Source organism: Cupriavidus sp. AU9028 (genome assembly GCF_019795295.1).
Taxonomy (GTDB): domain Bacteria; phylum Pseudomonadota; class Gammaproteobacteria; order Burkholderiales; family Burkholderiaceae; genus Cupriavidus.
On record NZ_JAIMCG010000008.1, the window covers coordinates 1 to 115,343 of the forward strand.

Below are 115,343 nucleotides of genomic sequence, written 5' to 3' on the forward strand. Positions count from 1 at the left end.
ACCGTACGGGTTGCAAGAAAGAACGGTCCGACCCAGATCCCAGCGCTCTCCCACGGGCTTGAGGTCCCAGAGGGCAGTCGGGCTACTGAGCCGGTCCAAATCCCAACCATTAAGATACAAGGGCAGCGCAGCGGGAGCGCGTCAACGACGGGTGCCTTTCTCGGCCACGCCAGACCTGCTACCCTTTGCGCTTTGCCCGCCACTTCAGTCACCGTGTCCCCCATCGACCGTCTTCTCGCCCTGGCCATCGTGCTGACCTGGGGCGTCAATTTCGTCGTCATCAAGGTCGGGCTGGCCGGGATGCCGCCCATGCTGCTCGGGACACTGCGGTTCTGCCTGGTCGCTTTCCCCGCCATCCTGCTGGTGCGCCGGCCGAAGGTGCCGCTGCGGTTGCTGATCGCCTATGGCGCGACCATCAGCCTGGGCCAGTTCGCCTTCCTGTTCTCGGCGATGGCGGTCGGGATGCCGGCAGGCCTGGCCTCGCTGGTACTGCAAGCCCAGGCATTCTTTACCGTGGCCATCGCCGCGCTATGGCTGGGCGAGCCGGTGCGCTGGTACAACATTGGCGGCATGGCAGTCGCAGCGGCCGGCCTGGTGCTGATCGGCTCCACTGCCGCCGACGGAACCGTCAGCGGTGCCGGCATGACACTGGCCGGCTTCTTGCTGACGCTGTGCGCGGCGGCAAGCTGGGCCACCGGCAACATCGTCAGCAAGCGCATCGGTCAGGTGGACCTGCTGGGGCTGGTGGTATGGGGCAACCTGATCCCGATCGTCCCCTTCGCGCTGCTGTCGCTGTGGCTGGAGGGCCCGGACCGCATCGCTCGCAGCCTGACGCATCTGTCGGGCGCCTCGGTGTTCGCCCTCTGCTATCTGGCCTTTGCCGCCACCCTGCTCGGCTACACGCTGTGGGGCCGCCTGCTCAGCCGCTACTCCGCCAGCAAGGTGGCGCCGCTGACCCTGCTGGTACCCGTGGTCGGCCTGATGTCGGCGCATCTGCTGCTGGGCGAGTCCCTGGGCATCGCCGAAGAGATCGGCGCGCTGGTGGTGATGACAGGGCTGTTGCTGAATGTGTTCGGCGGCCGGCTGCCGAGAATCCGCTGGGCGAAAAACGGCTAGCGCGCCGGCACGGCGGATGCTGGCCCGTACCTTGCTGCTCCGCAAGAACAGGTAGCCGGCACGCCCCGCCACCTGCCGCAATCGAGGCCCTGCATCCCATCGTCCGATCGCCAGGGGAGCGCCCTCCCCCCCGCGTCGCCCCGCCCCGGTGCTGGGCGTACCATCGCTCGAACCCATTCGAAAACGTCGCGCTTCGTCATGAACCAGCAGACCTCCAATACCCCCGATGCCGAAGAGCCCGAGATCGATCACATTTCGCCCAGCTCCCTCAGGTTTCCGGTGGTGGGCATTGGCGCTTCGGCGGGCGGCATCCGGGCCCTGCAAACCTTCTTCGAGCAATGCCCCGCTCGGTGCGACATGGCGTTTGTCGTGATCCTGCACCTGTCGCCGCGCCATGAGAGCAACGCGGCCGCCATCCTGCAGCGATCGACGTCCCTTCGCGTCGTCCAGGTCACGTCGCCGACCCCGATCGAGAAGGACACCATCTACATCATCCCGCCGAACCGGGACCTGACCATGAACGACGGCTATGTGCGGGTGACCGAGTCCAGCCGGCCGCGCGGCGCCCATGTGGCTATCGACCTGTTTTTCCGTACTCTGGCGAAGGCGCACCGGCAGCGCGCCTTCGCCATCGTGATGTCGGGCACCGGCTCCGACGGGGCAGTGGGAATGGCCACCGTCAAGGAAATGGGCGGCGTCACCATGGCGCAATTGCCCGAGGATGCCGAGCACGACGGCATGCCGAGAAGCGCCATCGACACCGGGGTGGTGGATGTGGTGCTGCCCGCCGCCGAACTGCCGCAGAAGCTGCTCGATCTTTGGGCGAATGCCCGCGAGATCGAGCTGCCCGAGCCGGTCGTGCGCACAGGGCCGGCCCATGCCGCAGCCGGCTCGCTTGCCAGGGAAGACGCCGAGCAGGCGCTGCGCGAGATCATCGCCCTGCTGCACAACCGCACCGGCCACGATTTCCGCCACTACAAGCGCGCGACCGTGCTGCGCCGGATCGAGCGGCGCATGCAGGTCAACGCGTTGCCGCGCCTGCCGGCCTACCGCGACTACCTGCGCGACAATGCGCAGGAAACGCCGGCATTGCTGAAGGACATGCTGATCGGCGTGACCAACTTCTTCCGCGACCGCGAGGCGTTCGAGGCCATGGAGCGCGACGTCGTCCCTGCCATCTTCGCCTCCAAGTCGCGCAGGGACGACGTGCGCGCGTGGGTCGCGGGCTGCGCCACCGGGGAGGAAGCGTATTCGGTCGCCATGCTGTTGTGCGAGCACTCGGCGACGCTGACCGACGCCCCTGGCATCCAGGTGTTCGCCACCGATATCGACGAAAGCGCGATCAGGACGGCGCGCGCCGGTGCGTATCCGGAGTCGATCATGGCCGACGTCATTCCGGCCCGCCTGCGCCAGTTCTTCTCGAAGGAGACGCCGTACTACCGCATCAAGAAAACGCTGCGCGACCACGTCCTGTTTGCCGCGCACAACGTGCTGCGCGACCCGCCCTTCTCCCATCTGGACCTGGTGACCTGCCGCAATCTGCTGATCTACCTGGACCGGGAAGTGCAGCGCGAAGTGCTGGAGATGTTCCACTTCGCGCTGCGCCCCGGCGGGTATCTGCTGCTGGGCAGTTCCGAATCGGCCGACGCGGCGTCCCGGTTGTTCACGCCGGTCGACAAGCGGCACCGGCTATACCAGGCCAAGGTCGGCACCCACGCCTCGCGCTATGCCCCGGCCTTGCCGCTAGGCGCGCAGCTGCCGAAAAAACCCCCATCGCGTCCTTACGAGCGCGAACCCGAGCGCCGACAGACGGCCTTCTCGACCATGCACCAGCGGGCGCTGGAGCTATATGCCCCGCCCAGCGTGATCGTCAACTACGACTCGGAGATCGTCCACCTGTCCGACCGGGCCGGACGGTTCCTGCGCCAGCCGGGCGGCGTGCCGTCAAACAATCTGCTCGCGCTGGTGCTGCCGGAGCTGCGGCTGGAGTTGCGCACGGCGCTGTATCAGGCGTCGCAATCGGGCAAGAGCGTGGAGGCGCGCCGCACCCGGCTGGACCGCGAGGGGCGCAGCTTCTACGTCAACATCGTGGTGCGGCCCTTCCGCGATCCAGACGGGTCGGCTGACTTCATGCTGGTGTTGTTCGACGAAGTCGAAGACACCATGCGGCAGGACCGGGACGACACGGAGGACAGCGACAAGGACCCGATGCTGGCGCAGCTCGAGAGTGAACTGCAGCAGACCAAGGAGCAGCTGCAGAGCACCATCGAGCAGGCTGAAACGTCGATGGAGGAACTGAAGGCCTCCAACGAGGAGCTGCAGGCGATCAACGAGGAACTGCGCTCGGCCTCCGAGGAACTGGAGACCAGCAAGGAGGAGCTGCAGTCGATCAACGAGGAACTGATCACGGTCAACCACGAGCTCAAGTCCAAGGTCGAGGAAACCGGCAAGGTCAACGACGACCTGCAGAACCTGATTGCCTCGACGGACATTGCCACCGTCTTCGTCGACTCCGCGGTCCGGATCAAGCGCTATACGCCGCGGGCGGCGGACATCTTCAGCATCATCCCGAACGACGTGGGCCGCTCGCTGCTGGATATCACCCACCGGCTCGACTACGACAGCCTGGCCGACGACGTGGCGCTGGTGTTCCAGACCTTGCGCACCATCGAGCGGGAGATCGCCAGCATTGACGATCGCCGCTATATCGCCCGGCTACTGCCATACCGGACCACCGAGGACCGCATCGAAGGCGCGGTCCTGACCTTCATCGACATCACGCTGCGCCGGCAGGCGGAAGAACGCCTGCGCGCGGGCGAGGAACGCCTGCGGCTGGTGCTGGAGAACGCCAAGGACTACGCGGTAATGACGCTCGATGCGCAGGGTCTGGTCACCAGCTGGAACAAGGGCGCGGAACGGATGTTCGGCTACTCCGAAGAGGAAATGCTGGGCAAGCCGGTCGACCTGATCTTCACCCCGGAGGACCGTGCGGCAGGCGCACCGGAGGACGAGCGCCGCCGCGCCGTGACGGACGGCCGCGCGGAGGACGAGCGCTGGCATCAGCACCGCGACGGCCCGCGGCTGTTCTGCAGCGGCGTGATGACGCCCTTGCAGAACAGCCCGACGGGCGGTTTTGCCAAGATCGCGCGCGACGTCACCGGCGGCAAGCGCGTGGACGACGAACGCGAGGTGCAGCTGATCGCGCAGCGCGAAGCCAACGCCAGGGCGCAGGCCCAGAACCAGCTGAAGGACGAGTTCCTGGCGGTGTTGTCGCATGAGCTGAAGCATCCGCTGAACCTGATCCACGTCAATGCCGAAATCCTTGGCCGGCTGCCCTCGCTGACCAGCAGCGAGATCGGGCTGCGCGCCACCGAGACGATCCAGCGCGCGGTGCTCGGCCAGGCCAAGATCATCGACGATCTGCTGGACTTTTCCCGCGTGCACACCGGCAAACTGGCGTTGCAGCGCAAGCCGATGGACCTGACCCGCACAGTGGAGATGGTCGCGGAAACACTGCGCCGCGATCGCGATGGACTGGGCGTGACGGTGTGCACCGAGGGACTGGAGCAGCCGCTGTGGATTCTTGCCGATAACGTGCGCATCGAGCAGATCGTGTGGAACCTGGTCAGCAATGCGATGAAGTTCACGCCCAGGGGCGGCACTGTCACGCTGTCGCTCGCCATCGAGGACAGCATGGCGCGCCTCGATGTGGTGGACAACGGCATGGGGATCGATGCGGACAGCCTGCCCTACATCTTCGACATGTTCAGCCGTAGTACCCAGGCCAGGCGTTCCGGCAAGTCAGGACTCGGCATCGGCCTTGCCCTGGTGCGGGAGCTGGTGGACATGCACGGCGGCCGCGTCGAGGCGCATTCGGAGGGCGAGGGACATGGCGCGCGCTTCAGCGTCTGGCTGCCTTCGGCACAACCGGGCGAAGCCGAGACCCCGCAGCCCAACAAGGCGCACCGCCTGACCGGACTGCGCATCCTGCTGGTCGACGATACCGAGGACACGCTGGAGGGCTTCTCCGCGCTGCTGACGCTGGAGGGTGCCGACGTCGTCACCGCCAACAGCGGCGAGGCAGCGCTGGAGCAGGCGCAGCGCCAGACCTTCGACCTGCTGCTGTCGGATATCGGCATGCCGGGCATGGACGGCTATGAATTGCTGGGCAGGCTGCGGCAACAGCCCGCGACCAGCAATCTGATGGCGGTGGCCCTGACCGGACTGGGGCGGCAACGAGACATCCAGCGGGTGCGCGAAGCCGGCTTCGCCGCGCATATCAGCAAGCCGGTCGCCCTCACTGAACTGATGCATACGCTGGCGGGACTGGGCTTGCTGGACGGCACGAGCGCGCCGCGAGACGACTGATCCGGCGCCGGCCCGCAGCCAAATGCGCCGGCCCAGCGCGAAAGCAACATTTGCTACCGGCCGCACGAAATTACACGTTGGCCGGAGGCCGAACAGGTGTCGCACGGTCAGGCGCGCGCACGTCGTACCCCGTTGCCGGCCAAGCCGCAAGCGTCGAAGCGTGACAGGCCCAAAACTTGCGGAGCCATGTGCTCATTCATCTACTGTAGAGGGAGAAGTCATGCGCATCCGTAACGCAACCCTTGGTGCTGCCGTCGTTTCGCTTCTGCTGTCGTCAGGCGTGATGGCGCAGACGACCGGCACGACCACGCCGAGCAGCACGTCGCCGAATGCCACGACGTCGGGCGGCTCCCAGTCCAGCAAGGGCCAGCTTGCCGGCCAGGATCGCTCCTTCATGGAAAACGCGGCCCAGGGCGGTCTGGCCGAGGTCGAAGGCAGCCGCATGGCCCAGGAAAAGTCGCAAAACGCCGACGTCAAGGCCTTCGCCGCACAGATGATCAAGGACCACACCAAGGTCAATGACGAGCTGAAGGCGCTGGCCGCGCGCAAGGGCTACACGCCGCCCACCGAGCCCTCCATCATGCAGCGCACCGAACTGAAGGCGCTGAGCGCGCTGGACGGCGAGCGCTTCGACAAGATGTACGCCAGCCGCATCGGTGTCGCCTCGCATGAGGACACCGTGAAGATGTTCAAGGAGGCAGCGCAGAAGGCGCAGGACCCGGACCTGAAGGCGTTTGCCTCGAAGAACGTGCCGGCCCTTGAAATGCACCTGAAGATGGCGCGCGACCTGAACAAGAAGGTCGGCAACGACGACGGCGACAGCAAGAAGAGCAGCAAGCGCTGATGCGTCGCGGGCGAGGCGCTTGCCGGCTGGCAACGCCCGCGCCCTTCCCGGCTAGAATCACGGTTCCCGGCGGGGCGGCCGATGGCGGCCCCGCCCTTTTTGCTGAAGCCGTCTTTCGCCTGTATGCCGCAGCTCCCCTTCCCCGGCGCCTTGTCCGCGCGAGGCGTCTCCGCTGTCATTCCCGGTGTTGTTTTCGCTGTCCTCTCCGCTGTCTTCTCCCCCTCCCCCGTACAGGCGGCCGGCGACGTGCAGGCAGGGCGCGCCAGCTTCCAGAGCAAATGCGCGTCGTGCCACAAGGTCGGCCCGTCGGCGCGCGCCAGCTTCGGTCCGCATCTGAACGGACTGTTCGGGCGCCGCGCGGGCAGCACCACCGACTATGCCTATTCGGCTGCAATGAAGGGATCCGGCATCGTCTGGTCGACCGACACCCTGCGCGCGTTCCTGCATGCGCCGGGCAAGGTGGTGCCGGACAACAAGATGCGCTTCTGGGGAATCGGCAGCGAGCGCGAGATCGACAACCTGCTGACGTATCTGCAGACCTTTCAATCGGCGGCACGCTGATCCGCACCCGCCTGTCGCGCCGGCACCCGCAGCCGCGCGATCTCCAGTTCCGCGGCAAGCAAGGACCCGCGCAGCGTGGCAAGCAGCGTTGGCGCCTCGTGCAGGCAGAATCGCGCCAGATCGCGGCTGGAGCCGGTTTTGGCCGCGGGGTCACTGCCCCATTGCAAGGCGAGAAAGCGGCTGCGCAGGGCGGCAAGATCCGTCACCTTGCCCTTCAACGCAAGCATCAGCTCCCTCATCGCCTCCTGGCGCTCCCAGTCCTCCTGCTCCGGCGCATCGGGCGCAATCGCTGCCGGAATCTGCTCGTGCGGCAGTTCTCCGGCTTCCCCCAACCGCGCGGCGTTATCCCGGCGGGTCCCTGCCTTCCTGTCCAGCAACGCGATCTGCCGCGCGAGGACGCTGCGCATCCATGCGGCTTGCCATTCGCCTGCGTCCGCTCCATTTTCCAACACGTCCGACAGGATCGCTTCGGTCAGCACGCCGCAGCGCCTGTCATGCGCCAGTTCGGCCAGCCGCCATGCCGCTGCCAGTCCCCGTCCACGGGCGAGGGCCAGGCAGAAGTCGGATGGGACAAGAAGCGCCGCGCCCACACGGCACAGTGCGCGTGCCCATCGCCTCGGACGCGCTGGCACGGTCGCCGCTGCGTCCGTTGGCTCGTGTCGCCGCGCGGCGTAGCGGGTGCCGCTGCGCCTGGCCGCATCCAGCAGGAAATCGTCCGTCTCCTGCTGCAGCCCGTCGATCTGCGCGAACAGCGAAGCGCGCAACTGTAGCGCCTTGTCGGCGTCGAGCCGGTCGGCCAGCGCCAGCGCGTCACGGTCGATCCAGCCGTGGCCATCGCGGTGGTAGTCCTGATAACGGCGCGTCTTGCCCAGCGTGAAAAAGAAGGTGTGGGAGCCGAGCGCCATGGTCACCCCGCCAACCGTCAGGAACAACAACAGCACGCCCAGCCCGATCGGGCCGGACAACACGCCAAGGCCGACGCCCAGCAGCGCCGCCCCGGCGACGGCGCCCTTGGCCACCGCGCCCAATCCGCATACGAGGCTGCCGGCGAGGAAGACCGCATTCCAGTTGCGAAAGCGGTGCAGTACCGTGCCGCGCTTGCCCAGCTTGCGGACGAGGAAGCTGCGGTAGCGGCCCACCTCGGCAGGCGCGTCGTCCGGCAGGTGCTGCAGCATGGTCCTGGCCGCGCCGGCGGCCGCGGTGAATCGCCGTAGCGCCAGTCGCGACTGATGCACGAACACGGCGCCCAGCGCGGTGGCGGCGATGCCCGCGAGCGGCGCCAGCACGAAGGCACCCACTGCGCCGACGATGCCGCCGACCGAAGCCAGCGTCGCGCTCCTGGCGATGGCGGCGGCAAGGTTCAGCCCACCCGCGGCGGCAGCCAGCGCGAGCTGGTAGGCGGTATCGAGCACCACCTTGGCCACGATGGCCGCGCCCGATACCAGCGAGCCCACGCCGACACCGATATTGAGACGCTCGATGCGGCGGGCGAAGCGAACGCCGTCGAGCTTCTGCTCGACCACCTGTTCCAGCGCCAGCACGGGCCGCGGCACGGCGCGGCCGGCGCCGTCGGCCATCGTCCGCAGTTGGCGCACCGCATCGCGGGCTTCCCGCGCCGCTTGCCGCCGCGTCTGCAGTTCGCCCAGCTTCTGCACCGCGCCGCGTATCTCGCCAACCCCGCCGGTGATGGCCATCGCGCCCAGCGCCAGCATCAGCGGCGTGGAAACGGCCGCCAGCCCCCATTCGATGCGGCCAACCGGCAGCAGCTCGTCGCGCAGCGTGCCGGCCGGATTCGAGCGCAGGTTCTGCGCTTCCTCCACCAGCGCGCGTCCGACTTCGGCGGGCGACTGGCGTATCGCCTTGCCGAGATAGCGCAGGAACTGCCACAGGCCGGAGATGCCTTCGTCGTAGTCGCCGGCGACGCCACCGGTTTCATGTTCGACCACCAGCGCGATGCGGGAGGCCGCGCCCGCACCGGCAAGTTTGCCGGGCAGTCTCTCCAACGACGGGGGTGGGGAGCTGGCGGCGTCGTTGGACGCGCCGGGTGGCAGGGTGGCCGGGGTGTCTGTCATCGGCATGGGAATCTCCACGAGTCGGCATCGAACGGTGATGCGGTACCTTGTGGAGATCGTTGGCGCGGTCGCCTGGGAACGGCGCCGCTGTTCTGAAAAGAACGAAATCCTATCGCTGCCCCGCCGCCAATACCTTCGCTTTTATCGCCGCACTGTCGCTTGTCGCATTGACCCAGGCACTTGCTGTCGCATGCGGTGCGACAGCGAGGCGGATGCCGCCCCGGCCCCTTGCCGGCTTCAGTCCTGCAACGCCTGCACGGCCCGCAGCCCCTGCTCGAGGGCGGCGGTCAGCGACGGGATGCCCGCGCTATCGCTGTTGGCGATGGTCACGTGCGGGAATGGCGTGCGCACCGCGGCTTCGGCGTCGATGCCGGCACCAGGACCGTCATGCAGCGGCGTGGGCCGGTAGCTGTAGCCATGTGCCCAGCGGTTGACCGTGATCGCGCTCACGTCGCGCCTCGCCTCGAAGCCGCCCGCGGCCAGCATGCGATCCAGCTGGGCCAGGATCTCGCGCTCCATCGCCTCGTAGGGCGTGCCGAGCAGCCACGCGCGCCCCGCGCGGAAGCGGTCGCGCGCGGGCATGCCGCTGTCCGGCACGACGGGCACCTGCACCATGTGCAGCACCACCGGTTGCTCCGGCCTCGCCTGCGCCGGCGTCTCCAGCCAGACGTCGGTATAGGACATGGTGGGGGCGTGGATACGGCCGGCGCGCAGCGCCGCGAACGCGCGCCAGTCGTTCAGCGCGACCTTGCTGTAGACCAGCGGCGCCTTGACCGCGTCGCGCAAGGCGTCCTTGCGTGCGGCCGGCAGCGGCGGCAGCAGGAACGGGATCATCATGTTGTAGCCGGCCAGCACCACATGGCGCGCTTCGATGCGATGCAGATTGCCGCGCCAGCCATAGGTGACCCGCGTCAGCGTCGCCTCCGGTTCGACCGCGAGTACCGTGCTGTTCAGGCGCAGCCGTACGGGCGCATCGTCCCGGTCCAGCCTTGCGTAGTCGAAGCGTGCCTCGGCAATGCGGGCAGCCGGACCGGCCGGGGCCGCTGCCGGGATCAGCGCCCGCACCAGCAGCCGCGCCAGGCCTGCGTTGCCATCGGGCAGCCACAGCCGCGCCTGCGGCGATTGCCCCAGCGTTGCCGTGCCCGTGGGTGCGACGCCCAGGCCCGCCGGCAGGCCAATGGCGGCGGCATCGAGCACGGACACGCCTTCGATGTCCAGCGCATAGGTATCGACGGTGCGACCGCGCAGGAAGCGCCGCCCTGCCAGTCCGACTCCGGCGCGGTCGCGCAGGAACGCGGCATAGCTGGTGCGGGCAAGGTAGTCGTGCCGCTGCGGCGCGGTCAGATCGCCCAGGTAGTCGGTCGTGCCGGCGGCAAGGCGCGCGATGGCGGCGCGGTCGTCCGGCGGCAGCGGTGCCTGCTGCAGAAAACGCGTCACGTCCCCTGCCCCGGCGCCCTGTCGATCGGACTGCCCGCTTGCCGTCATCGTCGCTCCCATCGCGGCACCCATGGTCGCACCGATGGGATCGCCCGGCACCAGCACGTCGCGGCCGAAGTGCTCGCGGTTGAAAAACACCGCGCGGCCGATGGCGCTCGCGCCGGCGTCCGCTGGCGCGGCCTCGCGCAGCAGCTGGCCGCGGTCCAGCCCGAGCGCCTCGAAGAGCAGCGATACCGCGGGACTGGACAGCGCCGAGGCCGGCAAGCCGGCGCTGCCGCCATAGCTGACCAGCTGCTGTCCGCGCACGGTGAACTCGTTGCGTTTGGCGTGGCCGCCGAAATCGTCGTGATTGTCCAGCAGCAGGATGCGCCGTGCCGGTCCGAAGCGCTGCCGGTAATGCCACGCCGCCACCAGGCCGCTCAGGCCGGCGCCGACGATCACCGCGTCGAAGGCCTCGCGGGCCAGCACGGGCGGGTATTGCGTGCCCTCGCGCGCCAGGCTGTGCGCCAGCGTGAAGGTGCCGGCATGGTTGCCGCGCAAGCCCGTCAGTGCTGGCGGATAAGCGGCCGCCGCGGCGGTCTGCGCATGCAGCAGCGCCGAGGGACACAGCCCGCTGCCCAGCGCCAGCGCCGCGCCGTTGAGGAAATCCCTGCGGGTGATGGTCATGGCCTCGGCTCCTGCGGTGGCGCGGTGGCGGCGCGGCGCCGGGCCACCACGGCGGAATCGACCGCTTCCGCGCGGTTGCCCCAGCCTCCGCGCACGAAGGTCAGCACGTCGGCGATCTCCTGGTCGTTCAACGTCCAGCCGTAGCCGGGCATCCGGTAGTCGGTGGCGGCGGTGTCCACCCGCGCAGTGATCGCGCCGTGCAGCAGCAGATTGATCAGCGAGGCGGCGTTGGGATCGACCACCGCGGCATTGCCGGCCAACGGCGGGAAAACCCGCGCGAAGCCCTTGCCGTCCGCGCCATGGCAGGGCATGCAGTACTGCGCGTAGAGCCGCGCACCACCGCTCTCGAAGCGTCCAGCCCGCAGCTCGCGCGCGGCGGTATCGTCGTAGAGGAAGGGGCGCGTTTCGCCCCGTACCGCGCTCAGGCTCTTCAGGTAGACCGCGATGGCATCCAGGTCGCTGTCATGCAGGTGCTGGGTGGACATCGACACTACCTCCGACATCGGCCCGAACGAGGTCCCGTGCGCATTGCGGCCGGTGCGCAGATACTCGGCGATCTCGGCCCGGCTCCAGCTGCCCAACCCCGTCAAGCGATCGCCGCGCAGGCTGGTCGCCGACCAGCCCAGCACCTCGGCGCCGGCAAGGAAATGCTCGCTGCGCTCGTCCAGCCCCTTCTCGCCCAGCAGCAGGCCGCGCGGCGTGTGGCACGCGCCACAGTGCCCTACCGCCTGCACCAGATAGGCGCCGCGGTTCCACTGGGCCGATTGCGCGGGGTCGACGCGCATGGGCCGCTGATCGAGGAACAGCGCATTCCAGCCCCACATCAGCCAGCGCATGCCGAATGGCCAGCGCATCCGCGCCTCGGGCGCGCTGTACCGCACCGGTGCCACCGCGCCGCGCAGATAGACGAACAGCGCCTCGACGTCGCGATCGTCCATGCGCGCGTAGGAGGGGTACGGCATCGCCGGATACAGCCGCTTGCCGTGCCGCGCCACGCCGCGGCGCACCGCCCGGTCGAAGTCCTCCAGCGAGTAGCTGCCGATGCCGGCATCCGGGTCCGGGGTGATGTTGGTCGAGTAGATCCGGCCCAGCGGCGTGTCGATCGGCAGGCCGCCGGCGAACGGCGCCTGGCCCGGACCGGTGTGGCAGCCGATGCAGTTGGCCGCCCGCGCCAGGTAGCGGCCGCGTTCGATGCGCGGGTCGGCCGGCGTCGGCGCGAGCACGGCAGAGGCCACGGCGGAGGAAGCAGAGGTGGCCGGTTGGGCGGCATCGGCGTACTCGGCGCCAAGCAGCCACTGCAGCGCGGTGCCGCCCAGGCCCTTGGGCGCGAGGAGCAGCAAGGCAAGCAGCACGGCGGCAATGGCAGTGGCCAGCAGGGGCCAGCGGTGAAAGCGCATGGGCGGGGATCGGCATCGGCAGGCCCACGGGCCTGCGGCTAGTCACAAGCGTCACATTATCCGCCGAGCCCGGCGGCATTGGCACGGGTATCCACCGGTAGGCGCGCCAACCATGCGTTCGGCGGATGCTTGACGGCATAGCATCCATAAATCGGATACTATTGCCGGATGGAGATTCGCCAGCTCGAAGCCTTTGCCGCCGTGATGTCCACCGGAAGCCTGACCGCCGCCGGACGCCTGCTTGGCCGCTCCCAGCCCGCCATCACGCGCTCGATCCAGGAGCTGGAGGCCCAGCTCGGCTTCGCGCTGTTCGCCCGCAGCGGGCCGCGCGTCAGTCCCACCGCGCGTGGTTTCCTGTTCTACGAGGAAGTCGAGCCGGTGCTGCTGGGCATGCAGCAGATCCGCGCCAGCGCCGCGCAGATCGGCCGCGAGGGCAGCCGCTCGCTCAATATCGTCGCCACCCCTTCGCTTGCCGCCGGGCTGGTGCCGGCGGCGCTCGCGCGGCTGGGTACCGGCGCACCGCTGCCCGCGCAGATGCACCTGCACAGCACGGCGCCGGAGAAGGTCGTCCATGCGGTGCTGACCGGGGCGGCGGAGGTCGGCGTGACCAGCCTGCCGCTGGAGCATCGCGACGTCGCGCTGCACTGGATCGGGCAAGCCTCGTGCGTGGTCGCGCTGCACCAGGACGACCCGCTGGCCGCGCACGAGGTGGTGCCGCTTGCCGCCTGCGCCCAGCGCACGCTGGTGACCATGCAGAACCCCTACCGGCTGCGCCGCCACGTCGATCGCGCATTGGCGCAGGCGCGCATCGCGGTGCCGGCGCGGATCGATACCAATACCTCGCTGAACGCGCTGGCGCTGGTGCGGGCGGGACTGGGCATGGCGGTGCTAGAGCCGGTCACCACGCACGGCGTGCCCGTGCCGGGGGTCGCCGTGCGGCGGCTGGACGTCGACATCCCGTTCCACTTCTGCCTGATTACGCCGCAGGGCCGGCCGCCCACGCCCACGGTCGAGGCGCTGACCGATGCGCTGGCGGACACCGCGGCGCAGATGCTGCCAGGTTTCGTGCGCATCGACCCGCGCGAGACCGTGGCGTGGCAAGGGCTGGCCGCCCCGGATGGCCTGGACGGGCCGAACCATGCGGCCGGCGCTGCCCACGCGAGCGAACCAGTGAACGACTGAATCGCCGCGCACCCCAAGGATTTCAAGGCGCCGCCCCCGCCAGGGGCGATGCCAGCCAACCGGAACATCATGCAAGACCAGACCACCTCCACCTCATCCCCGCAACCCGACGCGCCGATCGGCCTCGCCGCGCTGGAAGCGCGCCTGCGCCAGGACCTGCACTGGCTGGACCTGCCCGCCAGGCCCTGGGTCCCCGCGCGCGAAGTGGACGGCGAGCCGGTGCTCGAAGTCGCCGTGATCGGTGGCGGCATGGCGGGGCTGGCGGCCAGCGCCATGCTGCGTCAGCTCGGCATCCGCGCGCGCGTCTTCGACCAGGCGCCGGAAGGCTTCGAAGGGCCCTGGGCCACCACCGCGCGGATGGAAACACTGCGCTCGCCCAAGCAGCTGACCGGCCCCGCGCTGGGGCTGCCGGCACTGACCTTCCGCGCGTGGTTCGAAGCGCAGTTCGGCCTGGACGCCTGGGAAGCGCTGGACAAGATCCCCCGTCTGCAGTGGATGGATTACCTGCGCTGGTACCGCAAGGTGATGCAGATCGATATCGCCAACGCACACCGGGTCGAGCAGCTTCTGCCGCGCGCCGACGGCGTGGTCGAGGTGCGCATGACCTCGCCCCAGGGGCCGGTACGCGTGCTGGCGCGGCGCGTGGTGCTGGCCACGGGGCGCGATGGTCTGGGCGGCGCCTATGTGCCGGAGTTCGCCGCGGCGCTGCCGCGCCGCTTCTGGGCCCATTCGTCCGACGCAATGGACTACGGCATGCTGCGCGGCCGCCGCGTCGGCGTGATCGGTGCCGGCGCCTCGGCGATGGACAGTGCAGCCACCGCGCTGGAGGCCGGCGCCACCAGCGTCGAACTGCTGGTGCGGCGCGCCGACCTGCCGCGCATCAACAAGAGCAAGGGCTCCGGCAACCCGGGCCTGACGCACGGCCACTACGACCTGCCCGATGCGTGGAAATGGCGGCTGCGCAATTACATCAACCGGGAACAGGTGCCGCCGCCGCGCGGCAGCACCTTGCGCGTCTCGCGTCATCCAAACGCACGCTTTCACCTCGGCAGCCCGATCCAGCAGGTGCAGGTGGATGGCGACGTGCTGCGGGTAGCCACGGCCAGCGCGCAGTTCGAGCTGGACTTCCTGATCTTCTCCACCGGCTTTCGCGTGGACTTCGGCCTGCGGCCGGAGTTCGGCGTCATCGCGCCGCATATCCGGCTGTGGGGCGACCGTTTCCAGCCGCCTGCCGGCCAGGAAGACGAGGAGCTGCGCACCTCGCCCGACCTCGGCCCCGTCTTCGAATTCCAGGAGAAGGCACCGGGGGCTTGCCCGGGGCTGTCGCGCATCCACTGCTTCTGCTATCCGGCCGCGCTCTCGCACGGCACCATCTCGGGCGACATTCCCGCGATCAGCGATGGCGCCCGCCGCCTCGGCCAGGGCATCGCCTCGCTACTGTATCGGGAAGATGTCGAGCTGCATTTCGCCGCGCTGCAGGCGTATGCCGAGCCGGAACTGTACGGCGACGAGTGGACCCCTGCCACCGCTGCAGCCCGGCAGGACCGATGACGGCGCTGCCGTGCCGAGCATCGACCAGCATTGACCGACTTCGAACCAGACAACACCAACCCTTGCGCCCATGACCGACGCCACCAACGCCACCAACGCCACCACTGCTACCGATAGCGAAGCCCTTCCCTTCGACCAGATCGACCGCCTCGCGGGACTGCAGGCCGGCGCCAGCACCCACACGCTGCGCCATCGCCGCGACAAGGTCGCCAACGCGACCCAGGGCAGCTACGACGCGCTGTTCGACCCGGCCCTGCCCGGCCTGACCGTGGCCGAGCGCCTTGCGGTTGCACTGTACGCGGCGCGCCTCACGCCTGCCGCGCAATTGCTGGCGCATTACCGCGAGCGCCTGCAGCAGGCGGGCACCGACGCGGCGCAGATCGAGGCGATCGCCGCCGGCGACGTCGGAACCGTGTCCTCGCCCCGCCTGCGCGCGATGCTGGCCTTTACCCGGGCGCTGATCGAAAAGCCGGTCGAGGGCGACCGCGACGCGCTGCTGACGCTGCCCGCGGCCGGCCTGTCCACGCCGGAGGTCGTCACGCTGGCGCAGCTGATCGCCTTCCTGTCGTACCAGGTACGCCTGGTCGCCGGCCTGCGCGCGCTCGATGCCGCCGCTGCCCTGCCGCAGGCCGAGCCCGCCGCCCCCGGGGGTGACGGTCCGCTCGGCGCGGCCAAGCCGGCGCCGACGCTGCTGGACAACCCGATCAAGATCAACGGCTTCACCAACGAAGTGCTGGACTGGAAGGCCTGGCTCGACGTAGTGCCGGTGGATCGCGCCACGCCCGAGCAGATCGCCGTGCTGGAGGAGAGCCACCCCAAGGCCAAGGTGTCGGACTACTACCTGTTCCTGGTGCACCAGCCCGAGATCCTCCGGCAACGCTCGGCCGCGTTCAATGCCATCATGTACGCCCCCGGCGGCATGGCACGCGCGGAACGCGAGCTGGCCAGCACGGTCGTATCGGTGATCAATGGCTGCGTCTACTGCGCCTCGGTGCATGCCCAGCGCTTCGAGCAGCTGGCCAAGCGCAACGACGCGGTGGCACAGGTATTCCGCGATCCGCGCACTGCCGGCACGACCGCGCGCGAGCGCGCGATCGCGGCGTTCTCGGTGGCGCTGACCGAGCATCCGGACCGCATCGGCGCCGACACCCTGGCGCCGCTGCAGGCGGTCGGGCTGCAGCCTGCCGAGATCCTCGACCTGATCCACGCCATCGCCATCTTCGCCTGGGCAAACCGGCTGATGCTGAATCTGGGCGAGCCTGTCTTTCCGGCCGCCTGAAGCAGCGGACCGGGGAGGCAGCACCGGCGTAGCGCACCGACATCAGGAGAACAGCATGGGCATCGACAGCGGCAACCTGTATGCCTCGGTAGAGGCGGGCCAGCACGTAGCGGCCAGCGAGGACGGCGAGGAGCATTTTGACAGCCTGCTGCAGCGCCCCGGCGCCCGCATCGAGCGGATCGTCTCCACCGGCCAGGCCAGTCCACCCGACTTCTGGTACGACAATCCGCACGACGAATGGGTGGTGCTGCTACGTGGCAGCGCCGGCCTGCGCCTGCGCACGCCCGCGTCGGAGCTGGCACCCCAGGCCGAGCTGCCGCCGGGCGAGGACGGCGAAGACACCGAGGTCGTGCTGGCACCGGGCGACTGGATTCATCTTCCCGCGCATTGCCGGCATCGGGTCGACTGGACCGATGCACTGGAAACCACGGTCTGGCTGGCGGTGCATTTCGACGAAGGCGCGCCGCCGCAGAAGCGGCGGGCGGGGAAAGTGGTGTAGCGCTGCAGGCATGGCGGGCGCTCGCTGGCCCTCTCCCCCGGCCCCTCTCCCACAGGTGGGAGAGGGGAGCCAAATCGTTAGCGCTTCAATCGCCTTGGGGTTTTTTCCCCTCTCCCGCACGCGGGAGAGGGGCCGGGGGAGAGGGCATTCCACCGCCAGCGCCTCTACCGCCCGCTACTCCCCCGGCGCCAGCACATCGCGCGTGCCATTGCGCCCCATCGGCGAGACCAGTCCCGCCACCTCCATCTGCTCGATCAGTCGAGCGGCGCGGTTGTAGCCGATCCGCAAATGCCGCTGCACCGCCGAGATCGATGCGCGCCGTGAGCTGAGCACGAAGGCCGCCGCCTCGTCGTAGAGCGGATCGGCTTCCGCGTCGCCGCCACCATCGCCGAACAGATCGCCACCGCCGGCCTCGGCCGGCTCGCCGGCAAGGATGGCCTCGTCGTAGTCCGGCTCGCCGAACTGCTTCCAGTGCTCCACCACGCGATGCACCTCGTCATCGCCGGCGAACGCGCCGTGCACCCGTTGCGGATAGCCGGTGCCCGGCGGCAGGAACAGCATGTCGCCCTGCCCCAGCAGGCTCTCCGCGCCCATCTGGTCGAGGATCGTGCGCGAGTCGATCTTGGACGAGACCTGGAACGCCACGCGCGTCGGAATGTTGGCCTTGATCAGGCCGGTGATCACATCCACCGAGGGCCGCTGCGTGGCGAGGATCAGGTGGATACCCGCCGCCCGCGCCTTCTGCGCCAGCCGCGCGATCAGCTCTTCGATCTTCTTGCCGGCGACCATCATCAGATCCGCCAGCTCGTCGATCACCACCACGATCAGCGGCAGCGTGGACAAGGGCTCGGGCGCGTCCGGGGTCAGCGAGAACGGGTTCGGCACCTTCTCCTCCGCCGCTTCGGCCGCCCGGATCTTCTGGTTGTACCCGGCCAGGTTGCGCACGCCCAGCGCCGACATCAGCCGGTAGCGCTTCTCCATCTCGCCGACACACCAGTTCAGCGCATGCGCGGCCTGCTTCATGTCGGTGACCACCGGCGCCAGCAGATGCGGAATGCCCTCGTAGACCGACAGCTCCAGCATCTTGGGGTCGATCATGATCATGCGCACGTCGTCCGGCGTCGCCTTGTACAGCATCGACAGGATCATCGCGTTGACCGCCACCGACTTGCCGGAGCCAGTGGTCCCCGCCACCAGCAGGTGCGGCGCGCGAGCCAGGTCCGTCACCACCGGCTTGCCGGTGATGTCCTTGCCCATCGCCAGCACCAGATGCGAGGCGTGATCGTCGAACGGTCGCGCGGAAATGATCTCGGAGAGCCGGATCATCTCGCGGCGCGCGTTCGGCAGCTCCAGTCCCATGCAGGTCTTGCCCGGGATGGTCTCGACCACGCGGATCGAGGTCACGCCCAGCGCGCGCGCCAGGTCCTTCATCAGGTTGACCACCTGCGCGCCGCGCACGCCCATCGCGGGCTCCACTTCGAAGCGCGTGATGACCGGGCCGGCGGAGGCGCCGACCACGGCCACCGGCACCTTGAACTCGGCAAGGCGCTGCTCGATCAGCTCGCCGGTCTGCGCCAGCAACTCCTCCGAGACCGGCTCCGCGTGCGCGTCGGCCGGCTCCAGCAGATCGGCCGGCGGCAGCCGGAAATCGACCACGCGCGGCGGGCGCGGCGGCGCAGGTGGCGCGATGGCCGCGGACGTTTGGGTCATGCGACCGCCGGAGAAAGGAGAGGCCGGCGGCGAGGCAGGCGCCCCGGAGTCGTCGAGCGGTACCGCGCGGCCGACCACGGCGGGGACCACGATGCGCGGTTTCGGCGCGGCCGGCTGGACCAGCGTTTCGGCGGTTGCCGTAGCTTCCGTTGCTTGGGTTTCCTCCGCAGCCTCCGCGATTTCCCGAGCTTGCGCGCCTGCCATCCCGTCAGCCGCTTCTTCCTCGGCCTCGGAAGCGGCCTCTACCGTGTCGTCGGCCTCCCCGTCAGCGACTTCGGCTGCCTCCACCACGTCCCCCTCCACCGCCTCGGCAAGCTCGATCCGCTCGGCAGGCTCGCCAGCAGTGCCCGCCTCCGCAACGTCGATCGCCTCGCCCGCAGCGGACTCCAGCAGGATCGGCTCGGCCGCCACCGCGGCAGCGGTCGCAGCGGTCGCAGCGGGCTCGGCCGCGGGCGCCGGCCGCGCCGCCAGTGCGCGCAACTCGTCCAGCAGTGTCTCGGCCTCTGCGCGCAACGCGGCATAGTCGACCCCGCCCGGCGCATCGTCGGCAGGCGCGTCCGCCCGCTGCGCGTCCTCGCTCGCCACTGCCACAGCGATCGGCGCCGCGTCTTCGGCTGCCGGCGTTACCGGCGCCGGATCGACGATGACGGGCTCGCTTTCCACCGTTACCGGCGGGGCCTGCGTACCCGAGCCGGCCGGCGCGCCCGACACCGCCGCTGCCCCTGGGGACGGCGCCGGTACGGACGACGCGGCCGCAGCCGCCACGGTTGCCTGCAGGCCCAACTGCGGTTGGCGGAACGGGCTGCTCACCACGGTTCCGCGCAGCGTCGCTGGGGCGGACGGCTTCGCCGTGGCCGGGGGAGCAGGCTGGGCGGAAGGTCTGGGGGAAGGGTTTGGAGCCGGTTTGGCGACGGTCCTGTTTGCCGCCGCTGGCATCTGGCCCGCAGCGGCCTGGGCAACAGGAACAGCCGCTGCCGCCCGTGCGGGTGCTGCCCGCGTCCAGATTTCGCCAGGCTGCGGCGGGGGCGCGCTGGTCCGCGCGGGAGGCTGCCAGACGGGCTGGCCGCCTCGGGCAGACACCGGTTCGATGCCATGCCGGCGGGTGCCGGGCCGGGCGTTGTCCTGCCCGGCGGCGGCCCAGCGCATCGGCGACGATGAGCCGGTGGCCCTGGCGCCGTGCGTGCCCTGGGAATGGGGCGGGGTGTGCGGATGGGACGGCCGCTCGCGGCGTTCGAGGTCCAGCACCGGCGCGCCGCCCTTGGTGCCCTTGGTGCCCTTGGTGCTCGCCCCTTGCGGTCGCGGCTTGCGCGCGAACAGCGCGGGCCAGGTTTCGCCAAACACCATGGGCGCCGCCAGCGCGAGCACACCGAGCATCAGCAGCAATGCGCCGGTCCAGCCGAACAGATCGGCTGCGATTGCGGCCAGCGCATGCCCTGCCCCGCCGCCGGAGGCAGCGACCTGCCCCGCGGCGGCCTCGCCCTCGGCGGCGCGGTCCGGTACGGCGGTGAGCGCTTCCAGCGAGGCGCTGGCGCACAGCACCAGCACGGTGCCGAGCCACACCCGCAACGTACCGGGGCCGGCCAGCCGGCGCTCGCCCGCGAGCAGCCGCGCCGCCAACCGCCATACCAGCGGCAGCAGCCAGAAGGTTGAATATCCGAACCAGCCCAAACCCATGATCGCCACGCCACACAACACTACGGGCTGCGATTGTAGCGGGTATGGCGGGCCCGAAGTCCGATACGCGCCGCGTGACGCACAGTTGGGGCCAGGATCAGCCCGGTATGTGGCAGCGTTCCGACGGAATCGCCCCGGACGCAGCAGCGCCGGCGGTCAGTTCAGCTTGCCGCCCGCGCCGCCGACGCTGTAGCGGCCCGCCCCCAGCAGCATCACCGCGATGGCGGAAGCCAGCAGCATGCCTTGCAGTTCGAGCTCCCAGCCGCCCATCTTGTTGAGCATGCCCAGCTGATGCAGGTGCACCAGGCCAATGGCAAACAGCATGTTGAGCACGATCAGCAACGCGCCCAGCCGCGTCCACAGCCCGATGATGATCAGCACCGGCCCCACCACCTCGCCGAGATAGACGCCGTAGCCCACCACGCCCGGCAAGCCGGCCTGCTCGGCGACCTGCATCGCGTAGCCGGGCCCGCTGAGCACCTTGGCGATGCCGTGCAGCAGCACCAGCACGCCCAGCACGATCCGCAGTACAGCCTTGCCCAGATCCTCAGAACCAGTAGCACGCATCGATGACTCCTTGAACGATTGTTGTTGTCCGAGCCGGTCCGGTGGCCGCTGCGGACCAGCCCTGCGGGCGGCGGAAAGCGACGCTGCCGTCATGCGCCCCTGTACAGTAGTCCGAGGCGGCGTGAAGGTAAAGACGCCCCGGGAAAAACCGTCGCTGCGGCGCCCGCGCCGCGCAGGCCAGCCCCCCGGCGCCCTACACCGGGGGCGTCTGCGCCGCGCCCATTGGCTGCACCGGCCGTAGCCCCGCCCGCCGGGCGTTCTCGGGCAGGTAGTCGGCAAGAAAATCGAGAAAGCGCCGCAGCGCCGGCGGCATCCCTTCCCGGGACGGGAACACGGCATGGAAGGTGCCCACCGGCAGCCGCCAATTCGGTAGCAGCGCCTCCAGTTCGCCGCGCTCAAGCGCCTCGCGACAATACATGGCTGGCAGCATGGCCACGCCGACGCCCTCCACAGCCGCCGCCAGCAGCACCGAGAACTCGTCGGTGACCAGCCGCGGGTCGTAATGGACCTGGATCGGCGGTTCGTTGCCATGCCGCATCTGCCAGACATGCTTGCCATCGTGCGGCTTCAGCCCCACCCCCGGCGCGCCCTCGAGCGCTGCCGGCGTACGGGGCCGGCCGATCGCGTCGAGCAGCGACGGGCTGGCGGCCAGCACCCACTGGCTCTCGCCGAAGGTGCGGATGGCCAGCGTCGAGTCATCCAGCACATCGCGCACCCGCAGCGCCAGGTCGAAGCCTTCGGCGATCACGTCCACGCGGCGGTTGCTGGCGTCCAGTTCGATCCGCACGCCGGGATTCTGCGCCATGAAGCGCGCGATGGCGGGCGCCATCAGCGTTTGCGCGATCCCCCACGGGCAGGCGATGCGCAGCTCGCCGCCGGGTTGCTCGCGCGCGCGTTCGATGACTTCCTGTGCGGCCTTGGCCTCGGCCAGCATCGCACGGCAGCGCTCGTAGAACGCCTGCCCGAGCGGCGTGACACGGACCTGCCGGGTCGTGCGCAGCAGCAGTTGCGCGCCGAGCGACTTCTCCAGCTGGGCGATGCGCCGGCTCAGCCGGGACTTGGGCACGCCGGTCGCGCGGCTCGCGGCCGAGAAGCTGCCGTGCCGGACCACTTCGGCATAGAGGGAAAGGTCGTTCAGATCCTGCATCTGCGGCGCCGCCTGTCGGTCGAGAAAGAGAGTGGGGAAAGAGAGTCGGGAACGTACGCCCATCGTACCGCCGACCGTTCTACTGATGGAACAATAATTTGCGAAATTGACGGCTACCGGCATCAATCGCAGGACTCTATCGTTACGCCATCACAACGAATCTTCGAAGGAGTCCGACATGAACATCCTGCAAATCGATACCAGCGTCCTGGGCGACAACTCGGTTTCCCGCACCCTGACCGCCGAGGTCGTGGCCGAACTGCGCAAGCAGCATCCGGACGCCACCCTGGTGGTGCGCGACCTGGACAAGGAGGCGCCGGCGCACCTGTCCAACAGCCTGCTGCCGATCCTCGGCGGTCCGAAGGACGGGCTCGATGCCATCCAGCAGGCCGAACTGGAGCGTACCGAGACCTGGCTGCGCGAGTTCATGGAAGCCGATGTGCTGGTGGTCGGCGTGCCGCAGTACAACTTCAGCATCCCCAGCCAGCTGAAGGCGTGGATCGACCGCATCGCCCAGGCCGGCCGCACCTTCCGCTATACCGAGAACGGTCCGGTGGGCCTTGCCACCGGCAAGCGGGCCATCGTGGTGTCGTCCCGCGGTGGTGTGCGCCCCAGCGAGGACGCGCTGGACCTGCATGAAGTGACGGTGGACACCGTGTTCCGCTTCCTCGGCATCACCGACATCACCTATGTGCGCGCGCATGGGCTGGCGCTGGGTCAGCAGGCCCGCGAGGCAGGGGTGGCCGCCGCCCGCACCGCGGTGGCGGCGCTGAACGACGAGGGCAAGCTGGCGGCCTGAAGGAGCGCGGGGGCTCCTTGCCCTCTCCCCCGGTCCCTCTCCCGTGTGCGGGAGAGGGAGAAAAACCCGGGGCGTTTCCCAGCTGCTGCCGGTTTGCTCCCCTCTCCCACTGGTGGGAGAGGGGCCGGGGGAGAGGGTATCGGGCGCTTGCCACCCTCCCCAGAGTCATCCGCAGCCCCACCGAGCGTAGGCGGATATCCGACTCGCCCCGCAAGGGCTTCGCGTCTATGATGGAGCCGTTTTTCTGTCGCGGTTCCGCAACCCGGGCCGCCCAGGACGAAACGGAGCCCGCATGCCGACCTCCCTGTTGCCTGCAAGCGTCGTGCCGCCGCCCCACGAGCCGGCATTGCTTGCGCAATACCGCCACGTCCGCGCCGCCACCGAGGCGCTGGTCGCGGACCTGTCCGATGCCGACGCGACGGTCCAGTCGATGGACGACGCCAGCCCCGCCAAATGGCATCTGGCCCATACCACCTGGTTCTTCGAGGAATTCGTGCTCGCCGCGCGCGTGCCGGACTACGAGCCGGTCGACGCGCAGTATCGCTACCTGTTCAACAGCTATTACGAAGCGGTCGGCGCACGCCATCCGCGCCCGCGCCGCGGCATGCTGACACGCCCCACGCTTGACGAGGTGCTGGCTTATCGCGAAGCGGTCGACGACGCCATGCAGGAGCTGCTGCAGGCAGCACAGACCGACGAGGAGGCGGCGCTGATCGAGCTTGGCCTGCATCACGAGCAGCAGCATCAGGAGCTGCTGCTGACCGACATCCTGCACCTGTTCGCGCAGAATCCGCTCAAGCCGGCCTACGCGCCCGAACCGATCGCTCCGGTGATCGCGGAGCCGCGGGCGGAACCGGAGTGGCTGCGCTTTGAAGGCGGGCTGGTCGAGATCGGCCATGATGGCGAGGGCTTCGCCTTTGACTGCGAGGGGCCGCGCCACCGCGTCTTCCTCGCCCCCTTCCAGCTGCGCTCGCACCCGGTCAGCAACCGCGAGTGGTTCGAGTTCATCGAGGACGGCGGCTATGGCTCCGCGGGGCTGTGGCTGTCGGACGGCTGGCGCTGGGTTTGCGACAACGGCATCGAGGCGCCCCAGTACTGGGAAGCACGCGAGGGCACCTGGTGGCAGATGACGCTGCGAGGCATGCAGCCGGTCGATCCGGAAAGCCCGGTGACCCACATCAGCTTCTTCGAGGCCGATGCGTTTGCCCGCTGGGCCGGGTGCCGCCTGCCCACCGAAGCCGAGTGGGAACATGCGGCCGCCCGGCTGCCCGCTACCGGCAACTTCGTCGAGGGCGGCGCCCTGCGTCCGCTGCCCGACCGGCAGAACACGGCCGGCGCGCTGCGGCAGATGTTCGGCGACGTCTGGGAATGGACCGGCAGCGCCTATCTGCCCTATCCCGGCTTCCGGCCCAGCGCGGGCGCGGTCGGCGAGTACAACGGCAAGTTCATGAGCAGCCAGATGGTGCTGCGCGGCGGCTCGTGCGTGACACCTGAATCCCATATCCGCGCGACCTACCGCAATTTCTTCTACCCGCACCAGCGCTGGCAGTTCACCGGCGTGCGGCTGGCGGACGAGGCGTGAGCCGCCCGTCCGCCTGAATTCCTTCAACCGCCGACACCGCCTCCCGGGCCGCCGCTTTCGGTGCCGGTCGGGGCGCTGATGCCGTCTGCGCCTCGGGACGGCGCTGCCGGAGCCGCCGCCGGTGCAGTTGCCGCCGGTGCAGCGGGCTTCGGCGCCGCCGTTGCCGCAGGTGCGGGCGCCGGCGCCGCAGCCTGCCCTGCTGCCGGCGCCGCGCCGTCCCCGGGCACCGCCTGATCGGGGTACAGCTTCTGCCAGCGCGAGCGCAGACCCTGCGCAACCTCCGGCTGGCTGTAGCGCTGCGCGAAGTCGATCACCGTCATGCCCTGCTGGTTGCGGATGCGCATGTCGGCACCTTCGTCCAGCAGCAGCTTGATCGTTTCCGCATGCCCGCCGCGCGCCGCCATCATCAGCGGCGTGGTGCCGTTGGGGCTTTCCGCGTCCACGTAGGCGGAGTGGTCCAGCAGCAGGCGCACGATCTCGGTGTGGCCGTTGGTCGCGGCATAGTGCAGCGGCGTCCAGCCGGTCTTGTTCACCTCCACCTTGCGCTGCTCGACCATGATGCGCACCAGGTCCATCTGGCCCTGCAGGCAGGCCAGCATCAGCGCGGTCTCGCCGGCCGCGTTCTGCTTGTCGAAGTCGATGTTGGGGGCCGTCACCAGCGCGCGCGCCGCCTTCAGCGATCCCTCCCGCAGTGCGGCCACCAGCAGCGGCGACCCATGCCGATCCGTCGCATTCGGATCAGCCCCCTTGGCCAGCACCTTCTGCGCAGTGTAGCCGTCATCGAACTCGACCGCCTTCTTCAGGTCGTCGGTCGGTCCAGCCTGCGCGGCGAGCGGCATGACGCCCAGCGCGAGCGCCACCATGGCTGCCGCGGCGCGTTGTTCCAGCTTAAGACGCGGCATGAGAATTCCTCTCTATATGCTTGAACAGATTGAAGAAGTTGTCCGTGGTCTGCTGCGCCAGCTGCTCCACCGGCATCTCGCGCAGCCCGGCGATGAACTCGCCGACATGACGCACCCAGGCTGGCTGGTTGGTCTTGCCACGGTACGGCACCGGGGCCAGATATGGCGAATCGGTCTCGATCAGCATCCGCTCCAGCGGCACCTTGCGCGCGGTCTCCTGCAGCTCCACCGCATTCTTGAAGGTGACGATGCCGGAGAACGAGATATGGAAACCGAGATCCAGCGCCTGGCGCGCGACGTCCCACGTCTCCGTGAAGCAATGGAGCACGCCACCCACCTCACCGGCGTCCTCCTCGCGCATCAGCCGCAGCGTGTCTTCGGCGGAGGAGCGGGTATGGATGATCAGCGGCTTGCCGGTCTGCCGGGCCGCGCGGATATGGGTACGAAAGCGCTCGCGCTGCCACTCCATCTCGTCGATGGAGCGGCCGTTGAGGCGGTAGTAGTCCAGGCCGGTTTCGCCGGTGCCGACCACCCGCGGGTGTTGCGACAGCTCCAGCAGGCGTTGCAGCGAGGGTTCCTCGCCTTCCTCATAGTCGGGATGGACCCCCACCGAGGCGTAAAGGTGCGGATGCTGCTCGGCCAGCGCCAGCACGCGCGGAAAGTCCTCCAGCGTCACCGAGATGCACAGCGCATGGGTGACCTGGTTGTTCCGCATGTTCTCCAGCAGTTCCGGCAGGCGGGTGTGCAGGTCGGGAAAATCGAGGTGACAGTGGGAATCGACGAACATGGCAATCATCATGCGGCGTCCAGACGCCGCGGGTTCGGTACAGCGCCGCCGCAGGGTGCCACGGGGTTGGCACCGGTGCGGCGGCGCCGGCATGGAAGGTCAGTGCACGCGGCGGCCCACGATCACCAGATCGCGTTCGACACCGTCGAGCGTGGCCACGCGCGGCAGTTCGCCCCAGCGGGCAAACCCCATGCGCTCGAACAAGGCAAGGCTGGGACCATTGTGGCCGAAAATGAAGCCGAGCAAGGTGTCGATGCCGATCTTCGGCGCATGGGCGATGGCGCGCTCGAGCAGCAGCCGGCCCAGACCCTGGCCGCGGAAGGCGTCGTCCAGGTAGATCGACACTTCGGCGGTCGCGCCATAGGCGGGACGGCCATAGAAGTCCGAATAGCTGAGCCAGCCCGCCAGCACCGGCCCTTGCGCACCCGGTACCTCGGCAACCCACAGCGGGCGCCGCTCGGGACCGTGCGCCGCGAACCACGGCTGGCGCGAGGCGACGCTGACCGGCTCCGTGTCGGCAGTGACCATGCGCGACGCCACGGTGCTGTTGTAGATGGCGACGATGCCAGGCAGATCCTCGGAGCGCGCGTCTCGCAGGACAAGGTTGTCAAAAGGCATGAATCTTCGGCTTGAATCGTGGATTGGGCTAGGCAAAAAGCTGCCGGTACTCCAGCAGCACGGATTCCATCACCAGCCGTGGCGCGAGCGGATGCAGCTCGTGGCGCCGGTGCTGCACCAGACGGCCGGCAAACCCCTGCACGCGGTGCGCATCGGTCAGGCCGGCGCAGCGCGTCAGGGCGGCGCGCTCCTTCGGGTAGTAGCGCACGGCGGCCTCGCCGCCCAGCAGCACCGCCAGCAGATCCCAGGTCCAGCGCTGCAGCACGCCCAGCACGGCCGGCACCGGCAGTTTCTGCAGCTGCTCGGCGGCGGCCAGCGGCTCCAGCGTCGGCCCTGCGCCCAGCTGCCCCAACAGCCAGCGCTGCAGCGGCAGCTCCTCGGCTTCGGCGGCGTGCATCGCGGTCAGCGGCGCACCGCCCGCCTGGGCCAGCATCGCGTCGGCGTCCGGCACGCCCTGCTCGCGCAGCCAGGCCAGCGCCACGCCGGGCTCGGGCCGGCGCAGCGCCATCTGGCGGCAGCGCGACAGGATGGTGGGCAGCACCTTGTCGAGGCGGTCCGTCACCAGCAGGAACACGGTGGCGGCCGGCGGCTCCTCCAGCGTCTTGAGCAGCGCATTGGCGCCCTCGTGCTGCAGCGCGTCCAACGGGTACACCACCACCGGCCGCAGCCCGGAACGATGCGTCCCGACCGAGACCGCGTCGATCAGGCCGCGCACCTGCTCCATGCGGATGATCTTGCTGGGCGCCTTCTTCTTGCCGCCGCCGTCGTCGCCATCGGTATCGGGCCCACTTTCCAGCGCCTCCGGCCGCACCACGGTGAAGTCCGGATGGTTGCCCTGGCTGAACCAGTGGCAGGCCCCGCAGCTACCGCACGGCTGCCCGTCGGGGAGCGGCTGCTCGCACAGCAGGCCCTGCGCGAAGTGCATGGCCAGGTCGCGCTTGCCGATGCCCTGTTGCCCATGCAGCAACAGCGCGTGCGGCAGCCTGCCGCGCAGCGCGTGGAGCTGTTGCCAGTCTTCGGTTTGCCAGGGATAAAGCATGGAAATCAATGGGTTGGCGCGGGATTCCGAGAATTGACTGGAACCCCGCCCCGTTTATCAATGGGCGATGATAATGCCGTGAAAACAAGGCGTTGCAGCAGCATGCTCAGGTAGCACCTGAAGCGCGGCACGGCACCACCAATCCTCCACGCGGTCGCGCCAGGAAAACAAGCAAAATCAGGCGCTTGCGAGAATCTCCTCAAGCTCCGCTCGAATCTTGTCGACGGACCTCGTGCTATCGATCACCCGGATGCGTCCGCCGGACTCCTCTGCCCTGCGCAGGTACTCAGCGCGCGTGCGCTCGAAGAACGCCGCCGATTCCGCTTCGAATTTGTCCGGTTGCCGGGCAGCCGCGAGCCGCTCGCGCGCGACCTCCAGCGGCACGTCGAACAGCAGCGTCAGATCCGGCTGCAGCCCTTCCTGCACCCATTGCTCGAGCACTTCGAGCTTGGCGCGGGACAAGCCCCGGCCGCCGCCCTGGTAGGCGAAGCTCGCATCGGTGAACCGGTCCGAGACCACCCAGTCTCCCCGGCTCAGCGCCGGCTCGATCACCTGGGCGATATGTTCACGGCGCGCCGCGAACATCAGCAGCGCCTCCGTTTCCAGATGCATGGGCCGGTGCAACAGGATATCGCGCAGGGTTTCCCCTAGCGGCGTGCCGCCCGGTTCGCGCGTGGTCAGCAGCGTCGCACCGGCTGGCAGCCGCTGCCGCAGCAGCGCCGCGGCCCATTCGACATGCGTGCTCTTGCCCGCGCCGTCGATCCCTTCGAAGGTGATGAATTTTCCGCGCATCGCTTATTTGCCGCGTTGGAATTGGTCCACCGCGCGGTTGTGCTCGGGCAGTGTGTTGGAGAACTGGCTGGAGCCGTCCCCGCGCGCGACGAAGTACAGCGCATCGCTCGCCGCGGGCGCGGTAGCGGCGGCCAGCGATTCCTTGCCCGGCAGGGCGATCGGGGTGGGCGGCAGTCCGGCACGGGTGTAGGTATTGTACGGAGTGTCGGCTAGCAGGTGCTGCTTGCGCAGGTTGCCGTCGAACACCTCGCCCAGGCCGTAGATCACCGTCGGATCGGTCTGCAGCATCATGTTCTTGCGCAGCCGGTTGACAAAGACCGCCGCGATCATGGGCCGGTCCACTGCCCGGCCGGTTTCCTTCTCGACGATCGAGGCCATGATCAGCACCTCGTAGGGCGACTTGTACGGCAGGTCCGGCGCGCGCGCCTCCCAGGCCGCCTTGAGGCGGCGTTGCATCGCGTTGTATGCGTGGCGGTACAGTTCGATATCGCTGCTGCCGCGCGCGAACAGGTAGGTATCCGGGAAGAACAGCCCTTCCGGCGAGGTCTCGGTCGCACCGATGGCCTTGAGCAGGTCCGCCTCGCTCATGCCGCGGGTTTCATGGCGCAGCGACGGATGGTTGTCCACCGCCTCGCGCATGCGCTTGAACTCCCACCCCTCGATGACGGTGAGGACATGGTGGCTGACATCGCCGCGGGCAATCCGCTCCAGCACCTGCATCGGCGTCGCGCCCCGCTCGAAGCGGTAGCCGCCGGCCTTCAGGGTATCGGCGCGCGAGGTCACCCGGGCCAGCAGCACGAACAGGCGGGCATCGATGCCCAGGCCGGCCCGCGCCACCTGGCGCCCGACGCTTGGCACGCTCGAGCCGGGCTGGATCACCACTTCGACCGGCGACTGGCTCATGGAAACCGGACGGTGCGCCCACCACGCCAGCGCGCAGGCCGCGGCAATGGCAAGGACGACGGCGGACAGCAGCAGCCGGTAGACAAGACGTTTCATCAACAAGGAATTCCGCGGTTGGCGCGGCAGCGCCCGGCGCGGGCGGTGCCAGTTTGCTGGCTGGCAGCGGCTTGTGCCGCCAACGTTACAGCGAGCGTGGCCGCGGCGTGCTCGACGGCACCCCGGCGCAAGCCCGGCTCAGGGCCCATATAATACCGGGATGCCAACGCCGCCGGCCGGTTTCGCGTGACTGCAAAGACGCATCCTTCCTGCTGGCTGGCCTGACAGGGCTCCCGCGTCCGCGATTTGGATCCGTCCGGCGCCGTTTCGATCCGTCGAAACCGCCCCGCGCGTCGGCCGCCGCATCGACGCGCAACCCGCAGCGGCCCATGGCGCCTGCCATCCCGCGCGCGGAGCCTCCCAGCAACCGGATTCCGGCGTGCCCGGCACGCCGACCCTCGACTTCCATGCACGCACCGAACCCTGCCCGCGCCGCCCAGTTTGCCGCCCTTCGCCAGGACGGCGTCGTTTGCCGCCCCGCCAACCTCGGCCTGATCCGCGTCGAGGGAGACGATGCCGCGACCTTCCTGCATAGCCAGCTGACCAATGCGGTCGACGACCTGGCGCCCGGCCAGGCGCGCCTGGCCGGCTATTGCTCGCCCAAGGGCCGCCTGCTGGCGACGTTCCTGATGTGGCGCGACGCAGCCGGCATCGCGCTGCAGCTGTCGGCCGACCTGCAGCCGGCCATCCAGAAGCGCCTGTCGATGTTCGTGCTGCGGGCCAAGGCAAAGCTGAGCGATCTGGGCGCGGCATCGGGCTGCGTCGGCGTGGCCGGCGCCCGCGGCGATTCGGCACTGAGCGCCGCCGGCCTGCTGCTGCCGGCCGGGCCCTGGTCCACCGCAAGCGAAGGCGACACCACGGTGCTGCGCCTGCCGGACACCGACGGCGTGCCGCGCTGGCAGGTCTGGGGCCCCGCCGAACGGATCGATGCGCTGCGCGAGCGCCTGGCCGTCACACTGCTGCCCGCCGATGCCGAACTGTGGGACTGGCTGGACATCCGCAGCGGCCTGCCGCGAATCGTCGTCGCCACCCAGGAACGCTTCGTGCCGCAGATGGTCAATTTCGAGCTGATCGGCGGCGTGAATTTCCGCAAGGGCTGCTATCCCGGCCAGGAAATCGTCGCGCGCAGCCAGTATCGCGGCACGCTGAAGCGGCGCATGTGGCTGGTCGCCGGCGAAGGCGAGACGCCTGCCGAAGGCACCGAGATCTTCCGCACCGACGAGCCGGAGCAGCCCGCCGGCATGATCGTCAATGCCGCCCCCGGGCCCGACGGCGGCTGGGAAGCGCTGGCCGAACTGAAGATCGATGCGGCCAGTGCGGCCCTGCGGCTAGGCCATGCCGATGGACTGGCGCTGACGCTGGGCGAGCTGCCCTACGCCGTGCCGCTGCTGGCAACGGACCCGGCGGCATGAGCGGCGGGCGAGGCCGGGACGCGGGATGCGCGCTGGTGCGTCTCCGCTGGTGCGTCTCTTGAACGGCTTCGCCTCGTCACCAACTCGTCCGGGAGCGCCCGACCTTGAATGAGCTCCAATGAGCGATCATCTTTTCGTCTACTTTCGTATACGCGAGCATGAGGCCGCTGACGCGCTGCCGTTGTGGCACCGCTGGATGGAGACCGTGGCCGAGGCCACGGGCGTCGGTGGCACGCTGATGCGGCGTCCGCAAACCCGTTCCGGCTTGCAGACGTGGATGGAGTACTACGGCGACGTGCCGCCCGCGTTCGATGCAACCCTGGCTGGACTCTGGCGGCAGAGCAACCTGCAGTCCTGGATCGAGGGAGAGAGGCAGGTCGAACATTTCGTCGACCTGGACAAGTTGTAGCGGCCACCCGGCAACAAGGGGGCCAGGAGCGGAGATCGCAATGCCGCTCCCCACGAAGGAAATGTCATGTGTTTGATTCTGGTCGGCTGGCAGGCGCACCCTGACTACGCGCTTGTCGTTGCCGCCAACCGCGACGAATTCTATGCACGCCCGGCGGCCCCCGTGCACTGGTGGGACGACGCCCCCGGCGTGCTGGCCGGGCGCGACCTGGCCGAAGTCATCGGCGAGGCGGGAACATGGATGGGCATGACGGCCGATGGCCGTTTTGGCGCGCTGACAAACTACCGCGCTCCGTCCGAGAAGCGCACCGACGCGCGCTCGCGCGGCGAACTGGTGGCCGGTTTCCTGCGCGGCGACGCCTCGCCGTCGGAGTATCTGGACGATCTGTCGAACGGACTGGGCACGCGCGGGCCCAATGCCTACAACGGCTTCAACCTGCTGGCCGGGGATCTGCACGCGCTCTGGTGGTACAGCAATCGTTCACCGGCCGGCCAGCCGCAGCGGCTGCGGCCGGGCATCTACGGCCTGTCCAATGCGCTGCTCGATACGCCGTGGCCGAAGGTGCGCAGCCGGGTGGCGGCGATGGCCGAGGCCATTGCCGCCGATACCGGCGGCGCCGGCGCCAGCGCGCAGCCGTATCTGACCCTGCTGGCCGACGCGCGGCAGGCAGCCGATTTCGAACTGCCGCAGACCGGCGTCGCGCCGGAATGGGAGAAGCTGCTGTCGTCCGCCTTCATCCGCTCGCCGAGCTACGGCACGCGCGCCAGCACCGTGATCCGCGTGCGCCATGACGGCCGCTTCGAGCTGGTCGAGCGCAGCTTCGACGCGGAAGGCGTCACGGGCGAGGTGGTCTATCAGGGCGAACTGCAGGTCGCCCGCGACACCGGCATCGTGCCGGCATCGCGCTGACGGGGCCGTTTCAGCCGGCCCGCACCACGCGGCGCATTTCCAGATGGGGAATGCCCGCTTCCTCGAAGGGCTCTCCCACCGGCTCGAAGCCGGCGCGCCGGTAGAACCCGGTCGCATGCGTCTGCGCGTTGAGCACGAACTGCGGATAACCCAGGTCCTCGCCCTTCTCCATCAGCGCCTGGAGCACCAGCGCGCCAATACCGATGCCACGCGCGCGCGCCAGCACCGCCATGCGGCCAATATGGCCGTCGGGCAGCAACCGGCCGGTCGCCACCGGTGTGCCAGCGGCATCGTAGGCGATGGCATGCCAGCAGACGTCGTCATGGTCGTCCCACTCCAGTTCCACCGGCACGCCCTGCTCCTCGACGAACACGGCATAGCGAATCGCGCGCGCAGTGTCGCGGGCTTCGGACCAGGGAAGAAGGCGAACGGTGACGGACATGATGCGAGGGTTGGGCGCCAAGCGGCGGCATGGAAAGAGGCCAGCATGATAACCCGCCTCGCTGCGCGGGCGTGACAGGCAGCGCCTGGGCGACAATAGCGCCAGAACGATCGGGAGACCTCTGATGCCGCGCTTCGCCGCCAACCTGTCCATGATGTACCAGGAACACGAATTCCTCGACCGCTTCGCCGCCGCCGCCCAGGACGGCTTCGAGGCGGTGGAATTCCTGTTCCCCTACGACTTTCCGGCGCAGGAACTGCGCCGCCGGCTCGACGAGAACGGCCTGACCCAGGCGCTGTTCAATGCGCCGCCGGGCGACTGGGCAGGTGGAGAGCGCGGCCTGGCGTCGCTGCCCGGGCGGGAGCAGGAGTTTCGTGCCGGCATCGCGCAGGCGCTGGACTATGCGGCAGTGCTGGGCAACGATCGCATTCATGTGATGGCCGGCATCGTGCCCGCCGCCCAGCAGCGGCAGCGCCATCGCGACTGCTATCTGGAGAACCTGGCATACGCCGCGCGTGCCGCCGCGGCATACGGGGTGACGGTGCTGATCGAGCCGATCAATCCGCGCGACATGCCCGGGTATCTGCTGAACCACCAGCACGAGGCGCACACGGTCCGGCAGGAGGTGGGCGCAACGAATCTGCTGGTGCAGTTCGACTTCTATCACTGCCAGATCGTCGAGGGCGATGTCTCGATGCGGCTGCGCGAGGGCCTCGCCCAGGGCGGCATCGGCCACCTGCAGATCGCCGGGGTGCCGCATCGGCAGGAGCCCGATCGCGGCGAACTGAACTATCCGTGGCTGTTCGGGCTGGTCGACGAACTGGGCTATGACGGCTGGATCGGCTGCGAGTACCGCCCGCGCGCCAATACGCGCGACGGCCTGGGCTGGATCCGCCCGTGGCAGCCGGCGCGCTGACGGCCGCGGTCACGCAGGCGAAGCCGCTTGCTGCTCCGGCGCGACCGCCTCGAACCGGGCAATCGCCGCCCTGACCGGCTCGGGCACCGGCGCGGAGCGCTGCGTCCGCGGGTCGGCGCAGACATAGACGATCTCGCCGGTGATCAGATGCTGGTCGCCGCGATACATCTCCACGCGGAAGGTCATGCTCGAGCGGCCGATGCGCGCGATGCGGCCGCGAATGTCCAGCATGTCGTCGAAGCGGGCCGAGCCGTGGTACTCCAGCGTCGACTTCACCACGAAGATATCGACGCCGTGCGCGTCCAGCAGGTCGCCCGGATAGCGGATACCCGCCGCGCGCCAGTACTCGGTCACGCAGATATCGCAATAGGTCAGGTAATGCGCGTTGAAGACGATCGACTGCGGATCGACCTCTGCCCAGCGCACGCGCAGCGGCATGCTGTGGCGAAAATCCTCCTTGGCCATGCAGTTCCTCCAGCAAGGGGTGGCAAGGTAAGGCAAGCAAGCGAAAACGGCGCGTCCTGAGGGAACGCGCCGTCACCGCCGTCCGCACGCGGCGGACGTTGCCGCGATCGCTTACTGCTTGCGGGCCAGGCCCAGCTTCTCGATGATCGCCTGTTCCTTCTTCACCGTATCGGCGGCGAACTTGGTGTACTGCTGGCTACCCATGTAGAACGGCTCCATGTCGAACTTGGCGAGCGACTCGCGGTAGTTCGGCATCTCCATCGCCTTCTTGAAGGCGTCGTGCAGCTTCTGCACGATCTTCGGGTCGGTGCCCTTGGGCGCGGCCAGGCCGAACGGCGAGGTCTGCACGATGCCGATGCCCAGCTCCTTCAGCGTCGGCACGTCCGGGAAGCGCGGCGAACGCTTTTCGCCCCAGACCGACAGCAGGCGCAGCTTGCCCTGCTCCACGTACGGCGCCCACGCCGGCGTGTCGGCCACCGACATCACGTGCCCGCCCAGCAGGGCCTGCATCGATTCCGAATTGCCCTTGAACGGGATGTGCGAGAACTTGACGTTCTGGTTGGCCGCCAGCTCTTCCATGGTCAGATGCAGCGTGGTCATCGGACCAGGCGTGCCATAGGTCAGCTTGCCCGGATTCGCCTTGGCGTAGGCGATGTACTCCTTCATCGACTTGATCGGCGAATCCGCCGGCACCACGAGGCCGAAGGCGTAGCCGGCCAGGTTGATCACGTAGGTCAGGTCCTTGACCGGGTCCCAGTTGATCTTGGTGGTATAGGGCAGGCGGAAGACCGGCAGCGGAATCTGCGCCAGCGTGTAGCCGTCCGGCTGGGCGGCCTGCATCATCTGGGCCGGCAGCACGCCGCCGGCACCCGGCTTGTTCTCGATGATCACCGGCTGGCCGAGAATCTTCGAGGCGTTCTCGGCCAGCACGCGGAACGGAATATCGGTCGAGCCGCCCGCGGTGTAGCCGATGATGAGACGGATCGGCTTCTGCGGGAAATCGTCCGCCTGCGCATGGGCGGCCGACATGGTGCCCAGGCCGGCTGCCGCGATGGCGCTGGTGGCGGCAATGGCGCCCGCACGGGCGAGAAAATGACGGCGTTGCATCTCTACTTGTCTCCTGTTGCTGCAAGCTGCTGCTTGGGTCCTGCTTGAAAAACCGGGGTTCTGCGACCGCCCTGGCGTCGAGGTCAGGGCGGCATCGTCCCGCCCCGATCGCCCTGGGCACCGCCCGAGGGCGGCAACGTGCCAAAGGCTCGGCGCAACGCATCGACCGCGTCGCCGTGCGCCTGTGCCACTGCCGGGACGAAGCGTCCCAGCTTGAAAAAATCGTGGATCATGCCGGGATAGCTCGCCAGTTCCGCCGCCACGCCCGCCTGCTCCAGCTTGCGGGCATAGGCAACGCCCTCGTCGTGCAACGGGTCGTAGCCCGCCACGGCGATCCAGGCCGGGCAGACACCGCGCACGTCCGCCCCGCTGCCGCCCGCGTCCAGCGGCGCGAAACGCCAATCGTCGCGCTGCGCGTCGCTGCACAGGTATTGGGAGAAGAACCAGTGGATCATCTCGGCGGTCAGCAGGTAGCCGTGCGCCAGCCGCCGGTGCGAGGCGGTGTCCTGGCGCGCGCAAGTGCCCGGATAGATCAGCATCTGCAGCACCGGCGCCAGGCCTTGGGTGCGCGCCTGCACCGCCGTGACCGCGGCCAGCGTGCCGCCGGCACTGTCGCCGCCCAGCGCGATCCGGGCCGCATCCACGCCCAGCGCATTGGCGCTGTCGAACGCCCAGCGCAGCGCATCCTGCGCATCGTGCACGGCCGTCGGGAATTTCCACTCCGGGCCGAGCCGATAGTCCACCGACGCCACCACCGTATCGGCCTGGGCGCAGAACATCCGGCACAGCGCATCGTGCGAGTTCACGCTGCCAACGGTAAAGCCGCCGCCGTGGTAGTACACCAGCAAGGGCAGACGCTCGCCTGCCGCGGCTGCCCTGGGCCGATACAGCCGCACGCGCAACGAATGGCCGTCGCGGGCGGGCACCGCCAGATCCTCGACCGCAAACACCGGCTGCGGCGCGATATCGACGATCGGCGAACTCTTCTCGTACGCGATCTTGGCGTCGACCGGATCCAGTGCGTTCAGCGGGGGCCGCTTGGCGCGGGACACCATGTCCAGCAGTTGGGCGACCTGCGGGTCGAGCGGCTGCGCAGCGGCCTCCGGCCATGCACCGGCCCGCGTCGCAACCGGCGACGGCATCTGGGCGGTGGAGGACTGGACGGCGGACATGAGCGACTGGAGAATCGGTACGTTGGCGGTGAAGTCACCGGCCAACGCCGGCGCTGTTATATTCGTGAACGGGCGTTTTGTGAACGAGCGTTCGATTTTAGTATGATGCCAGAGCTTTGTACCGCGTTGGGCAAAAGCCCCGTTTCAATGTGTTTTTTATCAGACAAGGAACGGGCGGATCGTTCCCCTGCCCCTGGCCATCCCTCTGGTGGTCGGCATCGGGGCAAGCCTGCTTGACTGGGACAAACCCGGAACCCGCAAAAAGAACAATGCGACCGCACCCGAAACGCGGCGCAACACAGGAGACAGACGATGGCTTTCATCTACTACCTGACCCATATCCATCTGGACTTCGGCGCCGTCGGTCTGCTCAAGTCCGAATGCGACCGCATCGGCATCCGGCGGCCCATGCTGGTCACCGACAAGGGCGTCGTTGCCGCGGGGATCGCCCAGCGCGCCATCGACGCGATGACGGGCCTGCCGGTCGCGGTCTTCGATGAAACGCCGTCGAACCCGACCGAGGCAATGGTCCGCAAGGCAGCCGAGCTGTACCGTGCGCAGGACTGCGACGGGCTGGTGGCGGTCGGCGGCGGCTCGTCGATCGACCTGGCCAAGGGCATTGCCATCCTGGCCACCCATCCGGGCGAGCTGACCCAGTACGCGACCATCGAAGGCGGCAGCGGCAAGATCGGCGCGGATGCCGCGCCGCTGATCGCCGTGCCGACCACCTCCGGCACCGGCAGCGAAGTGGCGCGCGGCGCCATCATCATCCTGGAGGACGGCCGCAAGCTGGGCTTTCACTCCTGGCACCTGCTGCCCAAGTCGGCCATCTGCGACCCCGAGCTGACGCTGGGCCTGCCGCCCGCGCTGACGGCCGCGACCGGCATGGACGCCATCGCCCATTGCATCGAGACCTTCCTCGCACCGGCCTTCAACCCACCGGCCGACGGCATCGCGCTGGACGGCCTGGAGCGCGCGTGGGCCCATATCGAGCGCGCGACCCAGGACGGCCAGGACCGCGAGGCGCGGCTGAACATGATGAGCGCATCGATGCAGGGTGCGATGGCCTTCCAGAAGGGCCTGGGCTGCGTGCACTCGCTGTCGCACCCGCTGGGCGGCCTGAAGATCGACGGTCGCACCGGGCTGCATCACGGCACCCTCAATGCGGTGGTGCTGCCGGCGGTGCTGCGCTTCAATGCCGATGCGCCCAGCGTGGTGCGAGAGCGGCGCTACGAACGGATGCGCCGCGTGATGCAGCTGCCCGAGGGGGCCGACCTCGCCGATGCCGTGTTCGGCCTGACCGCGCGGCTGGGCTTGCCGACCGGTCTGGCGGGGATGGGAGTCACCCCGGAGATGTTCGACAAGGTCGTGGCCGGCGCGATGGCGGACCACTGCCACAAGACCAACCCGAAGGAAGCCAGCCCCGACGACTATCGGCGTATGCTGGCGGAGTCGATGTAACGGCCGCCGCCCGGCGCACGGCCGGGAGCAGCCGCCACTACGGGAGGAAGCGATGACAGGCGAGCGGATGCAGGCGATTCACGGCGATATCACCCGGATGGAAGTCGATGCCATTGTCAATGCCGCCAACAGCGGCCTGATGGGCGGCGGCGGCGTCGATGGCGCGATCCATGGCGCGGGCGGACCGGCGATCGCGCAGGCCTGTCGCGAGATCCGCGAGCGGCAAGGCGGTTGCCCCACCGGCGAGGCGGTGATCACCACCGGCGGCATGCTGCCGGCGCCGTATGTCATCCACGCGGTCGGGCCGGTCTGGCGCGGCGGCAACGACGACGAGGACGCGCTGCTGGCCAGCGCCTATCGCAGCAGCATCGCGCTGGCCGCGCAGCATGGGCTGCGCACGCTGGCGTTTCCCAATATCAGCACCGGCGTCTACGGCTTTCCGCGCGAGCGGGCGGCCGACATCGCGATCGCCGCCGTGCTGGAGCAGCTGCCGTCGGCGCCGAGCATCGTGCAGGTGACCTTTGTCTGCTTTGACGAGGAAAACTATCGGTTGTATCAGCAGCGGCTGGGAGCGTTCGGGGAGCTTTGACCCGCCGCACGCGGTCAGCGCCCGCTGCCCTCTCCCCCGGCCCCTCTCCCGCGAGCGGAAGAGGGGAGCAAACCTGCGACAACTCCATTGCTGCCGGTGTTCCCCCTCTCCCCTTCAAGGGGAGAGGGCCGGGGAGAGGGGTTGGTCTTCGGTCTTTGGCGTCGGTCTTTCGTCGCTTCAGCCTGGCAATTCCCTGCCCTATTCCCCGACGGGCAACGCGCTCCGGATCAACCGATTGATCCGCTCCGGCTGCTCATGCACGACCCAGTGCGTTCCCTCCGGAATGCGTTCGATGCGCAGCGCCGGCACGAAGCGCTCCAATCCATCCAGCAGGGACTTCGGCAGCGCCTGGTCCCGTTCGCCCCAGATCACCAGCGTCGGCACGCGCACGATGAAGTCGTTGGGTTCGAGCCGGGACAGGTCGGGCCCCGCCTCGCCCTGCTGCGGTGGGTGCATCGGCGAGGCGCGGTAGTAATTGACCGCGCCGCTGAGCGGATGCTCGCCCTGCTCGCCCGGCTGCGTCCACGCCGCAAGGTACTTGTCGCGCGTTTCGCCCCGGAACCAGTCAGGGGCGCCCCCTTCTTTCCCGGCGAGCATGCCGATCAGCCTCGCATGTCCGTCGGCCGCCAGTGCGGTCTCGCTGCCGGGCCGGCGCAGCCAGTTCATATAGGCGGACGCCTGCTGTTGCGCCGGGTCCTTCGCCAGTGCCTGCGCAAACAGATACGGGTGCGGCGCGTTGACAATGACCAGCTGCCGCACCAGCTCGGGCTGCTGGATCGCCAGATTCCAGCAGATCGCGCCGCCCCAGTCGTGGGCGACGACGATGCAGTGCTCGTAGCCGAGCGCGGCGACGAACTGCACCAGGTCCTCGGCGATATGGCGCGGCCGGTAGGCCGACACGTCGGCCGGCTTGCTCGACAGATTGAAGCCACGCAGGTCCGGCGCCACCGCGAAATGGGTCCGGCCGAACTCGGCCAGCTGCGCCTCCCATTCGTACCAGAACTCCGGAAAGCCATGCACGAACAGCATCAGCGGCTTGCCGCGCTGCCCGGCACTGGCGTAATGCAGCCGCGTGCCATTGGGCAGCGTGGCGAACTGCAGGTGATGAATCACGGCCGGACTGGTCATGGTTTCCTCGACGGTCTACGGTGTGGTCCCGCAAGCTGGCCGCGGGATTGCGGATGGTGCGCGCCGCCCCGATCGCTGGCGCCGCGCCATCGCAGCCGGATGCAGGGTCCATGCCTGGCCATCGCCAGGCCGGGCCGCTCAGCCGCGCAACGTGGCGATCAGCTGTTCCCGCAGTTCCGGCTTGCCCGCGAACGGGTCGCCCGGATTGCGCTGCGCAAGAATGGCTTCGAAGCGCTGCTGCACCGGCCCCAGCGCGTGCGGATGGGAGTAGACATAGAAGCTGTCGGCACGAATCGCATCGAAGGTCATCTTCGCGACCTCCGCGGCGCTGACCTTGCCCGAGGTCACGGCCTTGTCCGACATCGCCTGCGCGGCGAGTTGCGAGCGGGTGGGCGGCGCGTCATTGGACAATGCCGACGGGCGATTGCGGTGCGACTGGTGAATGCCGGTCGGCACGAAATACGGGCACAGCAGCGAGCAGTGCACCTGTTCGGTCACCAGGCTCAGGTCCTGGTACAGCGACTCGGTCAACGCCACCACCGCGTGCTTGGACACGTTGTAGATGCCCATTGTCGGCGCGTTGACCATGCCGGCCATCGACGCGGTGTTGACGATATGGCCCTCGTAGTCCGGATCGCGGGCGGCCGCTTCGAGCATCAAGGGGGTGAAGATGCGCACGCCGTGGATCACGCCATGCAGGTTCACGCCGAGCACCCAGTCCCAGTCCTTCTGCGAGTTCTCCCAGACCAGTCCGCCCGCACCGACACCGGCGTTGTTGAAGACCAGGTTGACTTCGCCAAAGGCCTCGATGGCGGCGTTGGCCACCGCCTGCACATCCTCGACGCGCGACACATCGGCGCGCAGCCCGATCGCGGGTACGCCCTGCGCCCGCAAGCCCGCCACCGTCTCGTCCAGCGCGTCCTGCTGCACGTCGGCCAGCACCAGCTTCATGCCGAGCGCCGCCCCCTGCCGGGCGAACTCCTTGCCGAATCCCGATGCGCCGCCAGTGATGACGGCGACCCTGCCCTGGAACCGCTTCATGTTTCCTCCTGCCGCCGCGCGGCTTGTTCTTGTCTGTTCCGCGCCGGACCGCTGCCCGCCGCCAGCGGCGGCGAGCGCCCGGCTCAGTCGAGCAGATCCGGCTGTTCCTTGACGATGCGGGCGTACAGCGGCTGGAACTGGAACCAGCCCGCCTGCGCCGTGCCGACGATCGAATATGCCTGGCGCGCCGCCGCATCCGAAATGGTGCGCGGCGCCGTTCCGGTACGCGCCGCCGCGGCCTCGGCCAGCAGCTGCACCTGGCAGGAACGCTCCATGGTGATGAACCACCACGCCGCCTCGTCCACCGTCCTGCCTACCGTCAGCAGCCCGTGGTTCTGCAGGATCGCGGCCTTGTGCGGCCCCAGCGCATTGGCGATGCGCTGCCCTTCGTCCAGTTCGACCACCACGCCGCCGAAGTCGTCGTAGACCGCGTGGTCCTGGTAGAACGCGCACACGTCCTGCGTCAGCGGATCCAGCGGGCGTCCCAGCGTGGACCACGCGCGCCCATAGGTGCTGTGCGAATGCGCGGCGGCCACCGCATCGGGCCGCGTCATGTGAATGCGCGAATGAATCGCGAATGCCGCCGCGTTGACCGGATAGTCGCCTTCCACCACATTGCCCTGGTGGTCGCAGCGGATCAGGTTCGATACCTTGACCTGGCTGAAGTGCACGCCGAACGGATTGACCCAGAAGGTATCCTCGTGCTCCGGATCGCGCGCGGTGATATGGCCTGCCACGCCCTCGTCGAAGCCGAACTTCGAGAACAGGCGAAACGCCGCGGCCAGCCGCTGCTTGCGGTGCAGCCGCTCCTGCGCGGCCGTCTCGAAGCGCGGCGGACGCGGCAGCTGCCGGTACTTCGCCTTGATCTCCTCGGACAGCCCGCTGCCGATGCTGTCCCGGTCGGCGGTGTCGCCGACCCCTTCGCCTTTTGCCAGGCCGGTGCCTGCTTCCGTCAGCATGGGCTGTCTCCTGTGTGGTCTGGTTCCGATTGCGGGGATGGCAGGGGCGGCGGTCAGATCAGCTTGACCAGCTGCTTGCCGAAATTCTTGCCCTTGAGCAGGCCCATGAACGCTTCGGGCGCGCTCGCCAGCCCCTGGGCGATGGTCTCGCGGTACTTGATCTTGCCGCTCGCCACGCCGGCGCCGAGCTCTGCCAGCGCCTGCGGCCACAGCTCCATATGCTCGCTGACGATGAAGCCCTCCACCTTCAGGCGCGAGATCAGGATCAGCGCCGGGTTCTTCAGCGGCAACGGCTGGCCGTCATAGCCGGCGATCATGCCGCAGACCGCGATGCGGCCGAACGCATTCATCCGCGCCAGCACCGCGTCCAGCACCTCGCCGCCGACGTTCTCGAAATAGCCGTCGACGCCGTCGGGCGTCGCCTCCTTGATCATCGAATACAGCGCCTTGCCGTCCTCGGCCGCCTTGTAGTCGACGCAGGCATCGAAGCCCAGCTCCTGCACCACGTAGTCGCATTTTTCCTTGCCGCCGGCGATGCCGACCGCGCGGCAGCCGGCCAGCTTGGCCAGCTGGCCCACCACGCTGCCGACCGCGCCCGACGCGGCGCTGACCACCACCGTCTCGCCGGCCTTGGGCGCAATGATCTGGTTCAGGCCGTACCAGGCGGTCACGCCCGGCATGCCGACCGGGCCGAGATAGGCCGACAGCGGGATCTTGCTGGTATCGACCTTCTGGATGCCGGTGCCGTCGCTGACGCCGTATTCCTGCCAGCCGAACATGCCGACCACCGAATCGCCCTTGGCGAACTTCGGATGCCGGCTTTCGACCACCTCGCCAACGGTGCCGCCGACCATCACCTCGTCCAGCGGCTGCGGCGCGGCATAGGACTTGCTCTCGTTCATCCGCCCGCGCATGTACGGGTCCAGCGACAGGTAATGATTGCGCACCAGCACCTGCCCGTCAGTGAGTTCGGGAATCGGGGCGGTCTCGAGGCGGAAGTTGTCCGGGCTGACGGCGCCGGTGGGCCGGGAAGCGAGCACGATGCGCTGGAAGGTGGTCGACATGGATATCCTCTTTGATCGGTTGCCTGCAGTCGCCGACGGAGCGCCGCGCCCCGCCAGCCATCGGAAAGTCATCACAACGCGCGGTCGCGGGTCCGCGCTTCGAAGGGTCAGCCGTCGCCGTTGCCCTGCCCGGCCTGGGGCTGGCCGGCCTCGGGCCTGCGCCTTACATACTTGAAGGTGCCCGAGCTGCGCGCCACCACGCGGTCCTCGGCATCGACGATCTGCGCCTCGGCAAAGGCCATCGAGCCGGTGCGGTGGATGCACTGGCCCTGCGAGCGCAGCGTACCGCTGCCCGGCGACAGGAACGTCGTCTTCATCTCGATGGTGACCACGCCGTGATCCTCGCCGGGGGCGGCGGACCTGGGCGGCAGCGAGCGGCAGGCCACCGCCATGCCGACGTCGAGCAGCGTCATCAGGACGCCGCCGTGCGCCATGTTCAGGCCGTTGTGGTGCTGCCGCTCGATCGGCAGCACCAGCTCGCTGCGGCCGCCCTCCATCAGGGTGCAGCGAATGCCCAGCGACTCGACGAACGGGATGGGGATGGGAAAGCCGTACTGCGGTTCGGTCATATCGAGAGTTCCGTGTTCCATGTTGCCCGGCGGCTCTGGCATCAGACGGCGCTGACGCCCCCGTCCACCGCCAGGATCTGTCCGGTGATGTGCTTGCCAGCGTCGCTGGCGAACAGCAGCGCGGCGCCCTTGAGGTCCTCGTCGTCGCCCAGCCGGCGCAGCGGCACGCCCTCGCACATGCGCTCCACCCCCATGCGGGCGAGCGAGCCCTGCGTCATCTTCGACGGAAAGAAACCGGGCGCCAGCGCGTTGACGGTGATGTTGTGCTCGCCCCACTCGCCGGCCAGCGTGCGCGTGAAGTTGACCACCGCGCCCTTCGAGGTGTTGTAGGCAATGGTTTCCAGCGTGCCCGGCGGATTGCCCGACAGGCCGGCGATCGACGCGACGTTGATGATGCGGCCCTGCCGGCGCGGAATCATCGACAGCTTGCCGATGCGCTGGGTCAGCAGGAACAGGCCGCGGATGTTCAGGTTCATTACCTTGTCCCAGGCCTCGACCGGATGGTCCTCGGCCGGGGCACCCCAGGTGGCGCCGGCGTTGTTGACCAGAATATCGACCTGGCCCAGCCGCGACAGCGTTTCCTCGGCGAGCCGGGCGATATCGTCATCGCGGGCGCCATCGGCGACGATCCAGTCTGCCTCGATGCCGCGCTCGCGCAGATGCTGCTGCGCCTCCTGCAGTTCGTCGGCCTTGCGCGCGGACAGCACCAGCCGGGCACCCTGCTCGCCCAGCGCTTCGGCGATCTGCAGGCCAAGCCCGCGGGAGCCGCCGGTGATCAGCGCGGTGCGGCCGGTCAGATCGAACAGCTGCGCAATCGTCTTCATGTCGTCTCCTTGTTGTTTGCCTCTGTCGGGCGAGCGATGATGGCTGGCAAGCGTGGCGCGCTAGAACCAGGCGTCCTGCATGTCCAGCGTGGTACGGTCCAGCGAGGCCAGCAGGTCCAGCTGCGGGCCGGTCTTCGGCAGCTCCCAGTGGAAGAAGTACCTCGCCGCGGCGAGCTTGCCGCGATAGAAGTCCTCGTCGCGGTGCCCGGCCTCCAGCTGCTGCAGCGCCTTTGCCGCCTGCAGGGCCTGTTCGAGCCAGATCCACGCCACCACGGTATGGCCGAACGCCTCCAGATAGACCGAGGCATTGGCCAGCGTCAGGCCGGGATCGCCGGCGCTCCACAGCTTGCCGGTGACCTCTTCGAGCCGGTGCGCGGCAGCCGTCAGTTGCCCGGCGTGCTCGCGCAGTTCCTGCGGACCCTGCGCGGCGCGCTCGATGGTGGCGCGAACCTGCGCGCCCAGCGCGCGGAACGCCGCGCCGTCTTCCATCACCACCTTGCGGCCCAGCAGATCCAGCCCCTGGATGCCGTGCGTGCCCTCGTGGATCGGATTGAGACGGTTGTCGCGGTAGAGCTGTTCGACGTTGTACTCGCGGGTATAGCCGTAGCCGCCATGCACCTGGATGGCCAGGCTGTTGGCCTCCAGGCACCATTGCGACGGCCAGCTCTTGGCGATCGGCGTCAGGATGTCCAGCAGCAGGTTCAGGCGCCGCGCCTCCTGCCCTTGCTGCGCGCTTTCCGCGGCGTGCTGCTCGTCCACCAGCCGGGCGCAGTACAGGTTCAGCGCCAGGCCGCCTTCGACATAGCTTTTTTGCGCCAGCAGCATGCGGCGCACGTCGGCATGCTGGACCAGTGGGATTTGCGGACTGGACGGGTCCTTGCCGCCGGGTCCGACCGGCCGGCCCTGGGGGCGATTGCGCGCGTACTCCAGCGCGTGCAGGTAGCCGGTATAGCCCAGCATCACCGCGCCCAGTCCGACGCCGATGCGGGCCTCGTTCATCATGTGGAACATGCAGGCCAGGCCCCGGTGCGGCTCGCCGACCAGATAGCCAATCGCGCCGGCCTTGCCGCCCGGACGGTGCCGCGTGCCCTCGCCGAAATTGAGCAGGCAGTTGGTGGTGCCGCGGTAGCCCATCTTGTGGTTCAGGCCCGCCAGTACCACGTCGTTGCGCTCGCCCAGCGAGCCGTCCGGATTGACCAGGTACTTGGGCACGATGAACAGCGAGATGCCCTTGACGCCGGGAATCAGCTTGCCGTCCGGGCCGGGAATCTTGGCCAGTACCAGGTGCACGATGTTGTCCGCCAACTCGTGCTCACCGGCGGAAATCCACATCTTGTTGCCGCGTAGCCGGTATTGCGGCCCCAGCGGCGATTCGCCTTCGTACTCGGCGCGCGTGGCGATGTCCGACAGCGACGAGCCGGCCTGCGGCTCGGACAGGCACATGGTGCCGAAGAAGCGCCCTTCCAGCTCCGGCCGCACGAAGGTATCGACCTGCGCCGGCGTGCCATGCGCCAGCAGCAGGTTAGCGTTGCCGATGGTCAGGAAGGGATAGGAACTGGTGCCGACGTTGGCGCCCTTGAAGTAGGCGAAGCCGGCTTTCTCCACCACCACCGGCAGCTGCATGCCGCCCAGCTCGTAGTCCTGCCCGGCGGCCATCAGGCCGGCGTCGCAGAAGGCGCGCAGCGCGGTCTTGACCTCGGGGATGATGGTGACGGTCTCGCCGTCGAAATGCGGCTCCTGCTGGTCGTTCTTCTTGTTATGCGGCGCGAACAGGTCGGTGGCGATCCGCTCGCAGGTATCGAGCGCCGCGTCGAAGGTCTCGCGGGAGTGATCGGCGTAGCGGGGAATGCGGGTCAGCGTCTCGACATTCAGCCACTCGTACAGCATGAAGTCGAGGTCGCGGCGGGACAGGATCAACGACATGGTGAGGTGCCGCTCCTTGGAAATCAGGTTTGGGGGATGGCGCGCTTGGTGCACTACCCTCTCCCCCGGCCCCTCTCCCGCAAGCGGGCGAGGGGAGCAAACCCTTGGCATGGCCCCGCCAGCGCGCGAGCGAAGCGTGCCGATGGTGTTCCCCCTCTCCCGCTTGCGGGAGAGGGCCGGGGAGAGGGCAAGCGGGCGTCTCTCGACGCCCGACCGCCCTTACAGGACCTCGAACAGCCCCGCCGCGCCCTGGCCGCCGCCGATGCACATGGTCACCACCACATGCTTGACACCGCGGCGCTTGCCCTCGATCAGCGCGTGGCCGACCAGACGGGCGCCCGATACCCCATACGGGTGACCCACGGCGATCGCGCCACCATTGACGTTCAGCCGGTCCATCGGAATGCCCAGCTTGTCGGCGCAGTACAGCACCTGCACCGCGAACGCCTCGTTCAGCTCCCACAGGCCGATGTCCTCGACCTTCATGCCGGTCTTCTTCAGCAGCTTGGGCACCGCGAACACCGGGCCGATGCCCATTTCATCCGGCTCGCAACCGGCCACGGCAAAGCCGCGGAACACGCCCAGCGGCTTCAGGCCACGGGCCTCGGCCACGCGCGCGTTCATCACCACCGCAGCGGAGGCACCGTCGGAGAACTGCGACGCATTGCCGGCGGTAATCACGCCGCCGGGCATGGCGGTGCGGATCTTCGACACCCCTTCCAGCGTGGTGTCCGGGCGGATGCCCTCGTCGGCGTCGACGGTCACTTCCCGGGTGACGATCTGCCCCGTGGCCTTGTCAGCCACGCCGGCCAGCACCGTCAGCGGCACGATCTCGTCCTTGAAGCGGCCCGCTTCCAGCGCCGCCGCCGCACGCAGCTGGCTTTGCACGCCGTACTCGTCCTGGCGCTCCTTGGAGATGTTGTAGCGCTTGGCGACGTTCTCGGCGGTCTGCAGCATGCTCCAGTAGATTTCCGGCTTGTTCTTGACCAGCCAGCCTTCCTGGATCATGTGGCGGTTCATTTCCTGCTGCACGCAGGAGATGCTCTCCACCCCGCCGGCGACGAAGATGTCGCCCTCGTCGGCGATCACGCGCTGCGCGGCCATCGCGATGGTCTGCAGACCCGACGAGCAGAAGCGGTTGACGGTGGCGCCCGGCGTGGTGACCGGACAGCCGGCGCGCAGCGCGATCTGGCGCGCGATATTGGCGCCGGTCGCACCTTCCGGATTCGCGCAGCCCATCAGCACATCCTCGACCTCCCCCGGCTCGATGCCGGCGCGCGCGATGGCGTGCTGTACCACATGGCCGCCCAGGGTGGCGCCGTGGGTCATATTGAAGCCGCCCTTCCAGCTCTTGGCCAGGCCGGTCCGTGCGGTGGATACGATGACTGCCTCGTTCATGTCTTGCTCCTCGGTATTCTCTCTGGTGTCTCTTGTCTAGGATCGGGCGATCAAGCCGGTGCCAGGTCCGCTCGCAGCAGGTCGGCCGACTGCAGGCGCTGCACGCCGGCGGCCGCCAGCCGTTCCCACGCGGCCTGCAACGAGCCCTGCAGATCGATGGCGCGGCAGGCGTCCTCGATCACCGCCGCCTCGAACCCGGCCGCGCGCGCATCGAGCGCGCTCCAGGCGACGCAGTAGTCGGTCGCCAGGCCCACGCAGAACACGCGCCGCACGCCCTGCTCGTGCAGATAGCCGGCAAGCCCGGTGCGGGTCTTGCGGTCCGCCTCGACGAAGGCGGAATAGCTGTCGACTGCGCGGTGATGCCCCTTGCGCAGCAGCAGCCGCGCGTGCGGCACCTCCAGCTGCGCATGCAGCGCCGCGCCAGGCTCGCCCTGCACGCAATGCGACGGCCACAGGACCTGCTCGCCGTAATGCAAGGTGGTGGTCTGGAACGGCTCGGTGCCGGCGTGGCTGGCGGAGAACGAGACGTGATCGTCCGGATGCCAGTCCTGCGTCAGCACCACGTGATCGAAATGCGCAGCCAGCCGGTTGATCACCGGCACCACTTCATCGCCATGCGGCACGGCCAGCGCGCCGCCCGGCATGAAGTCGTTCTGCACATCGATCACAAGCAGGCAGTCCTGCCCGCCGTAGCGTCGTTCCATCGCGGTTCCTTGCCTCGCCCTTGCGCCGATGCCTCAGCCGTTGAAGCCCTTGCCTTCCGCCGCCAGCTTCTCCAGCAGCGGGGCCGGTTGCCAGGCCTCGCCGTGATAGCCCTTGGCATAGCGGCGCATCGCCTGCAGCACGTTGTACAGGCCGACCTGGTCGGCATACAGCATCGGGCCGCCGCGGTGCAGCGGGAAGCCGTAGCCGGTCAGATAAACCATATCGATGTCCGACGCCTTCGAGGCAATGCCCTCTTCCAGGATCTTCGCGCCCTCGTTGACCAGCGCGAACACCAGGCGCTCGACGATCTCCTCATCCGAGATCTTGCGGCGCGTGATGCCCAGGTCCTTGGAGTGCTGCACGATCATGTCGTTGACCTGCTGGTTCGGGTACGGCTTGCGGTCGCCCGGCTTGTAGTCGTACCAGCCCGCGCCGGTCTTCTGGCCGAAGCGGCCCAGCTCGCACAGCAGGTCGGCGGTCTTCGAATACTGGATGTCCGGCTTCTCGACCGCGCGGCGCTTGCGGATCGCCCAGCCGATATCGTTGCCGGCCAGGTCGCCCATGCGGAACGGCCCCATGGCGAAGCCGAACTTCTCGATCGCCTTGTCCACCTGCTCGGGCAGCGCGCCCTCGTCCAGCAGGTAGCCGGCCTGGCGGCTGTACTGCTCGATCATGCGGTTGCCAATGAAGCCGTCGCAGACGCCGGAGACCACGGCGGTCTTCTTGATCTTCTTGGCGACCTGCATCACGGTCGCCAGCACGTCCTTGCCGGTCTGCGCGCCGCGCACCACTTCCAGCAGCTTCATCACGTTGGCCGGGCTGAAGAAGTGCATGCCGACCACGTCCTGCGGACGCTTGGTGAACGAGGCGATCTTGTTGACGTCCAGCGTCGAGGTGTTCGATGCGAGGATCGCGCCGGGCTTGGCGATTTCGTCCAGCGTCTTGAACACGGTTTCCTTGACGCCCATCTCCTCGAACACCGCCTCGACGATCAGGTCGGCGTCCTTCAGGTCGTCATAGGACAGCGTGGTGGAGAGCAGGCCCATGCGCTGCTCGACCTTTTCCTGCGTCAGCTTGCCCTTCTTCGCGCTGTTCTCGTAGTTCTTGCGGATGGTGCCGATGCCGCGGTCCAGCGCTTCCTGCTTCATCTCGAGGATGGTCACCGGAATGCCGGCGTTCAGGAAGTTCATCGCGATGCCGCCACCCATGGTGCCGGCGCCGATCACGGCCACCTTCTCGATCTTGCGGGTCGGCGTGTCCGACGGCACGTCCGGAATCTTGCTGGCGGCGCGCTCGCCGAAGAAGGCGTGACGCAGCGCGCGCGATTCCGGCGTGTTGACCAGATACATGAAACCTTCGCGCTCCAGGCGCAGGCCCTCGTCGAAGGGCTTGAGCGAGGCCGCCACGGCATCGACGCACTTGGCCGGCGCGGGGAAGTTCTTCGCCACCGCAGCCACGGTATTGCGGGCAAAGGCCAGATAGCCTTCGGCGTTCTCGTGGCGCACCTTGATGTCGCGCACCTTCGGGTGCGGACCGGCAGCGGCGCCGACCTTGCTGGCGAACTGGATCGCCGCCGGCAGCACGTCGCCCTCGACGATCTCGTCGAACAGCTTGCTGCCGACGAACTTCTCCGACGGCACCGGGTTGCCGGTGACGATCATGTTCAGCGCGGCTTCCAGCCCGATCAGGCGCGGCAGACGCTGCGTGCCGCCCGCACCCGGCAGGATGCCCAGCTTGACTTCCGGCAGCGCGATCTGCGCGCCCTTGGATGCGACACGGTAGTTGCAACCCAGCGCCAGCTCCAGGCCGCCGCCCATCGCCACCGAATGCACCGCGGCCACCACCGGCTTGGTCGAGTTTTCCACCACCTTGATCACCGAGTGCAGCGTCGGCTCCTGGGTCGCCTTCGGCGTATTGAACTCGCGGATGTCGGCGCCGCCCGAGAACGCCTTGCCAGCGCCAGTGATGACGATGGCCTTGACGGAGGCATCGTCCAGCGCGCGGGTCATGCCATCGACGATGCCCAGCCGGGTGCTGTGGCCCAGGCCATTGACAGGAGGATTGTCGAGCGTGATGACGGCGATGCCGTCCTGAACCTGATACTGCGCTGTCATGCTGGTTCCTTTGGTGTCTTGGGTTGTCTCGGATTCGAATTCTCGAATATTGTTGTTCTTCCGGCCCGGCGGCAACGGAAAAGCCGACCGCTCAGCCTGCCGCCCGCAGAAGAACGCAGCGCGCCCTTGCATGCCGGAGCGAAACAAGCATACACAAAATAGAACGGTCGTTCAATTTCAATTTTGGAGCGGCGATTCCACGGCGGGCGCGGGTTTCCGGGCGATGGGCATAAGCCATGCGGGGGCTGCATGGTCGGGTATCGCGCCGTGCATGGGCGCGTTGGGAAAGGATGCGCTGGAGGCCCTCTCCCCCGGCCCCTCTCCCGCATGGCGGGAGAGGGTAGCAAACCCGGAGGTGCGTCTTGATCCTGTCGGTGTGCTCCCCTCGCCCGCTTGCGGGAGAGGGGCCGGGGGAGAGGGCAAGCGAGCGCATGAACGACTGCCTGCGCCACGACCACCCTCAAACCTCCAGCCACTCCTTCCGGATCTGCGCATTTGCCTTCAGATCGACCGGGCTGCCCTCGAACACGATGTGCCCATGCCCCATCACATATACCCGCTGCGAAATATCGAGCGCGATGGCCAGCTTCTGCTCGATCAGCAGCACCGACACCCCGCGCTCCTTCAGCACCTTCAGATAGTCGCCCACCTGCGCGACGATCATCGGCGCCAGCCCTTCGGTGGGCTCGTCGATCAGCACCAGGTCCGGGTCGCCCATCAGCGTGCGGCACAGCGTCAGCATCTGCTGCTCGCCGCCCGACAGCACCCCGGCCACGGTGTTTTCGCGCTCGCGCAGCCGGGGGAACAGCGAGAACATGTCGTCCATCGACCAGCGCGGCGTCGCCTGGCTGCGATTGCGCTTCTCGCCAAGCATCAGGTTCTGCCGCACCGTCAGCGTGGGGAAGATGTCGCGGTTCTCCGGCACGTACCCCAGCCCCAGGTGCGCGATCTCGAAGGTGCGCTTGCCCAGCAGCTCGGTATCGCGGAAGCGCACCGAACCCTCCGCCTTGACCATGCCGAGAATGGCCTTGGCCAGCGTGGAGCGGCCCACGCCATTGCGGCCCAGCAGCGCGACGATCTCGCCCTCCCCGATATGCAGGTCGACGCCGTGCAGGATGTGGCTCTTGCCGTAATAGGCGTGCAGCCCAGTGACTGTCAGCCTTGGCGCGGCCATCATCGCGCCTCCATGGTGGCGGAGGCACCGTCCGCTGGCGCGTGCTCGTCCAGCGTCGTGCCAAGATAGGCTTCCTTGACGCGCCGGTCGGCGCGGATCTCCTCCGGTGTGCCGGTGGCAATCACCTCGCCGTAGACCAGCACCGAAATGCGGTCGGCCAGCCCGAACACCACGCTCATGTCGTGCTCCACCATCACCAGCGTCTTGCCGACGGTCACCTTGCGGATCAGCTCGACCGCGTGATCGCTCTCCGAGCGGCTCATGCCCGCCGTCGGCTCGTCCAGCAGGATCACATCCGCGCCGCCGGCGATGGTGATGCCGATCTCCAGCGCACGCTGCTCCGCGTAAGTCAGCAGGCCCGACTGCGTCGCGCTGCGATGCTGCAGCCCGATCAGCTCCAGCACCTGCTCGGCCCGCTCGCGTGCATCGCGCAGTTCGGCCAGCCGGTGCCAGAACGAGTACTTGTACCCGAGCGACCAGAGCACCGCACAACGCAGGTTCTCGAAGACCGTCAGCCGGTGGAAGATGTTGGTGATCTGGAAGCTGCGCGACAGCCCCTTGCGATTGATGACGAACGGCGGCAGGCCGCCAATGTCCTCGCCGTTCAGCCGCACCGTGCCCGAGGTCGGCGCGAAGCGGCCCGAGATCAGGTTGAAGGTAGTGGACTTGCCGGCCCCATTCGGCCCGATCAGCGCGTGCCGCTCCCCGCGCGGAATGGTCAGGTCGACGCCGCGGATGATCTCGGTCTTGCCGAAGGACTTGCGCACGCCGCTCAGTTCCAGCGCCGCACGGCCCCCGCGCACCGATGCACTGCTCGCTGCATTCATGCCCGTTCTCCGCTGATTTCCGCCTGCAGGCGGTCCCACTGCGCCCGCGCCTGTCCGCTGGTCAGGCGCCATGCGCCCAGGCCCACCAGCCACAGCACCGCCGCCACGCCCCAGGGCGCGAGGGTACCCGCATCGAAGCCGATGCCGAACAGCGACATGGTGGTGCCGTTGGCGTAATCCACCTGCACCTTGTAGACCAGTTCGACCGTCAGGATCACCGCCGCCAGCAGCACGATGCCCGCCAGCGCGGCGCGGCCGTAGTACGGCAGCATCGCGCCCAGCTTCCTGCGCGCCAGCAGCGGGAACTGCAGCATGATGAGGCTGGCCAGGCCGCCCGGCACGAACATCACCATCAGCACGAAGAACAGGCCCAGGTACAGCAGCCAGGCCTTGGTCAGGTCGGACAGCGCGACCGCGAACAGCACGAAGACGATGGCACCCAGCACCGGGCCGAAGAAGAATCCTGCCCCGCCGATGAAGGTGGCCAGCAGCACGCCACCCGAGCGCACGGCGCTGACGTTTTCGGCCGAGACGATCTCGAAGTTGATCGCGGCCAGCGCCCCCGAAATGCCGGCGAAGAACGCCGACAGGATCAGCACCAGGTAGCGCACGCGCTGCGTGTTGTAGCCGATGAACTCGGCCCGCTCCGGGTTGTCGCGCACCGCATTCGCGATACGCCCCAGCGGCGTCTGCGTCCAGGCGTACATCAGCGCCATCGACAGCAGGCACCACACCGCGATCAGGTAATAGACCTGGCGCCCCGGACCGAAGGTGATGCCCAGGAACGGTTCGCCCACCACCCGGTTGGTCGAGATGCCGCCTTCGCCGCCAAAGAACTCCGGGAACATCAGCGAGCTGGCGAATACCATTTCGCCGATGCCGAGCGTGATCATCGCGAAAGTGGTGCCGGACTTCTTGGTGGTCACATAACCGAAGATCACGCCGAAGAAGGCCCCCGCCACGCCGCCCACCAGCGGCAGCAGCGACACCGGCAGCCAGACCGTGCCCTCGCCCACCATGTTGAGCACGTGCACCGCGATGAAGGCGCCCATGCCCGAGTAGACCGCGTGGCCGAACGACAGCAGCCCGGTCTGCCCGAGCAGCATGTTGTACGACAGCGCGAACACGATCATGATGCCGATCTGCGACAGCAGCGTGATGGCGAAGCCGCCGGTAAAGATCAGCGGCAGCACCAGCATCAGCAGCGCGGTCATGCCCCACAGCAGCCAGCGGCCCAGGTTCAGCGGCCGGTAGCGCATGGTTTGCCCGGCTTCGCCCCGGGTGCGGGTCTGTTGCATCGTCCGTTCCATGTCAGCTCTCCCGGGTGCCCATCAGGCCGCGCGGCCGGAAGATCAGCATCAGCACAAGCAGCAGGTAAGGCAGCACCGGTGCCACCTGCGCCACCGTCAGGCGCCACAGCGAGTAGAACGGCGTCTCGCTGGTCACCGGCATGCCCAGGCTCTCGAACAGGCCGGCCAGCGACGCGTCGATCGTCACCGCGAAGGTCTGCAGCAGGCCGATCAGGATCGAGGCAATGAAGGCGCCGACCAGCGACCCCATGCCGCCCACCACCGCCACCACGAAGACGATCGACCCCACCGACACCGCCATCGACGGCTCGGTGACGAAGGCATTGCCGCCGATGACGCCGGCCAGGCCGGCCAGCGCGGCGCCGCCCCCGAACACCAGCATGAAGACCCGCGGCACGTTGTGGCCCAGCGCCTCCACCATCTCCGGATGGGTCAGCGCCGCCTGGATGACCAGCCCGATGCGGGTGCGGGTCAGCACGAGGTAGATGCCCACCAGCATCGCCAGCGACACCAGCATCATGAAGGCGCGGTACTTGGGAAACGACGAGGTGAAGATGGTGAACAGCGGGCCGTCCAGCACCTCCGGAATGCGATAAGGCACCGCCGCCAGGCCCCACACCAGCTTGACGCCCTCCTCGATCAGATAGGCCAGCCCGAAGGTGAACAGCAGTTCGGCGACATGGCCGTATTTATGCACGGTACGCAGGCCGAAGCGCTCGACCAGCGCCCCGGCCACCGCGACCAGCAGCGGCGCCAGGATCAGCGCCGGCCAGAAGCCGACCTTGGTCGATATCGAATAGGCGAAGTACGCGCCCAGCATGTAGAAGCTGGCGTGGGCGAAGTTGAGCACGCCCATCATGCTGAAGATCAGCGTCAGGCCGGACGACAGCATGAACAGCAGCAGCCCATAGCTGATGCCGTTCAGCAGGGAGATGATGAAAAATTCCACGAGCTGTCCTTGCAACAGGCCCCACGGCCATAACCGTTGGCGTCAAGGCCGGGGCGGTGGCATGGTTGACCCGGCGGCCGCCCGCCGGGGTCGGGCAGGATACCACCGGAGCCACGTGGGGAGCAGCGCCGGGACCGCGGCGCCAATCGCTCCCGGCACTCCCGTCAGCGCGGCGGCATCAGCCCGCCGGCCGCTTCATCTTGCAGGTGGTCGGCTGCGCGGCCACGGAGGCATCGAGGACGGCGTTGGTCTTCCAGCCGTATCCGGTGTTCTCCTGGTCGAACCGGACCTCCTTGCCATCGACCTTGGTCCAGGTAGCGATGGTCAAGGGCTGCTGGGCCTGGTGGTCGCTGGCGCGCATCTCCACCGTGCCGTTCAGGCTTTCGACCTTCATCCCTTCCATGGCCTTGGCGACCTTGACCGGATCGGTCGAGCCGGTGTCCTTGATCGCCTTGCTCAGCATGGCGATGCCGGTATAGGCGGCCATCACGTAGAAGTCGTCGTTGTATTTCTTCTCGTAGCCCTCGACCACGTCGGCACCACGGAAACCCTTGTTGTTCGGGTTGTAGTAGCCGACATAGCGCACCCGCTCGGCGCCGGCCGCGCCCATTGCCGTGGGCACGCCGGTGGTGGCGCCGTAATAGGTGTAGAAATTGGAATCCAGCCCGCCATCCTTGGCCGCCTTGATCAGCAGCGCCAGGTCGCTACCCCAGTTGCCGGTGATCACCGTATCGGCGCCAGCCGCCTTGATCTTCGCGACATAGGGCGCGAAGTCCTTGACCTGCGCCAGCGGATGCAGGTCCTCGCCGACGATCTCGATGTCGGGCCGCTTGCGCTTCAGGTATTCCTTGGCCGCGCGCGCCACCTGATGGCCGAACGAGTAGTTCTGGTTGATCAGGTAGACCTTCTTGACGTTCTTGTTCTGCGCCAGGTAGGTGGTCAGCGCCTCCATCTTCATGTCGGAGTTGGCGTCCAGCCGGAAATGCCAGTAATTGCACTTGCTGTTGGTCATGTCCGGATCGACGGCGGCGTAGTTCAGGTAGACCACCTCCTTGCCCGGATTGCGGTCGTTGTGCTTGCCCACCGCGTCGAGCAGTGCGAGGCCCACCGACGAGCCGTTGCCCTGCACCACATAGCGCATGCCTTGATCGACCGCCTGCTTCAGGATGGTCAGGCTCTCCTGCGGCGACAGCTTGTTGTCGAAACCGACCACCTCGAACTTGTGGTCACCGGCCCACTTGTTCTGGTTGGCCAGTTCGGCGACGTACTGCCAGCTCTTGAGCTGGTTCTGCCCGACCGGCGCCATCAGGCCCGAGAGCGGGTCGATAAAGCCGATCCGCACGGTTTCGGCCGCTGCCGTCCCGGACGCGAGCACGGCGAGCATCGCCGCGCCGCTGGCCAGCGCACGCATTCTGATCATGGAGGTCTCCTTCTCTCTTGTCCTCGGCGGTCATCGTGGTTTCGCCCGCGACGCCGCAGCACCGGGTCAAACGGTCCCTGGTGCGAGGCGCCGCGCCGAAAGCCCATGCGGGCGCGGCTCTGCGGCCGCTGCCCTCTTTCGCTGCCGTCAGGCCGACGGCAGGCGATAGTCCTTGAACTGCTCGCGCAGCTTCAGCTTCTGCATCTTGCCGGTGGCGGTCAGCGGGATGTCGGTGACGAAGGCGACGTCGTCCGGAATCCACCACTTGGCGACCTTGCCTTCGAAGAAGGCCAGCAGGTCCTCGCGGGATACTTCCACGCCGGGCTTTTTCATCACCACCAGCAGCGGACGCTCGTCCCACTTCGGATGCTGCACCGAGATGCACGCCGCCATATGCACGGCCGGATGCGCCGCCGCGACGTTCTCGATGTCGATCGACGAAATCCACTCGCCGCCGGACTTGATCACGTCCTTGCTGCGGTCGGTGATCTGCATGTAGCCCTCGGCGTCGATGGTGGCGACGTCGCCGGTCGGGAACCAGCCGTCCACCAGCGGCGACTGGTCGCTGCGGAAATAGCGGTCGATGATCCAGGGGCCGCGCACCAGCAGGTCGCCGAACGCCTTGCCATCCCAGGGCAACTCCTTGCCCTCGCCGTCGACGATCTTCATGTCGACGCCATAGATCACGCGGCCCTGCTTTTCCAGAATCTTCTGCTGTTCCTCTTCCGGCAGGTCCTGGTGCCTGGCCAGCAGCTTGCAGGAGGTGCCCAGCGGCGACATCTCGGTCATGCCCCAGGCGTGGATCACCTCGACGCCCAGCGCCCTGAGCGCGGTCATCATTGCTGGCGGCACCGCGGAGCCGCCAATCACGGTGCGGCGGAAACTGGAGAAGCGCAGTTCGTTGGCCTGCACGTGCTGGAGAAGCCCCAGCCAGACGGTCGGCACGCCCGCGGAGAACGTCACGCCTTCCTGCTCGAACAGCTCGTACAGCGACGCGCCGTCCAGCTTCGCGCCGGGAAACACCAGCTTGGCGCCGACCAGCGGCACCGAGTACGGCAGCCCCCAGGCATTGACGTGGAACATCGGCACCACCGGCAGGATCACGTCCTTGGCCGAGCAGCCCAGCGCATCGGGCAAGGCCGAGGCGTAGGAGTGCAGCACCGTGGAGCGGTGCGAGTACAGCGCGCCCTTCGGGTTGCCTGTCGTGCCCGAGGTGTAGCAAAGGCTCGACGCCGTGTTCTCGTCCAGCTCCGGCCATGCGTAGTTGCCGTCCTGCGCCTCGATCAATTCCTCGTAGCACAGCAGCGGCACCTTGGCCTGCTCCGGCATATGGGCGCGATCGGTCATCGCGACCCAGCCGCGCACCTTGGGACAATGCTGCGCGATGCCCTCGACCAGCGGCAGGAACGTCAGGTCGAAGAAGATGTAGCCGTCCTCGGCGTGATTGACGATATAGGCGATCTGCTCGGGAAACAGCCGTGGGTTGATCGTATGGCAGACCGAGCCCATGCCCGACACGCCGTAGTAGATCTCCAGATGGCGGTAGCCGTTCCAGGCCAGCGTGCCGACGCGCTCGCCGGGCTGCACGCCCAGCGCGCCAAGCGCCTGCGCCAGCTTGCGCGCCCGCAGCTCGCACTCGCGGTAGTTGTAGCGGTGCAGATCGCCCTCGGTACGGCGCGACACGATCTCCGTGTCGCCGTAGTAGCGCGCCGCATGCCGGATGATGGAGGAAATGAGCAGCGGCACGCCCATCATTTGACCCATCAATGCCATCGGTCTGGTCTCCTGTTCTCGTAAAGTCTGCTGCTTGGCGACGCGGGGCGTCGGACTGCGCAATGCGATGCGCTGGGGTCGGCAAATCGGACTGCGATGTCTGGGGACTGCCTGGAACTGCTGGAAAACCGGCCACACCCTGCCGCCGGCAAAGGACGCCGCGGCAAGCCCGGCCGCGTGCGAGCAAGCCGGAGATGGCGTTGACGGGGCGGAATCGGCCCCCGCGCCGGGTGCAAAGCGAACAACCGTTCGATTTTCAGGGTAAAGGATTGCCGCTACCGGGAACATGGCCGTGAATCGGGCGGTCAGACCGGAAGCGACGTGGCGTGCAAGTACAATACTGCCAGCCATGTTGCGCCTCAACATGTCGTTTTCCCTAGCCTGCAAGCGCACTTCCAAGGTGCGAAGGCCCGACCCGAGCGCGCTGCCGCACATATCGATGCCGACCTCCCCCGACACTTCCAACCCTTGGCAAACCGCGGCGGATGCCGGCAGGCACGGCGAACCGCAGGCCGGGCAGCAAGCCGCCGGACAGGCCGCCTCTGCCGCTTCCGGCGACGCCGCCCCGCCCTTCAACGTCCGCCCCGGCTTCGCCGAACTGGGCGAGCGCTATTTCACCCGGCTGCGCCCCACGCCGTTGCCTTCGCCGTATCTCGTCAGCGTGTCGCCAGCAGCGGCATCGCTGCTCGGCTGGCAGACCGCTCCCGGTCAGCCCGGGTCGCCGGCAGAGGTGCCGGGCTTCGAGGCCTTCGTCGACGACTTCGTCGGCAATCGCGTCGCCGGCTGGGCCGATCCGCTGGCCACCGTGTACTCGGGCCACCAGTTCGGCGTCTGGGCCGGGCAGCTCGGCGACGGCCGCGCAATTCGCCTCGCCGAAGCCGACACGCCGGGCGGACCGTGGGAGATCCAGCTCAAGGGCGCCGGGCTCACCCCGTATTCGCGGATGGGAGACGGCCGCGCCGTGCTGCGCTCGTCGATTCGCGAGTACTTGTGCTCGGAAGCGATGCATGCGCTCGGCATCCCGACCACGCGGGCGCTGTCGCTGATCGGCTCCGACGCGCCGGTACGCCGCGAAACCATCGAGACCGCAGCCGTGGTGACGCGGCTCTCGCCCACCTTCATCCGCTTCGGTCATTTCGAGCACTTCGCCGCGCATGACGACGTTGCCTCGCTGCAGCGGCTGGCGGATTTCGTCATCGACCGGTTCCTGCCGGAATGCCGCGATCTCGCGCAAGGCGGCAGCGGAATGTCCAGCCCCTATCAGGCCCTGCTGCGGGAAGTCGCGTTGCGCACCGCGGACCTGATGGCGCAATGGCAGGCCGTCGGCTTCTGCCATGGCGTGATGAACACCGACAACATGTCGATCCTTGGCCTGACGATCGACTACGGCCCGTTCGGCTTCCTCGACGCCTTCGACGCCAACCATATCTGCAACCACTCCGATACGCAGGGACGCTACGCCTACAGCCAGCAGCCGCAAGTGGCGTTCTGGAACCTGCACTGCCTGGCACAGGCGCTGCTGCCGCTGTGGCTGCGCCGGCAGGACGACGGCTCGGTGGCCGAAGCAGACAAGGAGGCAGCGATCGAGGCGGCACATGCGGCGCTCGACCCGTTCCGCGACCGCTATGCACAGAGCTTCTTCCGTTGCTACCGCGCCAAGCTGGGCATCTCGACAGGCGACGACCGCGAGGACGAGACGCTGCTGACCGACCTGTTCCGCCTGCTGCACACCCAGCGGGTCGACTACACGCTGTTCTGGCGCAATCTCGCGCACGTCTCCGCACAAGGCGGCGAGCGTGATGCGCCGGTGCGCGACCTGTTCTTCGACCGTGCGGGCTGGGATGCATGGGCGGAGCGCTATCGCGTGCGGCTGCGCGCGGAAGCGTCGGACGATGCGGCGCGCGCCGTTGCAATGCGGGCGGTCAACCCCAAATACGTGCTGCGCAATCACCTTGCGGAAACCGCGATCCGGCAGGCGCGGGACAAGGACTTCAGCGAGGTGCAGCGGCTGCTGGCGGTGCTGTCCCGCCCGTTCGACGAGCAGCCCGAGGCCGAGTCGTACGCGGCATTGCCGCCTGACTGGGCGTCCGGCCTGGAAGTGAGCTGCTCGTCCTGACGCCACGTCCGGACGCCCCAGCGGCATCCGGGGTCCGCGACCCTGCGGCGGCGGCGCGATTCCGCTATTCTGCCGACTTGACGCAAAGCGACTGGAGCGAGGAAACCATCATGCCTATTGCCAAGACCGAAGCCGAATGGCGCGCCCAGCTGACGGAAATGGAGTACCGGGTGGCCCGTGAAGCGGGCACCGAGCGGGCCTTCACCGGCCGCTATTGGGACCACTGGGAACCGGGCATCTACCGCTGCATCGGCTGTGGGACGCCCCTGTTCGAATCGACCACCAAGTTCGACGCCGGCTGCGGCTGGCCGAGCTACTTCCGGCCGATCAACGGTGAGGTCATCGACGAGCATATCGACCACAGCCATGGCATGGTGCGGGTCGAGGTACGCTGCAAGGAATGCGGCAGCCATCTGGGCCATGTCTTCGAGGATGGCCCGGCGCCGACCGGCCTGCGCTATTGCATCAACTCGGCTGCGCTAAAATTCGACGACCGCGAGCCGGAGCCCGGCAGCGACCCGGGTACGGGCCCGGCCTGATCCGCCCGCCGACAACCACCATCGACATTGCCATTGCCCTCGAGCGCGCCGGCCGCGATGCCGGCGTATCGAAGGCGGTACCCCACGACCGCATGAAATTCCTGTTCGATCTGTTTCCCGTCATCCTGTTCTTTGTCGCCTTCAAGGTGTCGGGAATCTTCGCCGCCACGGCCGTGGCCATCGCCGCCACCATCGTGCAGATCGGCTGGGTCTGGCTGCGGCATCGCAAGGTCGAGCCAATGCAGTGGATCAGCCTGCTGATCATCGTCGTCTTCGGCGGCGCGACGCTGCTGCTGCACAACGAAACCTTCATCAAGTGGAAACCGACCGTGCTGTACTGGCTGTTCGCCGGTGCGCTGCTGGTCTCGGTGGCGGGCTGGCGCAAGAACCTGATCCGCGCCATGATGGAGAAGCAGATGCGCCTGCCCGACGCGGTCTGGGGCCGCCTGAACACCGCGTGGGCGGCGTTCTTCGCCATCATGGGCGTGCTGAACCTGTGGGTGGCCTACCAGTTCTCCACCGACCTGTGGGTCAACTTCAAGCTGTTCGGCAGCATGGGGCTGATGCTGGTGTTCATCATCGGCCAGAGCGTCTGGCTGTCCCGCCACATGCACCAGGCGGACGACCCGCTGGGCGAGGAACTGCCGCGCAAGGCGCGCGACTGACCGCTCATCCTCCGTCTCTCCTCCCCCTCTTGCCGCAGCACCGCAACATGACCGACTCTTCCCAGACCACCGCCCCCACCGCCGTCGATCCCGCCGCACCGGTCGCCCAGCAGATCGAAGCGCTGCTGCGCGCCGCGCTGGCGCCGGGCGAGCTGGCGGTGCGCGACGACAGCGGGCTGCACGCCGGGCATCCCGGCGCGGCGGGTGGCGGCGGGCACTATCATGTCACCATCGTCAGCGAGCGCTTCGCCGGCCTGAACCGCGTTGCGCGTCATCGCATGGTGTATGATGCGCTGCGCTGCCTGTTCCCCGAGCGGATCCACGCCCTGGCCGTCGCTGCCTATACCAGCGCGGAACGCAGCGAACGCTGAATTCGGCCACTGGCGGACAGCAGTAGACACAGGGCCAGCGGCGCCAACAGGGCCGGTCGCGATGCGGCCAGTACGGCAACGCCCAACTGATCACCGGATCATCGGACCACCGGACCACCAGCCTTCCCCAGACTTATCCATACTGACTCCATGAAGACTTCCGTCCTCTCGTTCAGCCTGGCGGCTGTGCTTGCCGCTGGCAGCTTGCCCGTACTTGCCCAGAATGCGGCCGTCGTCAATGGCAAGGGCATTCCCTCGGCAAAGCTGGACAAGCTGATTGCCGGCACCGGACAGCCCTCCACGCCGGAGCTGCGTGACCGCGCCCGCAACATGCTGATCGATCGCGAACTGCTGGTGCAGGAAGCCAACAAGCGCGGCCTGACGCAGAACGCGGACGTGCAGGAGCAGCTCGAGCAGGCTCGCCTGAACGTGCTGGCCGGCGCGGTGTTCGAGGACTACGTGCGCAACCACGGCGCCAATGACGCCGAGCTGCGCAAGCAGTACGACAAGATCAAGGCGCAGCTGGGCAACGGCAAGGAATACCGCGCCCGCCATATCCTGGTGGAATCGGAAGCCGACGCCAAGGCGGCCATCGCCAAGATCAAGGGCGGCGCGAAGTTCGAGGACGTCGCCAAGGCGTCGTCCAAGGACCCCGGCTCGGCGGCCAACGGCGGCGATCTGGACTGGGCCGGCAGCAACAGCTATGTGCCCGAGTTCTCGGCGGCGATGACCGGCCTGAAGAAGGGCCAGATGACCGAAACCCCGGTCAAGACCCAGTTCGGCTACCACGTGATCCTGCTGGAGGACGAGCGCGAGAACAAGGTGCCGTCGTTCGAGGAGGTCAAGCCGCAGCTGCAACAGATGCTGATGGGCGACCAGAACTGGCAGCGCGAGCAGTTCCAGGCGATGATGAAGTCGCTGCGCGACAAGGCGAAGATTCAGTAAGCCATGATTCCCGTGCGGCCTCCATGGGCCGCATGGAACGAAGACGCCGGGTTCCGTGCATTGCGGACCCGGCGTTTTTCGTTGGCGCGCCTAGCGAGTCTCCACCTTCACAGCGATCCCCTCACTGGTGACTGTAATGGGGCCGGGCACGATCTCCTTGCCGTTGATCTGCAACTCCTCCGGCTTGAAGGTGTGCAACGGGTAGTCGTGCAGCAGTTCCTGCGCGACCAGCGATCCCACCGCATTCATCTGCCGGCTGTACTGGCCCGGCACCCCGGTGACCTGCACCTGCTCCACCGACGGGTTGTCCAGTTTGACCGCACGCGCCGTCGGGTCATAGCGCAGACCGCTGCGCAAGGCCAACGTGCCGTTGATCGGGGCGACCTTCAGCAGTGAATTGGTGATCTGGGCATCCACCTGCGTGACGACCCGGTTGCCGTCCGCGTCCAGCGCAAGCCGTGGCCGCGACAGCGTCACGTCGAAGATCTCCGCATAGCGCAACTGGGTCGGAAAACGGCCGTCCAGCGCCTGCTGCAATTCCTGTCGGGTGAAGGTGTACTCGCCAGTCCAGATGTTGTAGCCCGCGAAGACCGGGGCACTGGCCATCGAAGCGGCCAGTGAACACGCAAGCACGGCGCCGATGGCGCAGGTTGTCCGGGCAAGCTCAGAGATCAAGATGACGAGGCTCCTTGGAAACACCGGCGCCGCGCCCCGGCATCGGGCGGCGCACGCCGGAATCAGTAATGCGGGGGAAGCTCGGTCGATTGGGCCGCGCTGTCGGCGGCGCCTGTGGCCGAGCCCACTTGCTGGTATAGCGCCTGCATCTGCTCCTGCAGCAGCTCGATCTGCCGCTGCTGTTTGGCGACGGTCAGGTTCAGCGTCTCCAGAAGATCCTCCTGGAACGCCAGCTTGACTTCCAGATCGGTGATGCGCGATTCCATGGCGTTTCTCCGGTTGGTGCGCCGGCTTGCCGGCGCGGGCATCCGCATTGTACGCAGCCGCGGCTACGGCAGGCGACGCCCTATGCTTGTCAACCAGGGTGAGTTTGTGTACGCTTGGCGCGGTTGGCAGTCCTGCAATCCGCCCTCGTCAGCGCAACGCTTCATATGCACAGTGTCTGACGAAGCCCGGCGGCGCCGGTTCCCCTTGCCGACCCGATCCCGATCCCGACCAGACACCATGCCGATGCGCACCGCCCCTTCCGCCTCTCGTCCGGCCCAACCGGCCGGCGCGAACGCGCGTGCGCAGCGCCAGCGGTCGGCGGCCAGGGTCCGTCTTTCTTCCATCGTCTCTTCTGTCTCTCCGCCGGCCGTGGTGGCCGCAGTAGTGGCAACGCCCGTGGCGCGCGTAGTCGCAGCCGTGGCCTCGCCCCCTGCACGCCAGGTCGCAGCGGTTGCACCGCCGGTTGCCGGTGTTGCACCGCCGCACACCGCCCGCGTCTGACCCGGACTGCCGCTTCCGGTCCCTTGGGACCCCGGCCGGCCAGCCCGTTCGACTTCCGCTTCCGTTGACTGCCCGCGCTGCTGAACAGCAGCGCCGCCAATGCCGTGCGTACGTGTCGCACGCGGCCGTCGGCGTGACGGAAGCCCGTCTTCACTGAGACAGGTGACATCATGAATCTGCAACGACTCGCGCATGGCGCGCGATCGACCCTATCCGCACTGCGCATGCGTTCCGCCCCCGGGGCGGCCTCCGACCTCTCCAGCCGAAACAGCGCCGCCTGGCGCGACGCCGCTGTCGCTCACGGCTCCACCGCGCTGTTCGTGCTGCTGTGGAGCAGCGGCGCCATCGTCGGCAAATGGGGCCTGGCCCATGCCTCGGCCTTTGCCTTCCTGACCTTGCGCTTCGCCCTGGCCTTCGGCGTGCTGGTGCTGCTGGCGGCATGGCGGCGCCGCTGGCTGCCCGAGCGCGGCCAGCGGCGGCAGGTGGCGCTGGTCGGCTTCCTTTTGACCGGCTGCTACTCGATCTGCTATCTGCTCGCGCTGGACCGCGGCGTGACGCCCGGGATGCTGGCCACGCTGCTCGGCGCGCAGCCGATCCTGACGCTGCTGCTGACCGAACGCCGCTTCTCCGCGCTGCGGCTGCTGGGCTTGCTGATGGCCCTGGCCGGGCTCGTGATGGTGGTCTACCAGGGCATCGGCATCGCCGGCACGCCGATCGCCGGCATGCTGTTCGCGCTCGCCGCGCTCGCCAGCATGACGGTGGGCGCGATCGCGCAAAAGGCCGTCAAACAGGCGCCGCTGGACATCCTGCCGCTGCAGTACGCCATCGCGCTGCTGATGTGCCTGGCGCTGCTGCCGTTCGAGCGCCTGCACGTCTCGGCCGATCTGGAGCTGCTGCTGCCGCTGGGCTGGATGGCGCTGGTGATCTCGATCGGCGCGACGCTGCTGCTGTACCGGATGATCCAGGGCGGCAACCTGGTCAATGTGACCAGCCTGTTCTACCTGGTACCGGCCGGCACCGCCGTGCTGGACTATCTGGTCTATGGCAACCGGCTCGCCGGGCTGGCACTGGCCGGCATGGTGACCATCCTGGCCGGACTGGCGCTGGTGTTCCGGCAGCCGGCGCGGCGTTAGCCCGAGTCGGCAAGGAACAGCGCACGATGAAGCGACGGGCGAGGCGATGTCTCGCCTGTCGCTTCGACGACACCCGAACGCGGAGGGGACGCTTCCAGAGCGCTTGGCACGCCGAACCTACTTGATATCTGCCCGATCGCGTTGCGATATCGCCGGCAAGTACGTACAATTGAGCAGACCGCTTGCGAGGCGTCCCACTTAAGGCAATCAGAGCCGGACAGTCGTGCCCCGCAGGCGGTTTTTTCTTGGGGCAGGCCTCAGCTGCCCGCCTCCCACAGCAGCAACCCCTTCTCTCTCCATAGCGCCTCAAACCCCTGCGCTTCCTTCGCGTAGACGCTGGCGACCTCGTTGAAGCAGCTGCGGCCGATAACCTTGCCGCCGTGCAGGATGACGACGACGGGGCCAAGATGCGTCACCTCCCAGGTCAATACCACTGAATTAATGTCGGTCTGGTGCGTGTTCGATTTGAAGATCGCCTTGGGCTCCATCAGCGTGCCATAGATGCCGCGAATGAACTTCAACGATATCCCGTGTCGGAAGAATGCCTTGTCCAGGCTGGCGACCTTGACGACAAGCGGCAGGTCAGGAAGCCCTAGATCCACGTAGCGCTGCGGGGTCGTTCCGATCTCGATAGCGCGGCCCATGATCGTGTGCGCCTTGTCGGAGAGCAATGTCTCGTACGCAGTCTGGATAAGGATGTCGAAATTGCGATTCTTCATGGGCTTTCTTGTGTGAAGCCCAGATTGTAGAAACGCTGCAAACGTCGACGGCAACCTAGCGGTTAGCGGCGCCCGATAGATGTCTAGCCCCCTGACAAGAGAGATGCGACGCGATCATCCGCTTCAACGACCCCTTTCAGCGGCGGCGCCGCGCCCACCGCGTCAGCAGCGCACCGATCAGCAGCCCGGCGACCAGCGCGACCGCGGGGCCGATCCAGGGCGCCCAGGCGCTCCACGCCGGCCCCGCGTCCGCCGCGCCCTGCGCCGCATAGCCGGCCGTGCCGACCACCGTGCCGAGCGCTTCCCAGTCGGTACGCGCGAACTGCGTCATGCCGGCGGCGTCATCGATGCCGTAGACGCAGATCTCGCCGCCGGGCAGCTGGCAGAACCGCTCGGCGGGGCACCGCGTCAGGATCTGCGGCGCGTCGCCGGTGCCGCAGCGCGCGCCGGCGCTGCGCAGCACCTGCAGCGTGACGTCGGGGTGTTTGGTCAGTTGCTCGGGCATGGGCGCTCCCGTCCGGTGATGGCATACTGCCATTCCCCGCAGTATGGGACGCTGCCGCGCCGGTCGCCAGCGCTGCGCTAGCCGCCTGCACGGACCACGAAGGTCTGCGTGGTGGTGAACGGCGTCAACTCCCCGCCGCCACGCGCCGCGCATCGCATGCCGTTCATGGCACGGCGCGCCGCGTCGTCCACCGGCCGCCATCCCGATTCCTTGTCCACCGCGCTGCGCGCCACCGTGCCGTCCGCGCCGATCCAGACGCGCACCGTGACCGAAACCGGCTTGCCCGGCAGCGCGCTGACCAGCGTCAGGCGTGGCTGCGAGCAATTGACGTTCAGCGGCAGTCCCTCCCGGTAGCTTACCGGCGCCGGCTGCTGCGGGCGCGAGGACGTCTCTTCATGGCGGCAAATGGCTTGCCGCTCCGCGAAGACGGCGCGCATGGCGCGCACCGTGTACGGCTGCATTGCCGCGCCAGCGATCCACTTGCGCGCCAGCGGTTCGGGCAGCGCGGCGCGGACCAGCGCCGCTTCCTGCGGCTCGAGCTGAAAGGTCAGATTGCCGGACGCCAGCCGCGCGGCGCGGGCCTGCTGGATGCGGGCGCCAGCGGCGGTGGCGAGGAAGTCGGCCAGCGCCACGAACTCCTCGCGACTGAAGTCCTTCGCCAGCGGATAGCCGATGCGGTTGGCGACCTGCCGGGCGTCAAGGGCCGTCACGCACGCCGCGCGCTGCGCGGTGAAGCTGGCCGTCTGCTGACGCACGGTGCCCTGCGCGGCTGCGATGACCTCACCCACCGCTACCGCCTCGGAAACCTGCTGCGCGGCCTGTTCCAGCGCGGGATTCGATGTCTGCGCACCGGCGAGGCCCACCGGCACCGCGAAAGCAAGGGCGGTCGCATAGGCGGCGAGGGTCGCGGTGACGGTCGCAACCGGCCTCTCAACGCAACCCAGGCGGATTGCTGCCTGCATCCTTCGCATAGGGATCGTCCTTTTCAATCGGGGCGGCCGCTTCGATCTCGGCGGGCCATTCCGGAACCTTGCAGGAGCGCATCACCAGCGCCCGGCAGCACGCAAGCAGCAGGTTGTACGGCCACATCAGCCAGTAGACCGGCTTCAGGCCGGCATCGTTGGCGAACACCCGCTCCAGCCCGGCGCCGAAGCGCTCGCGCCGGCCGTGCACCGGCATGCAATATCGCACCCGCCCGACCAGGTCGCGCGGCCCCTCTTCCATATACCGCCGCAGGAACTCCCAATGGGCCCGCAGCCGGTGCGTATCGACCTCCCACAGCGAGAAGGCAAACTGCTCGCGCACGGTCACGCCATCCCGATCCATCACCAGAGCGCGAATATCGCGCACCGGCTGCGCGCCGGAACAGCGCCCCAGCGTGAAGACGATCTCGTCCCACGGCGCGCTCAGCACCGTACCGTCGAGCCGGAACGCATGGACCATCCGGTTGCGCCGGTCCAGCCGGATGGGATAGTGGGTCAACCGTCCGACCTCCCGGCGGGCCATCCAGACCGACAGCGCCACCAGCGGGCCGAGCAACAGCAGCGCAACGCCGAGAAAGCCGGCGACCATGCCCCGTGTATAGAGGCCCAATGCGAGCGGGCGGGCGGCCGCCAGGCACAGCGCGACGAAGCCGCCGACGCAGACGGCGGTAACGACGATCGCCATCAGCGTCAGCGCGCCTCGGCTGTCATACCAGCGATCGACCGATTCCAGGAAACTGGAGTTGATGCGGATCACGCAAAGCTGATCGTGCGGCTCGACATCGAGCCGCTTTCCCTGCCACAGCCGGTGCGCGCGCTCGTCGTCGGTCAGGGGCCGGTTGACGCGATACCTGCGCACCAGTCCGGTGAAATCCATATCAATCCTTGGTTGCGAGCTTCAGTTGCTCCATCTCGCTCTCGGTGTCGGCGTAGCGCTCGTCGGCAAGGCTGCCCCAATAGCAGCGCTCCAGCCAGTCCTGGATCTTGTCGTCGGCAAGCCAGGCGATCAGGCCGGCGATCACGAACATCGCCACGGCGAGCAGAATGCCCCAGCCCGTCGCCGCGGTGTAGACGGCCCACACCATCAGCAGGCCGGCGGCGGCGGACAACACATAGAGCCCGCCGACCACCATATTGCCCTCCGAGAATTCAAGCCGTGCCTGGTTCAGGTCCAGCACCGCAACGATCACGCCGCCGACAGCGGTGGCGCGCCGTCCGACATTCTCCAGCATCTTCGCCAGCGAGGCGTCCAGCGCCCGGCCGAAACGAAGTCCGAAGGTCACTCGTGCCTTGGCATACTTCGCCATCAGTTCGATGATGCCGCCGGCAACCCCCACCACGCCGCCCAGCACCCGTCCCCAGGTGTCCGCGGCCTTGTGGTCCATGGTGTCTCCGGTATCGCTCCACAGCTTGATCAGCAGCACGATGTCCAGCACGGACGCCACCGCGCCGACGCGCACATCGGTGTTGACCACGGACTGCCACGCGCCCGGCAGGCGCATCAGCGCCATGTCGTTGGGCAGCCGGATCGAGCGCGCCAGCCACGCGCTGCGCTGTGCCTTCGTCAGGCCGGCCGGCATGTTGCTCAGGTGCGCCGGATCGACCAGCACCAGGAAGGTCTTGCCGGTGCTGCCCTCCATCTGGATGCCATGCACCTCCAGGCGGCGCAATTCGAGTTCGACGGGATCGAACAGCGCCCTGCGCGACGGTACGTCGTGTCCGGCCTCCGCGCTCAGCTTGCGGATCTTGCGAATCAGCTCGCGGCGAAAGACGCGGGGCTTGTCTTCCACGCGCACCGGCACCATTGCCTGGCGCGAGATCATGCCAAGCAGGATGGCTATCCCCTTGACCGGCCCATCGACCGTGATCTTGCCGAGCACCGCCGCGAGCGGCCCGTTGATTCCCATCATGAAGTTGGCGATCAGGCAGGCCGCGCTCTCCGGGTTGGACACCCGCTGGAACGAGAAATCGTAGACCTTGATCAGCGACGGCCAGGACAGGCTCCACGGGTCCAGGCCACTGGCCTTGGCCTTGGCCGCCTCCTGCAGCACCGCCTGCTGGTTGAAGGCAAGCGCGCGCATCAGCAGGTTCTTCTGGTCGTCCGGTGTTCCCTCCAGCCATTCCTTGTACAGTTCGAAGCAGACCGGCTTGTCCTGCGTATTGCCAATGCACAGCATCACCGCGCCGGTATACGCCTCGCCGCTGGGCATATTGGTTTCGTCGTAGTTGCTGGCGAACACGTTGGCCATCGACTCGCTACGCATCCAGTCGCGGTGTGCGGTCGCAAGCGGATAGATGGTGGCCTTGTTGAAGGTGTCGAGCGCCCGGTCGAACGCTTTCTGGAACGCATCGCGGGCCGCCTCGTCATAGCGGCGGCTGCCGGTCAGCATGCGGGTTTCGTACTTTACCCACGACTCGCTGCGTGCCCGGCGCAATTGCGACGGCGGCCCCTCGCGGTACGTCTCGGCCAGGCTGCGATACTGCTCCCGTGCCTTGTCGCCGCCCAGCCACTCGGCCAGCGCCTTGCCGGCCGCCATGGTGGATGCATCCATCATCGGATTGGCGCTGGCGTGCGGGTCCGCGGTCCCGTATATCTCGATGTTCTCCGCGCTCTCCTGCGCGGCGCGCATGACTTCCAGCTCCGCATGGTTGCCGATCGACTCGCGGATCGACAGGATGGCGCTGGACACCGCCAGCTTGCGCGCCCGGTCCGGGTCCTCGTAGAGGAAGTCCTCGTAGCGCTCGTGCATCAGCGGATCCAGTTCGGAGGCGATGCCGACCGGGTCCCACAGCGCGGCGAGCGCCGGCTTCCACGGCTTGGCCGCGCCCTCGGCCCACTTGAACAGGTCCTCCTGCTGCTCCTTGCAGCCGGTGAAGCGATGCGGGGAAAACTGGAACGCCGGATAGGCGGTGATGACGATGGTGTCCAGCGTGACCACATCCGGGTCGCTGGGCGTGGCGTCCTGCGTCGGGGCAGGCGTGGCACGCGGTCCTTCGGCGCCGAACTCCGCCACGAGCCGGGCCGCGTCCGCGAGCGGCGCGACATGCGGCAACGTCGCACCGGTGCGCCAGCGGTCGATGTCGATCCGGCGCATATGCTTCTCGCGCCAGGACTGCTGGCGATGCCGTGTCTTGACTTCGTCGGTCCACAGCACATCCGAGAAGCCGATCCACACCGGGCCCGCAACGTGCGCGTCCTTGACCGTGATGCAGCGCGCGATCGCGGCGTCCTGCCGGTTGGAGCAGCTGAAGGCGATGTCTTCCGGCAGCGGCGGCGCCGGATCGTTGAAATCGAACTCGTACAGGTAGCCGCCATCGGCCACCACGTACGCGGACCATGTCCCGCGCTTCTCGTTGAAGACGTACAGATACCCTTCCCGCAGCAGCCGCAGCGTATAGCGCGCCTCGCCCTCGGGCAGCGGGATGTTGGTGACCTTGTCGCCGAACTGCGGATCGAGTGCGGGCGGTACCGGTGTGTACGGCTTGCCGCGCGCGTTGTTGCCGGAGCGGCCGATGGCATAGCGTACCGGCAGGATAGGCAGGCCCTCCTTGTCGCAGAACGGACACTTGGCGGGTTGCTCGATGGCGGCGGCTGTCATGTCGCTTGTTCCCATGAACGGTGAGGGCTGGACTCCTTTGCGGGGATACCCAGCGGGTCGTCGGTCAGTTCGGCGCAGGCGCCGACATAGCTGATCTGCCCTGCCGCCGCCCTTTCCAGGGCGGCCCTCAGCAGGGGGTGATGTTGCGGTCCGCCGGGGATGGCGAGGGCCTGCACCGCGAACAGGCGCCGATCCGCCTCGTCGCGCAGGCCATGTCGATGCAGCGCCTCGGCCAGCCCCGCGTCGAGCTGCTGCCCCAGCAGCACCGCGTCGCCGCGCCGGCCGGCGCGCGCGAGCATTTGCAGGCAGCCCTGCACCATGCCGGTCCGGCGCAACGGGTCCAGCTGTGCCGGACGAATCCGCAGCGGCAGAAACGGGTCCTGCTCGCAATCGCGCCAACGCAGCCGTCCCAGCGGATCGATCCAGTGCCATTGCTCGATCGGCCCCATCACCGCGTCCAGCTGCGCCTTGCCGCTGGTATTCGTGCTGCCACCGCAAGGCTGCCTCGATCAGGCCGACCCGGCCGGCGCGATTCAGCGAATCCAGCGGCAACAGCAATGGCATCAGCCGCGCGCGGGTTTCCATGCCGGACGGCACCAGCGCGCTGGGAGACGCCGCGGGCGGCAGTACGGCCAGCGCCGCCGGCCCCAGCTTCAGCGGGCTGAGCACGACATGGGTGAAGTCGTCGAGAAAGCGGTGATGGAGATCGAACATCACGCTCAATCCAGCGGTACCAGTGCGTCGCCGCGCGACTGCGCGCCTCGCAATTTGAACTCGCAGGCGCCCAGGTCGCCGCTGGGCAGCGCCGTGCCGGCCGCCGCGCCTGCCGGGCCGACGAAGCGGTGCCCCGCGCCCTTGAACTCCACCTTGCCCGGCGCATGCAGCTCGATCTTGCCGGCGAGCATGCGAATCTGCGCGCCGGCCGCGTTCAGCAGCACATGTTGCTTGCCCTCTACCGCCACGTTCGCCTGCGTGGACGCCACGGTGACCTTGCCGTGCGCCGCATGGCGGCTGGCACCGGCGAGGCTGGCCACTTCCACGTCGCCGCGGGCGGCGTGGAGGGCGATACCGACCGCATCGCCGCCCTGCCCGTCGGTGTACAGGCTCAGGCCCTGTGCCACGGCCACCGCGAGGTCGCGTCCCGTAGCGACGTTCAGGTCCTCGCCCGCGACCAGCGTGGTATCGGTACCGGCGACCAGCACCGCATCGGCCGGGGTCGTCACGGTCACGCCCGCCGCGCCGCTGACCACCAGATGGGGCTCGGAGAACGCCGGCACGCTGGCGCCGTCAGCACCGCTCGCCTTGCTGCGCAGCACGTCCAGGCCGTTCTGCAGCGACTTCAGCGCGGGCAGCGAGGCCGCATCCCCGTCGCCCGGCAGCGCGGCCTGCTGACCCGCTGCCTGCGTGGCGAGGCCGTGCGCCAGCGCAAGGCTGTCCTCTACCTGCGCGACCGCCGTTGCCGCCTGCAGCAGCGGCTGCTGCACGTTGCCTGGCTCCGCGGCGATCAGCAGACCGGCGCCAGCGCGCACGCTGCCGCTGCCGTCGGTCGCCAGCGCGGCGCCGTGTCCCAGCGCGGCACCGCGGGCATTGTCGCGCTGGTGCAGATGATGGCCCAGCGCCAGCGCACTGCCGGCCTGCGTGGTGCACAGCAGCGTGCGGCTTTGTCCCGGCGTGTCGTCGAACACCAGCTGGTTGTAGCCGCCATCGCCGCTCTGGCTGGCGGACAGGGCCTGCGTCTTGATGCCCGACAGCACCGCGTCGTGGGCATGGGCCGGGTCCTGCTCGCCGTCGCCGGCGAACCAGGCGGGCGCGTTGCCGGTCGCGTTGGCGGCGCCAGCCTGCTGCCGGTTGACCTGGGCATCGGTCTCGCCGCGGCCGTTATAGGCCGCGCCCACCACCACGGGCCGATCGATATCGCCGTTGACGAACTCGACGATCACCTCCTGTCCGACGCGAGGCAGTGCCACCGCCCCCCAGTTGTCGCCGGCGACCGGTGCCGCCACACGCAGCCAGCAGCCCAGGCTGCCGCGCGCCGGCGCGTTGTCGTCCCCCGCCGGATGCGACTGCCGGCTCGCCGAGCGCGCGCCGCGCTGCCAATGAAACTGGACCTTGATGCGGTGATCCCGATCGGTATGCACAGGCTGGCCGTCGCCGACCACCAGCGCGGTCTGACCGCCTCGTACCGTCGGACGGGGATGCAACAGGCGGCCATCCTCCCCGCGCAGGGCCGGGCGATATGGCACGCCGACACGGAAGGCATCGAACCGGTTGCGGTACAGCGGTTCTTCCCCATTGCCGGCAGCCGCGGCGTGACTGCCCATCGCCGCGGGCAGACCCGCAGGCAATACGGCCGCCAGCGCCCTGGCAAAGCGCTCGTCGAAATTGTTGCGCGCCTCGTGCGTGACCGACATCACCGCAAAGCGGCGCTGCCCCGCTTCGTCGGCGTCGTGTTCAAAGTGGTCGCGCAGCTCGAAGACGGTGCCGGGAGCCAGCGTGCGCACGGTGCCCTCGCCATGGAAGAGCTTGTTGCGCAGCTCCAGCGATTCCATCGCCACGGCCGCGAGCCGCTCGGCGTGCGCGGCATCGGCAAAGGCGTATTGCCCGGGATAGTCGGTGTCGAGGAGAAGGCCCGCGTGTTGGCCGTTGTCGTGATGGGTCGCCAGCGAAGCGGTGCGCAGCGAGGCGCTGCGATAGTCCCAGCTGGCCACCTCGATCGCATTGGTCTGCCACTGCCGCTGGCTCTGCCAGCCGGTGACGACGTCCTCGCTGGCGGTCACGTCGGCGCGGCCGAAGCGGATCACCGGCTGTGCATTGTCCGCGAAGACCTCGTTGCGGTCGGCGATGACCATCCGGTGCACGCCGAGCGCATCGCCATCGGCCGTCTCGTGCTCGAAGAAGTAGAACAGGCCCTCCTGCGCCAGCAGCCGGGCCACAAAGTCGAAATCGCTCTCGTCGAATTGCGTGGTGACGCTGCGCTTCGGATAGCGCGACGAATCCGCGAGCGACCAGCGCCACGCCGGCACCAGCCGGCCCTGGCCACTGTAGTTGGCGAAGACGCTCTCGACGATCTGGATCACCGACAGGTCCTGGAACAGGAAACTGTCGCGCCGGTAGCGCAAAAAGGCCAGCCAGGGCTCCACCACCAGCCGGTAGCGCGCGAGCCCGCCATTGGCTCCCAGGCGCTCGAACGAGGTCACGTGCCCATGCAGCGGGCGCGGCTCGGTGCGGCTGCGCTGCGTCAGCAAGTCGATCCGAACGGGCTGGCCGAGCAAGGCGGTGGCGTCCAGTGCGGCGTAGTCCGACAGCGCCGTCAGCTCGATCCGGAACCCGCCGCCGTCCAGCCGTTCCCTGGCCTGCATGCGCTCGGCCAGCAGCACATCCGCCCCAAGCGGCGTGGTCAGCCGCAGCAGCCTGTCGTGCTGGACAAAGGTAGAGCGCCACAGCGCCGCCAGCCCCTGTGCGACGTCCTGCCCGCCCTTCTGCGCCCACTCATGCGCCATCCCGCCCGGAACATCCATCGCTGCCTCGCCTGTCGATATCGGACTGTTCATTCCCGGCCAGCCGTCAGTTGAGCCTGAAGCGGAACGCCCCGCTCTTGCCCACGCCGACCTTGATGCGCCGGATTGCCTCGCCCTCCGCCATCCGCGCCAGCACCGACTGGGCGATCTCGGGCAGCAGCGTGCCGTTCAGGATGTGGTCGACGGCGCGCGCCCCGGTATCCACCTCGGTGCAGCGCTGCAGCACGGCCTCGGTCACCGCCTCGTCCCAGCTGAATTCGGCCCGATGGTTCTCGCGCACGCGGGCGGCGATCCGCCCCAGCTTCAGCTCGATGATGCCTGCCAGCGTGTCGTCATCGATCGGGTAGTACGGCACCACCTTGGTCCGCCCGATGAAGGCCGGCTTGAAGGTCTTGTACAGCGTTGGCCGCAACGTCTCGACCAGCGCGTCGGCATCCGGCAGCTCCTTGCCCGTCTTGTTCAGGCACGCCTGCATGATGGTGGCCGAGCCGGCGTTCGAGGTCAGGATGATGATGGTGTTGCGGAAATCGATGGTGCGGCCTTCCGCGTCTTCCATCCAGCCCTTGTCGAAGACCTGGAAGAACATCTCGAGCACGTCCGGATGCGCCTTCTCCACCTCGTCCAGCAGCACCACGCTGTAGGGATTGCGCCGGACCGCCTCGGTCAGCACGCCGCCCTCGCCATAGCCGACATAACCGGGCGGCGATCCCTTGAGACCGGAAACGCTGTGCGCTTCCTGGTACTCGCTCATATTGATGGTGATCAGCTTGCGCTCGCCGCCATACAGGATGTCGGCCAGCGCGAGCGCCGTCTCGGTCTTGCCGACGCCCGACGGTCCGACGAACAGGAAGACGCCGCGCGGCTTGTGCGGGTCCTCCAGATTGGCCGCGGCGGTCCGTACACGCTGGGCCACCGCATCGAGGGCATGCGGCTGTCCGATGACGCGCTCCTGCAGCAGCGGCTTCAGTTGCAGCACGGTCTGCAGCTCGTCCTTGACCATGCGGCCCAGCGGGATACCGGTCCATGCCGACACGATCTCCGACACCACCTGCCCGTCGACCAGCACCGGCACCAGCGGCCGCTCGGCCTGCAATTCCCGCAACTCCGCCTTCAGTCGGACCAGCTCGCCGCCCTCGTCCTTGCCGTCCTTGCCGTCCTTGCCGCCTTGCGCCATGGCGCCATCGCGCTCGCGCAGCAGCGTCACGATGCGCTCGACCAGCCCGCGCTCCTTCACCAGCTGCGCCTCGCCCGCCGCGATGCGCGCGCGCAGCTGCTCCGCCGTGTTGCCCAGCTCGGCGAGGCGCTCGCGCTGGCGTCCACCGTCCGCCGCTTCCCGCTGCAGCGCAGCCACCTCCGCTTCCAGCTGCTCCAGCGCCTTCTGGTCCTGCTCGATGGCGGCCGGCGTTGCACTCTGCGCCAGCGCCACCCGCGCGCAGGCGGTATCCAGCACGCTGACGGCCTTGTCGGGAAGCTGCCTGCCGCTGATATAGCGGTGCGACAGCCGTACCGCCTCGGTGATCGCTTCGTCCAGCACCCGCACGCCGAAGTGGCGCTCCATCAAGCCGACCATGCCGCGCAGCATCGCCGCGGCCAGCGCTTCGTCCGGCTCCTCGACCTTGACGACCTGGAAGCGCCGCGCGAGCGCCGCATCCTTCTCGAAATACTTCTTGTACTCGGCCCAGGTGGTGGCGGCAATGGTGCGCAGCTCGCCGCGCGCCAGCGCTGGCTTGAGCAGATTGGCGGCGTCGTTCTGTCCCGCCTGCCCGCCGGCCCCGATGATGGTGTGCGCCTCGTCGATGAACAGGATGATCGGCTGCGGGCTGCGCTTGACCTCGTCGATGACATTACGCAGCCGGCTCTCGAATTCGCCCTTGACGCTGGCGCCGGCCTGCAGCAGGCCCATATCGAGCGAGCGCAGCGTGACGCCGCGCAGCGGCGGCGGCACGTCGTCGGCGACGATGCGCAGCGCCAGCCCTTCCACCACGGCCGTCTTGCCGACCCCGGCTTCCCCCGTCAGGATCGGGTTGTTCTGGCGGCGGCGCATCAGGATGTCGATCATCTGCCGGATCTCGCCATCGCGGCCGATCACCGGATCGATCCGACCCTCACGCGCAGCCGCCGTCAGATCCACGGTGAACTGGTCCAGCGCGGGGGTGCTCCCCAGCGCGCTCGCGCGCCCCTGGCTCGCGGCACCGGCCGATTCATCGCTGCCCGCCTCCGCCAAGGCGACCGCCTGGCCGGCCTCCTCGGACCCGCGCGCCAGCTCGGCCAGTTCGTGCTTGAGCCGCTCCACCGGAAACTGGGCGAAGCGCGGCGAGCCTCGCTCTGCAAGCGGTGCCAGCGACGGCTCCGTCAGCAGCGCAAGCAGCAGATGGCCAGAGCGGATACGGGTGGTCTGCGAATCGAGCGAGGCGATCAGCCAGGCATGTTCGAACAGCTTGGGCAGCCATGGCGAAAACGCGGGGGTGCGGACATTGCCGTCCTTGAAGCGCCGCAGCTCGCTGTCCAGGTCCGCCTGGAACGCCTGGACGTCGATGCCACTGCTGCGCGCGACCAGCGACACATCGCTGCGCGAGTTCTCCAGCAAGGCCAGGAACAGGTGCTCCAGATCGACCTCGTAGTGGCCGCGCGCCATGCACAGCGAGGCCGCGCGCTCCGCGGCCTGCCGGCTGGTCTGGTTCAGCTTGGCGATCAGCGTCTTCAAAGGGGTTGCCATGTTGGCATCAGCTCCGGTCGATCAATGAAGGGAAGACAAGGTGTAGTGCGCCTCGCTACGGTCGTGTGGCGCGGGACGCGAGGCGATGAAGGCGTCCCAGCCGATCCGTCCGCCGGCCCCCCCGCCCGAACCGCCCAGGCTGCAGCCTCTGACGTCCTCGCGGCGCAGGATCGGCCTGACCTCATACTCCTGCGTCGCGCCGCCCAGCGCCATGAGCATCTTGCGCAAAGCGAAGGCGCCGGCGGCACCCGGCAGGAAGGCCTGGTAGCGCTGGCGGGATAGCGGGCCGATCCATACGCGCACGCGCAGATCGCGTTGCCACACGCGTTGGCCTGCCAGCGCCGTGGCGCCGAGCACGCCATTGGCGCCGCCCAGGCGTGACCATTGCGCCTCCGGCACGCGATACCAGCCACCGACGAACTGCTCGATCCGGACCGGCACGCGGAAGTAGTCGGTCAGCACCTGCTGCAGGTAGGCGGCGGACATCGGCCGCTGGCGCAGCGCCGTCGCGTAGCCCGCCAGCGCCTCGTCGTGGACCGTACCGGGGCCCCGGCGCATGGCGCCGCGCACGGCGCCATCGCCCGTCCCGCCCAGCGATAGCAGCAGCGGCAGATAGTGGCGGCTGCGGTCCACTTCATAGTGGAATGGCAGCCGGTACTTCTTCCATGCCTGATAGAACAGCGCAGCGGCGCGGTTGGAAAAGATGTCGAAGAACGCGCGCGCCGCGCCGTCCCGCCGCATCGTCTCGCGCTCGGCGACGATTTCCGTGTAATGCAACGGCAGCGCCCCCTGTCCGCCGAGCAGACCGAAGAACGCTGGCGTCAGCGTGACCGTGTCGATGCCCTGTGCTTCCAGCGCCTGCCGGAACGCCTCGTCATCCTCGAGCGCGGCCGCCGGCAAGCCGCTGGCCTCGATCCGCGCGATCTCGCTGGCGGGAAACGACAGCGACACGGCGTTGGGGAACCGCATCCGGCTGGCAAGGCGGTGCTCGGGCGTATCCGCTTGCCGCCCCGCTTTGCCATCCACGCCAGCATCGCGCGCGAACAGCAGCTCCAGCAGCCGCACGGCCTGGAAGAACTGGAAGCGATACGGCTGCGCCAGCAGCCGCCGGATCACGCCAGGATCGATTCGCCGCTTCGCGGTGCGCATGCAATCAATTCCTTGCCGGTGCGGCGCGATACGGCGACGAGCTGCACGAAGCTGTTCAGATGGACATACAGTCCGAAGAAGTGGTCCATCACCCGGATGAACCGATGCATGCCGGTGCCGACGAAGGCCTCCTCGTCCAGGGTCAACTGCACGCGCAGGCCGCGCACGAAGGTCGCGAAGGGCTTGCCGGACAGCCATTGCGTGGTGGGCTCGCAGTGCAGGCCCACGATGCCCTCGATCTGCCGGGCGGAAATGCCGTTGTGCGCGGCGTCATGCAGACGCAGCATCTCCTTGAGCGGCGCCAGGCCTTCCTGGACCAGGGACAGATGGTTCAGCGCCAGCAGCGAAATCAACCGCCACTGCGCCGCCCGGCCGCCGGGCAGCCGCAGCGACGGGGTCGGCTTGCGCAGGAAGCGGATCGTCCGGGCGATCGAGCTGCCTTCCATCGTCAGGTCGCCATCCACATGCCCGAACGACAGGCTGGCCGGCAGATCGCGATTGGTGCAGGTCAGGCCGATGCTCAGCGTGTCGGTCTGGGGACGGGCCGGGTCGAAATCGAGATCGACGAGGGAGATCTCGGTCTCGTATCCGGGGCTGCGCGCGGCGACCAGCGGGTCGCGCCGCGCCAGCCAGAAATGCCCGCTGCGATTGGGATCCTCCGCGTGGTGCAGCGAGTAGAACGGGCGGAACTCCACCACGTCGTTGCCCGCCGCGCTCTCCCGCACCAGTTGCACGCTGTCGATCGAATAGACCTCGTAACCGTGCGCGCGCCGCCCGTCGGCCACCACCGGATAGGCACTGGCGGTGTGCTCGATGCGGATGGGATCGGCCTTCTGTGCGAACAGGTTGACCACCGGCGTGCAATGCAGCCGCAGGTTCTCGGCCTGCAGGCCCTCGAGCAGCCGTGCGACATGGGAGTCGGCACGGATCTCGGTGATCACCAGATGCAGCTGGAGCTGACGCGTCGCGCCGCCAGGCGGCAGCGCCTTGCGCAACGCCGCCAGGTCGATATCGAGGAAGTTGAACTTCTCGGCGAAGGCGAAATGCTCGCTGAGCAGCCGATAGCCCGGATGCGAGCGCGCCGGCGTGTCGATCAGCGCTTCGTCGGCAGCGAAGCCGACCTCATGCAGCGGCACCGAGGCAAGCCGCTGCCAGACGCCAGGACGGCTCCCTTCCAGATAGGCGGCCCCGACCTGCAGGCACAGCGCGTCGCCCAGCGCGGCGACAAACGACGGCTCGCCATCCAGATAGACCCGCACCCGGTCCATTGGCAGCTGTTCGAAGCCGCCCCGCTCGCCCGCATAGTCCAGCGTGATCGACACCGCGCCAGTAGCCCCCTTGGGCAGCATCGCGGCGGCCGGCGCGGCAACGGCGGCGCGATAGCTGGCCGCGGCGATGCGCACCGGCGCGAACGTGACGTCGTACGCCGTGCGGAAGCGGCACTCCACCCGATTCACGGCGCGCGTGGTCAGCATGGTGCCGCGCGGTACTGTCAGCGGTGCCGAGAGCTGGGCCGCGGCGCTGCGCACGTCGAAATGCGCGATGGAGCAGGACGGAAACGGCCGCAGGTAATGGGGATACATCACCTCCAGCAGCGACTCGGTCAGCTCCGGGTAATCATCGTCGAGCTTCTTGGTGATTCGCGCCGTCAGGAAGGCGAACGACTCCACCATCCGCTCGACATGCGGATCGTCGCAGCCGTCGGCGGACATGGCGAGCCGGCCGGCGATCTTCGGGTATCGCTCGGCGAAGTCACGCGAATACCGGCGCAGATAGGCCAGTTCACGCTCGTAGTAAGGCAGAAGCTCTTCCATGCGGATCCGAATAGGGTCGCCTCAGGCAGGCGTCGCGGCGGGTCGTTCCGGTTCCGCTCAAGCGCGCCCGCGCGAGACCGAATACTGCAGCGTCGATGGCTGCAGCAAGGCGTCGAAGCTCACCGGCTCGCGCGCCGGACCGACCAGCAGCATCGCGCTGATGCCAAAGCAAAGCGCATTGGTATGGCGCTCGGTGACATCCAGCGACACGGTGACGTTGCGCAGCCGCGGCTCATGGCGCTCGATCGCCTTCGTCAACGACTGGCAAATGGTATTGCGGTCGTAGTAGCTGGCCAGACTCAGTCCGGCAAAATCGTTCAGCCCATAGGTCAGCAGCGAGCGCCGGCATTCCGGGCGGCCGTCCAGTTGCGCCTCGTCGATGACGATGCGCGTGTTGAGCAGCGCCTCGATATCGCGGGCGACCGTGGCTTTCAACTCCTCCAGCGTCAGCTGGCGCATCGCCGTCGGCAACGGCGCGTGCGGCTCGTCGTCGAACAGCTTGTCGAGCAGGCTGGGTTCGAATCCCTTCATGACCGGGCGGGCAAGGCGCCGGCATGCCGCCCTGCGCGCCGCGCGGGCACGCCGCACGGGCGCCCGCTGCGCGAAGGGCCGGCACGCCGGCCACTTGCGTCAGACCGAATAGGTCTTGTCGTTCTTGGTCAGGCTCCAGGCGCCCTGCGAATTTCCGCCCTGGTTGCCGCCGATCTTCTGCTGCGTGTACTTCCACTGCACGGCGGCGTACTTCAGCGAGAACCGGTCCGTCGGCAGGCCTTCGGACGCAACCTTGGCGTCCACCGCGCCCAGGATGGCGTTCTTCAGCTTGATCTCCAGGTACTTGACGCGCTTGCCCTCGCCGTCGGCGCGCATGAAGTCGATGGTCACTTCATCGAAGGTGGTGCCACCCGAGGCGTGCTGGTACAGCAGCGGGCTGACCACGTCCATGTCCTTGGTGAAGATCATTTCGCCATGCTCGCAGCGCTCCGCGGTATGACCGCCCGCGGTCGATGCGGTGGCCGAGCGCGGCTGCTTGATGGTGTGCTCCCAGCTGAGGACTTCGATCCAGTCCTTGTGATCCTTGTCCTGCGATTCGCCCTTGATGGCCGGGTTGCCGAACTTGATGTAGATATCCTTCATGAGCCCCTCGATCGAGATAGAGATAGAGATACTTTCTTCAACGCTTGGGTGTTGCCTGCTACCTCAACCATCGGCCTTGCCGAAAGGCGCGGCCGATGGATGCCCGTCACGAGTTCGCCGCCTGCGGCAGGTCGGCGACCAGACGCAGGGAAATCGACAACTCGTCGAGCTGGAAATGCGGACGCAGGAACGCCACCGACCGGTAGGCGCCCGGCTTGCCCGGGATTTCCGAAACCTGGATGGACGCCTCGCGCAGGGGGAACTGCGCCTTCTGTTCCTGGCTCGCGTTGTCATCCAGCAGCACATACTGCGAGATCCAGCGGTTCAGGAAGCTCTCGACGTTCTGCGCCGAGGCGAAGCTGCCGATCTTGTCGCGCATCATCGCCTTCAGGTAGTGCGCCACGCGCGAGACCGAGAAGATGTACTGCAATTGCGCGGACAACACCGCATTGGCGTTGGCGCTGTCCGTGTTGTACTTCTTCGGCTTCTGCACCGACTGCGCGGCGAAGAAGGCGGCGTAGTCGGAGTTCTTGCAGTGGACCAGCGGGATGAAGCCCAGATCGCTGAGTTCCTTCTCACGGCGGTCCGTGATGGCGATCTCGGTCGGGCACTTCAGTGCGATCTCGCCATCGTCCGTCTTGAACGTGTGCGTGGGCAAGTCCTCGACCAGCCCGCCGCCCTCGACGCCGCGGATGGCCGCGCACCAGCCGAAATCCTCGAAGGCTGCGGTCAGGCGCGCACCGAATGCCCACGCCGCGTTGCACCAGAGGTACTTCGAATGGTCGGTACCGTCGACATCCTCGACGAAATTGAAGCCCTCGACCGTGGTGCCGTCCTTGGGGTTGTACGGCAGCCGGCCCAGGAAGCGCGGCATGGTCAGCCCGACGTAGCGCGAATCCTCCGACTCCCGGAACGACTTCCACTTGGCATACTCGACCGTGTCGAACACCTTGGCCAGATCGCGCGGCTTGCCCAGGTCGGCAAAGGACTCCAGGCCCAGCAGCTCCGGCGAGGCCGACGCGATGAATGGCGCATGCGCGGCGGAGGCGACGTGCGACATCTGCTCGATGAAGTAGATGTCTTCCGGCTGGCGGGTGATTTCATAATCGCCGATCAGCGTGCCAAACGGTGCGCCGCCGAAGGTGCCGAACTCCTCCTCGTACACCTTCTTGAACAGTGCACTCTGATCGAAGTCGATCGCGGTCTTGAAGTCGCGGACCAGGTCGCGCTTGGTCGCGTTCAGCACCTTGATCTTGATCATCTGCCCGGTCTGCGTCTCCTTGACCAGGTAAGACAGGCCGCGCCAGGTGCTCTCCAGCTTCTGGAACTCCGGCGCATGCATGACCGCGCTCAGTTGCGAGGAGATCAGTCGGTCCAGCTCGGCCACGCGCGCGTCCAGCGTCGCCGACAGGTTGTCGGAGACGACGACCGTACCGTCCAGCACCTCCTTGACCAGTTCTCCGATGATGTCCTTGGCACGGGCGTGCTCGGCATCCGACTTGGCCACCCGGCTCTGCTCGACGATCTCGTCCAGCAGGCTGGCATTGACGGCGGGAGCTGCCTGCGCGGCAGCGCTCTGGGTTTCATGCATCCTGGCCACCCTTCGGTTCGTCGCCGCCCTTGCCCAGTTGCCGCAGCGTCTCGGTATTGGTCAGCACTTCACTGAGCAGATCCTCCAGCTTGTCGTTGCCGGCCAGCTTGTTGCGCAGGTCGGCCAGCTTGGAGCGCGCCTCCAGCAGCTTGCGCAGCGGCTCGATCTGGTCCACCACCGCTTCCGGGCTGAAGTCGTCCAGCGAGCGGAATTTCAGCTCCACGCCGAAGCGGCCGCCCTCTTCCGTCAGCGTGTTGGGCACCTGGAATGCCGCACGCGGCTCCACTGCCGACATCACGTCGTCGAAATTGTCCCGGTCGATGTTGACGAACTTGCGATCGCGCAGCTTGGGTTGCGCGACCTCGGACTGGCCGGACAGATCCGCGACCACGCCGACGACGAAGGGCAATTCCTTCTGCTCGATGGCGTCGCCCTTCTCGACGTCATACGTTAGTTGCACCCGGGGCGGGCGCACCTTCTGCAGGCGCTTCTGCACGCTTTCCTTCTTGGCCATGCGGATTCTCCGGTTGGTCCGGTCGTGGTTGTCTTGGATTGCCCGCCAGGGGCTCGAATAGCTGGCGCGATCAGCGCAGTGCGCCGAACGGATCGCCGTTACCGCCGCGTGCCGGTGCTGCCGGTGCTGCCGGTGCCGCGGCCGCGGGCGCCGGTGCGGACGGCGTGGCCGCCGGCTTCACTGGCACGCGCTTGACCGGCGCCACACGGCGGCGCACCGGTGGCTTGGCCTTCTCCTCGGGGAACAGCACCTGCTCGCCGAGCGTTTCACGCAGCATCTTCGCCAGCAGCTGCGCGTCGGTGCGCACGTCTCCCGCCAGCTCGGTGTCGTCCCGCAATTCCAGCAGCGAGCGGCGCGCCACACGCAGCCCGCTTACCGCGAGAATGCTCTTGGCCTTGCGATCCGCGCCGTCGCGTTGCAACGCCTCTTCCGCCGCCACGATCGCCTGCGGGTATTTCTGGTCGGCGTACTGGATCTGCGCGATCTGCGTCCACGGTTCCTGCCGCGCCGGATTCGCCTTGGCGATCTGCTCGTACAGGCTTACCGCCTGCTCACGCTGGCCGCCCTGCAGCGCAGCCTCGGCCTTCGCCATGCTCTGGTCGAACGCCTCCTCCGATTGCGGACCGGCGACGCCGCCGGTGGCGGCACAACCCGAAAACAATGCGGCAGTGCCGAGTGCAATTGCAATAGAACGTGTAAAGCGAAAATGGAACATGGCTCGATCCGTCGCGCGGCTTGTTGTTGACGTATTTGTTTCTATGCCGTTCTCGTCTTTCTGCGGAAAGCGAAGAAAAGGAATGGAAAGCGATATTGGCCCAATCGGCGCGCAATAGTACACTCTGCGCGTCTTTGCTGACAACCGTGCCGCGAGAAGCCGCAACATGCGCATTCAATGGAATTTAACTCTGTGTTCAGCCATTGATTTAACAATCGGCAAGGCACTTCATAATGTTGCCGCCCGTTTATCAGCCTGCGGCTTCACGTAGCACAAGCAAATAAGAGCAATCCGATTTGTATGACTTTCTTACAATTTTCATTTGCCAGGCAAGCGCTGAAGGCCGCGCTCTGTACCTCTGCCGCATTGGCGCTTGCCGGGTGCGCGGTCGGCGGACAGGTGCTGGCCGGGGCAGCAGGCGGCGCGCTGGAGGCGCTGGGCATCAAGCCGTCCAGTGTGCCCGACGCACAGAAGCCGCCGCGAGACATTCCCCTGCGCCTGTACGCGGGCGCCAACCTGAATGCGGCCAATGACCGCAAGCCGGCGGCCCTGGTGGTAAGGGTCTACAAGCTGAAGGAAGCGACGGCATTCCAGCAGGCCGCCTTCGACGTCTTCGTCGATCCGGCTCGGGAAAAGCAGGTACTTGGGGCGGAACTGGTCAACGTGCGCGAGATCACGCTGATCCCTGGCCAGCGCTACGAAGTGATGGAAAAGGTTGCGCGCGAGGCCGGCGCGATCGGTGTGGTGGCGCTGTTCCGCAGCCCGGCACCACAGCGCTGGAAGTTCGCCTTCGACGCACAACAGGGAGAGAAGTCCGGAATCACCATTGGCTTGCACGCCTGCGCGATGACGCTGACCGCTGGCGAGCCATTGACGCCGAACGATGGCGTGCCGCGCACCGCGCTCAACCTGTTGTCCACTACCAGTTGCAATGCGTGATCGCTGCAATAAGCATCAATGACGACCTGCAATTAAACAATCGGCAAGGCCTATCGTGAGCGATTCCGCCAAGATTCTTTGGGGCGAAGGACTGTTTCTTCGCCCGCAACATTTCCAGCAGCAGGACGCCTACCATGAAGCACGGCTTCATGCGACAGCGCATGCCATTCAGCCCTATTCATGGGGCGTGCGGCACGCGCGTTTCGACACCGACGCATTGTCCAGCGGAATACTTCGTGTCACGGAACTTTCACTGTTTTTTCCCGATGGCGAATGGTATTGCGCGCCCCAGAGCGACGATCTGCCGCCACCCGTGGCATTGAACAGTCTTCCCCCGGGCGTATCGGAATCTGTTTTCCACCTGGCACTGCATCCGATGCGTAGCGCCGGGGGCAATTACCGGGAAGCAGCGGACGGCGCGCCCTCTTCCCGCTTCGTCGGCCATCAGCGCGAAACCGCCGACCTGTTCACGGAGGCGGAGCCCGCCGCCATCATGTATCTGCGCAAAGCCGTCAAGCTGGTGGCCGACGGCGAGCCGCGCGATCAGTATGTGTCTCTGCCTGTCGTCCGCGTGCGCCGTACCGCCACCGGCAGCTTCGAGCTGGATGAGAGCTTCGTTGCGCCGAGCCTGGCCATCAACGCCTCCGCGGTGCTTTACCAGAGGCTGCGCCGGCTGCTGGATGCGCTGCAGGCCAAGGTCAACGCGCTGTACGGCTTTCATCGCGAGCCGTCCAAGAACATCATCGAGTTCCGCTCCGGCGATATCGCCTCGTTCTGGCTGCTGCATACGGCCAACGCGTCCTTTGCCGCGCTGTCGCATCTGTATCACCATCCGGAAACGCATCCGGAGCGCCTGTTCCAGGAAATGCTGCGCATGGCCGGCGCGCTGATGACCTTCTCCAAGTCGTACACGCTGGCCGACCTGCCGGTCTACGACCATCGCGATCCAGGCAAGGCCTTCGCCCAGCTCGACGGCATGGTGCGCGAACTGCTCGACACGGTGATTTCCACCCGCTACTTCGCCATCGCGCTGGACGAGTCGCGCCCCTCCTTCCACCTGGGACGCCTTGACTCCGGCAAGATCGACGACAAGACACGCTTCTACCTGTCGGTGTCCGCCGACATGCCCACCGTCGAGCTGGTCGAGGCCATTCCCGCCCGCTTCAAGGTGGGCGCGCCCGACGACGTCGACAAGCTCGTGCTGTCCTCGATGCCGGGCGTGCCGCTGTCCTATACGCCGCAGGTCCCGCCGGCCATTCCGGTGCGACCGGGCGCCTGCTACTTTGCCGTGGAGGCGCGCGGCCCGCTCTACGAGCGGATGCTGCAGGCCGGCACCATCACCATCTACACCCCGGCCGGTATCCGGGAACTCAAACTTGAACTCATTGCGGTGACGTCATGACCACCACTTCGATGCCCTCGCTGTTTGGCGACACCCCGGCCGGACCCTCCGGCGCCGCGCCGGATTCGGGCGACGCCTCCCGGCATGCGCGCACGCTGCTGGACCTGCTGTACGACGGGTTCTTCATGCTGTTCCTGCTGCGAAATGGACAAGCGCCAGACAGCGCCGACGCGTTCCGCGACAAGGTGCGCGGGTTTCTGGACGAGTTCGATCGCGGAGCGCGGCGGCTGCAGGTTTCCGCCGACGATGTGTTCGATGCCAAGTACGCCTTCTGCGCCGCCATCGACGAGACCATTCTCGCCTCCAGCTTCGCCATTCGCCCCGAATGGGAGCGGCGGCCGCTGCAACTGGTGCTGTTCGGCGAACAGCTTGCCGGGGAAGCGTTTTTCACGCGGCTGGAGACGTTGCGCGCGCAAGGCGCGCCGCGGCTGCAGGCGCTGGAGGTCTTCCACATGTGCCTGCTGCTCGGATTCCGCGGCAAGTACATCCTCGAAGGGCCCGAAAAGCTCGCCTATCTGACCGCGCGGCTGGGCGACGAGATCGCGGCGATCAAGGGCAAGCGCGCACCGTTCGCCCCGCACTGGCCGCTGCCGGACAAGATCGCCCATACGCTGAAGCGCGAAACCCCGCTGTGGATCTTCGGCGCCGTGTTCGCGCTGATCGCCCTGCTGGCCTTCGTCGGCGTGTCCACCGTGCTGGACGGGCAGACCGCGGAGGCGATGCAGGACTACTCCCAGGTCATCAAGCTGGGACCGCGGTTCTCGCATCTGACGATCTCCCTGCCCTGACGTCGCCGATCCCCCTCCATCCCCTTTCGAGGTCGCCATGATGCCAACCACGTCGCTGCCGTCGGCCGTGCTAGCCAACCTGCTCGCCCAGGGAACGCGGCTGATCGCCATCGATGCGCCGCTGGCGGAGGCCAACCTGGTCGTCGAGCGCCTCACCGCGCGCGAGGCGGTGTCGCAACCGTTCCTCATCGAACTGGATTGCCTGTCGCCCTCCGCGGCTCTCGATACGGTCGAACTGGCGCGGCAGGAAATCACGCTGCGGCTGATGCTCGCCGATGGCCGCTATCGCGCCTGGCACGGCTTCGTGGTTGACTGCGCGTCCCTTGGAGGCGACGGCGGTCTGGCACGGTACCGCCTCACCGTCGCCCCGTGGCTGGAGCGGCTGCGCGGCCGGCTGGACTGCTTCGTCTATCAGGACAAGACCACCCAGCAGATCCTCGAGGAAGTCTTCGCCGACTATCCCGCCGCCAACTTCCAGTTCGCCATCTCGCAGCCGCTGCGGCGCCGCTCGATCTGTGCGCAGTATCGCGAGAGCGATTTCGACTTCGTCCATCGCCTGCTCGCCGAGGACGGCCTGTCGTACCGCTTCGAGCATCTGCAGGGCGAGGACGACAAACCCGACGGCAACCAGGCACGGCATCGGCTGGTCGTGTTCGACAACGATGCCGAACGGCCCTCCTGCCCGCAGCCGGAGATCCGCTTCCATCGGGCCGACATGACCGAGGCCAGCGACACCATGACCGGCTGGACTTCGTGCCACAGCGTCGGTAGCAACGCCGTCACGGTATCGTCGTGGGACTACAAGACACTGTCCGCCCTCTCGGCCCAGGTCACCGCCACCGCCGTCCCCGGCGAATTGCCGACCCTCGAATCTTTCGACGGACGCGGCGCCTATCGCTTCGAGGACGGCGCGGGCGCGACGCGCCAGGCAACCCGGCGCATGCAGGCCGAGGAAAGCGGCTTCGTGCGGTGGCATGGCGAAGGCACCGTGCGCCAGCTGGCCGCCGGGCAACGCTTCCGCCTGACGGGCCATTTTGCCGACGAGGCAACGGAGTACGTCGCGCTGTCCATTCGGCACGAAGCCGCCAACAACCTCGGCGCCGACGTCGCCAGATTGATCGGCACCACGCAGATCGAGGCAGGCGGCTACCGCAATACCGTCGAGGCCGTGCGTGCGGACGCGCCGATCGCCCCGCGCTGGCGCGCCAAGCCGACCGCGCCCGAGGGGCAGACCGCGATCGTCATTGCCGAAGGCGATGCACCACTGCTGACCGATCGCGACCATCGCGTGCGCATTCGCTTTCCGTGGCTGCGCGCTCCGTTGCCCGCCGGGCAAGCTCCGGCGTTCGCCGACCCTGATTCCGACGACCGCTCGCAGGCCACCGCCTGGGTACGCGTGGCGGGCGCCACGGCCGGGCCGAACTGGGGCGCGCACCACGTTCCCCGAGTCGGCACGGAACTGCTGCTGACGTTCCTCGATGGCGACATCGACCGCCCGCTGGCAACGACGCAGCTGCATAACCAGCAGGACAATCCGCCCTGGCCGAACGACGACAAGCCGCTGGCGACGCTCCTGTCCGGCTGGCACACCGAGGGCCTCGGGGGCAACGGCTACAACCAGTGGGTCGTCGACGACACCAAGGGGCAGCTGCGCATGCGGCTGGCGAGTTCCGCTGCCGACAGCCAGCTCAACCTCGGATACCTCGTCGCCCAGGGACCGCGCGATGCCCAGCGCGGCGCCTGGCGCGGCAGTGGAGCCGAGCTGCGCACCGATGCATGGGCCATCGTGCGCGCCGGCCAAGGGGTGTTGCTGAGCACCACCGTGCGCCCACGCGCCGGCGGCACCGTGATGGGCGTCCCGGAAGCGACCCGCCTGCTGCGCGGCGCCCAGCGCACCGCCGAGCGGCTCTCCACCGCCGCCCGCACGCAGCACGCTGCCCCGCTCGCCGCCAACGCGGCATTCGATCCTCTGCTGTCGGCCATCGACCCGGAACTGGGCGGCCACCATCCGGACAGCGTCAACGGCCAGCGCGCCGTGCAGCCGGACGGCAACCCGGTCGAGCGCTTCGCCGAGCCCTTGCTCGTCGCCGAGTCCCCGATGGCCATCACCATTGCCAGCGCGGAAACGACTGCCGTCTACGCTGGCCGCCATCTGCACGGCACCTCCCAGTCCGACCTGCACGTCGCGGCCGGCAAGACCATTGCCATGGCGGCGGCGCGCGGCGTATCGCTGTTCGTCCAGCGCGATGGCGCCCGCGTCGTCGCAGCCAACGGCGCCGTCTCCGTCCAGGCGCACGATGGACCGATGCGTGTCCTCGCCGACAAGGACGTCCTCGTGACCTCCAGCAACGACGCCATCGAGATCCTGGCGCAGAAGACGATCGTGCTGCACGGCGGCGACTCGCTGATCCGGCTCGAAGGCAATGCCATCACCTTCGAAACGCCAGGGCTCTTCGAAGTCAAGGGCGCCTCGCATGCCTTCTCCGGGCCCGGCGGCAACGCCGCCCCGCTGGCGGCGCTGCCCACCGGCGCCACCGCGCTGGACCACTGGATCGAGATCGACCATCGCGACGCCGAAGGCGAGCCGTTCGCCGGCCAGGCCTACAAGATCCATTTCAAGGACGGCCAGGTCATCTCCGGCAAGCTCGACGCCAACGGCCACGCCCGCCACGAAGGCGTGCCGCCCGAAGCCGTCCGCGTCGAATACGAAATGCCGCCTCCCGGCGAGGACAAGCCGTGGGATCCCATCGCCAACCTGATCCAGGCCTCGCGCTCCAAGCTCGGATAACACGACAAACATGTGGGAAGAACTAGAAAACGCGCTCGCGTGGTTCAAGAGCGCGCCGGCCGGCTGGGTTGAAAGCGGCAAGCAGAACCTCTCCGCCGCCGCGGAGTGGATCTGGGTCGTCATCCAGGGCGACTTCGCCGACGAACAGTCCACCGCGCAGGTGGCCACCGGCACCGTACTGTCGATGATCCCCTTCGTCGACCAGCTGTGCGACGTGCGCGATGTCGTGGCGAACTGCCGCAAGATCAACGACGACACCAACGACAAGTGGGCCTGGGTCGCGCTGGTGCTGACCCTGATCGGGCTATTTCCCGTGCTCGGGTCGCTGGCGAAGGGGTGTTGCAAGATTCTGTTTGCGTATGGACGGAAATCCGTGTTCCGCGCGGGCAAGGCGGCGCTCGATTCCAGTTTCTGGAAGGCCAGCGAACCGTTCGTCGAGGCTGGCATCAAGACGCTGAACCGGCATCTGCAGAACCCGACTGTGCGGCGGGCACTGCGCGCCGCCAATATCGTCAACCCCTATCGCTGGCTGTCCACCCAGGTGCGCGCCGTCGTCGCACGGCTCAACGCCGGCGAGCTGTCCAGGGCGTTCGATTCCGTCATCGAGGGCTTGCGCTACTTCGTCGACCTGATCGGCCGCTGGGGCAACGCCGCCATGCAGACCCGCGCCGGGCAGCTGCTCGGTGTGGTGCTACGTGTTCGAGGCATGATGGCGTCGAAGCTGGACGAGGTGTTGGGGCCAGTGAATGCGTGGCTGCATCAATTGGCAAGGCGGTTGGAAATCGAGGGCGATACGCTGCATCGGGCGAATGTGGATGCGGTGAATCCGCATAAGTACCAGTCGCTGGGCCCGGAGGATGAGCTGCCTCTACTGAGTTCGCCATCCCCCACTTGGGTGGACGACACAGGCATCCTGAAATTCGAGGAGCTGAATGAACGTGTATCACCAGTCGAAGGATGGCCGGAGCTCCGTGCGTATAGAACATTTCACGCAGCGCAGCCTACGACCGTTAAAGCGGGTGAAGTTTTGTATCGAGTAGTAGATCCGAACTCGAAAGACAACGGCGCGTTCTGGATGCGGGAGCATGAGTTCCTGAAGGTAACGGACCGAGCAGACTGGAGAAGGCGGTTCGCGGTATGGCGCCATTGGAACAGGAACGGAGAGTTTGTTACCTACACTGTTCCTCCAGGCACGGAGCTAAGAGCGTGGGAGGGGCCGGCCGCCAGTCAGGCGTTGAGGGGGAGTCCCAACCTTGTTCTCGAGGGCGGCGGGAACCAACTAGTTGTTGATCCAACGCTCCTACAACCCGAGTTTCTCAGCCGACGGCAACTCACTGGCTGGGGTTACACCGACTTCCCTGGCGAGACGGATGAATTCCTTGGCCTCCCCAAGCTGACAAACAATCTCAACATGGACGCCCTGCCGTCCCACCATCCGATGAGGCCAAAACAATGAGCACCCCTCTCGTTCCGCAGGAAGTCTATTTGCTCGAGCGGTACAGTTCCGTCGAGTATTTCGCCGATATGAGGGACGCTTGGCAGGATTTCATCGATTTCCTGGAAATCCGCTTGACGCAGTTCACGGCGCGACTGCCCGCCAACATCCGAAGCCGGCCGCTTCCCCTCCAAGCCGATATTGTGTGGGGCCAGCGAGTACTCCCGAATTTCCGCTACACGGCACAACTTCTCAACGATGCTTTCGTCCGCCTGACGCATGGCGACGCAAACGCCTTACGGCATGCGAGTGCCGTGACAGGGGATGTAAAAGGGCAATACGACTTTTCCCTTGATTGGCTTGATGACGTAGCGCCAGGCGGAGTGGCGACGTATTGGGAACTGCTCGATCGGGCGGAGTTGCTCGCTGCGAACGTAGGTACGACTGGGTCAGGAGGCTGGCTGACCGGCCTGCTGTCCTACAACTACTCAAGCCGCGCTCGGGGAGAGCTGAGGCCACCGGCTGCATGGCCAAGATACACCTTGGACGAATCTGTGCAGGTGGGTACGGGCGACAGCGTCCCAGAGTCGGGCATCTATCTGCCCGAAGTGTCAGACGCGGCCGCCCAGTTCCTGATTGGCGGCCATCGCGCCTGCCCCGCCAAGACTGGTTTTAACGGTCAGCAGTACATGAGCAAAGTCCCAACCATTTGGAAACGCGTGAGGCGCATCGAGGGAGAGACTGTCGCCGACGGCCTTGCGGACCTGCTGATGACTGGATCAAAAGTGGTCCCGATCCGGGCACAGGGTGGTCTGCCTTGTCCGAAGGAGGGATGGTGGTTCACGCCGTCGCAAGCGCACTCGCGCCGATACTTCTGCGAAGGTGAGGTTTTTCCGATCATCGAAGGAAGCGCCTACGGCTCGACTTTCTGGCAGTGGGATCGGGATCAGGACGAGCCCCGTCTACGGTGACACAGCCTCCAGGAAGGCCCCATTCTGGTCGAGCATATGTGCGCTTCACTCCTTGCCCAAGAGATCTACCTTCTGGAGCGCTACAGCTCCATCGACTATTTCGGCGACTTGCGCGACGCCTGGAGCGCCATGATCGATCACGTGGAGGATTGCCTGTCCCGCTTCATGTCGCGGCTGCCGCCGGACTACCGCAGTCGCCCTGTGCCCAAGCAGCCCGATATTGTCTGGGGGCAGCGCGTCCTGCCGAATTTCCGCCAATCGCTGCAGACGCTCGACGACGCATTCATCCGATTGACCCATGGCGACGCCAGCGCCTTGCGCGCCGCAAGTGCCATCACCGGGGATGTCAGGGGACAGAACGACTTCTCCTCCGACTGGTTCGATGAAGTTGAGCCCGGCTCAGGGGCTCGATACGGCGAACTGCTCTCCCGGGCCAATCAAATGGCGGTCAACGTGGAAACCACGATCTCCATCGGCTGGCTAACCGGCGCGCTTTCACAACGCTACTCCAGTCGCAGACGGGGAGAATTGCACCGGCCACAGTCATGGCCTCGTTATACGTTGGATTCCACCGTGCAGGTGCGTACCGGACAGCCGGCTCCTGAGTCCGGCATCTATCTTCCCGACGTGCCGGACGCCGCCGCGCAGTTCCTCCTCGCCGGTCGCAAGGTCGCCCCGGCCATGACGGGTTTTGACGGCCAGCAGTATGTCAGGGAGGAGCCCGCCGTCTGGACTCGCGTGCGCCGGGTCCAGTCCGAAACCGTCAATGACGGCCTTGCCGATCTGCTCACCGCTGGCCCTGGAGCGGACTCGATGAAGGTCGCCGGCGGGCAACCGTGTCCGAGGGCAGGATGGTGGTTGACGCCGTCGCAAGCGCAGTCGCGCCGATATTTCCGCCAAGGTGAGGTTTTTCCGATCATAGAAGGAAGCGCCTACGGCTCGACTTTCTGGCAGTGGGATCGGGATCAGGATGAACCGAGTCTGCGGCAGGACAATCCGTAGGGTCCATTCTCATACCGGTAGAGCTTGTGCGGACTCCACTCGTTCCCCAGGAAGCGTACTTGCTGGAGCGCTACAGCTCCAGGGAGTATTTCGGCCGCATGCGTGACGCGTGGCAGGAAGTCGTTGAATACGTCGACGAACGTCTGTCACGGCTCATGGCCCGACTCCCATCGGAGGTTCGAAGCCGCCCTTTGCCAATGCAGGCCGATATCGTTTGGGGCCAGCGCGTACTACCCAATTTCCGCAACTCCGCACAGATCCTGGACGATGCATTCATCCGCTTGACGCATGGTGATTCGGGAGCCCTACGGTTCGCGAACGCAGTGACCAGTGCAGTTCGAGGGCAGTACGACTTTTCCCCGAATTGGCTTGATGAGCTGGAACCGGGGGGAGTGGCAAAGTACTGGACATTGTTGAGTTGCGCGGACCAACTCGCCGGCAACGTGACTACCACGGCGTCGAGCGGCTGGGTAAGCGGAATGCTCTCTCACAACTACTCGGCCCAATGGTCCGGTGAGCTTGATCCGCCTGCGGTGTGGCCGCGCTATGCGTTGGACGGAACCGTTCAGGTGCGCACGGGCGCCACCACTCCAGAATCGGGCGTTTATCTTCCCGACGTAGCCAATGCCTCTGCCCAGTTTCATATCGCTGGTAGCGCCGCGGCACCGGCGTTGATCGGCTCCGACGGAAAACAGTACATCAGCGAAGTGCCGACAGTCTGGACGCGCGTCCGCCGCATAGATGGACAACCAGTAGTCGACGGTCTCGCAAACTTGCTAATCACCGACTCCGAGATCGATTCAGTGCGGGTCCCCGGCGGGCAACCCTGCCCCAAGACCGGATGGTGGTTCACGCCGTCGCAAGCGCAGTCGCGCCGGTCTGGCGTCAAGGCCAAGTGTTTCCGGTCGTCGAAGGAAGCGCCTACGGCTCGACGTTTTGGCAATGGGATCGAAACCAGAATGAGCCTCGTCTGGAGTGAGCCGAGCCTACTAAGCACGTCGTGGACGAAGCATATGCACGCCCCTCTTTCCTCAGGCACCGTCAAGAATCTGGGCCGTGTAGCGAAAGTTCGGCAGCACGCGCTCGCCCCAAACGCATACAGCAGGCTTACGCTTGGAGATGCCGACGCCCTAAACTTCTCCAGTTCCGTCGCGGCCGATGTGAAAGGGCAGTACGACTTTTCCTTGGGTGAGAACCGGTGATGCCGTGCCGGTGGAAGGCAGTACCCGGCACCGCTCCCCCCTATGGACGCAAGTCCGGCGTGTCGAGGGTGGGACTGTCGCGAATGGCCTGGCGGCTGATTCATGAAGCGGCCCAAGCCGCGTCACCGGCGGACAGCCATGCCGAAAGGACGGATGGTGGTCCACGCCTTCCCAACCACAACCCGGCCACAATTCCAACAACGCAAAGCGGCTTCATTCGTGAAAATGCACAGAGCTTGATCCATGGGCCGGGGGATCGCCACCGAGCGGTTCAACCGTACGATGAGACAGATCTGCGCAGAGCATTTCAATTCAGACCGAGCTCATGAGCACATCTCTTCTTCCTCAGGAAATCTATCTGCTCGAGCGATATAGCTCGGTCGAGTATTTCGGAGAGATGCGAGACGCCTGGCGGGAAACACTTCACTTCGTGGAAGATTCCTTGTCCCGGTTCATGGCGCGGCTACCAGCGGATCTCCGACAGCGGCCACTGCCTATGCAGCCGGATGTCGTTTGGGGACAGCGCGTACTTCCTCACTTTCGGGACACAGCTGCGATCCTCGACGGCGCATTCATTCGCCTGACTCATGGCGACGCCGACGCATTGCGGAGTGCTAACGCCGTCGTTAGCGATGTGAGAGGTCAGCGCGACTTCTCATCAGACTGGCTGGATGAAGTCGCCCCCGGCGGCTCAGCCCGTTATGGAGAACTGCTTCACCGAGCGGATCGCCTGGCATCAAACATTTTCAGAACTGCCGCTATCGGCTGGGTGACCGGAGCGCTTTCGCATCGCTATTCGCCTCGGAGCCGAGGGGAGCTGGACCGACCGGCAGTTTGGCCACGCTATGAACTTGACGGATCGGTTCAGGTGCGCACTGGGGAGCTTGTCCCGGAATCCGGCATCTACCTGCCCGACGTCGCGGAAGCAGCATCACAATTTCTCATTGGTGGCTTCGCCGCCCTTCCAGCGATGACTGGATTCGACGGACAGCAGTACACGGCCAAGGTACCAGCGGTATGGACTCGCGTACGTCGAATGCAGCAGCAGAAGCCGGCCTTCCTGTAAGGCAACGCGGCCATGCCGAATCGCGTAAGACCAAAACAATGAGTCCCCCCCTCGTGCCCCAGGAAGTCTATTTGCTAGAGCGGTACAGTTCCGTCGAGTATTTCGCCGATATGAGGGACGCCTGGCAGGATTTCATCGATTTCCTGGAAATCCGCTTGACGCAGTTCACGGCGCGACTGCCCGCCAACATCCGAAGCCGGCCGCTTCCCCTCCAAGCCGATATTGTGTGGGGCCAGCGAGTACTCCCGAATTTCCGCTACACGGCACAACTTCTCAACGATGCTTTCGTCCGCCTGACGCATGGCGACGCAAACGCCTTACGGCATGCGAGTGCCGTGACAGGCGATGTAAAAGGGCAATACGACTTTTCCCTTGATTGGACTTGATGACGTAGCGCCAGGCGGAGTGGCGACGTATTGGGAACTGCTTGATCGGGCGGAGTTGCTCGCTGCGAATGTAGGTACGACTGGGTCAGGAGGCTGGCTGACCGGCTTACTGTCCTACAACTACTCAAGCCGCGCTCGCGGACAGCTGAGCCCACCGGCTGCATGGCCAAGATACACCTTGGACGAATCTGTGCAGGTGGGTACGGGCGACAGCGTCCCAGAGTCGGGCATCTATCTGCCCGAAGTGTCAGACGCGGCCGCCCAGTTCCTGATTGGCGGCCATCGCGCCTGCCCCGCCAAGACTGGTTTTAACGGTCAGCAGTACATGAGCAAAGTCCCAACCATCTGGAAACGCGTGAGGCGCATCGAGGGAGAGACTGTCGCCGACGGCCTTGCGGACCTGCTGATGACTGGATCAAAAGTGGTCCCGATCCGGGCACAGGGTGGTCTGCCTTGTCCGAAGGAGGGATGGTGGTTCACGCCGTCGCAAGCGCACTCGCGCCGATACTTCTGCGAAGGTGAGGTTTTTCCGACCATCGAAGGAAGCGCCTACGGCTCGACTTTCTGGCAGTGGGATCGGGATCAGGACGAGCCCCGTCTACGGTGACACAGCCCCCAGGAAGGCCCCATTCTGGTCGAGCATATGTGCGCTTCACTCCTTGCTCCGAAAGCTGCCGCAGTAGTTGTCGTGCTGGTGAATCAAATAGTGGGTCGTTCAGCCTTCAACGTTCCCCGGTTGCCCCTCTCGAATGGGGAGCAAGCAGTCACCGATCTGCATGGGCATCATTGCGCTGAGGAGCATCACACCCCAGCGCCTGCATTTGGTACTCATATTCGCTACTACCGGACAAGAAGAAGAAGGCTCGGGTTTCGGTACCTCGGCTGGCCGGAGCGACCGGTCCTACACCGCCCCTGGACGCAACCGCACTGATTCAATGATGTTGTCCCACAACTGCAGAGCCTCTTCATCGGACTTGAAGGCCGGCTGGTAGGGAGTCTTCTCACTTACCACCGACTGCTCCAGCACCTGAAGCCTGACGGCGATATTCTGGTCTGCAAGAGATCTATCCTTCCCCTGCGACTCCCATGCGAAGGCATATACCCGTTGTCCCTTGTCGGAGGCGGCAGTTGCAAACTCCTGCGCCTCGATAGACCCCACGTTGCGTTCACCCTTGCGGAGGACCGTTAGCCCTGGCATCAATCCGCGCGTAGCAGATAGGAAGAATCCACCTACTCGATCCAGAAGTCGGTCCTCTTCCGCCCCGGTGCGAGCATCGATGCTGATTATCGCGTTTGGATGCTCCGGGATCTTTATCCCAACAGTGAAGGACTCAGGCTGGAACTCCTTACCAGCGATCATCCCGCCTTCGATACAAAACCCAGGCTCCTTCGGAATTACGTTCCGGTCGAGTGCCTTTATGTTGGCGGCGAGCGCATTGGCGTTGTTTTTTGCAACATCAAGCCTGTCGATCGTAACGTCGCCGCTAGTGTGAAAAACGCGCCATGGTGACGTGGCGACGAAATAGGATTCCCTCCGCAACACTTCCGTGCTGTGTGGTCCCCTCCACGAAAGCAATGAAGTAGACCCTGCATCACTATGTTGCCAACGATCAAAGAACATCGCGCCCCGCCCCCCATCGCGCTTCTGCGCCTCAAGCTCGGATTGACGCGTCGCTATTTTGGCCTTCAAAGTCTCAGGCGTCTCTCCTGCGAGATGCTCAACTTTGCTACCTCGCCATTTATATGCCGCACCGATCTTTACCCCGGGAGGAAGGTCTACGAGGTATCTGCCAAAACAGTGTGTATTCCAGCCATCAACGTTAGCCATGTTTTTCCGCAAAGTAGGAGAGGAGCATCCGATAGTGTGCATCACTATCATCGAGGCAACGAGGACTTTTCCAAGACGTTTCATGTCGATCACTATTCGGCTATTGCGATACGAATGATACTAAATAGAGTGGCCCATCGTGCTCGGGGATCATTAAAGCTCGACTGGTGATCGTACCCTGCAGATGACACGCCATGCTTGAAGCTGGCGCGAACGCCACTAGATGCGGCAGCACCTCCCGAGACGGCGGGGACCGTCCCATCGCCCTCCCCTTCAGCTGGTGTCAGGAGAACCTTTTGGAGATCATTCTGCCTTGGATCTGATTCCGATGATCGGTATGCACCGTTCTCGTCATCCCACAACAAGCCCGGCGTGAGAAACTTATCGATATTCCCCCGCCACACGATGTCCTGCCAACTGTGCATCCCCCGATCGGCACCGTAGTGTATGTATGTCTGTGGGTGGTATCTCCCCCCGATTTCTTTGTGGAATCTCTCGACCAAAGAGAGATTGTCGTGGAAGGTCTTGCGCGCCGAATCCTCAATTATTTCCGCATCGTCGGAGAGGTTTAGATACCGCTCATTCGCCTTCGGTACCATGCCGAACCAGGAGGGGTTTTTATATATTTCTTCATAAGGGTTTCCATCCCGAGGGTAAGCATGCGGTCGGCCCTCATGATCACACGCCACGGAGCCGTCTGAATTCTGGAGGAATAGCCACGGCTTCCCATCACGATGGTCCGAACTGGGACACAACTCTAGAGCCCCGAGGGAGTTCGCTACAACCGCCGTCACCTCTGCCGCATTCGACCCCAGGATTAGTTGCTCTACCCCTTCGTAGCCGGCCCGCATGTGGTGGTAAATCGCAGGCGCACCAGTTGCAGGTTGAACGCCGTGGATCACTCCCAATATTCGGTCATAGCCCTCAAGCTCGACCAGCGCCCGAGCTACCAACCCGCCCATGGAGTGGGTGACCAAAATTACCTTCTCTGCAACGAGGCCTTGCCGCCGGTAGTGTTCAAGGACAGTGTCGTCAATGTAGCGCCTTACATCCTTGGCGGAGTCTCGGTTCGATTGCAACCAGTTGTACCCAGCACACCAGACATCATAGTCATGGGCAGCAGCGGCGCGCATATCATCGTGAGCCAGCGGCGGCAACTCGCTTTCTGCTCCATAGCTTGTTGGCTGCGCCATCGCTTCGTCCCTCCACCACGGGCCAATTTCCCCATCAGACATGAGCGCCGCCAAGCGAGATTGCATCAATGCCATGATCGGGTTGTACGAGTCGCGCAAGACTGAACCCCAACCTCGCGTTCTGGCCGTCTCCCTCGATATACCGGCCCCTTTGACATTGATTGGCCCGCCGTGATCAACAGTGAGATCGCTTGCTCTCAGCAATTCTTGCCGCTGTCTTGGCCCTCTGAACCCCCAAGTAGCAAGCGCCGCGACGATTCCCAAGATATCCGCCAGATTCAGGCCTTTGTTGGGCGGGCGCCAAACAGGGACGTCTGTCTTCTTGTGCTTCAAATTGCTCCCCATAATCCCCGGTATGAAGACAATGGGAATCACGGAACCAGACTTCACATGAAGCACCTTCGTTCGGCCATCCGCAACCGGCGTCAGTCGGCTTTCATAGAAGAGGTTGCCGTCGTCATCGCGTCTTTTTGCCAATGCGACTTCGCCGGTTGAATCGTTCGGTACGTTCATTGGAGAAACCATTCGAATGAATATCGAGCGCTACGTAGCCTCAGTCACCCAGAACACGCAACCGAATCCGCTCTCCAGTAACCCCCCTTTGCCTGGGAAGCCGCCCCGCCTCGTCCGTGCGAAGCAACAGCTTGGTCCCATCCTCGCGCAGCAATTCCACGCGCCGGTGGCAACGGGCATATCGGTCACCGCATCGCGGACGACGTACTCGTCGTCGTAAGCTGACTGCGGCCAGGAGTTCATCTCGCGGGCAGCGCTCGTCGGGCCCTCGAACTTTCTCTGGGCGCTCTTGTAGGTAATGGGCGTACCGCGCGGACAGGAAAACGGCAAAAGGATCAGGTTTCGGCACCTAACGGTATACGCCTCGGGTTTCGGTACTTGGTTGGCCGGGGACCGGTCCTACACCGCCCCTGGACGCAACCGCACTGATTCAATGATGTTGTCCCACAACTGCAGAGCCTCTTCATCGGACTTGAATGCCGGCTGGTAGGGAGTCTTCTCACTTACGACCGACTGCTCCAGCACTTGGAGCCTGACCACGATGTTTTGATGCGCTAGAGAATTGTCCTTCCCCTGTGATTCCCATGCGAACGCATACACTCGCTGCCCCTTGGCTGAGGCGGCGGTGGCAAACTCCTGGGCCTCGATAGGGCCGACATTACGTTGCCTCTTGCGAAGGACATTCAGGCCGGGCAACAGCCCCCTCGTGAGAGAAAGCAGAAATCCGCCCGTTCGGTCGAGCAGCTTATTCTGTTCCGCACCGGTACTTGCGTTTATGAATATCTGGACGTTCGGATGCCCGGGCAACTCAATCCCGATACGGAACGACTCGTCCTGATAGTCCTTGCCGGCGATCATCCCTCCTTCGATACAGAAGCCCGGCTCTGTCGGAATGACATTATTGTCCCGCGAAATGATATTCGCCGCGATCTCATCCGAATTTTGCCGGGCAACCGCCGTTCTATCTGCCGTCAACTCGCCAGTGCTAGCGAAGACACGCCAAGGGGATGCGGCAACATAATACGACTCTCTGCGCAGCAACGTAGTACTATCTGAATTTCTCCATGAGATTATAGAAGTGGACCCTTTATCCCCATGCACCATTCTGTCGAAAAACAGACTTCCGAGTGCAGCATCACGTGGTTGCGCCTTAAGTTCGGACACCCTTTTTTCAATTCTTGCCTGGAGGGTTCTTGGCGTCTCTCCTGGAAGGTATCTAACATCATAGTTCCACACCTTATACACGCCCTTGATTTTCGCATCAGGAGGAAGGTCCACCAAATACCGCCCTAGGCAATGAGTAGTCCAACCATTTACTTTATTCATCTTCTTCTCCGCAACAGTGGTGGAGCATCCTAACGTTGGAAGAATCAACACTGACGCGAGGAGCACCGCTATTATGTACCAGCTATTGCGGTTCATCATTCGTCCTCATAACGATGCGCACGATACTGAAGAGGGTTGCCCATTGCGCGCGAGGGTCGTTGAAGCTAGATTGATGGTCGTATCCGCAGCCGCTGAAGTGCTTAGTCTTCCGAATCATGGTTGAGTTAACCAAGGAAATGCAGACAACGCTATAAAGGATTGCCTATCGCGCACGAGGATCGTTGGAACTGCTCCGATGATCGTAACCTTGGCCCGAAGCACCATGACGGAAACTTGCGCGCACCGGGGCGGTCCTACACCGCACCTGGACGCAGCCGCACTGATTCAATGATGTTGTCCCACAACTGCAGAGCTTCCTCGTCGGATTTGAATGCCGGTTGGTAGGGAGTCTCCTCACTTACCACGGACTGCTCCAGCACTTGGAGCCTGACCGCGATATTTTGGTCTGCAAGAGATTTATCCTTTCCCTGCGATTCCCATGCAAAGGCATATACCCGCTGTCCCTTGTCGGACGCGGCAGTTGCAAACTCTTGCGCCTCGATAGACCCCACGTTGCGTTCACCCTTGCGGAGGACTGTTAGCCCTGGCATCAATCCACGCGTAGCCGATAGGAAGAATCCACCTACTCGATCCAGAAGTCGGTCCTCTTCTGCTCCGGTGCGAGCATCGATGCTGATTATCGCGTTTGGATGCTCCGGAAATTTGATTCCAACAGTGAATGACTCAGGCTGATACTCCTTTCCCGCGATCATGCCGCCTTCGAGGCAGAACCCCGGTTCTGTTGGAACAGCATTGCGGTCACGCGACTTAAACCTGCCCGCAAGAGCATCCGTGCTCATTCTTGCGAAATCGATCCTGTCCACCGTCACGCCGCCGGCACTGCGAAAGACGCGCCATGGCGATGTGGCGACGAAATAGGATTCCATGAACAACAGCTCTGTACTGTGAGTTCCGTCCCACGAGAGCAGAGAAGTCGACCCTGCAGAACCATGGTCCCAACGATCAAAGAACATCGCCCCGCGCCCAGCAGCCCGTTTTTGCTTCTCAAGCTCTCCTTGCCGCTTCCTAAGCTTCTCTCTCAGAGTCTCGGGCGTCTCCCCGTGCAGATACTCGACTTTATGACCCCGCACCTTGTACGCGGCCCCTATCGTCACGCCAGGGGGAAGGTCAACCAAGTATCGCCCGAAGCAATGGGACGTCCAGCCTTCAACGTTCCCCGCTTGCCGCTCTCGAATGGGGAGCGAGCAACCACCGATCTGCGTGAGCATCATTGCGCTGAGGAGCATCGCACCCCTGCGCCTGCGTTTGGTACTCATATTCGCTACACCATGAAAACGGTAAAAGCCTCGTGTTTCGGTACCTTGGTTGGCCAGGGGGACCGGTCTTACACCGCCCCCGGACGCAACCGCACTGATTCAATGATGTTGTCCCACAACTGCAGAGCCTCCTCGTCGGACTTGAATGCCGGCTGGTAGGGAGTCTTCTCGCTTACCACCGACTGCTCCAGCACTTGGAGCCTGACCGCGATGTTTTGGTCCGCTAGAGAGTCGTCCTTCCCTTGTGATTCCCATGCAAACGCATACGCCCTCTGCCCTTCGGCTGAAGCAGCCGTGTCAAATTCTTGCGCCTCGATGGGGCCGACATTACGTTGCCGATTGCGAAGGACATTCAGGCCGGGCAGCAGCCCCCTTGTAAGGGAGAGTAGAAATCCGCCCGTTCGGTCGAGCAGTTTATTCTTCTCTGCACCGGTACTCGCGTTTATGAATATCTGGGCGTTGGGATGCTCGGGCAACTCAATCCCGATACGAAAAGACTCGTCCTGATAGTCGTTACCCGCGATCATCCCTCCTTCGATACAGAAGCCCGGCTTCGTAGGAATGGCATTATTGTCGCGGGAAGCTATATTCGCCGCAATCTTGTCCGAAATATCCTTGGCGACCTCAGTTCTACTTATCGTCAACTCCCCGTCGCCGGCGAAGACACGCCACGGCGATGCGGAGACATAGTAAGACTCTGTCCGGAGCAACTTGGTACTATAAGGGTTCCTCCAAGATATTATAGAGATCGACCCTTTATCTCCATGTGCCCTGCGCTCGAAAAGCATGGTTCCAGGGCCAGCCTTGCGCCGTTGCGCAGCTAGCTCAGAAATCCTCTTCTCGATTCTCGCCCGGAGGGTGCTGGGTGTCTCTCCCGCGAGGTGACTAACATTAAGGCCGTCGACCTTGTACACCCCCTTGATTCTTGCGCTAGGAGGAAGGTCAACTAAATACCGGCCGATGCAATGAGTAGTCCAACCATTTACCTTATTCATCTTTCTCTCTGCAGCGGGCGTGGAGCATCCCAACATGGAAACAATTAACACCGGCGCGAGGAACATCGTTCCTAAGCAGCAACTATTGCAATTCATCATTCTCCCCCATTACGATACGCACAATACTGAAGAGGGTCGCCCATTGTGCACGGGGGTCGTTGAAGCTTGATTGATGGTCGTATCCGTTGCCCGAACCTCCGTGCCGGAAGCTGCCCCGAATGCCGTGGGAAACGGTGACTCCCCCCGAAACTGCTGGGACAGTACCGTCGCCGACTCCAGCAACCGACCTGAGAGCGACCTCTTCCTGGCGAATATTTCTAGGGTATTCGTCCAATGCACGGTAGGTGCCGTTTTCGTTGTCCCAATAAAACCCGTCTGTGGTGAATTTATCCAGGTCCCCTTGCCAGACAACATGCTGCCAGCTATGCATAGCGCTGTCAGCGCCGTAGTGGATGTACGTCTCAGGATGATATTTCTCCGCGATTTCCTCGTGGAAGAACATAACTTCATCCAGATAACCGTCGAGTGATTCTCTGACCAGTCCAAGGCTCGTCTTTTGCGTAGACAGATCTAGATACCGCTCATTCGCCTTCGGCACCAGCCCATACCACGAGTCGCTTTTATAAATCTCGCCATAGGGGTCCCCATCCCTAGGGTATGCGTGCAACCTGCCCGACTCGTCCCGCGCCACTGATCCGTCCGGGTTCTGCAGGAACAACCACGGCGCCCCACCGCCATGATCTGAGCTCGGGCACAATTCCAACGCCCCTGGAGAGTTAGCTACCACTGCTGTCACCTCTGCAGCGTTCGACCCCAGAATGAGTTGCTCCACTCCTTCATACCCCGCCCGCATATGATGGTAGATCGCCGGCGATCCGGTCGCTGGCTGGACTCCATGCACGACCCCCAATACTCGGTCGTACCCCTCAAGCTCGATCAAGGCACGTGCAACCAGCCCACCCATGGAATGAGTGACCAGCATGACCTTCTCTGCCTCCAAACCGCGCTGCCTGTAATGCTCGAGGACAGTCTCTTCAATGAAGCGCTTGACGTCCTTAGCTGAAACTCGATTCGACTGCAGCCAGTTGTAACCGGCACACCAGACGTCATAGTCATGCCGAGCGACTGCCCGAATGTCCTCTTCCGTCAAGGCCGGTAGCTCCCACTCCGAGCCAAAACGCGCAGGGTCGGCCATCCCCTCGTCTCTCCACCACGGTCCCGGCACGCCCTCCGCGATCAAGTGGTCCAGCCGATTCTCCATCAAGGCCATGACGGGGTTATACGAATCGCGCAAGACCGTGCCCCATCCTCTAGCTTTCGCGACGTCCTTGGTAAGTCCACAGTCCCCTAGTGCGATCGGCCCTCTGTCATCGACGGTGAGGTCGTTCGCTCTCAGTATTCTCTGACGCTCCATCGGCCCTCTAAACCCCCACGTAGCGAGAGCTGCCACGACACCGAGGATGTCGGCGAGGTTGAGCCCCTTGTTCGGCGGCCGCCAGACAGGGTCTCCTGTGCCATTGTGCTTCAAGTTGGTCCCCATAATCCCCGGTATGAATACGATAGGAATGACGGAACCCGTCTTCACACGAAGCACCTTCGTTCGGTCATCCGTCACCGGCGTCAGCCGACTTTCATAGATGGGATCGCCGTCGTCGTCGCGCCTTCTGGCCAATGCGACTTCGGCGGTTGAATCGTTCGGTACGTTCATTGGAGAAACTATTCGAATGAATATCGAGCGCTACGTAGCCTCAGTCACCCAGAACACGCAACCGAATCCGCTCCCCAGTAACCCCCCTTTGCCTGGGAAGCCGCCCCGCCTCGTCCGTGCGAAGCAGCAGCTTGGTACCATCCTCGCGCAGCAATTCCACGCGCCGGTTGGCGACCGGCATATCGGTCACCGCATCGCGGACGACGTACTCGTCGTCGTAAGCTGACTGCGGCCAGGAGTTCATCTCGCGGGCAGCGCTCGTCGGCCCCTCGAACTTTCTCTGGGCGCTCTTGTAGGTAATGGGACCCGCGCATTCGACGGTGATATTGCCGCCCTCGATCGTGATCGCCGCGCCCCCTGCCGTGGCGACACGGACGCTCCTGGCCGCTGCGAAGTCGACCTGCATATTGGCGGAGACCACCTTCAGATCGTCCTTCGCCCGCAGGCGCAGCTCTCCTTGCTGCGCCTGAAGGTCGATGTCCTTGGCCCCGGCGACGATTCGCAGACCGATGTCGCCCTCGCCCGGTTTCTCCAGTGCCGCCGCGATGCCGATGGCTTCGCCGCTGTGCAGGCGCGCGCTCTGCTCGACTGCGAGGTTGGTGTCCTGCCCGGATACGAGGCTCAGCGCCTTGCCGTTGGCCAGCTGTATTGACTGCCCCGCCACCGCTGCGATTCCGCCGCGTCCGATCATCTGGACAATCGAGGCGCCGGAATGCGGCACCTTGCCTTCAGTGGCGGAATTGCCCGCTGCGGCGTCCTCTGCGGCGGCGTCGTAGTCGCTTCCGTCAACCATCACGGAGGCTGCACTCAGCAGCATTGCTAGCGGCCCCTTATCGTCATCGCCATTGCGCAGCGCCATGGTTTGATGGTTGCGTGCGCCTTCACCCAGCTTTCCGGTCAGATCCTTGGCTTGGCGGATCAAAGCAATGCCTGCGGCGTTGTCGCCGGTAGGTAGCGGGCGCTGGCTTTGCGCGTCGCGGTAAGTGGTGATCAGCACGCCGGATTCGCCGCGGATTGCTGCGTATCGGTCGGTGCGCAGCTCGATTCCTTCGCCCCGAAAGCTGCCGCGGTAGTTGTCCTGCTGATGGATCAGATGTCCCGCGTTCAGCTGCGTGTGCTCGAGCGTGGTGCCGAGCTGGATGCGCAGCTGATCGTCGCTGTCATCGAATACCAGCTGGTTGAAGCCGTCGCCACCGTGCTCGCGGCTCTTGAAGCCGCTCATCGCGGCGGCATTGCGGTGTCCATCCGCGTCCGCGCTCATGCCGTGCCACGCGGGGGCATGTCCACCAGCCAGATTGGCCTGGGCACTGGCAGCGGTGTCGCCGCCATGCTGGAAGACCTCCGCGTCGACATCCTGGGCGGACTTGCCACCGGGCGTCGGCGCGATACCGCCTTCGCCCTGCCCGTTGTACAGGGCACCAATGACGACGGGCTGATCGATGTCGTCGTCCTCGAACTTCACCAGCACTTCCTGGCCGATACGTGGCAACCATTGCCAGCCCATGCCGGCTCCGGCCTGCCGCTGGGCGACGCGGACCCAGCGGGAGCTGCGGTCATCGGCCCGGTCGCCCTTCTGCCATGGAAACCGGATGCGGATTTCGCCGTGGGGGCTGACGTGATGCTCGGCGTCGCCGCGCGGAGCGGTCTCGCCCTCGGGTCCGACCACGGTCGCCGTTTGCACGCCGATCGCGGTGGCAGCGGCGAACAACCGGGCGCCGCTGGCATCGACAACGCGAGGCCGCCAAGGCCGGCGCGCATCGCAGGCGCGGAAGGCATTGGCGTAGCCAAACTTGCGGGCAGCTTCGAGCAGTGCGCCGGTCGGTCGGTCCCGCTGCGATTCCTCTGTGCCGGCGAGGAAGCCGAAGGTCATCGGACCATTTTCCGGCGCGCTTGGGGGTGTGTCGAAGGCTAGCGCCGCCTCCAGCGCGCCGACTCGCACGTCGACTGCCGCCCGCGCTTCCGCTGCAAGGTTGTTGATGCCGCAATGCTCGACGATGTCGAGCAGTAGCGGGAAGGCGTCGTTCCCGTCGTCCTGAGCGGGCAGGTGCGGACAATCGTTGATAGCGATGCGCGTTCCACTGGCGAAGGTGCGCACCGTTCCCTGGCCGTGAAACAGCAGGGAGCGCGCTTCGATGCCCTCCATCAATTGCTCGGCGAGGCGCTGTGCCCCGCTTGCATCGACCACTGCCGACTGGCTCAATGACAGATAGGCGTCGGGGCATTGGGCACCGCCGCCAAGCTTTGCCGGTGCATGGCCCCGCAGACTCCGCTTGGCGTTGCCATCCCACGCGACTACCGCGACGCCAGGCACCGTGACGCGGGTGTGGCAGTGAATCTGCTGCACTGCATCGGCATCTTGCTGGCTGTGGGCCCGATGGAACTTCACCTGCGCGGTCTTTCCTTCGGGCAGCTGCGGACTATCCGCGAAGATGGCCATCGCGTGACCGGACGGCGCTCCCTCGTCGTCGACGAAGGCGAACCCAAGGCCGGCCTCCGCCAGCAGGCGGGACAGGAAGGCGTAGTCCGTTTCCCGGAACTGGGCGACATGGATCCTGCTGCCGAGCGCTTCAATGCGCTGCTGCGCCGCGGCGGTATAGCGCCAGACTGCATGCGGCCTGTACGGTAACAGGATCTGTTCGACGATGTCGCCGACGGTGCGCTGCTGGAACACCTGGCTGTGCCGCTGTTGTGTGGCAAGCCAAAGCCACGGCACTACTGTGAGCCGATATCGCGCGAGGCTACCGTCCGCACCGAGCTTTTCCGCCTGGCGCACCAGCCCGGTCCGGCGAAAGCGCGTGCCGTCGGCAAGCGTCGTCCACAGCGTCACGACGGTGCCGAGCAAGGCCTTGAGCGGCAGCTGCGCATTGGCGCTGAGCGCGACGATACGCCACTCGCCCAGTTCCGACACGGCTTCCCGTCCGATCCAGGCCTCGAGCGCCAGTTCGCGAAGGGCGCCCTCGCCTTCCAGCTCGAACAGCCGGCGTTCCGGGGAGAACAGGTTCTGTATCAGCGAGGAAAGATCCATGGCCTTCGATAGTCTGGGAGGCTGCGAATACGGCAACACCCGATCGCGTTGTGCTCGAGATCGGAAATCGGTCCAGCGGCGCGTCGCAGGGCTGCGCGCCGGAACTACTGCGAGCGTCGTGCGCCAGTCTTGCGCGTGCTGGTTGCCTGCGCCGCCTTCTCTTCCGGCGTGGGGGCAAGCAAGGCCGCAAGCAGTTCCGCATCGCGATCCTTGCTCGTGGTCCGGGCGGTCGGGCGATTGCTTGACCGCGCAGCCAGGCGTTTGTGTTCCCCCTTTGCCTTCCCGACCTTCGTCACTTGCTCAGACTTGCCGGAACCCGGCTTCCCGGTGGCGTTGGTGGCCTTTGCGGTCGTCGTGACCTTGGTGGAGGCCGTCGAATTTTGCCGCGCTGACGTGGCCGGCGTTGTTGCAGAGAATTCCTTTTCTTTTAATTCTCGTTTCAATGCAATTTCATTCCCGGCCTGTACGCCAGTGTTCCGATCGGTGGTGCCCGCCATCGCGGTGGCAACAGCGGCGGCTGCCGTGCCTGCGCCCGCGGCAGTCAGAGTCGCTGCGGACAGGTCCTCCTGCGCGCCGGGATGCTTGCCAAGATGGTCAAGCGCATCGTCGTCTGCGTTCCGCGTCGGTGCCACGTCGACGATCGTCGCCGGTCCTGGATCACTGCTGGCAGACGTGCCGAGGGTGACGTCCTCCCGCGCAGGCGCAGCTACCGTCGCCGTGTCCAGCCCGCCGCCTGGCAGGGGCGCCTGCACGGAAAATGGGTCGTCGGGTCCATTGCCAAGCCACAAAACAGCGACGCCAACTGCGACCAGTGCAAGAACCAGCGACGCATGGAGCGTACGGCGGCCCGCCTGCCTCGCACCCTTGCTGGCGCTACGGGGGCGCCCTTCCAGGCTTGCAAGGATCCGCGTGTCATCGCCGGGCCCTGCCGGTTCGCCCGTTCCAAACAGCGACGGCGGCGCATTGCGATTGTTATCGTCGCTGCGATTCATCTTTGGCTCTCAATTGCAATAGAATGCGCGTCGAGCGGCCCTTGCATCGAATCAATGGCATTGCGTTAGGCAATTCCAAACATAAGTCGATGACAGAAACGTGTCCGACGGAATCGGTTTCATCTGGCCCCAGGCACCGCCGAAGCGCGCAAATTTTAAGGCGCGATACGAAAAAAAGGCAAATTCGTTAAGCCGATATCTGATAAAGGATTTGTCCAATTCGGGCAACCAAAACAGAGGCGCATTTATGTCACAAACTGTAACAGCGCCATGCGTTGCGCCCATGCCGCCTTCCCTCTGGATTGATCCGGCCCGATGATCGCCGTCACGCTGCTTTGCTATTTCGCGGTGGCGGTCGCGGTCGCCGCAATGCTGCTGCTGCCCGACGTCCGCCTGCGCGTGCTGCGCTTCGCCCGCAGCGGATGGCAGCGCCTGAGCAGCAATGCTGGGCTTGCGGGGCGCCGCTCTGCGGGCACGCTTCGCGTTACCGCAATTCAGGCAGCCGATTCGGCTGACGCATTGCGGGAATTCATCGCCCGCCGCAAGATTTTTCTGATATGCGCGACGGGAGTGGTAGTGACGCCGCCGATCATCGCCTTTGCCTTGCGACCGAAACTGGTGTTCGAGTACGATGACGCGCTGCGCGATCCGGACCAGAAGATTTCGGCTTTGCTCAATGGCGAACGGCTGATTCCGCCCGCACCGCTTCCGCCCGAAGTCTTTACCACGCGGGAAGTGGAGCGGCTGCGCCCGGCCATACGTGAAGCGAGCCGGAATTGGGAATTGCTGGATGACGATTTTCGTCAACGGCTGTTGCTGGTGTTCAAGCTGATGCGCGACCAGCATGGCTATGAAATGGTGCTGCTGGAAGGCTATCGCAGCCCGGAGCGCCAGGCGAGGCTGGCGGCGATGGGAGCGCACGTGACGCAGGCGGGCGCGTATCACAGCTATCACCAGTTCGGCCTCGCCGCGGACAGTGCGTTCTTTCGCGAGGGCAAGCTGGTGATCAGCGAAAAGGACCCCTGGGCGATGCGCGGTTACGAGCTCTACGGTCAGATCGCCGAGTCGGCCGGGCTCACCTGGGGCGGACGCTGGAAGATGATGGACCTTGGGCACGTCGAGTTGCGCAGACCGGGCGTGCTGGGCAAGAAGCCGCGCTAGAGCAGGCATGCTTGGCATGTCACGCAGCAAACGCCTGGCGCGATCGCCAGACTGTCGAGACAACAACAATGACACGGCCATTTATTGTTTTGGGTGACAAGACCGACCATGGCGGCGTGGTGATCAGCGCCTCGGGCACTTCTACTGCCCACGGCAAGGGCATTGCCTGCGTCGGCGACCGTGTCACCTGCCCCAAGAGCGGTCATGGCCGGGAGACGACTATCGTTACCGGTGATCCGACCGTGCTGATCGACGGCCGTGCCGCCGCCCGTCACGGCGACAAGACGGCCTGCGGCGCCGTCCTGCTGTCCAGCCAGGGCGTGACCGGCAGCGAGTGATGCGCGCCCTCGCCACACGCTCGCTTCCCAAGACATCATGCTCGCCCGCCTGCTCCGCTCCGGCCTGATCCTGACGGTTGTCTTCGCCCTGGTATGGGCGGCGACAATCCTGTGGTGGCAATCGATCCATCGCATGCCGACGACCGCGGATATCGTCACGCACCTGTTCCTGCTGCCGACCGGCATGATTGCCGGCTATCTGGTGCTGCGACGCGCGCTGGAGGGCATTCGCAGCAATGTCGCTGCTGGCGCGCGCACGCCGGGCGCGGGCGGCGCCGCTGCGCAAGCCCCCGGTATGGAGGGCGAAGAGCCCGCGGCGGCCGCCGATCCGACACTGAAGTGGCGCGCCGCGGTCCTTGGGGCCGCAATGCATACCGCGTTGGGGAGCGACGCGGTCGCGACCGCAGCCGCCGCGCTCGAACAAAAGCGCCCCGATCTCGTCGACCTGCTGAACGACGGGGCGCCCCTCTTCGCTGCCGTGGCGCAAGGCCTGGATGTGGAAGGCACCCGCGAGGCACTGGAGCGTACGCAAGCGGGCGCGCGCTGGAGTGACGAAGCGGTGCGCACGGTCGCCCTGGCGACCAGTGCAGCGGAGCGCATGCTGATCGAAACGCTGCAGCGCTACCCGCTCCTGTCGCCGGACCACCCGCAGAGCGGCACGGCCACTCCAGCGACAAGCGAACCGCTGCGCCTCGTGCTGACGTTGCTGGTGCCCGCACACTGGATGGCGGAAGCGGCCGCTGCCGCGGCACAGGTGCTGCGCGCGCGGCTGACGGAACTCTGGCCGGCCGAGCACCTGTCGCTGGAGCCGCTGCTGGCCCGCTCCGCCGCTGATGCGCTGGTCCACGTGGACCGCGCCATCGTCGCGTTGCACCGCGATCCCTCGCCGGCATTGCGCGGGATCATCGCCGCGGATTCGACGATCGGCACGCAGGCAATCCAGCGGCTGCGCGCCGCCAACCGGCTGTTCGGCGCCGGCAACGAACAGGGCGTGACGCCGGGAGAAGGCGCCGCCGCCCTGCTGCTGGGCCTCCCGCAAGCGCTGCCCGGCCGCGCACTGGCCGCTACCGCCCCGCCTGCGCTGATCTCGCGCGCGACGCTCTCGCAGCTGGACGCGCCTACTCCCTCGAAAGGACAGCCGAACACCGGCGCACTGGACCAGGCCTTGCGGGCCACGCTGGCCCTGCTCTCTTCCGAGCATGCAGGCGCGCAGGCAGGCGAGCAAGGGGGCGAGCAAGCGAGCGAGCAAGCAGCCGACCCGAAGGCGCCGGGCGAAACCGATGCAACAGGCAAGGGCACGGACCCCGCGCCGCTAGCCGCCACCGCGGACCTCTGCCCTCATCCCGTGCGGACCGTGGAGCTGGCGCGGGTCATCGCGGAGCGTCTGGAGTCCTTTGATCTTTCCAGCGACCTGCTGCCCCTCGGCGCGCCGTGCGGCGATACCGGCAGCGCGGGCGCCCTGCTGGCGGTCGTGCTCGCGCACCAGCAATGCGGCGAGCGTGGTGGACCGGTGCTGGCGCTGACGGTCGCCGACCCACGGCAGCGCGGCGCCATTGCGCTATTGCCGCCGCCCCAGCCCTCGGTGTCGTGAGCGAGGGCATGCCAGCCGCGCAAACCTTCGCCGTCCCAACGCTTGAGCGTTCGCTGCGCGACCCTCGGGTCTCGCAATCCCCGGAATCCCGCTTCGCACCGCATTCGCATTCGTAGCAGACCAACATGCAACGCTTCCTCAGCTTCCTGACCAATTCCCGCACGCTGTCCGCGATAGGCGTCGTGGCCCTGACGCTCTTCCTGCTGCTGGCGGCCGATACCTTCGAGGTGGCGCTGAAGTGGGTGGGCGTGGTGTTGGGCGCGGTCCTGATCGCCTGGCTGATCGCATTCGCATGGCGGCACTATCGTGCCCGCAGCGCCAGCGGCAAGCTGGGGCAACTGCTGGAGCAGCAGGCCAACGAGGCCGCCGAACAGGCGCCGGCCGAGAAGCGCGGCGAGGTAGAGGCCCTGCGCACCCGTCTGCTGGACGCGGTCAAGACCATCAAGACGTCGCGGCTTGGCCAGCTATCCGGCAATGAAGCGCTGTACGAGTTGCCCTGGTACATCGTGATCGGCAACCCCGCTGCGGGCAAGAGCACGGCGGTACTGAATTCCGGCCTGCAGTTCCCCTTCGCGGACAAGAACAACGCGATCATTCACGGTATCGGCGGCACGCGCAATTGCGACTGGTTCTTCACGACCGAAGGTATCCTGCTCGATACCGCGGGCCGCTATTCGGTCCACGAGGAGGACCGCAAGGAATGGCTCGGCTTTCTCGATCTGCTCAAGCGCCACCGGTCGCGCGCGCCGATCAATGGCATCGTGGTGACGGTCAGCATCCCGGAGCTGACGCAGAGCCGGCCCGAGTTCGCCATCCAGCTGGCCAAGAATCTGCGCCAGCGGGTGCAGGAGCTGACCGAACGGCTGGAAGTGTTCGCGCCTGTCTACGTGATGTTCACCAAGGCGGACCTGATCACGGGATTCACCGAATTCTTCGGCGACAGCGACAAGCACGAGCGCGACCGGGTCTGGGGTGCGACGCTGCCGTTCGAGCCCGGCGAGAAGCACGATGCCGCGACGCTGTTCGACGAGCGCTTCGATGAGCTCTACGATGGCCTGAAGGAAATCAGCGTCGCCCAGATCGCGCAGCAGCGCAATGGCAAGCTCTCGCCCGGACTGCTCAGCTTCCCGCTGGAATTCGCCTCGATCAAGCCGGTGCTGCGCGCGTTCCTGGTAACGCTGTTCGATGAAAACCCATTTCAGTACAAGCCGGTCTTCCGCGGCTTCTACTTCACCAGCGCGGTGCAGGAAGCGAGCACGACCAGCGCCGCCGCCGAACGCATCGCGCGTCGCTTCGGCCTGAAGCTGGACGCCGCCGCCCATAGCCGCGAGGTGTTCTCCAAGAACGGGTTCTTCCTGCGCGACCTGTTCTCCAAGGTGGTGTTCGCCGATCGCAGGACCGTGCGGCAGTTCTCCAGCCCGGTGAAGACTCGCATGCGCCTTGTCACCTTCTTCGGGCTGGTGCTGACACTGGGCTTGCTGCTGGGCGGCTGGACCTGGTCGTACATCGGCAATCGGCAACTGACCGCCAACGTGCAGGCGGACCTGGACAAGATCGTCAAGCTGCAGGAAAACCGCATCGACCTGCAATCGCGGCTCGAGGCGCTGGACATCCTGCAGGACCGCATCGAGCAGCTTGAGCGCTTCCGCGCCGACCACCCGCTTGCGCTGTCGCTGGGGCTGTACCAGGGCGACACGCTGCAGCACAAGCTGCTGGACGAGTACTACAACGGCCTGCGCCAGGTCATGCTCAAGCCGGTCGGCGAATCGCTCGAGCGATTCCTGGCGGAAGTCAACACGCAGCCGGACCGGCTGGCGCAGGGCAGCGTGCTCCAGGCGTCCGCACCGGGCAATGCCGCCACCCAGTCCTCCAATCGCGATGCCTCCGCGCCCGCGCTCGCCGCCGCCGCGGTGGACGTGACCGCCGCCCTCAACGCCGAAACGAAAACCGCGCGCCGCTATGCGGACGCCTCCCCCACCAATGTCGAGGATGCGTACAACGCGCTGAAGACCTATCTGATGCTGGCGGACAAGCGGCATGTCGAGGTCGCGCACCTGACCGACCAGGTCACGCGTTTCTGGCGTGGCTGGCTGGAAGAGAACCGGGGCAACATGCCACGCGAGCAACTGATTCGCGCTGCGGAGCGCAACATCTCCTTCTTCCTTGGCCGCGTCAACGACGACAACTGGCCGCTGCTGGAGAGCAATCTGTCGCTGATCGACCAGACGCGCGAGAACCTGCGCCAGGTCGTGCGCGGCATGCCGGCGCGCGAGCGTGCCTATGCGGAAATCAAGGCGCGGGCCGCCACCCGCTTCGCGCCGATGACGGTGGCGCGCATCGTCGGCGATGCCGGCGCGCAGGTGGTGGCGGGCAGCTACGCGGTGCCGGGCACTTTCACCCGGGAAGCGTGGCAGCAGTACGTACAGCCCGCCATCCGCGAGGCCGCCAACAAGGAGCTGCAAAGCAAGGACTGGGTGCTGAACGTTGCCGCCCGTGACGACCTGACGCTCGAGGGCAGCCCCGAGCAGATCCAGAAGACGCTGGTGTCGATGTACAAGAACGAGTACGCCCGCGAGTGGCAGCGGTTCATGCAGGGCGTGGCGGTGCAGGAATTCCGCAGCTTCGATCAGGCTGTCACGACGATGAACCTGCTGGGCGACCCGGTCAACTCGCCGATCCGCAAGCTGATCGATACCGCCTACGAGCAGACGTCCTGGGACAACCCGTCGATCGTCAACGCCGGCCTGAAGAAGGCCAGGACCGGGGTGATCGAGTGGTTCAAGCGCTGGATCTCGCGCGGCACGCCGTCGGGGATGAGTGTCAACGTGGACAGCAACAGCCTCGCCTCGACCGAGGCCGGCAATCTTCCGATGGGGCCGGTCGGCAAGGAGTTTTCCGGGCTCGCGCGGATCGCGGTGATGCGCGAGAACGACTCGCTGCTGCGCGGCTACATGGAGGCGCTGTCCAGGGTCCGCACCCGCTTCAATACCATCCGCAACCAGGGCGACCCTGGCCCTGGCGCACGGCAGCTGATGCAGCAGACGCTGGAAGGCACCGGTTCCGAGCTGGCCGAGGCGCTGAAGTACGTCGACGAGCAGATGCTGACGGGCATGACGGACAGCCAGCGCCAGACCCTGCGACCGCTGCTGGTGCGGCCGCTGCTGCAGTCCTATGCGGTAACGATCCGGCCGGCAAGCGCGGAGATCAACAAGGTGTGGAACGCGCAGGTCTACCAGCCGTTCATGCAGACGCTGGCGGCGAAGTACCCGTTCGCGCCTGACGCGAGGATCGAAGCCAGCGCCGCCGAGATCGCGCAGGTGTTCGGTCCGGAAGGCGCGATCGCCCGCTTTGCCGGCACTACCATCGGACCGCTATCGGTGCGCCGGGGCGACATGATCGCGCCGCGTACCTGGGGCGATCTTGGCCTGACCTTTGCGCCCGAGTTCACGACCAACTTCACACGCTGGATCGCGCCGTTGACCGGCGGCTCCGCGACCGGTG

Annotated in this window: 94 protein-coding genes and 1 pseudogene (1 of these 95 running past the window's edge); 37 read left to right on the plus strand and 58 right to left on the minus strand. The window is 66.5% G+C overall.

Annotation, left to right across the window (positions count from 1 at the left end; all coding sequences use genetic code 11):
• Positions 1-213 precede the first annotated feature (213 nt).
• The 4 genes from K6V06_RS10595 to K6V06_RS10610 all read left to right on the plus strand — a co-directional run bounded on the left by K6V06_RS10595 (position 214) and on the right by K6V06_RS10610 (position 6,889).
• Positions 214-1,116, plus strand: coding sequence for an EamA family transporter (locus K6V06_RS10595; RefSeq protein WP_222243100.1), 903 nt, complete (start codon positions 214-216; stop codon positions 1,114-1,116).
• A 198-nt stretch (positions 1,117-1,314) separates the two neighbouring features.
• Positions 1,315-5,484, plus strand: a complete 4,170-nt coding sequence (locus K6V06_RS10600) for a chemotaxis protein CheB (RefSeq protein WP_222243102.1) — start codon at positions 1,315-1,317, stop codon at positions 5,482-5,484.
• Positions 5,485-5,704: 220 nt separating this feature from the next.
• Positions 5,705-6,328 (plus strand): DUF4142 domain-containing protein, encoded by a 624-nt coding sequence (locus tag K6V06_RS10605; RefSeq protein WP_255581755.1) that lies wholly within the window; start codon positions 5,705-5,707, stop codon positions 6,326-6,328.
• 123 nt (positions 6,329-6,451) lie between these two features.
• A complete protein-coding gene (locus tag K6V06_RS10610) occupies positions 6,452-6,889 on the plus strand; it encodes a cytochrome c family protein (protein WP_222243104.1) in 438 nt (145 codons plus the stop codon).
• On the opposite strand, the gene K6V06_RS10615 is transcribed toward K6V06_RS10610, so the two are convergent.
• The 3 genes from K6V06_RS10615 to K6V06_RS10625 all read right to left on the minus strand — a co-directional run bounded on the left by K6V06_RS10615 (position 6,871) and on the right by K6V06_RS10625 (position 12,461).
• Complete coding sequence (locus K6V06_RS10615) at positions 6,871-8,967, minus strand: hypothetical protein (RefSeq protein ID WP_222243106.1); 2,097 nt, start codon at positions 8,965-8,967, stop codon at positions 6,871-6,873. The two genes, K6V06_RS10610 and K6V06_RS10615, sit on opposite strands and share 19 nt — an antisense overlap.
• A gap of 231 nt (positions 8,968-9,198) precedes the next feature.
• Positions 9,199-11,064: an NAD(P)/FAD-dependent oxidoreductase gene (locus K6V06_RS10620; RefSeq protein WP_222243108.1), complete on the minus strand. Its 1,866-nt coding sequence runs from the start codon at positions 11,062-11,064 to the stop codon at positions 9,199-9,201.
• The gene (locus tag K6V06_RS10625; protein WP_222243110.1) at positions 11,061-12,461 is read right to left on the minus strand and encodes a cytochrome c; all 1,401 of its coding nucleotides are present in this window, start codon (positions 12,459-12,461) and stop codon (positions 11,061-11,063) included. The genes K6V06_RS10620 and K6V06_RS10625 overlap by 4 nt, the downstream gene beginning before the upstream one ends.
• A gap of 168 nt (positions 12,462-12,629) precedes the next feature.
• Between K6V06_RS10625 and K6V06_RS10630 the strand changes: the two genes are divergently transcribed.
• From K6V06_RS10630 to K6V06_RS10645, 4 genes are all read left to right on the plus strand, one after another.
• Positions 12,630-13,643 carry a LysR family transcriptional regulator gene (locus K6V06_RS10630; RefSeq protein ID WP_222243112.1) on the plus strand — a complete coding sequence of 338 codons (1,014 nt, stop codon included), beginning with the start codon at positions 12,630-12,632 and terminating at the stop codon, positions 13,641-13,643.
• 69 nt (positions 13,644-13,712) lie between these two features.
• Positions 13,713-15,194, plus strand: coding sequence for an NAD(P)-binding domain-containing protein (locus K6V06_RS10635; protein ID WP_222243114.1), 1,482 nt, complete (start codon positions 13,713-13,715; stop codon positions 15,192-15,194).
• A 70-nt stretch (positions 15,195-15,264) separates the two neighbouring features.
• Complete coding sequence (locus tag K6V06_RS10640; protein ID WP_222243116.1) at positions 15,265-16,473, plus strand: CMD domain protein; 1,209 nt, start codon at positions 15,265-15,267, stop codon at positions 16,471-16,473.
• A 55-nt stretch (positions 16,474-16,528) separates the two neighbouring features.
• Positions 16,529-16,972, plus strand: coding sequence for a cupin (locus K6V06_RS10645; protein WP_222243118.1), 444 nt, complete (start codon positions 16,529-16,531; stop codon positions 16,970-16,972).
• Between the two features lie 174 nt (positions 16,973-17,146).
• Here K6V06_RS10645 and K6V06_RS10650 read toward each other — a convergent pair whose 3' ends face one another.
• From K6V06_RS10650 to K6V06_RS10660, 3 genes are all read right to left on the minus strand, one after another.
• Positions 17,147-20,356: a DNA translocase FtsK 4TM domain-containing protein gene (locus tag K6V06_RS10650; protein WP_222243120.1), complete on the minus strand. Its 3,210-nt coding sequence runs from the start codon at positions 20,354-20,356 to the stop codon at positions 17,147-17,149.
• Positions 20,357-20,512: 156 nt separating this feature from the next.
• Complete coding sequence (locus K6V06_RS10655) at positions 20,513-20,923, minus strand: DoxX family protein (RefSeq protein WP_222243122.1); 411 nt, start codon at positions 20,921-20,923, stop codon at positions 20,513-20,515.
• A gap of 193 nt (positions 20,924-21,116) precedes the next feature.
• Complete coding sequence (locus tag K6V06_RS10660; protein WP_222243124.1) at positions 21,117-22,070, minus strand: LysR substrate-binding domain-containing protein; 954 nt, start codon at positions 22,068-22,070, stop codon at positions 21,117-21,119.
• 178 nt (positions 22,071-22,248) lie between these two features.
• On the opposite strand from K6V06_RS10660, the gene K6V06_RS10665 reads away from it, so the two are divergent.
• A complete protein-coding gene (locus K6V06_RS10665; RefSeq protein ID WP_222243126.1) occupies positions 22,249-22,869 on the plus strand; it encodes an FMN-dependent NADH-azoreductase in 621 nt (206 codons plus the stop codon).
• Positions 22,870-23,161: 292 nt separating this feature from the next.
• Entirely contained in the window at positions 23,162-24,451 is a 1,290-nt protein-coding gene (egtB, locus tag K6V06_RS10670; RefSeq protein WP_222243128.1) for an ergothioneine biosynthesis protein EgtB, read from the plus strand.
• A gap of 23 nt (positions 24,452-24,474) precedes the next feature.
• On the opposite strand, the gene K6V06_RS10675 is transcribed toward egtB, so the two are convergent.
• The 6 genes from K6V06_RS10675 to mltG all read right to left on the minus strand — a co-directional run bounded on the left by K6V06_RS10675 (position 24,475) and on the right by mltG (position 29,588).
• Complete coding sequence (locus K6V06_RS10675) at positions 24,475-25,353, minus strand: ankyrin repeat domain-containing protein (RefSeq protein ID WP_222243130.1); 879 nt, start codon at positions 25,351-25,353, stop codon at positions 24,475-24,477.
• Positions 25,340-26,140, minus strand: coding sequence for a TatD family hydrolase (locus tag K6V06_RS10680; protein ID WP_222243506.1), 801 nt, complete (start codon positions 26,138-26,140; stop codon positions 25,340-25,342). Before K6V06_RS10680 ends, K6V06_RS10675 begins: the two co-directional genes overlap by 14 nt.
• Before the next feature lie 99 nt (positions 26,141-26,239).
• On the minus strand, positions 26,240-26,758 hold the full coding sequence (locus tag K6V06_RS10685) for a GNAT family N-acetyltransferase (protein ID WP_222243132.1): 519 nt from the start codon (positions 26,756-26,758) through the stop codon (positions 26,240-26,242).
• A gap of 28 nt (positions 26,759-26,786) precedes the next feature.
• Positions 26,787-27,797, minus strand: coding sequence for a DNA polymerase III subunit delta' (locus K6V06_RS10690; RefSeq protein WP_222243134.1), 1,011 nt, complete (start codon positions 27,795-27,797; stop codon positions 26,787-26,789).
• Between the two features lie 177 nt (positions 27,798-27,974).
• Complete coding sequence (tmk, locus tag K6V06_RS10695; RefSeq protein WP_222243136.1) at positions 27,975-28,589, minus strand: dTMP kinase; 615 nt, start codon at positions 28,587-28,589, stop codon at positions 27,975-27,977.
• A 3-nt stretch (positions 28,590-28,592) separates the two neighbouring features.
• Complete coding sequence (gene mltG, locus K6V06_RS10700) at positions 28,593-29,588, minus strand: endolytic transglycosylase MltG (RefSeq protein ID WP_222243138.1); 996 nt, start codon at positions 29,586-29,588, stop codon at positions 28,593-28,595.
• A gap of 407 nt (positions 29,589-29,995) precedes the next feature.
• On the opposite strand from mltG, the gene K6V06_RS10705 reads away from it, so the two are divergent.
• The 3 genes from K6V06_RS10705 (at position 29,996) to K6V06_RS10715 (ending at position 32,318) form a co-directional block, all read left to right on the plus strand.
• Positions 29,996-31,000 carry a folate-binding protein YgfZ gene (locus K6V06_RS10705; RefSeq protein ID WP_222243140.1) on the plus strand — a complete coding sequence of 335 codons (1,005 nt, stop codon included), beginning with the start codon at positions 29,996-29,998 and terminating at the stop codon, positions 30,998-31,000.
• A 118-nt stretch (positions 31,001-31,118) separates the two neighbouring features.
• Complete coding sequence (locus tag K6V06_RS10710) at positions 31,119-31,409, plus strand: DUF4936 family protein (protein WP_222243142.1); 291 nt, start codon at positions 31,119-31,121, stop codon at positions 31,407-31,409.
• Between the two features lie 66 nt (positions 31,410-31,475).
• On the plus strand, positions 31,476-32,318 hold the full coding sequence (locus K6V06_RS10715; protein ID WP_222243144.1) for an NRDE family protein: 843 nt from the start codon (positions 31,476-31,478) through the stop codon (positions 32,316-32,318).
• 10 nt (positions 32,319-32,328) lie between these two features.
• Here the strand turns inward: K6V06_RS10715 and K6V06_RS10720 are convergent, their stop codons facing one another.
• Positions 32,329-32,760, minus strand: a complete 432-nt coding sequence (locus K6V06_RS10720; RefSeq protein WP_222243146.1) for a GNAT family N-acetyltransferase — start codon at positions 32,758-32,760, stop codon at positions 32,329-32,331.
• A gap of 124 nt (positions 32,761-32,884) precedes the next feature.
• Between K6V06_RS10720 and otnI the strand changes: the two genes are divergently transcribed.
• A complete protein-coding gene (gene otnI, locus K6V06_RS10725) occupies positions 32,885-33,676 on the plus strand; it encodes a 2-oxo-tetronate isomerase (protein WP_222243148.1) in 792 nt (263 codons plus the stop codon).
• 9 nt (positions 33,677-33,685) lie between these two features.
• On the opposite strand, the gene K6V06_RS10730 is transcribed toward otnI, so the two are convergent.
• From K6V06_RS10730 to K6V06_RS10740, 3 genes are all read right to left on the minus strand, one after another.
• A complete protein-coding gene (locus tag K6V06_RS10730; RefSeq protein WP_222243150.1) occupies positions 33,686-34,141 on the minus strand; it encodes a YbgC/FadM family acyl-CoA thioesterase in 456 nt (151 codons plus the stop codon).
• A 111-nt stretch (positions 34,142-34,252) separates the two neighbouring features.
• Positions 34,253-35,248 carry a tripartite tricarboxylate transporter substrate-binding protein gene (locus K6V06_RS10735; protein WP_222243152.1) on the minus strand — a complete coding sequence of 332 codons (996 nt, stop codon included), beginning with the start codon at positions 35,246-35,248 and terminating at the stop codon, positions 34,253-34,255.
• An 83-nt stretch (positions 35,249-35,331) separates the two neighbouring features.
• Positions 35,332-36,390, minus strand: a complete 1,059-nt coding sequence (locus K6V06_RS10740; RefSeq protein ID WP_255581767.1) for an alpha/beta hydrolase — start codon at positions 36,388-36,390, stop codon at positions 35,332-35,334.
• A gap of 342 nt (positions 36,391-36,732) precedes the next feature.
• Here K6V06_RS10740 and K6V06_RS10745 point away from each other — a divergent pair, with 342 nt between their 5' ends.
• Together K6V06_RS10745 and K6V06_RS10750 are read left to right on the plus strand one after the other, a co-directional pair.
• Positions 36,733-37,881 (plus strand): iron-containing alcohol dehydrogenase, encoded by a 1,149-nt coding sequence (locus K6V06_RS10745; RefSeq protein ID WP_222243164.1) that lies wholly within the window; start codon positions 36,733-36,735, stop codon positions 37,879-37,881.
• Positions 37,882-37,933: 52 nt separating this feature from the next.
• A complete protein-coding gene (locus tag K6V06_RS10750; protein ID WP_222243167.1) occupies positions 37,934-38,470 on the plus strand; it encodes an O-acetyl-ADP-ribose deacetylase in 537 nt (178 codons plus the stop codon).
• A gap of 198 nt (positions 38,471-38,668) precedes the next feature.
• Here K6V06_RS10750 and K6V06_RS10755 read toward each other — a convergent pair whose 3' ends face one another.
• From K6V06_RS10755 to K6V06_RS10830, 16 genes are all read right to left on the minus strand, one after another.
• Positions 38,669-39,598: an alpha/beta fold hydrolase gene (locus tag K6V06_RS10755; RefSeq protein WP_222243168.1), complete on the minus strand. Its 930-nt coding sequence runs from the start codon at positions 39,596-39,598 to the stop codon at positions 38,669-38,671.
• Between the two features lie 138 nt (positions 39,599-39,736).
• A complete protein-coding gene (locus K6V06_RS10760; RefSeq protein WP_222243170.1) occupies positions 39,737-40,639 on the minus strand; it encodes an SDR family oxidoreductase in 903 nt (300 codons plus the stop codon).
• 83 nt (positions 40,640-40,722) lie between these two features.
• Positions 40,723-41,598: a class II aldolase/adducin family protein gene (locus tag K6V06_RS10765; RefSeq protein ID WP_255581756.1), complete on the minus strand. Its 876-nt coding sequence runs from the start codon at positions 41,596-41,598 to the stop codon at positions 40,723-40,725.
• A 53-nt stretch (positions 41,599-41,651) separates the two neighbouring features.
• A complete protein-coding gene (locus K6V06_RS10770) occupies positions 41,652-42,662 on the minus strand; it encodes an NADP-dependent oxidoreductase (RefSeq protein ID WP_222243172.1) in 1,011 nt (336 codons plus the stop codon).
• A gap of 107 nt (positions 42,663-42,769) precedes the next feature.
• The gene (locus tag K6V06_RS10775; RefSeq protein ID WP_222243174.1) at positions 42,770-43,231 is read right to left on the minus strand and encodes a PaaI family thioesterase; all 462 of its coding nucleotides are present in this window, start codon (positions 43,229-43,231) and stop codon (positions 42,770-42,772) included.
• A gap of 41 nt (positions 43,232-43,272) precedes the next feature.
• On the minus strand, positions 43,273-44,055 hold the full coding sequence (locus K6V06_RS10780; RefSeq protein WP_222243176.1) for an SDR family oxidoreductase: 783 nt from the start codon (positions 44,053-44,055) through the stop codon (positions 43,273-43,275).
• A 60-nt stretch (positions 44,056-44,115) separates the two neighbouring features.
• The gene (locus K6V06_RS10785; RefSeq protein ID WP_222243186.1) at positions 44,116-45,978 is read right to left on the minus strand and encodes an acyl-CoA dehydrogenase; all 1,863 of its coding nucleotides are present in this window, start codon (positions 45,976-45,978) and stop codon (positions 44,116-44,118) included.
• A 219-nt stretch (positions 45,979-46,197) separates the two neighbouring features.
• On the minus strand, positions 46,198-47,376 hold the full coding sequence (locus K6V06_RS10790; RefSeq protein ID WP_222243188.1) for an acetyl-CoA C-acyltransferase: 1,179 nt from the start codon (positions 47,374-47,376) through the stop codon (positions 46,198-46,200).
• A gap of 50 nt (positions 47,377-47,426) precedes the next feature.
• Positions 47,427-48,080 (minus strand): bifunctional nicotinamidase/pyrazinamidase, encoded by a 654-nt coding sequence (gene pncA / locus K6V06_RS10795; protein ID WP_222243190.1) that lies wholly within the window; start codon positions 48,078-48,080, stop codon positions 47,427-47,429.
• A 33-nt stretch (positions 48,081-48,113) separates the two neighbouring features.
• Positions 48,114-50,195 (minus strand): 3-hydroxyacyl-CoA dehydrogenase NAD-binding domain-containing protein, encoded by a 2,082-nt coding sequence (locus tag K6V06_RS10800; RefSeq protein WP_222243192.1) that lies wholly within the window; start codon positions 50,193-50,195, stop codon positions 48,114-48,116.
• A 460-nt stretch (positions 50,196-50,655) separates the two neighbouring features.
• Entirely contained in the window at positions 50,656-51,369 is a 714-nt protein-coding gene (locus K6V06_RS10805) for an ABC transporter ATP-binding protein (protein WP_222243510.1), read from the minus strand.
• Positions 51,369-52,196, minus strand: a complete 828-nt coding sequence (locus K6V06_RS10810) for an ABC transporter ATP-binding protein (RefSeq protein WP_222243194.1) — start codon at positions 52,194-52,196, stop codon at positions 51,369-51,371. The genes K6V06_RS10805 and K6V06_RS10810 overlap by 1 nt, the downstream gene beginning before the upstream one ends.
• Positions 52,193-53,506 (minus strand): branched-chain amino acid ABC transporter permease, encoded by a 1,314-nt coding sequence (locus K6V06_RS10815; protein WP_222243196.1) that lies wholly within the window; start codon positions 53,504-53,506, stop codon positions 52,193-52,195. Before K6V06_RS10815 ends, K6V06_RS10810 begins: the two co-directional genes overlap by 4 nt.
• Before the next feature lies 1 nt (position 53,507).
• Positions 53,508-54,455 (minus strand): branched-chain amino acid ABC transporter permease, encoded by a 948-nt coding sequence (locus K6V06_RS10820; protein ID WP_222243198.1) that lies wholly within the window; start codon positions 54,453-54,455, stop codon positions 53,508-53,510.
• Between the two features lie 178 nt (positions 54,456-54,633).
• Positions 54,634-55,875, minus strand: coding sequence for a branched-chain amino acid ABC transporter substrate-binding protein (locus K6V06_RS10825; protein ID WP_222243200.1), 1,242 nt, complete (start codon positions 55,873-55,875; stop codon positions 54,634-54,636).
• Between the two features lie 147 nt (positions 55,876-56,022).
• Positions 56,023-57,648 (minus strand): 3-(methylthio)propionyl-CoA ligase, encoded by a 1,626-nt coding sequence (locus tag K6V06_RS10830; protein ID WP_222243202.1) that lies wholly within the window; start codon positions 57,646-57,648, stop codon positions 56,023-56,025.
• A 439-nt stretch (positions 57,649-58,087) separates the two neighbouring features.
• On the opposite strand from K6V06_RS10830, the gene K6V06_RS10835 reads away from it, so the two are divergent.
• The 5 genes from K6V06_RS10835 (at position 58,088) to K6V06_RS10855 (ending at position 62,284) form a co-directional block, all read left to right on the plus strand.
• On the plus strand, positions 58,088-59,764 hold the full coding sequence (locus K6V06_RS10835) for a YdiU family protein (RefSeq protein ID WP_222243204.1): 1,677 nt from the start codon (positions 58,088-58,090) through the stop codon (positions 59,762-59,764).
• Between the two features lie 110 nt (positions 59,765-59,874).
• Positions 59,875-60,303, plus strand: a complete 429-nt coding sequence (msrB, locus tag K6V06_RS10840; protein ID WP_222243206.1) for a peptide-methionine (R)-S-oxide reductase MsrB — start codon at positions 59,875-59,877, stop codon at positions 60,301-60,303.
• Positions 60,304-60,395: 92 nt separating this feature from the next.
• Positions 60,396-60,968 carry a septation protein A gene (locus K6V06_RS10845; protein ID WP_222243208.1) on the plus strand — a complete coding sequence of 191 codons (573 nt, stop codon included), beginning with the start codon at positions 60,396-60,398 and terminating at the stop codon, positions 60,966-60,968.
• Positions 60,969-61,015: 47 nt separating this feature from the next.
• Positions 61,016-61,339 (plus strand): BolA family transcriptional regulator, encoded by a 324-nt coding sequence (locus K6V06_RS10850; RefSeq protein ID WP_222243210.1) that lies wholly within the window; start codon positions 61,016-61,018, stop codon positions 61,337-61,339.
• A 150-nt stretch (positions 61,340-61,489) separates the two neighbouring features.
• On the plus strand, positions 61,490-62,284 hold the full coding sequence (locus tag K6V06_RS10855) for a peptidylprolyl isomerase (protein WP_222243212.1): 795 nt from the start codon (positions 61,490-61,492) through the stop codon (positions 62,282-62,284).
• A gap of 90 nt (positions 62,285-62,374) precedes the next feature.
• Here K6V06_RS10855 and K6V06_RS10860 read toward each other — a convergent pair whose 3' ends face one another.
• On the minus strand, positions 62,375-62,890 hold the full coding sequence (locus K6V06_RS10860) for a DUF1439 domain-containing protein (RefSeq protein ID WP_222243214.1): 516 nt from the start codon (positions 62,888-62,890) through the stop codon (positions 62,375-62,377).
• 131 nt (positions 62,891-63,021) lie between these two features.
• Positions 63,022-63,225, minus strand: coding sequence for a SlyX family protein (locus tag K6V06_RS10865; protein WP_222243216.1), 204 nt, complete (start codon positions 63,223-63,225; stop codon positions 63,022-63,024).
• Between the two features lie 726 nt (positions 63,226-63,951).
• Here K6V06_RS10865 and K6V06_RS10870 point away from each other — a divergent pair.
• The gene (locus K6V06_RS10870; protein WP_370637451.1) at positions 63,952-64,860 is read left to right on the plus strand and encodes a DMT family transporter; all 909 of its coding nucleotides are present in this window, start codon (positions 63,952-63,954) and stop codon (positions 64,858-64,860) included.
• A gap of 257 nt (positions 64,861-65,117) precedes the next feature.
• On the opposite strand, the gene K6V06_RS10875 is transcribed toward K6V06_RS10870, so the two are convergent.
• The 15 genes from K6V06_RS10875 to K6V06_RS10945 form a co-directional block, all read right to left on the minus strand.
• The gene (locus tag K6V06_RS10875; protein ID WP_222243220.1) at positions 65,118-65,579 is read right to left on the minus strand and encodes a hypothetical protein; all 462 of its coding nucleotides are present in this window, start codon (positions 65,577-65,579) and stop codon (positions 65,118-65,120) included.
• A gap of 136 nt (positions 65,580-65,715) precedes the next feature.
• Positions 65,716-66,084: a hypothetical protein gene (locus K6V06_RS10880; RefSeq protein WP_222243222.1), complete on the minus strand. Its 369-nt coding sequence runs from the start codon at positions 66,082-66,084 to the stop codon at positions 65,716-65,718.
• 77 nt (positions 66,085-66,161) lie between these two features.
• Complete coding sequence (locus K6V06_RS10885) at positions 66,162-67,055, minus strand: energy transducer TonB (RefSeq protein WP_222243224.1); 894 nt, start codon at positions 67,053-67,055, stop codon at positions 66,162-66,164.
• Positions 67,015-67,944, minus strand: a complete 930-nt coding sequence (locus K6V06_RS10890; protein ID WP_255581757.1) for a DUF6708 domain-containing protein — start codon at positions 67,942-67,944, stop codon at positions 67,015-67,017. The genes K6V06_RS10885 and K6V06_RS10890 overlap by 41 nt, the downstream gene beginning before the upstream one ends.
• 1 nt (position 67,945) lies before the next feature.
• Positions 67,946-70,666, minus strand: a complete 2,721-nt coding sequence (locus K6V06_RS10895) for a T6SS effector BTH_I2691 family protein (RefSeq protein WP_222243226.1) — start codon at positions 70,664-70,666, stop codon at positions 67,946-67,948.
• Positions 70,663-71,115: a hypothetical protein gene (locus K6V06_RS10900; protein WP_222243228.1), complete on the minus strand. Its 453-nt coding sequence runs from the start codon at positions 71,113-71,115 to the stop codon at positions 70,663-70,665. The genes K6V06_RS10895 and K6V06_RS10900 overlap by 4 nt, the downstream gene beginning before the upstream one ends.
• Positions 71,116-71,385: 270 nt before the next feature.
• Positions 71,386-74,166: a type VI secretion system Vgr family protein gene (locus tag K6V06_RS10905; RefSeq protein WP_222243522.1), complete on the minus strand. Its 2,781-nt coding sequence runs from the start codon at positions 74,164-74,166 to the stop codon at positions 71,386-71,388.
• Between the two features lie 64 nt (positions 74,167-74,230).
• Complete coding sequence (tssH, locus tag K6V06_RS10910; protein ID WP_222243230.1) at positions 74,231-76,900, minus strand: type VI secretion system ATPase TssH; 2,670 nt, start codon at positions 76,898-76,900, stop codon at positions 74,231-74,233.
• A gap of 21 nt (positions 76,901-76,921) precedes the next feature.
• Positions 76,922-78,049, minus strand: coding sequence for a type VI secretion system baseplate subunit TssG (gene tssG, locus K6V06_RS10915; protein WP_222243232.1), 1,128 nt, complete (start codon positions 78,047-78,049; stop codon positions 76,922-76,924).
• Complete coding sequence (gene tssF / locus K6V06_RS10920) at positions 78,013-79,863, minus strand: type VI secretion system baseplate subunit TssF (RefSeq protein ID WP_222243234.1); 1,851 nt, start codon at positions 79,861-79,863, stop codon at positions 78,013-78,015. Before tssF ends, tssG begins: the two co-directional genes overlap by 37 nt.
• Before the next feature lie 57 nt (positions 79,864-79,920).
• The gene (tssE, locus tag K6V06_RS10925; protein WP_222243236.1) at positions 79,921-80,394 is read right to left on the minus strand and encodes a type VI secretion system baseplate subunit TssE; all 474 of its coding nucleotides are present in this window, start codon (positions 80,392-80,394) and stop codon (positions 79,921-79,923) included.
• A gap of 99 nt (positions 80,395-80,493) precedes the next feature.
• Positions 80,494-80,997 carry a type VI secretion system tube protein Hcp gene (locus tag K6V06_RS10930; RefSeq protein ID WP_222243238.1) on the minus strand — a complete coding sequence of 168 codons (504 nt, stop codon included), beginning with the start codon at positions 80,995-80,997 and terminating at the stop codon, positions 80,494-80,496.
• 106 nt (positions 80,998-81,103) lie between these two features.
• Positions 81,104-82,588, minus strand: a complete 1,485-nt coding sequence (gene tssC / locus K6V06_RS10935; protein ID WP_222243240.1) for a type VI secretion system contractile sheath large subunit — start codon at positions 82,586-82,588, stop codon at positions 81,104-81,106.
• Positions 82,581-83,102 carry a type VI secretion system contractile sheath small subunit gene (gene tssB, locus K6V06_RS10940; protein WP_222243242.1) on the minus strand — a complete coding sequence of 174 codons (522 nt, stop codon included), beginning with the start codon at positions 83,100-83,102 and terminating at the stop codon, positions 82,581-82,583. The genes tssC and tssB overlap by 8 nt, the downstream gene beginning before the upstream one ends.
• 70 nt (positions 83,103-83,172) lie before the next feature.
• Positions 83,173-83,817 (minus strand): hypothetical protein, encoded by a 645-nt coding sequence (locus K6V06_RS10945; RefSeq protein ID WP_222243524.1) that lies wholly within the window; start codon positions 83,815-83,817, stop codon positions 83,173-83,175.
• Between the two features lie 300 nt (positions 83,818-84,117).
• Here K6V06_RS10945 and tssJ point away from each other — a divergent pair, with 300 nt between their 5' ends.
• From tssJ to K6V06_RS11000, 11 genes are all read left to right on the plus strand, one after another.
• Positions 84,118-84,756, plus strand: coding sequence for a type VI secretion system lipoprotein TssJ (gene tssJ, locus K6V06_RS10950; RefSeq protein WP_222243244.1), 639 nt, complete (start codon positions 84,118-84,120; stop codon positions 84,754-84,756).
• 55 nt (positions 84,757-84,811) lie between these two features.
• Complete coding sequence (gene tssK / locus K6V06_RS10955) at positions 84,812-86,158, plus strand: type VI secretion system baseplate subunit TssK (RefSeq protein ID WP_222243246.1); 1,347 nt, start codon at positions 84,812-84,814, stop codon at positions 86,156-86,158.
• Entirely contained in the window at positions 86,155-86,946 is a 792-nt protein-coding gene (gene icmH, locus K6V06_RS10960; RefSeq protein WP_222243248.1) for a type IVB secretion system protein IcmH/DotU, read from the plus strand. Before tssK ends, icmH begins: the two co-directional genes overlap by 4 nt.
• Positions 86,947-86,983: 37 nt before the next feature.
• Positions 86,984-89,734 carry a type VI secretion system Vgr family protein gene (locus K6V06_RS10965; protein ID WP_222243250.1) on the plus strand — a complete coding sequence of 917 codons (2,751 nt, stop codon included), beginning with the start codon at positions 86,984-86,986 and terminating at the stop codon, positions 89,732-89,734.
• Positions 89,735-89,744: 10 nt separating this feature from the next.
• A complete protein-coding gene (locus tag K6V06_RS10970) occupies positions 89,745-91,190 on the plus strand; it encodes a hypothetical protein (protein WP_222243252.1) in 1,446 nt (481 codons plus the stop codon).
• Positions 91,187-92,140 carry a hypothetical protein gene (locus K6V06_RS10975; protein ID WP_222243254.1) on the plus strand — a complete coding sequence of 318 codons (954 nt, stop codon included), beginning with the start codon at positions 91,187-91,189 and terminating at the stop codon, positions 92,138-92,140. Before K6V06_RS10970 ends, K6V06_RS10975 begins: the two co-directional genes overlap by 4 nt.
• Positions 92,141-92,176: 36 nt before the next feature.
• Positions 92,177-93,142 carry a hypothetical protein gene (locus tag K6V06_RS10980; RefSeq protein WP_222243256.1) on the plus strand — a complete coding sequence of 322 codons (966 nt, stop codon included), beginning with the start codon at positions 92,177-92,179 and terminating at the stop codon, positions 93,140-93,142.
• A 59-nt stretch (positions 93,143-93,201) separates the two neighbouring features.
• Complete coding sequence (locus tag K6V06_RS10985; RefSeq protein ID WP_255581758.1) at positions 93,202-94,344, plus strand: hypothetical protein; 1,143 nt, start codon at positions 93,202-93,204, stop codon at positions 94,342-94,344.
• Between the two features lie 325 nt (positions 94,345-94,669).
• Complete coding sequence (locus tag K6V06_RS10990; RefSeq protein WP_222243266.1) at positions 94,670-95,410, plus strand: hypothetical protein; 741 nt, start codon at positions 94,670-94,672, stop codon at positions 95,408-95,410.
• A 53-nt stretch (positions 95,411-95,463) separates the two neighbouring features.
• Positions 95,464-95,796 carry a hypothetical protein gene (locus K6V06_RS10995; RefSeq protein ID WP_222243268.1) on the plus strand — a complete coding sequence of 111 codons (333 nt, stop codon included), beginning with the start codon at positions 95,464-95,466 and terminating at the stop codon, positions 95,794-95,796.
• Between the two features lie 178 nt (positions 95,797-95,974).
• Positions 95,975-96,403, plus strand: coding sequence for a hypothetical protein (locus K6V06_RS11000; protein WP_222243270.1), 429 nt, complete (start codon positions 95,975-95,977; stop codon positions 96,401-96,403).
• 294 nt (positions 96,404-96,697) lie between these two features.
• On the opposite strand, the gene K6V06_RS11005 is transcribed toward K6V06_RS11000, so the two are convergent.
• From K6V06_RS11005 to K6V06_RS11040, 9 genes and pseudogenes are all read right to left on the minus strand, one after another.
• Positions 96,698-97,708, minus strand: coding sequence for a T6SS immunity protein Tli4 family protein (locus K6V06_RS11005; protein WP_255581759.1), 1,011 nt, complete (start codon positions 97,706-97,708; stop codon positions 96,698-96,700).
• Between the two features lie 8 nt (positions 97,709-97,716).
• Positions 97,717-99,330 carry an alpha/beta hydrolase gene (locus K6V06_RS11010; RefSeq protein ID WP_255581760.1) on the minus strand — a complete coding sequence of 538 codons (1,614 nt, stop codon included), beginning with the start codon at positions 99,328-99,330 and terminating at the stop codon, positions 97,717-97,719.
• Positions 99,331-99,729: 399 nt separating this feature from the next.
• Positions 99,730-100,755, minus strand: a complete 1,026-nt coding sequence (locus tag K6V06_RS11015) for a T6SS immunity protein Tli4 family protein (RefSeq protein ID WP_222243274.1) — start codon at positions 100,753-100,755, stop codon at positions 99,730-99,732.
• Between the two features lie 254 nt (positions 100,756-101,009).
• A complete protein-coding gene (locus K6V06_RS20695) occupies positions 101,010-101,642 on the minus strand; it encodes a T6SS immunity protein Tli4 family protein (RefSeq protein ID WP_255581770.1) in 633 nt (210 codons plus the stop codon).
• Between the two features lie 90 nt (positions 101,643-101,732).
• Positions 101,733-102,032, minus strand: a pseudogene (locus K6V06_RS20700) (hypothetical protein); the annotation flags it as partial.
• A gap of 68 nt (positions 102,033-102,100) precedes the next feature.
• On the minus strand, positions 102,101-103,126 hold the full coding sequence (locus tag K6V06_RS11025; RefSeq protein ID WP_370637444.1) for a T6SS immunity protein Tli4 family protein: 1,026 nt from the start codon (positions 103,124-103,126) through the stop codon (positions 102,101-102,103).
• On the minus strand, positions 103,110-104,735 hold the full coding sequence (locus tag K6V06_RS11030) for a triacylglycerol lipase (protein WP_222243278.1): 1,626 nt from the start codon (positions 104,733-104,735) through the stop codon (positions 103,110-103,112). Before K6V06_RS11030 ends, K6V06_RS11025 begins: the two co-directional genes overlap by 17 nt.
• A gap of 40 nt (positions 104,736-104,775) precedes the next feature.
• Positions 104,776-107,760: a type VI secretion system Vgr family protein gene (locus K6V06_RS11035; RefSeq protein ID WP_222243280.1), complete on the minus strand. Its 2,985-nt coding sequence runs from the start codon at positions 107,758-107,760 to the stop codon at positions 104,776-104,778.
• Positions 107,761-107,864: 104 nt separating this feature from the next.
• On the minus strand, positions 107,865-108,752 hold the full coding sequence (locus tag K6V06_RS11040; protein WP_222243282.1) for a hypothetical protein: 888 nt from the start codon (positions 108,750-108,752) through the stop codon (positions 107,865-107,867).
• Between the two features lie 315 nt (positions 108,753-109,067).
• On the opposite strand from K6V06_RS11040, the gene K6V06_RS11045 reads away from it, so the two are divergent.
• From K6V06_RS11045 to tssM, 4 genes are all read left to right on the plus strand, one after another.
• Positions 109,068-109,913, plus strand: a complete 846-nt coding sequence (locus tag K6V06_RS11045) for a M15 family metallopeptidase (RefSeq protein WP_222243284.1) — start codon at positions 109,068-109,070, stop codon at positions 109,911-109,913.
• A gap of 68 nt (positions 109,914-109,981) precedes the next feature.
• Positions 109,982-110,251: a PAAR domain-containing protein gene (locus K6V06_RS11050; RefSeq protein ID WP_222243286.1), complete on the plus strand. Its 270-nt coding sequence runs from the start codon at positions 109,982-109,984 to the stop codon at positions 110,249-110,251.
• A gap of 37 nt (positions 110,252-110,288) precedes the next feature.
• The gene (locus tag K6V06_RS11055; protein ID WP_222243288.1) at positions 110,289-111,842 is read left to right on the plus strand and encodes a hypothetical protein; all 1,554 of its coding nucleotides are present in this window, start codon (positions 110,289-110,291) and stop codon (positions 111,840-111,842) included.
• Between the two features lie 125 nt (positions 111,843-111,967).
• On the plus strand, positions 111,968-115,343 hold the 5' portion of the coding sequence (tssM, locus tag K6V06_RS11060) for a type VI secretion system membrane subunit TssM (RefSeq protein ID WP_222243290.1). Its footprint extends 530 nt past the window's final position; only the first 3,376 of its 3,906 coding nucleotides appear in the window; its start codon is at positions 111,968-111,970; its stop codon lies beyond the right edge, outside the window.

What these genes read in the sequence shown, in the direction of transcription:
- K6V06_RS10600 (WP_222243102.1), top strand. Translation starts at nt 1,315, where the DNA reads ATGAACCAGCAGACCTCCAATACCCCCGATGCCGAAGAGCCCGAGATC.
- K6V06_RS10605 (WP_255581755.1), top strand. Translation starts at nt 5,705, where the DNA reads ATGCGCATCCGTAACGCAACCCTTGGTGCTGCCGTCGTTTCGCTTCTG.
- K6V06_RS10610 (WP_222243104.1), top strand. Translation starts at nt 6,452, where the DNA reads ATGCCGCAGCTCCCCTTCCCCGGCGCCTTGTCCGCGCGAGGCGTCTCC.
- K6V06_RS10615 (WP_222243106.1), bottom strand. Translation starts at nt 8,967, where the DNA reads ATGCCGATGACAGACACCCCGGCCACCCTGCCACCCGGCGCGTCCAAC.
- K6V06_RS10620 (WP_222243108.1), bottom strand. Translation starts at nt 11,064, where the DNA reads ATGACCATCACCCGCAGGGATTTCCTCAACGGCGCGGCGCTGGCGCTG.
- K6V06_RS10625 (WP_222243110.1), bottom strand. Translation starts at nt 12,461, where the DNA reads ATGCGCTTTCACCGCTGGCCCCTGCTGGCCACTGCCATTGCCGCCGTG.
- K6V06_RS10630 (WP_222243112.1), top strand. Translation starts at nt 12,630, where the DNA reads ATGGAGATTCGCCAGCTCGAAGCCTTTGCCGCCGTGATGTCCACCGGA.
- K6V06_RS10635 (WP_222243114.1), top strand. Translation starts at nt 13,713, where the DNA reads ATGCAAGACCAGACCACCTCCACCTCATCCCCGCAACCCGACGCGCCG.
- K6V06_RS10640 (WP_222243116.1), top strand. Translation starts at nt 15,265, where the DNA reads ATGACCGACGCCACCAACGCCACCAACGCCACCACTGCTACCGATAGC.
- K6V06_RS10645 (WP_222243118.1), top strand. Translation starts at nt 16,529, where the DNA reads ATGGGCATCGACAGCGGCAACCTGTATGCCTCGGTAGAGGCGGGCCAG.
- K6V06_RS10650 (WP_222243120.1), bottom strand. Translation starts at nt 20,356, where the DNA reads ATGGGTTTGGGCTGGTTCGGATATTCAACCTTCTGGCTGCTGCCGCTG.
- K6V06_RS10655 (WP_222243122.1), bottom strand. Translation starts at nt 20,923, where the DNA reads ATGCGTGCTACTGGTTCTGAGGATCTGGGCAAGGCTGTACTGCGGATC.
- K6V06_RS10660 (WP_222243124.1), bottom strand. Translation starts at nt 22,070, where the DNA reads ATGCAGGATCTGAACGACCTTTCCCTCTATGCCGAAGTGGTCCGGCAC.
- K6V06_RS10665 (WP_222243126.1), top strand. Translation starts at nt 22,249, where the DNA reads ATGAACATCCTGCAAATCGATACCAGCGTCCTGGGCGACAACTCGGTT.
- egtB (WP_222243128.1), top strand. Translation starts at nt 23,162, where the DNA reads ATGCCGACCTCCCTGTTGCCTGCAAGCGTCGTGCCGCCGCCCCACGAG.
- K6V06_RS10675 (WP_222243130.1), bottom strand. Translation starts at nt 25,353, where the DNA reads ATGCCGCGTCTTAAGCTGGAACAACGCGCCGCGGCAGCCATGGTGGCG.
- K6V06_RS10680 (WP_222243506.1), bottom strand. Translation starts at nt 26,140, where the DNA reads ATGTTCGTCGATTCCCACTGTCACCTCGATTTTCCCGACCTGCACACC.
- K6V06_RS10685 (WP_222243132.1), bottom strand. Translation starts at nt 26,758, where the DNA reads ATGCCTTTTGACAACCTTGTCCTGCGAGACGCGCGCTCCGAGGATCTG.
- K6V06_RS10690 (WP_222243134.1), bottom strand. Translation starts at nt 27,797, where the DNA reads ATGCTTTATCCCTGGCAAACCGAAGACTGGCAACAGCTCCACGCGCTG.
- tmk (WP_222243136.1), bottom strand. Translation starts at nt 28,589, where the DNA reads ATGCGCGGAAAATTCATCACCTTCGAAGGGATCGACGGCGCGGGCAAG.
- mltG (WP_222243138.1), bottom strand. Translation starts at nt 29,588, where the DNA reads ATGAAACGTCTTGTCTACCGGCTGCTGCTGTCCGCCGTCGTCCTTGCC.
- K6V06_RS10705 (WP_222243140.1), top strand. Translation starts at nt 29,996, where the DNA reads ATGCACGCACCGAACCCTGCCCGCGCCGCCCAGTTTGCCGCCCTTCGC.
- K6V06_RS10710 (WP_222243142.1), top strand. Translation starts at nt 31,119, where the DNA reads ATGAGCGATCATCTTTTCGTCTACTTTCGTATACGCGAGCATGAGGCC.
- K6V06_RS10715 (WP_222243144.1), top strand. Translation starts at nt 31,476, where the DNA reads ATGTGTTTGATTCTGGTCGGCTGGCAGGCGCACCCTGACTACGCGCTT.
- K6V06_RS10720 (WP_222243146.1), bottom strand. Translation starts at nt 32,760, where the DNA reads ATGTCCGTCACCGTTCGCCTTCTTCCCTGGTCCGAAGCCCGCGACACT.
- otnI (WP_222243148.1), top strand. Translation starts at nt 32,885, where the DNA reads ATGCCGCGCTTCGCCGCCAACCTGTCCATGATGTACCAGGAACACGAA.
- K6V06_RS10730 (WP_222243150.1), bottom strand. Translation starts at nt 34,141, where the DNA reads ATGGCCAAGGAGGATTTTCGCCACAGCATGCCGCTGCGCGTGCGCTGG.
- K6V06_RS10735 (WP_222243152.1), bottom strand. Translation starts at nt 35,248, where the DNA reads ATGCAACGCCGTCATTTTCTCGCCCGTGCGGGCGCCATTGCCGCCACC.
- K6V06_RS10740 (WP_255581767.1), bottom strand. Translation starts at nt 36,390, where the DNA reads ATGCCGTCGCCGGTTGCGACGCGGGCCGGTGCATGGCCGGAGGCCGCT.
- K6V06_RS10745 (WP_222243164.1), top strand. Translation starts at nt 36,733, where the DNA reads ATGGCTTTCATCTACTACCTGACCCATATCCATCTGGACTTCGGCGCC.
- K6V06_RS10750 (WP_222243167.1), top strand. Translation starts at nt 37,934, where the DNA reads ATGACAGGCGAGCGGATGCAGGCGATTCACGGCGATATCACCCGGATG.
- K6V06_RS10755 (WP_222243168.1), bottom strand. Translation starts at nt 39,598, where the DNA reads ATGACCAGTCCGGCCGTGATTCATCACCTGCAGTTCGCCACGCTGCCC.
- K6V06_RS10760 (WP_222243170.1), bottom strand. Translation starts at nt 40,639, where the DNA reads ATGAAGCGGTTCCAGGGCAGGGTCGCCGTCATCACTGGCGGCGCATCG.
- K6V06_RS10765 (WP_255581756.1), bottom strand. Translation starts at nt 41,598, where the DNA reads ATGCTGACGGAAGCAGGCACCGGCCTGGCAAAAGGCGAAGGGGTCGGC.
- K6V06_RS10770 (WP_222243172.1), bottom strand. Translation starts at nt 42,662, where the DNA reads ATGTCGACCACCTTCCAGCGCATCGTGCTCGCTTCCCGGCCCACCGGC.
- K6V06_RS10775 (WP_222243174.1), bottom strand. Translation starts at nt 43,231, where the DNA reads ATGACCGAACCGCAGTACGGCTTTCCCATCCCCATCCCGTTCGTCGAG.
- K6V06_RS10780 (WP_222243176.1), bottom strand. Translation starts at nt 44,055, where the DNA reads ATGAAGACGATTGCGCAGCTGTTCGATCTGACCGGCCGCACCGCGCTG.
- K6V06_RS10785 (WP_222243186.1), bottom strand. Translation starts at nt 45,978, where the DNA reads ATGTCGTTGATCCTGTCCCGCCGCGACCTCGACTTCATGCTGTACGAG.
- K6V06_RS10790 (WP_222243188.1), bottom strand. Translation starts at nt 47,376, where the DNA reads ATGAACGAGGCAGTCATCGTATCCACCGCACGGACCGGCCTGGCCAAG.
- pncA (WP_222243190.1), bottom strand. Translation starts at nt 48,080, where the DNA reads ATGGAACGACGCTACGGCGGGCAGGACTGCCTGCTTGTGATCGATGTG.
- K6V06_RS10800 (WP_222243192.1), bottom strand. Translation starts at nt 50,195, where the DNA reads ATGACAGCGCAGTATCAGGTTCAGGACGGCATCGCCGTCATCACGCTC.
- K6V06_RS10805 (WP_222243510.1), bottom strand. Translation starts at nt 51,369, where the DNA reads ATGGCCGCGCCAAGGCTGACAGTCACTGGGCTGCACGCCTATTACGGC.
- K6V06_RS10810 (WP_222243194.1), bottom strand. Translation starts at nt 52,196, where the DNA reads ATGAATGCAGCGAGCAGTGCATCGGTGCGCGGGGGCCGTGCGGCGCTG.
- K6V06_RS10815 (WP_222243196.1), bottom strand. Translation starts at nt 53,506, where the DNA reads ATGGAACGGACGATGCAACAGACCCGCACCCGGGGCGAAGCCGGGCAA.
- K6V06_RS10825 (WP_222243200.1), bottom strand. Translation starts at nt 55,875, where the DNA reads ATGATCAGAATGCGTGCGCTGGCCAGCGGCGCGGCGATGCTCGCCGTG.
- K6V06_RS10830 (WP_222243202.1), bottom strand. Translation starts at nt 57,648, where the DNA reads ATGGCATTGATGGGTCAAATGATGGGCGTGCCGCTGCTCATTTCCTCC.
- K6V06_RS10835 (WP_222243204.1), top strand. Translation starts at nt 58,088, where the DNA reads ATGCCGACCTCCCCCGACACTTCCAACCCTTGGCAAACCGCGGCGGAT.
- msrB (WP_222243206.1), top strand. Translation starts at nt 59,875, where the DNA reads ATGCCTATTGCCAAGACCGAAGCCGAATGGCGCGCCCAGCTGACGGAA.
- K6V06_RS10845 (WP_222243208.1), top strand. Translation starts at nt 60,396, where the DNA reads ATGAAATTCCTGTTCGATCTGTTTCCCGTCATCCTGTTCTTTGTCGCC.
- K6V06_RS10850 (WP_222243210.1), top strand. Translation starts at nt 61,016, where the DNA reads ATGACCGACTCTTCCCAGACCACCGCCCCCACCGCCGTCGATCCCGCC.
- K6V06_RS10855 (WP_222243212.1), top strand. Translation starts at nt 61,490, where the DNA reads ATGAAGACTTCCGTCCTCTCGTTCAGCCTGGCGGCTGTGCTTGCCGCT.
- K6V06_RS10860 (WP_222243214.1), bottom strand. Translation starts at nt 62,890, where the DNA reads ATGGCCAGTGCCCCGGTCTTCGCGGGCTACAACATCTGGACTGGCGAG.
- K6V06_RS10865 (WP_222243216.1), bottom strand. Translation starts at nt 63,225, where the DNA reads ATGGAATCGCGCATCACCGATCTGGAAGTCAAGCTGGCGTTCCAGGAG.
- K6V06_RS10870 (WP_370637451.1), top strand. Translation starts at nt 63,952, where the DNA reads ATGCGTTCCGCCCCCGGGGCGGCCTCCGACCTCTCCAGCCGAAACAGC.
- K6V06_RS10875 (WP_222243220.1), bottom strand. Translation starts at nt 65,579, where the DNA reads ATGAAGAATCGCAATTTCGACATCCTTATCCAGACTGCGTACGAGACA.
- K6V06_RS10880 (WP_222243222.1), bottom strand. Translation starts at nt 66,084, where the DNA reads ATGCCCGAGCAACTGACCAAACACCCCGACGTCACGCTGCAGGTGCTG.
- K6V06_RS10885 (WP_222243224.1), bottom strand. Translation starts at nt 67,055, where the DNA reads ATGCGAAGGATGCAGGCAGCAATCCGCCTGGGTTGCGTTGAGAGGCCG.
- K6V06_RS10890 (WP_255581757.1), bottom strand. Translation starts at nt 67,944, where the DNA reads ATGGATTTCACCGGACTGGTGCGCAGGTATCGCGTCAACCGGCCCCTG.
- K6V06_RS10895 (WP_222243226.1), bottom strand. Translation starts at nt 70,666, where the DNA reads ATGACAGCCGCCGCCATCGAGCAACCCGCCAAGTGTCCGTTCTGCGAC.
- K6V06_RS10900 (WP_222243228.1), bottom strand. Translation starts at nt 71,115, where the DNA reads ATGGGGCCGATCGAGCAATGGCACTGGATCGATCCGCTGGGACGGCTG.
- K6V06_RS10905 (WP_222243522.1), bottom strand. Translation starts at nt 74,166, where the DNA reads ATGGCGCATGAGTGGGCGCAGAAGGGCGGGCAGGACGTCGCACAGGGG.
- tssH (WP_222243230.1), bottom strand. Translation starts at nt 76,900, where the DNA reads ATGGCAACCCCTTTGAAGACGCTGATCGCCAAGCTGAACCAGACCAGC.
- tssG (WP_222243232.1), bottom strand. Translation starts at nt 78,049, where the DNA reads ATGCGCACCGCGAAGCGGCGAATCGATCCTGGCGTGATCCGGCGGCTG.
- tssF (WP_222243234.1), bottom strand. Translation starts at nt 79,863, where the DNA reads ATGGAAGAGCTTCTGCCTTACTACGAGCGTGAACTGGCCTATCTGCGC.
- tssE (WP_222243236.1), bottom strand. Translation starts at nt 80,394, where the DNA reads ATGAAGGGATTCGAACCCAGCCTGCTCGACAAGCTGTTCGACGACGAG.
- K6V06_RS10930 (WP_222243238.1), bottom strand. Translation starts at nt 80,997, where the DNA reads ATGAAGGATATCTACATCAAGTTCGGCAACCCGGCCATCAAGGGCGAA.
- tssC (WP_222243240.1), bottom strand. Translation starts at nt 82,588, where the DNA reads ATGCATGAAACCCAGAGCGCTGCCGCGCAGGCAGCTCCCGCCGTCAAT.
- tssB (WP_222243242.1), bottom strand. Translation starts at nt 83,102, where the DNA reads ATGGCCAAGAAGGAAAGCGTGCAGAAGCGCCTGCAGAAGGTGCGCCCG.
- K6V06_RS10945 (WP_222243524.1), bottom strand. Translation starts at nt 83,817, where the DNA reads ATGTTCCATTTTCGCTTTACACGTTCTATTGCAATTGCACTCGGCACT.
- tssJ (WP_222243244.1), top strand. Translation starts at nt 84,118, where the DNA reads ATGACTTTCTTACAATTTTCATTTGCCAGGCAAGCGCTGAAGGCCGCG.
- icmH (WP_222243248.1), top strand. Translation starts at nt 86,155, where the DNA reads ATGACCACCACTTCGATGCCCTCGCTGTTTGGCGACACCCCGGCCGGA.
- K6V06_RS10965 (WP_222243250.1), top strand. Translation starts at nt 86,984, where the DNA reads ATGATGCCAACCACGTCGCTGCCGTCGGCCGTGCTAGCCAACCTGCTC.
- K6V06_RS10970 (WP_222243252.1), top strand. Translation starts at nt 89,745, where the DNA reads ATGTGGGAAGAACTAGAAAACGCGCTCGCGTGGTTCAAGAGCGCGCCG.
- K6V06_RS10975 (WP_222243254.1), top strand. Translation starts at nt 91,187, where the DNA reads ATGAGCACCCCTCTCGTTCCGCAGGAAGTCTATTTGCTCGAGCGGTAC.
- K6V06_RS10980 (WP_222243256.1), top strand. Translation starts at nt 92,177, where the DNA reads ATGTGCGCTTCACTCCTTGCCCAAGAGATCTACCTTCTGGAGCGCTAC.
- K6V06_RS10990 (WP_222243266.1), top strand. Translation starts at nt 94,670, where the DNA reads ATGAGCACATCTCTTCTTCCTCAGGAAATCTATCTGCTCGAGCGATAT.
- K6V06_RS11005 (WP_255581759.1), bottom strand. Translation starts at nt 97,708, where the DNA reads ATGAAACGTCTTGGAAAAGTCCTCGTTGCCTCGATGATAGTGATGCAC.
- K6V06_RS11010 (WP_255581760.1), bottom strand. Translation starts at nt 99,330, where the DNA reads ATGAACGTACCGAACGATTCAACCGGCGAAGTCGCATTGGCAAAAAGA.
- K6V06_RS11015 (WP_222243274.1), bottom strand. Translation starts at nt 100,755, where the DNA reads ATGATGAACCGCAATAGCTGGTACATAATAGCGGTGCTCCTCGCGTCA.
- K6V06_RS20695 (WP_255581770.1), bottom strand. Translation starts at nt 101,642, where the DNA reads ATGGAATCCTATTTCGTCGCCACATCGCCATGGCGCGTCTTTCGCAGT.
- K6V06_RS11025 (WP_370637444.1), bottom strand. Translation starts at nt 103,126, where the DNA reads ATGATGAATTGCAATAGTTGCTGCTTAGGAACGATGTTCCTCGCGCCG.
- K6V06_RS11030 (WP_222243278.1), bottom strand. Translation starts at nt 104,735, where the DNA reads ATGAACGTACCGAACGATTCAACCGCCGAAGTCGCATTGGCCAGAAGG.
- K6V06_RS11035 (WP_222243280.1), bottom strand. Translation starts at nt 107,760, where the DNA reads ATGGATCTTTCCTCGCTGATACAGAACCTGTTCTCCCCGGAACGCCGG.
- K6V06_RS11040 (WP_222243282.1), bottom strand. Translation starts at nt 108,752, where the DNA reads ATGAATCGCAGCGACGATAACAATCGCAATGCGCCGCCGTCGCTGTTT.
- K6V06_RS11045 (WP_222243284.1), top strand. Translation starts at nt 109,068, where the DNA reads ATGATCGCCGTCACGCTGCTTTGCTATTTCGCGGTGGCGGTCGCGGTC.
- K6V06_RS11050 (WP_222243286.1), top strand. Translation starts at nt 109,982, where the DNA reads ATGACACGGCCATTTATTGTTTTGGGTGACAAGACCGACCATGGCGGC.
- K6V06_RS11055 (WP_222243288.1), top strand. Translation starts at nt 110,289, where the DNA reads ATGCTCGCCCGCCTGCTCCGCTCCGGCCTGATCCTGACGGTTGTCTTC.